At 45.8% G+C, this 115,343-nt stretch carries 114 protein-coding genes, 1 pseudogene, 1 riboswitch and 2 other annotated features (1 of these 118 running past the window's edge); of the genes and pseudogenes, 25 read left to right on the top strand and 90 right to left on the bottom strand.

The window, feature by feature from the left end; all coding sequences use genetic code 11:
- From M3191_RS12040 to M3191_RS12020, 5 genes are all read right to left on the bottom strand, one after another.
- Positions 1-226, bottom strand: partial view of a DMT family transporter gene (locus M3191_RS12040; RefSeq protein ID WP_251694039.1) — the 5' portion only. 116 nt of this gene lie to the left of the window's left edge; the window shows 226 of its 342 coding nt (coding positions 1-226); the start codon lies at positions 224-226; the stop codon falls past the left edge of the window.
- Positions 227-316: 90 nt separating this feature from the next.
- Positions 317-886 carry a TetR family transcriptional regulator gene (locus tag M3191_RS12035; protein ID WP_251700625.1) on the bottom strand — a complete coding sequence of 190 codons (570 nt, stop codon included), beginning with the start codon at positions 884-886 and terminating at the stop codon, positions 317-319.
- Positions 887-1,027: 141 nt separating this feature from the next.
- Entirely contained in the window at positions 1,028-1,747 is a 720-nt protein-coding gene (locus M3191_RS12030; protein WP_251700624.1) for a YetF domain-containing protein, read from the bottom strand.
- A 107-nt stretch (positions 1,748-1,854) separates the two neighbouring features.
- Entirely contained in the window at positions 1,855-2,763 is a 909-nt protein-coding gene (metA, locus tag M3191_RS12025; RefSeq protein WP_251700623.1) for a homoserine O-acetyltransferase MetA, read from the bottom strand.
- A 73-nt stretch (positions 2,764-2,836) separates the two neighbouring features.
- A riboswitch (SAM riboswitch) is annotated at positions 2,837-2,943 on the bottom strand.
- Positions 2,944-2,997: 54 nt separating this feature from the next.
- Positions 2,998-3,855 (bottom strand): YitT family protein, encoded by an 858-nt coding sequence (locus M3191_RS12020; protein WP_251700622.1) that lies wholly within the window; start codon positions 3,853-3,855, stop codon positions 2,998-3,000.
- Between the two features lie 196 nt (positions 3,856-4,051).
- On the opposite strand from M3191_RS12020, the gene M3191_RS12015 reads away from it, so the two are divergent.
- Both M3191_RS12015 and M3191_RS12010 read left to right on the top strand, forming a co-directional pair.
- Positions 4,052-4,330 carry an AbrB/MazE/SpoVT family DNA-binding domain-containing protein gene (locus M3191_RS12015; protein ID WP_251700621.1) on the top strand — a complete coding sequence of 93 codons (279 nt, stop codon included), beginning with the start codon at positions 4,052-4,054 and terminating at the stop codon, positions 4,328-4,330.
- A gap of 91 nt (positions 4,331-4,421) precedes the next feature.
- On the top strand, positions 4,422-5,144 hold the full coding sequence (locus M3191_RS12010) for a glycerophosphodiester phosphodiesterase (protein WP_251700620.1): 723 nt from the start codon (positions 4,422-4,424) through the stop codon (positions 5,142-5,144).
- 119 nt (positions 5,145-5,263) lie between these two features.
- Here the strand turns inward: M3191_RS12010 and M3191_RS12005 are convergent, their stop codons facing one another.
- Positions 5,264-5,581: a thioredoxin family protein gene (locus M3191_RS12005; RefSeq protein WP_251700619.1), complete on the bottom strand. Its 318-nt coding sequence runs from the start codon at positions 5,579-5,581 to the stop codon at positions 5,264-5,266.
- A 182-nt stretch (positions 5,582-5,763) separates the two neighbouring features.
- On the opposite strand from M3191_RS12005, the gene M3191_RS12000 reads away from it, so the two are divergent.
- The gene (locus M3191_RS12000) at positions 5,764-6,708 is read left to right on the top strand and encodes a M23 family metallopeptidase (protein ID WP_251700702.1); all 945 of its coding nucleotides are present in this window, start codon (positions 5,764-5,766) and stop codon (positions 6,706-6,708) included.
- 36 nt (positions 6,709-6,744) lie between these two features.
- On the opposite strand, the gene M3191_RS11995 is transcribed toward M3191_RS12000, so the two are convergent.
- Both M3191_RS11995 and M3191_RS11990 read right to left on the bottom strand, forming a co-directional pair.
- Positions 6,745-8,790 carry a prolyl oligopeptidase family serine peptidase gene (locus tag M3191_RS11995; protein WP_251700618.1) on the bottom strand — a complete coding sequence of 682 codons (2,046 nt, stop codon included), beginning with the start codon at positions 8,788-8,790 and terminating at the stop codon, positions 6,745-6,747.
- Positions 8,791-8,893: 103 nt separating this feature from the next.
- Positions 8,894-9,409, bottom strand: coding sequence for a DUF3231 family protein (locus tag M3191_RS11990; protein ID WP_251700617.1), 516 nt, complete (start codon positions 9,407-9,409; stop codon positions 8,894-8,896).
- Between the two features lie 341 nt (positions 9,410-9,750).
- Positions 9,751-9,985 (top strand) — a binding site (T-box leader).
- A 52-nt stretch (positions 9,986-10,037) separates the two neighbouring features.
- Here M3191_RS11990 and M3191_RS11985 point away from each other — a divergent pair.
- A complete protein-coding gene (locus tag M3191_RS11985) occupies positions 10,038-11,201 on the top strand; it encodes a pyridoxal-phosphate-dependent aminotransferase family protein (protein WP_251700616.1) in 1,164 nt (387 codons plus the stop codon).
- Positions 11,198-12,784 carry a phosphoglycerate dehydrogenase gene (serA, locus tag M3191_RS11980; RefSeq protein WP_251700615.1) on the top strand — a complete coding sequence of 529 codons (1,587 nt, stop codon included), beginning with the start codon at positions 11,198-11,200 and terminating at the stop codon, positions 12,782-12,784. Before M3191_RS11985 ends, serA begins: the two co-directional genes overlap by 4 nt.
- A 127-nt stretch (positions 12,785-12,911) precedes the next feature.
- Here serA and M3191_RS11975 read toward each other — a convergent pair whose 3' ends face one another.
- Together M3191_RS11975 and M3191_RS11970 are read right to left on the bottom strand one after the other, a co-directional pair.
- Positions 12,912-13,706 (bottom strand): HAD family hydrolase, encoded by a 795-nt coding sequence (locus M3191_RS11975; RefSeq protein WP_251700614.1) that lies wholly within the window; start codon positions 13,704-13,706, stop codon positions 12,912-12,914.
- A gap of 68 nt (positions 13,707-13,774) precedes the next feature.
- Positions 13,775-15,823, bottom strand: coding sequence for a catalase (locus M3191_RS11970; RefSeq protein WP_251700613.1), 2,049 nt, complete (start codon positions 15,821-15,823; stop codon positions 13,775-13,777).
- A 138-nt stretch (positions 15,824-15,961) separates the two neighbouring features.
- Between M3191_RS11970 and thpR the strand changes: the two genes are divergently transcribed.
- On the top strand, positions 15,962-16,504 hold the full coding sequence (gene thpR, locus M3191_RS11965; protein ID WP_251700612.1) for an RNA 2',3'-cyclic phosphodiesterase: 543 nt from the start codon (positions 15,962-15,964) through the stop codon (positions 16,502-16,504).
- A gap of 24 nt (positions 16,505-16,528) precedes the next feature.
- Here the strand turns inward: thpR and corA are convergent, their stop codons facing one another.
- On the bottom strand, positions 16,529-17,491 hold the full coding sequence (gene corA / locus M3191_RS11960) for a magnesium/cobalt transporter CorA (RefSeq protein ID WP_251700611.1): 963 nt from the start codon (positions 17,489-17,491) through the stop codon (positions 16,529-16,531).
- Positions 17,492-17,686: 195 nt separating this feature from the next.
- Here corA and M3191_RS11955 point away from each other — a divergent pair, with 195 nt between their 5' ends.
- From M3191_RS11955 to M3191_RS11945, 3 genes are all read left to right on the top strand, one after another.
- A complete protein-coding gene (locus tag M3191_RS11955) occupies positions 17,687-17,992 on the top strand; it encodes a DUF3243 domain-containing protein (RefSeq protein ID WP_251700610.1) in 306 nt (101 codons plus the stop codon).
- Between the two features lie 113 nt (positions 17,993-18,105).
- Positions 18,106-18,810, top strand: a complete 705-nt coding sequence (locus M3191_RS11950) for a DUF421 domain-containing protein (protein WP_251700701.1) — start codon at positions 18,106-18,108, stop codon at positions 18,808-18,810.
- Between the two features lie 62 nt (positions 18,811-18,872).
- Complete coding sequence (locus M3191_RS11945; RefSeq protein ID WP_251700609.1) at positions 18,873-19,052, top strand: H-type small acid-soluble spore protein; 180 nt, start codon at positions 18,873-18,875, stop codon at positions 19,050-19,052.
- Positions 19,053-19,150: 98 nt separating this feature from the next.
- Here M3191_RS11945 and M3191_RS11940 read toward each other — a convergent pair whose 3' ends face one another.
- The 3 genes from M3191_RS11940 to M3191_RS11930 all read right to left on the bottom strand — a co-directional run bounded on the left by M3191_RS11940 (position 19,151) and on the right by M3191_RS11930 (position 20,845).
- Positions 19,151-19,885, bottom strand: a complete 735-nt coding sequence (locus tag M3191_RS11940; protein ID WP_251700608.1) for a sulfite exporter TauE/SafE family protein — start codon at positions 19,883-19,885, stop codon at positions 19,151-19,153.
- A gap of 98 nt (positions 19,886-19,983) precedes the next feature.
- Entirely contained in the window at positions 19,984-20,379 is a 396-nt protein-coding gene (locus M3191_RS11935) for a hypothetical protein (protein WP_251700607.1), read from the bottom strand.
- 7 nt (positions 20,380-20,386) lie between these two features.
- On the bottom strand, positions 20,387-20,845 hold the full coding sequence (locus M3191_RS11930; protein WP_251700606.1) for a GNAT family N-acetyltransferase: 459 nt from the start codon (positions 20,843-20,845) through the stop codon (positions 20,387-20,389).
- A gap of 130 nt (positions 20,846-20,975) precedes the next feature.
- Here M3191_RS11930 and M3191_RS11925 point away from each other — a divergent pair, with 130 nt between their 5' ends.
- Entirely contained in the window at positions 20,976-22,430 is a 1,455-nt protein-coding gene (locus M3191_RS11925) for an alanine/glycine:cation symporter family protein (RefSeq protein ID WP_251700605.1), read from the top strand.
- Positions 22,431-22,584: 154 nt separating this feature from the next.
- On the opposite strand, the gene M3191_RS11920 is transcribed toward M3191_RS11925, so the two are convergent.
- The 18 genes from M3191_RS11920 to M3191_RS11835 all read right to left on the bottom strand — a co-directional run bounded on the left by M3191_RS11920 (position 22,585) and on the right by M3191_RS11835 (position 42,296).
- The gene (locus M3191_RS11920) at positions 22,585-23,448 is read right to left on the bottom strand and encodes an RNA polymerase sigma-70 factor (protein ID WP_251700604.1); all 864 of its coding nucleotides are present in this window, start codon (positions 23,446-23,448) and stop codon (positions 22,585-22,587) included.
- A 5-nt stretch (positions 23,449-23,453) separates the two neighbouring features.
- A complete protein-coding gene (locus tag M3191_RS11915; protein WP_251700603.1) occupies positions 23,454-24,752 on the bottom strand; it encodes a phytoene desaturase family protein in 1,299 nt (432 codons plus the stop codon).
- 103 nt (positions 24,753-24,855) lie between these two features.
- Complete coding sequence (locus M3191_RS11910; RefSeq protein ID WP_251700602.1) at positions 24,856-25,389, bottom strand: hypothetical protein; 534 nt, start codon at positions 25,387-25,389, stop codon at positions 24,856-24,858.
- Between the two features lie 609 nt (positions 25,390-25,998).
- Positions 25,999-28,233, bottom strand: coding sequence for an RNA polymerase recycling motor HelD (gene helD, locus M3191_RS11905; RefSeq protein WP_251700601.1), 2,235 nt, complete (start codon positions 28,231-28,233; stop codon positions 25,999-26,001).
- Between the two features lie 177 nt (positions 28,234-28,410).
- Positions 28,411-30,099: a methyl-accepting chemotaxis protein gene (locus M3191_RS11900; protein ID WP_251700600.1), complete on the bottom strand. Its 1,689-nt coding sequence runs from the start codon at positions 30,097-30,099 to the stop codon at positions 28,411-28,413.
- Positions 30,100-30,226: 127 nt separating this feature from the next.
- Complete coding sequence (locus M3191_RS11895) at positions 30,227-30,910, bottom strand: hypothetical protein (RefSeq protein WP_251700599.1); 684 nt, start codon at positions 30,908-30,910, stop codon at positions 30,227-30,229.
- Positions 30,907-32,019, bottom strand: a complete 1,113-nt coding sequence (locus M3191_RS11890) for a mandelate racemase/muconate lactonizing enzyme family protein (RefSeq protein WP_251700598.1) — start codon at positions 32,017-32,019, stop codon at positions 30,907-30,909. Before M3191_RS11890 ends, M3191_RS11895 begins: the two co-directional genes overlap by 4 nt.
- Before the next feature lie 158 nt (positions 32,020-32,177).
- Positions 32,178-32,591: a VOC family protein gene (locus M3191_RS11885; RefSeq protein WP_251700597.1), complete on the bottom strand. Its 414-nt coding sequence runs from the start codon at positions 32,589-32,591 to the stop codon at positions 32,178-32,180.
- A gap of 74 nt (positions 32,592-32,665) precedes the next feature.
- Positions 32,666-32,833, bottom strand: coding sequence for a hypothetical protein (locus M3191_RS11880; RefSeq protein WP_251700706.1), 168 nt, complete (start codon positions 32,831-32,833; stop codon positions 32,666-32,668).
- Positions 32,787-33,584, bottom strand: coding sequence for an ABC transporter ATP-binding protein (locus tag M3191_RS11875; RefSeq protein ID WP_251700596.1), 798 nt, complete (start codon positions 33,582-33,584; stop codon positions 32,787-32,789). The genes M3191_RS11880 and M3191_RS11875 overlap by 47 nt, the downstream gene beginning before the upstream one ends.
- Before the next feature lie 55 nt (positions 33,585-33,639).
- Positions 33,640-34,371: a hypothetical protein gene (locus M3191_RS11870; protein ID WP_251700595.1), complete on the bottom strand. Its 732-nt coding sequence runs from the start codon at positions 34,369-34,371 to the stop codon at positions 33,640-33,642.
- Between the two features lie 54 nt (positions 34,372-34,425).
- Positions 34,426-35,580 carry a hypothetical protein gene (locus M3191_RS11865; protein WP_251700594.1) on the bottom strand — a complete coding sequence of 385 codons (1,155 nt, stop codon included), beginning with the start codon at positions 35,578-35,580 and terminating at the stop codon, positions 34,426-34,428.
- Positions 35,581-35,607: 27 nt separating this feature from the next.
- Positions 35,608-36,816, bottom strand: coding sequence for a hypothetical protein (locus tag M3191_RS11860; RefSeq protein WP_251700593.1), 1,209 nt, complete (start codon positions 36,814-36,816; stop codon positions 35,608-35,610).
- Between the two features lie 55 nt (positions 36,817-36,871).
- Entirely contained in the window at positions 36,872-37,768 is an 897-nt protein-coding gene (locus M3191_RS11855) for an ATP-binding cassette domain-containing protein (RefSeq protein ID WP_251700592.1), read from the bottom strand.
- 186 nt (positions 37,769-37,954) lie between these two features.
- Positions 37,955-39,997 carry a TRAP transporter permease gene (locus M3191_RS11850; RefSeq protein WP_251700591.1) on the bottom strand — a complete coding sequence of 681 codons (2,043 nt, stop codon included), beginning with the start codon at positions 39,995-39,997 and terminating at the stop codon, positions 37,955-37,957.
- Positions 39,990-40,511 (bottom strand): DUF1850 domain-containing protein, encoded by a 522-nt coding sequence (locus tag M3191_RS11845; protein ID WP_251700590.1) that lies wholly within the window; start codon positions 40,509-40,511, stop codon positions 39,990-39,992. The genes M3191_RS11850 and M3191_RS11845 overlap by 8 nt, the downstream gene beginning before the upstream one ends.
- Before the next feature lie 88 nt (positions 40,512-40,599).
- Positions 40,600-41,580 (bottom strand): TAXI family TRAP transporter solute-binding subunit, encoded by a 981-nt coding sequence (locus M3191_RS11840; protein WP_251700589.1) that lies wholly within the window; start codon positions 41,578-41,580, stop codon positions 40,600-40,602.
- 161 nt (positions 41,581-41,741) lie between these two features.
- Entirely contained in the window at positions 41,742-42,296 is a 555-nt protein-coding gene (locus M3191_RS11835; protein ID WP_251700588.1) for a phosphatidylglycerophosphatase A family protein, read from the bottom strand.
- A 179-nt stretch (positions 42,297-42,475) separates the two neighbouring features.
- Between M3191_RS11835 and M3191_RS11830 the strand changes: the two genes are divergently transcribed.
- From M3191_RS11830 to M3191_RS11820, 3 genes are all read left to right on the top strand, one after another.
- Positions 42,476-43,201, top strand: a complete 726-nt coding sequence (locus M3191_RS11830) for an alpha/beta hydrolase (protein WP_251700587.1) — start codon at positions 42,476-42,478, stop codon at positions 43,199-43,201.
- A gap of 82 nt (positions 43,202-43,283) precedes the next feature.
- Entirely contained in the window at positions 43,284-43,799 is a 516-nt protein-coding gene (locus M3191_RS11825; RefSeq protein WP_251700586.1) for a YjcG family protein, read from the top strand.
- A gap of 3 nt (positions 43,800-43,802) precedes the next feature.
- Positions 43,803-44,237, top strand: coding sequence for a GNAT family N-acetyltransferase (locus M3191_RS11820; protein WP_251700585.1), 435 nt, complete (start codon positions 43,803-43,805; stop codon positions 44,235-44,237).
- Positions 44,238-44,335: 98 nt separating this feature from the next.
- Here M3191_RS11820 and M3191_RS11815 read toward each other — a convergent pair whose 3' ends face one another.
- From M3191_RS11815 to M3191_RS11785, 7 genes are all read right to left on the bottom strand, one after another.
- Positions 44,336-44,641: a hypothetical protein gene (locus tag M3191_RS11815; protein WP_251700584.1), complete on the bottom strand. Its 306-nt coding sequence runs from the start codon at positions 44,639-44,641 to the stop codon at positions 44,336-44,338.
- A 183-nt stretch (positions 44,642-44,824) separates the two neighbouring features.
- Positions 44,825-45,073: a stage VI sporulation protein F gene (locus tag M3191_RS11810; protein ID WP_251625316.1), complete on the bottom strand. Its 249-nt coding sequence runs from the start codon at positions 45,071-45,073 to the stop codon at positions 44,825-44,827.
- Positions 45,074-45,088: 15 nt separating this feature from the next.
- Entirely contained in the window at positions 45,089-45,232 is a 144-nt protein-coding gene (locus tag M3191_RS11805; RefSeq protein WP_251700583.1) for a YjcZ family sporulation protein, read from the bottom strand.
- A gap of 74 nt (positions 45,233-45,306) precedes the next feature.
- On the bottom strand, positions 45,307-45,669 hold the full coding sequence (gene spoVAE / locus M3191_RS11800; protein ID WP_251625320.1) for a stage V sporulation protein AE: 363 nt from the start codon (positions 45,667-45,669) through the stop codon (positions 45,307-45,309).
- A gap of 9 nt (positions 45,670-45,678) precedes the next feature.
- Positions 45,679-46,680: a stage V sporulation protein AD gene (locus M3191_RS11795; RefSeq protein ID WP_251700582.1), complete on the bottom strand. Its 1,002-nt coding sequence runs from the start codon at positions 46,678-46,680 to the stop codon at positions 45,679-45,681.
- Complete coding sequence (spoVAC, locus tag M3191_RS11790) at positions 46,674-47,129, bottom strand: stage V sporulation protein AC (protein ID WP_251700581.1); 456 nt, start codon at positions 47,127-47,129, stop codon at positions 46,674-46,676. Before spoVAC ends, M3191_RS11795 begins: the two co-directional genes overlap by 7 nt.
- Entirely contained in the window at positions 47,129-47,530 is a 402-nt protein-coding gene (locus tag M3191_RS11785) for a YhcN/YlaJ family sporulation lipoprotein (RefSeq protein ID WP_251700580.1), read from the bottom strand. The genes spoVAC and M3191_RS11785 overlap by 1 nt, the downstream gene beginning before the upstream one ends.
- 118 nt (positions 47,531-47,648) lie before the next feature.
- Between M3191_RS11785 and M3191_RS11780 the strand changes: the two genes are divergently transcribed.
- The gene (locus M3191_RS11780; protein WP_251700579.1) at positions 47,649-48,203 is read left to right on the top strand and encodes a CotY/CotZ family spore coat protein; all 555 of its coding nucleotides are present in this window, start codon (positions 47,649-47,651) and stop codon (positions 48,201-48,203) included.
- A gap of 159 nt (positions 48,204-48,362) precedes the next feature.
- Here the strand turns inward: M3191_RS11780 and M3191_RS11775 are convergent, their stop codons facing one another.
- Both M3191_RS11775 and mgtE read right to left on the bottom strand, forming a co-directional pair.
- Entirely contained in the window at positions 48,363-48,701 is a 339-nt protein-coding gene (locus tag M3191_RS11775; RefSeq protein WP_251700578.1) for a hypothetical protein, read from the bottom strand.
- A gap of 111 nt (positions 48,702-48,812) precedes the next feature.
- On the bottom strand, positions 48,813-50,186 hold the full coding sequence (gene mgtE / locus M3191_RS11770) for a magnesium transporter (RefSeq protein ID WP_251700577.1): 1,374 nt from the start codon (positions 50,184-50,186) through the stop codon (positions 48,813-48,815).
- A gap of 89 nt (positions 50,187-50,275) precedes the next feature.
- On the opposite strand from mgtE, the gene prpE reads away from it, so the two are divergent.
- Positions 50,276-51,016, top strand: coding sequence for a bis(5'-nucleosyl)-tetraphosphatase PrpE (prpE, locus tag M3191_RS11765; RefSeq protein WP_251700576.1), 741 nt, complete (start codon positions 50,276-50,278; stop codon positions 51,014-51,016).
- Here the strand turns inward: prpE and M3191_RS11760 are convergent.
- The 4 genes from M3191_RS11760 to M3191_RS11745 are packed head-to-tail and all read right to left on the bottom strand — an operon-like array spanning position 51,004 to position 53,810.
- A complete protein-coding gene (locus tag M3191_RS11760; RefSeq protein ID WP_251700575.1) occupies positions 51,004-51,921 on the bottom strand; it encodes an RluA family pseudouridine synthase in 918 nt (305 codons plus the stop codon). The genes prpE and M3191_RS11760 overlap by 13 nt on opposite strands.
- A 7-nt stretch (positions 51,922-51,928) precedes the next feature.
- Positions 51,929-52,729 (bottom strand): NAD kinase, encoded by an 801-nt coding sequence (locus tag M3191_RS11755; protein WP_251700574.1) that lies wholly within the window; start codon positions 52,727-52,729, stop codon positions 51,929-51,931.
- Entirely contained in the window at positions 52,701-53,402 is a 702-nt protein-coding gene (locus M3191_RS11750; RefSeq protein WP_251700573.1) for a GTP pyrophosphokinase, read from the bottom strand. Before M3191_RS11750 ends, M3191_RS11755 begins: the two co-directional genes overlap by 29 nt.
- A gap of 15 nt (positions 53,403-53,417) precedes the next feature.
- Positions 53,418-53,810: a hypothetical protein gene (locus tag M3191_RS11745; protein WP_251700572.1), complete on the bottom strand. Its 393-nt coding sequence runs from the start codon at positions 53,808-53,810 to the stop codon at positions 53,418-53,420.
- Between the two features lie 144 nt (positions 53,811-53,954).
- On the opposite strand from M3191_RS11745, the gene M3191_RS11740 reads away from it, so the two are divergent.
- From M3191_RS11740 to M3191_RS11725, 4 genes are all read left to right on the top strand, one after another.
- Positions 53,955-54,650, top strand: coding sequence for a lytic transglycosylase domain-containing protein (locus tag M3191_RS11740; protein WP_251700571.1), 696 nt, complete (start codon positions 53,955-53,957; stop codon positions 54,648-54,650).
- 94 nt (positions 54,651-54,744) lie between these two features.
- The gene (locus M3191_RS11735; protein WP_251700570.1) at positions 54,745-55,137 is read left to right on the top strand and encodes a globin; all 393 of its coding nucleotides are present in this window, start codon (positions 54,745-54,747) and stop codon (positions 55,135-55,137) included.
- Complete coding sequence (locus M3191_RS11730; RefSeq protein ID WP_251700569.1) at positions 55,134-55,940, top strand: DsbA family protein; 807 nt, start codon at positions 55,134-55,136, stop codon at positions 55,938-55,940. The genes M3191_RS11735 and M3191_RS11730 overlap by 4 nt, the downstream gene beginning before the upstream one ends.
- A 79-nt stretch (positions 55,941-56,019) precedes the next feature.
- Positions 56,020-56,382 (top strand): hypothetical protein, encoded by a 363-nt coding sequence (locus tag M3191_RS11725; protein ID WP_251700568.1) that lies wholly within the window; start codon positions 56,020-56,022, stop codon positions 56,380-56,382.
- 173 nt (positions 56,383-56,555) lie between these two features.
- Here M3191_RS11725 and pepF read toward each other — a convergent pair whose 3' ends face one another.
- The 5 genes from pepF to M3191_RS11700 form a co-directional block, all read right to left on the bottom strand.
- Positions 56,556-58,370: an oligoendopeptidase F gene (gene pepF, locus M3191_RS11720; RefSeq protein ID WP_251700567.1), complete on the bottom strand. Its 1,815-nt coding sequence runs from the start codon at positions 58,368-58,370 to the stop codon at positions 56,556-56,558.
- A gap of 63 nt (positions 58,371-58,433) precedes the next feature.
- Positions 58,434-59,576: a competence protein CoiA gene (locus M3191_RS11715; RefSeq protein WP_353056525.1), complete on the bottom strand. Its 1,143-nt coding sequence runs from the start codon at positions 59,574-59,576 to the stop codon at positions 58,434-58,436.
- Between the two features lie 252 nt (positions 59,577-59,828).
- Positions 59,829-60,482, bottom strand: a complete 654-nt coding sequence (gene mecA, locus M3191_RS11710; protein ID WP_251700565.1) for an adaptor protein MecA — start codon at positions 60,480-60,482, stop codon at positions 59,829-59,831.
- A gap of 288 nt (positions 60,483-60,770) precedes the next feature.
- Entirely contained in the window at positions 60,771-61,169 is a 399-nt protein-coding gene (gene spxA / locus M3191_RS11705) for a transcriptional regulator SpxA (protein ID WP_060206922.1), read from the bottom strand.
- Positions 61,170-61,568: 399 nt separating this feature from the next.
- Positions 61,569-62,774 (bottom strand): putative glycoside hydrolase, encoded by a 1,206-nt coding sequence (locus tag M3191_RS11700; protein WP_435368157.1) that lies wholly within the window; start codon positions 62,772-62,774, stop codon positions 61,569-61,571.
- Positions 62,775-62,981: 207 nt separating this feature from the next.
- Positions 62,982-63,214: a binding site (T-box leader), on the top strand.
- Positions 63,215-63,258: 44 nt separating this feature from the next.
- Here M3191_RS11700 and trpS point away from each other — a divergent pair.
- On the top strand, positions 63,259-64,245 hold the full coding sequence (gene trpS / locus M3191_RS11695; protein WP_251700564.1) for a tryptophan--tRNA ligase: 987 nt from the start codon (positions 63,259-63,261) through the stop codon (positions 64,243-64,245).
- Here trpS and M3191_RS11690 read toward each other — a convergent pair.
- From M3191_RS11690 to M3191_RS11680, 3 genes are all read right to left on the bottom strand, one after another.
- The gene (locus tag M3191_RS11690; protein WP_251625362.1) at positions 64,202-64,420 is read right to left on the bottom strand and encodes a hypothetical protein; all 219 of its coding nucleotides are present in this window, start codon (positions 64,418-64,420) and stop codon (positions 64,202-64,204) included. The genes trpS and M3191_RS11690 overlap by 44 nt on opposite strands.
- A 91-nt stretch (positions 64,421-64,511) precedes the next feature.
- Positions 64,512-65,747, bottom strand: a complete 1,236-nt coding sequence (fabF, locus tag M3191_RS11685; protein WP_251700563.1) for a beta-ketoacyl-ACP synthase II — start codon at positions 65,745-65,747, stop codon at positions 64,512-64,514.
- A 97-nt stretch (positions 65,748-65,844) separates the two neighbouring features.
- A complete protein-coding gene (locus tag M3191_RS11680) occupies positions 65,845-66,777 on the bottom strand; it encodes a beta-ketoacyl-ACP synthase III (protein ID WP_251700562.1) in 933 nt (310 codons plus the stop codon).
- A gap of 185 nt (positions 66,778-66,962) precedes the next feature.
- Between M3191_RS11680 and M3191_RS11675 the strand changes: the two genes are divergently transcribed.
- The gene (locus M3191_RS11675; protein WP_251693966.1) at positions 66,963-67,145 is read left to right on the top strand and encodes a DUF2929 family protein; all 183 of its coding nucleotides are present in this window, start codon (positions 66,963-66,965) and stop codon (positions 67,143-67,145) included.
- 259 nt (positions 67,146-67,404) lie between these two features.
- Here the strand turns inward: M3191_RS11675 and M3191_RS11670 are convergent, their stop codons facing one another.
- The 3 genes from M3191_RS11670 to M3191_RS11660 all read right to left on the bottom strand — a co-directional run bounded on the left by M3191_RS11670 (position 67,405) and on the right by M3191_RS11660 (position 70,849).
- Entirely contained in the window at positions 67,405-69,552 is a 2,148-nt protein-coding gene (locus tag M3191_RS11670) for an ATP-dependent Clp protease ATP-binding subunit (protein ID WP_251700561.1), read from the bottom strand.
- 176 nt (positions 69,553-69,728) lie between these two features.
- Positions 69,729-70,037, bottom strand: coding sequence for a metal-sulfur cluster assembly factor (locus M3191_RS11665; RefSeq protein ID WP_251693964.1), 309 nt, complete (start codon positions 70,035-70,037; stop codon positions 69,729-69,731).
- 50 nt (positions 70,038-70,087) lie between these two features.
- Entirely contained in the window at positions 70,088-70,849 is a 762-nt protein-coding gene (locus M3191_RS11660) for a prolyl oligopeptidase family serine peptidase (protein WP_251700560.1), read from the bottom strand.
- A 183-nt stretch (positions 70,850-71,032) separates the two neighbouring features.
- Between M3191_RS11660 and M3191_RS11655 the strand changes: the two genes are divergently transcribed.
- Positions 71,033-71,851, top strand: coding sequence for a Cof-type HAD-IIB family hydrolase (locus M3191_RS11655; RefSeq protein ID WP_251700559.1), 819 nt, complete (start codon positions 71,033-71,035; stop codon positions 71,849-71,851).
- Positions 71,852-71,875: 24 nt separating this feature from the next.
- A complete protein-coding gene (locus M3191_RS11650) occupies positions 71,876-72,721 on the top strand; it encodes a DegV family protein (RefSeq protein ID WP_251700558.1) in 846 nt (281 codons plus the stop codon).
- A 74-nt stretch (positions 72,722-72,795) separates the two neighbouring features.
- Here M3191_RS11650 and M3191_RS11645 read toward each other — a convergent pair whose 3' ends face one another.
- The 7 genes from M3191_RS11645 to M3191_RS11615 form a co-directional block, all read right to left on the bottom strand.
- A complete protein-coding gene (locus tag M3191_RS11645; protein WP_251700557.1) occupies positions 72,796-74,247 on the bottom strand; it encodes an alpha-amylase family glycosyl hydrolase in 1,452 nt (483 codons plus the stop codon).
- A gap of 211 nt (positions 74,248-74,458) precedes the next feature.
- Positions 74,459-74,848 (bottom strand): YisL family protein, encoded by a 390-nt coding sequence (locus M3191_RS11640; RefSeq protein ID WP_251700556.1) that lies wholly within the window; start codon positions 74,846-74,848, stop codon positions 74,459-74,461.
- A gap of 72 nt (positions 74,849-74,920) precedes the next feature.
- Positions 74,921-75,820 carry a fumarylacetoacetate hydrolase family protein gene (locus M3191_RS11635; RefSeq protein ID WP_251700555.1) on the bottom strand — a complete coding sequence of 300 codons (900 nt, stop codon included), beginning with the start codon at positions 75,818-75,820 and terminating at the stop codon, positions 74,921-74,923.
- Between the two features lie 77 nt (positions 75,821-75,897).
- On the bottom strand, positions 75,898-77,088 hold the full coding sequence (locus tag M3191_RS11630) for a DUF418 domain-containing protein (protein WP_251700554.1): 1,191 nt from the start codon (positions 77,086-77,088) through the stop codon (positions 75,898-75,900).
- Entirely contained in the window at positions 77,085-80,804 is a 3,720-nt protein-coding gene (gene addA, locus M3191_RS11625) for a helicase-exonuclease AddAB subunit AddA (protein WP_251700553.1), read from the bottom strand. The genes M3191_RS11630 and addA overlap by 4 nt, the downstream gene beginning before the upstream one ends.
- Positions 80,782-84,273 carry a helicase-exonuclease AddAB subunit AddB gene (addB, locus tag M3191_RS11620; protein WP_251700552.1) on the bottom strand — a complete coding sequence of 1,164 codons (3,492 nt, stop codon included), beginning with the start codon at positions 84,271-84,273 and terminating at the stop codon, positions 80,782-80,784. The genes addA and addB overlap by 23 nt, the downstream gene beginning before the upstream one ends.
- 321 nt (positions 84,274-84,594) lie before the next feature.
- Positions 84,595-85,218 carry a TVP38/TMEM64 family protein gene (locus M3191_RS11615; RefSeq protein WP_251700551.1) on the bottom strand — a complete coding sequence of 208 codons (624 nt, stop codon included), beginning with the start codon at positions 85,216-85,218 and terminating at the stop codon, positions 84,595-84,597.
- 152 nt (positions 85,219-85,370) lie between these two features.
- Here M3191_RS11615 and M3191_RS11610 point away from each other — a divergent pair, with 152 nt between their 5' ends.
- Both M3191_RS11610 and M3191_RS11605 read left to right on the top strand, forming a co-directional pair.
- Positions 85,371-86,093, top strand: a complete 723-nt coding sequence (locus M3191_RS11610; RefSeq protein ID WP_251700550.1) for an AzlC family ABC transporter permease — start codon at positions 85,371-85,373, stop codon at positions 86,091-86,093.
- Positions 86,093-86,401 carry an AzlD domain-containing protein gene (locus M3191_RS11605; RefSeq protein WP_251700549.1) on the top strand — a complete coding sequence of 103 codons (309 nt, stop codon included), beginning with the start codon at positions 86,093-86,095 and terminating at the stop codon, positions 86,399-86,401. The genes M3191_RS11610 and M3191_RS11605 overlap by 1 nt, the downstream gene beginning before the upstream one ends.
- Before the next feature lie 100 nt (positions 86,402-86,501).
- Here the strand turns inward: M3191_RS11605 and M3191_RS11600 are convergent, their stop codons facing one another.
- The 27 genes and pseudogenes from M3191_RS11600 to M3191_RS11470 all read right to left on the bottom strand — a co-directional run bounded on the left by M3191_RS11600 (position 86,502) and on the right by M3191_RS11470 (position 114,928).
- Positions 86,502-86,765, bottom strand: a complete 264-nt coding sequence (locus M3191_RS11600) for a CsbA family protein (protein ID WP_285853337.1) — start codon at positions 86,763-86,765, stop codon at positions 86,502-86,504.
- A gap of 29 nt (positions 86,766-86,794) precedes the next feature.
- Complete coding sequence (locus tag M3191_RS11595) at positions 86,795-87,964, bottom strand: PDZ domain-containing protein (protein ID WP_251700548.1); 1,170 nt, start codon at positions 87,962-87,964, stop codon at positions 86,795-86,797.
- A gap of 174 nt (positions 87,965-88,138) precedes the next feature.
- Positions 88,139-89,581 (bottom strand): S41 family peptidase, encoded by a 1,443-nt coding sequence (locus tag M3191_RS11590; RefSeq protein ID WP_251700547.1) that lies wholly within the window; start codon positions 89,579-89,581, stop codon positions 88,139-88,141.
- Positions 89,582-89,655: 74 nt separating this feature from the next.
- Positions 89,656-90,255: a redoxin domain-containing protein gene (locus tag M3191_RS11585; protein WP_251700546.1), complete on the bottom strand. Its 600-nt coding sequence runs from the start codon at positions 90,253-90,255 to the stop codon at positions 89,656-89,658.
- Positions 90,252-90,911, bottom strand: coding sequence for a hypothetical protein (locus M3191_RS11580; protein WP_251700545.1), 660 nt, complete (start codon positions 90,909-90,911; stop codon positions 90,252-90,254). The genes M3191_RS11585 and M3191_RS11580 overlap by 4 nt, the downstream gene beginning before the upstream one ends.
- A gap of 178 nt (positions 90,912-91,089) precedes the next feature.
- Positions 91,090-92,379: a murein hydrolase activator EnvC family protein gene (locus M3191_RS11575; RefSeq protein WP_251700544.1), complete on the bottom strand. Its 1,290-nt coding sequence runs from the start codon at positions 92,377-92,379 to the stop codon at positions 91,090-91,092.
- 98 nt (positions 92,380-92,477) lie between these two features.
- Entirely contained in the window at positions 92,478-93,362 is an 885-nt protein-coding gene (ftsX, locus tag M3191_RS11570) for a permease-like cell division protein FtsX (RefSeq protein ID WP_251700543.1), read from the bottom strand.
- Positions 93,352-94,038: a cell division ATP-binding protein FtsE gene (gene ftsE, locus M3191_RS11565; protein WP_251700542.1), complete on the bottom strand. Its 687-nt coding sequence runs from the start codon at positions 94,036-94,038 to the stop codon at positions 93,352-93,354. The genes ftsX and ftsE overlap by 11 nt, the downstream gene beginning before the upstream one ends.
- A 331-nt stretch (positions 94,039-94,369) precedes the next feature.
- Positions 94,370-94,699, bottom strand: coding sequence for a cytochrome c551 (gene cccB, locus M3191_RS11560; RefSeq protein WP_251700541.1), 330 nt, complete (start codon positions 94,697-94,699; stop codon positions 94,370-94,372).
- A 416-nt stretch (positions 94,700-95,115) separates the two neighbouring features.
- Positions 95,116-96,217 (bottom strand): peptide chain release factor 2 gene (prfB, locus tag M3191_RS11555; protein WP_251700698.1). Its coding sequence is split into 2 segments (ribosomal slippage): positions 95,116-96,144 and positions 96,146-96,217, totalling 1,101 coding nucleotides; the frame shifts between segments, so codons are not numbered across the junction.
- Between the two features lie 109 nt (positions 96,218-96,326).
- Positions 96,327-98,831, bottom strand: a complete 2,505-nt coding sequence (gene secA / locus M3191_RS11550) for a preprotein translocase subunit SecA (protein ID WP_251700540.1) — start codon at positions 98,829-98,831, stop codon at positions 96,327-96,329.
- Between the two features lie 149 nt (positions 98,832-98,980).
- On the bottom strand, positions 98,981-99,544 hold the full coding sequence (gene hpf / locus M3191_RS11545) for a ribosome hibernation-promoting factor, HPF/YfiA family (protein ID WP_251700539.1): 564 nt from the start codon (positions 99,542-99,544) through the stop codon (positions 98,981-98,983).
- A 194-nt stretch (positions 99,545-99,738) separates the two neighbouring features.
- Complete coding sequence (locus M3191_RS11540) at positions 99,739-101,220, bottom strand: methyl-accepting chemotaxis protein (protein ID WP_251700538.1); 1,482 nt, start codon at positions 101,218-101,220, stop codon at positions 99,739-99,741.
- 189 nt (positions 101,221-101,409) lie between these two features.
- Positions 101,410-101,748, bottom strand: coding sequence for a hypothetical protein (locus M3191_RS11535; RefSeq protein WP_251700537.1), 339 nt, complete (start codon positions 101,746-101,748; stop codon positions 101,410-101,412).
- 11 nt (positions 101,749-101,759) lie between these two features.
- Positions 101,760-102,161, bottom strand: a complete 402-nt coding sequence (gene fliS / locus M3191_RS11530; protein ID WP_251700536.1) for a flagellar export chaperone FliS — start codon at positions 102,159-102,161, stop codon at positions 101,760-101,762.
- 63 nt (positions 102,162-102,224) lie between these two features.
- A complete protein-coding gene (locus M3191_RS11525) occupies positions 102,225-103,727 on the bottom strand; it encodes a flagellar hook-associated protein 2 (protein WP_251700535.1) in 1,503 nt (500 codons plus the stop codon).
- 15 nt (positions 103,728-103,742) lie between these two features.
- The gene (gene flaG, locus M3191_RS11520; protein WP_251700534.1) at positions 103,743-104,114 is read right to left on the bottom strand and encodes a flagellar protein FlaG; all 372 of its coding nucleotides are present in this window, start codon (positions 104,112-104,114) and stop codon (positions 103,743-103,745) included.
- Positions 104,115-104,251: 137 nt separating this feature from the next.
- A complete protein-coding gene (locus M3191_RS11515; protein ID WP_251700533.1) occupies positions 104,252-105,931 on the bottom strand; it encodes a M20/M25/M40 family metallo-hydrolase in 1,680 nt (559 codons plus the stop codon).
- A gap of 127 nt (positions 105,932-106,058) precedes the next feature.
- On the bottom strand, positions 106,059-107,540 hold the full coding sequence (locus M3191_RS11510) for an acyl-CoA synthetase (protein ID WP_251700532.1): 1,482 nt from the start codon (positions 107,538-107,540) through the stop codon (positions 106,059-106,061).
- 18 nt (positions 107,541-107,558) lie between these two features.
- Positions 107,559-108,299: a 3-oxoacyl-ACP reductase FabG gene (fabG, locus tag M3191_RS11505; RefSeq protein WP_251700531.1), complete on the bottom strand. Its 741-nt coding sequence runs from the start codon at positions 108,297-108,299 to the stop codon at positions 107,559-107,561.
- A gap of 12 nt (positions 108,300-108,311) precedes the next feature.
- Positions 108,312-109,211 (bottom strand): intracellular short-chain-length polyhydroxyalkanoate depolymerase, encoded by a 900-nt coding sequence (gene phaZ / locus M3191_RS11500; protein ID WP_251700697.1) that lies wholly within the window; start codon positions 109,209-109,211, stop codon positions 108,312-108,314.
- 21 nt (positions 109,212-109,232) lie between these two features.
- Positions 109,233-110,237: pseudogene (locus M3191_RS11495) on the bottom strand (3-oxoacyl-ACP synthase); the annotation flags it as partial.
- A complete protein-coding gene (locus tag M3191_RS11490) occupies positions 110,234-111,226 on the bottom strand; it encodes a branched-chain amino acid ABC transporter permease (protein WP_251700530.1) in 993 nt (330 codons plus the stop codon). The pseudogene M3191_RS11495 and the gene M3191_RS11490, both read right to left, overlap by 4 nt.
- A 4-nt stretch (positions 111,227-111,230) precedes the next feature.
- The gene (locus M3191_RS11485; RefSeq protein ID WP_251700529.1) at positions 111,231-112,091 is read right to left on the bottom strand and encodes a branched-chain amino acid ABC transporter permease; all 861 of its coding nucleotides are present in this window, start codon (positions 112,089-112,091) and stop codon (positions 111,231-111,233) included.
- A 13-nt stretch (positions 112,092-112,104) separates the two neighbouring features.
- Positions 112,105-112,812: an ABC transporter ATP-binding protein gene (locus M3191_RS11480; RefSeq protein ID WP_251700528.1), complete on the bottom strand. Its 708-nt coding sequence runs from the start codon at positions 112,810-112,812 to the stop codon at positions 112,105-112,107.
- Entirely contained in the window at positions 112,790-113,563 is a 774-nt protein-coding gene (locus M3191_RS11475; protein ID WP_251700527.1) for an ABC transporter ATP-binding protein, read from the bottom strand. Before M3191_RS11475 ends, M3191_RS11480 begins: the two co-directional genes overlap by 23 nt.
- Before the next feature lie 108 nt (positions 113,564-113,671).
- A complete protein-coding gene (locus M3191_RS11470; RefSeq protein WP_251700526.1) occupies positions 113,672-114,928 on the bottom strand; it encodes a substrate-binding domain-containing protein in 1,257 nt (418 codons plus the stop codon).
- Positions 114,929-115,343: the final 415 nt, after the last annotated feature.

Here is a 115,343-nt window from a genome sequence, read left to right as displayed (position 1 = left end):
TAAACACATCCATCAATGCGGTCCCAACTGTTCCGATTGCTGCAAAGATGGCATATACGGTACCCGTCGGAAGGTTTTCACAGGCTTTCGCCAAGAAATGAAAATCGACGAAGATGAAAAACACGATTGGAATCCAATGCCACCATTCGGAGGCAACATTGAAACCGAAAATCCAGACCAACTCGAAAAAGCTTGTTAGCGCTACATAAATCCATGATTTGTTCATAATATTTTCTCCTAACTGGGTGGGTGACTGACTGTCATTCATTTGTGAAATGACAAGTTGTCAAAGGAATATTGCCAATAATAAAAGGCATTAATATGCAAGGGCATGTTTCAAGAAATTCTTCACTTCATTCTTTTGAATGACCGCTTCATCTTCCTTGTCTGTATCGTATAAATAAATTTGTTCCGCAGCAGATTCGATGAGACCGATAACAAGCTTCGCCGTCCGATCGGGTTTTACTGAATCCCGGATTACACCTTCATCAATTGCTTGTTGAAGGCCTTCACTCACCCACTTATAAAATGGCGCATATACGGTCTCCCAATTTTTCAAGTGCTCTGTCGATGCTAAACCTGAATAGATAAGTGCTTGAATTTCGTGATACTCTTCATTCACTTCGAAAATCGCATCAACAAGCTGCTCCATCCGTTTTGGGAACGGTGCGTTATCCGATACTGTATCCGTCACAATCTCTAACGTTTTTGCGACCATCACTTCGGCAATTGCCGGCATGAGTGACAATTTAGATGGGAAATATAAATAGAAAGTTCCTTGAGCAATCCCTGCCACTTTCACGATATCGGATATCTTCGTCTTTTCGATGCCTTGCTTGCGAAAAACTTCTATGGCCGCTTTTATGATTCTTTCCTTCTTATCCAATTACCGTCCGCCTCTCCACTGAATGACTGTCATTCATTATACCATGAAAAATATGCGAATCGGGGTTTTTGGTCGTTTCCGTTAATTGAATATGAGGGGCAAAACAAGCTTCCCCTCATATTGAAACACCCCTTACACTATCTATTTCTTTTCAGTTCGCTGATCAATATGCAAAGTACCATCAGTCAGTATTTCCGCATAATAGACTTGCTCCACTTTACTGAACCCATTTTTCTTCAGCTGTTCATAAACCCATTCTTCAGTCAGCTTCAATTCAGTCAAGTTTTCTTTAATTAATTTCCCATCCGAAATAATTTCTGTTGGTATATATTTTGGCTCATTGCCAGGTGCTTTCACGTCTTTGCGTGTTGCAGTCTCTTGGGCCGCCTTTTTCATGACACTTAATTGGCCGTTCGTTTCGAGAATCGCATAGTTAACGTCTGCAACAGCGAATATGCTTTGCTCACGGAGCATCATATTGAGATCGTTCAATGTGAGACGGGCCTTTTTCATCCCTTGTTCACTAATTTTCCCTCTGTGTATGACGATGGTCGGTTGATCATCGAATAAAATTCTCGCTTTTTTCGATTTAATGGTTAATAAATTCACAAACACGGTTAATACAGCCCACCAAATCATTGCGACGGCACCATCGAAAAAAGGGGTTTCCGTTTGGGCAGAGATCTCAGCTGCAATGGAACCGATTGTAATCCCCGTAACGTAATGGAAAAAAGTTAGCTGTGAGATCTGTTTCTTTCCCATCAATCTTGCGAGTATCATTAGAATGATAAAAGCAAAAGTTGTTCTAAGCATCATTTCCCCAAGAGCAATTTTAGAAATTGCTTCAAAAAGCGAATTCATTTTAGTACACACCTCCATTAAAGCTAGTGTGTGATAGAACTTTTACAATATACGGTGAAAAAAAGCAAGCAGGGATTTAATCCCCGCTTTGCTTTTTCGCTTTGGATTTATTCCCACTCGTAAGGTGTTTCTTGGTAGACATAATAATTCAGCCAGTTTGAGAATAGAAGATGAGTATGTGAGCGCCACGTGTTCAACGGCTCCTTTGCCGGGTTGTCGTCCGGGAAATAGTTTGCTGGGACGTCAATATCGATCCCTTTTTTCAAGTCCCGTTCGTATTCTTCGCCGAGCGTGCATGCATCATACTCCAAGTGCCCTGTGATCATAATATGTTTGCCGTCTTTTGAAAGGATGATGAAGGCACCTGCATCTTCAGAGACCGCCAATAATTGAAGTCGAGGATCTTGTTTAATCTCATCTATTGAGACCGACGTATAACGGGAATGAGGTGCATTGAACAGATCATTGAAACCGCGTGCCAATTCGACAGTTGGATCGGTCAATTGATGACTGAAAACGCCAGATAATTTTTTCGGCAACTCATATTTATCGATGCCGTAATGATGGTAAAGCGCAGCTTGCGCCCCCCAGCAAATATGTAAAACGGAAGTTACATTTGTTTTGGACCATTCCATGATTTCTTTCAGTTCATCCCAATAAACAACATCTTCGAACTTCAAATGCTCGATTGGCGCTCCTGTTATGATGAGTCCATCGAAACGGCGGCTCTTGACATGTTCGAATGTGGTGTAAAAAGAATCCAAATGATTTTTGCTAACATTTTTCGATTCGTATGTTGCGGTATTTAAAAATGAAACGTTCACTTGCAAAGGCGTATTCCCGAGAAGCCGAAGCAATTGGAGCTCTGTCCGTTCTTTTTCGGGCATCAAATTCAAGATTAAGATAGTTAACGGACGAATATCCTGGGTCGTCGCCCGCCCTTCATCCATGACGAAAATCTTTTCTTCTTTCAACAATTCACGTGCCGGTAAATGCTCAGGTATATTGATTGGCATTACGTTTCCCCCTTTATAATTAAAAATCCCCCCGTTCCAAAAGATAGGAACGAGGAGATGCATTTGTTTTTCGTTCTTATCTCTCAAGATTCACATCTTGTTGGAGGTAGCACCTTCCTGTAATTACAGAGGTTGCTGAAGCTTCAACGGGCCAAATCCCTCAGCTTCTCTTGATAAGAATTATTCAATTAAGATTATTATATCATCTTTATTGGAATTGTATACCGGTTTCTTTTAACGATGAACCTTCGCTTTTGAAAAACCGAGTCCTAGAATTTCAGATGCATTCAGGAAAATAACAAAGGACGATGGCTCAGCCGTTTGAAGCAATTTCTTCAAATAAACGGCTTCGGACTGTTCCACAACGCAAAGAATCATTGTCTTCTCGTCGTTTGAATAGCCTCCCGTTGATTTCACTTTCGTCAATCCCCGATCAATTTCATTCTGGATGACTGACTGGATCTTCTCTTCGTGTTCAGTAATGATAAGGACAAGCTTTGTCGGCGACGTTTGGAGCTGGACGAAATCAATCACTTTGCTCGTTACATAAATCGACATGAGTGCGTATAAGGCAAGCTCAAAATTGAATACGAAAGCAGAAGTGACAACGACAACCCCATCAACAATCAATTGGGAAAATCCACTTGATATGCCTGTGTATTTTTTTAGGAGTTGGGCAATCAAAGCCGTTCCGCCTGTCGAGCCATTCCCCCTGTAAACGATTCCTAACCCGATGCCTAGCATGATGCCGCCATAGATGGAACTAAGAAACGGATTGTCGACGGATAACTGAAGGCCCCCCGTCAAATAGATGACAAATGGGACAAAAAAAGTACCGACTATCGTCTTTGCACTGAACTCTTTCCCTGCGAGCAAAAGCCCCAGTATGATGAGCGGGATATTTATCATCCATTGCACATATGCAGGATTATATCCGAATAATTCATACAGGATTGTACTGACCCCCGAAATGCCGCCCGCCGCGATACGCGCCGGCAAGAAAAATATATTGAATGCAAGTCCGACCAAGGTCGCTCCAGCAATGATCTGAATATAGTCAAATACGACGGGTCTCTTGTGGATGATTGACATGTTGGTTCCCCTTTCTAAAATGACTTTCCTATTCTATCAAAATAAATCACATACTTAAACGTTTTAAAGCAGTTAGAAGAGGAATAGAGAGAATAGGAGAGAAAAAGAGATTATACTCATTTTTTTGTATTTTTCTAATTTACTGGTATAATAGTAGGACAAGTAACAATAATACTAAGTTTCAAGGAGGATCATGATGCGTAGCTTAGGTATTGTCAGGAAAGTTGACCATCTCGGCAGGATTGTAATCCCAAAAGAATTGAGAAATACATTGAAACTTGATAAAGGTGCACCAATGGAAATTTTCGTGGATGACGATATGATCATTTTCCGTAAGTATGTTGTGGACTCGGCTTGTATCGTTACCGGGGATATCACCCCAGAAAACAAAAGACTGTCCAACGGCATGTATATAAGTCCTGAAGGAGCAGAAATCCTGAAAAAGGAAATTGAAGAACGAAAGACTTGGGAATGACAATATTCCCGAGCAAGTGGGCAACGGGACTAAATCCGTGCCCTTTTGCTGTGAGCGAAAGGTAATGCCAAACGGAATCGGAGGAAGCTAAATGGAGATATTCGCACATAGGGGAGCTTCAGGAAACTATCCAGAAAACACAATCGCTGCCTTCATGGAGGCCGCTCGCCTCCCCATCTTTGGCGTTGAATTCGATGTACATATGACAGCAGATGGAGAACTTGTCGTCATCCATGATGAATCGATCGACCGCACAGCGGATGGAAAAGGATATGTGAAGGACATGTCCTTGGCGGAATTGAAAAAGCACGATTTCGGCAACTGGTTTTCACCCGAATTCAAAGGAGAAACAATACCTACACTCGCTGAAGTCCTCGATGTTTTCAATCCGACTGATCACAAATTGAACATTGAATTGAAATCGGATATCTTCCCATACGAAGGAATGGTCGAAAAAGTTCTTGATTTGATTGCGGAGAGACAAATGGAATCGCGCATCATCATTTCATCATTCGATCATAGTGCCGTCCGTACCGTAAAGCGGTTTAATCCTCAAATTGAAACCGCTGCCTTATTCATGGAAGTGCTTGTCCACCCAGTGGATTATCTCAACAAAATACCAGCTGATGCACTCCATATCCTATTCCCGGCAGCACTTCGTCCGACCATCGCTGAAGTGATTAACAGCGGCATGCCGGTCAGAACATTCACAGTCAATGACGAGACATACGCACATACCTTGAAACAAGCCGGAGTACAAGCCATCTTCACAGACTACCCGGGAAAAATGTATTCCTTTTTAACTTCCAATTAAAAAGAACAAGAAGATGAATGCCGGCTTGATATGAAAGGCTCCGCATAGAGTAGAGATCCGTTTCCATAATAAAAAAGAGATATCGCCAATCCATACTAGGATGGCGATATCTCTTTTCATTATGCGCTCAAACTGTTAATAAACTCCTCAATCTCTTCCTTCGTCTTCCGGTCCTTACTTACAAAACGCCCGACCTCTTCCCCACTATGGAACGCAATAAAGCTCGGAATCCCAAAGACATCCAATTGCTGGCAAATCTCAATAAAATCATCACGGTCCACGTAAATGAATTGATACTCCGGATAATCCGCTTCCAGAGCCGGTAGGAACGGCTCAATCACCCTGCAATCCGGGCACCAATCCGCTGAAAACATGAACATTGTCCGCTCTTCATTTTTCAACTGCTCAAACTGCTCAACCGATTGTAGTTTTTCCATTCGTCCTCTCCCCTTCCATAACATCTCTTCTAAAGTATATCACTCAAAAATGAAACCATCCTTTGACGCAACTTCTCTAACGAAAACAAAAGTAATGAAATCGATCGATCGGGGAATTCTAATCATTCAACAAAGGAGGTTTCCCAGTGCGTATCCAATATGTAATTGCTTCGATAGGTGCAATGTTCTGTCTCTGTCTGTCCATCAACATTGTCTCCGCTTCCGATCACAAAAGTGAAAAGGAAATTATGGAGGAACGGATGAGTTTTTATTTACAATTCTCAAACGAGCTGGTTCCTTGGTATCACCTTGCTGCAATTGATCAATATGAACGCAACATCCAGCAAGTGCGTAATGATATTCCAAAAGCCGACGGACCTATTTCCATTCAATACCCCGTTGAACATTGGTTCGGTATATTGAACCCGGATCCCTCGGATAATTCACCGGACACACTCGCACTTTTCGGCGGCCACGGTTCTGACGGCAACGGGGATGGGGTAGCTGACCAATCCGACCCAGCGGATGTACTCATGACGATGTATTCCCATTTAGCGATGTACGGACCAGATGAAAATGCATTTAAAGCTGCATTATGGCACTACTATAAACGGGAAATGACGGTAAATCAGATTCTTACAATCGCCAAACTGTATAAGCATTTCGAAACGGCCGAGCTGGATAGGCATGTATTTCCTATCCCGAAAGGACATCATTATACGTATCGCGGTACATGGGGCACGAGCCGCGGATGGGGAGGTCGCCGCATCCATGAAGGGACAGACCTTTTTGCGGGCTACGGCGTTCCTGTCGTCGCCACTTCCTATGGTGTCATCGAAGTGATGGGATGGAACCAATACGGGGGATGGCGCATCGGTATTCGGGATAACCATAACACCTATCATTACTTTGCCCATTTGGCTTATTTTGATAAGGGCATCAAAGAAGGCGATATTGTAGAACCCGGGACGCTTCTCGGCTTTGTTGGCAGCACCGGATATGGGAAAGAAGGAACATCTGGGAAGTTTCCTCCTCATCTCCATTACGGATTGTATAAATACAATGGCAGGACTGAATGGGCTTTCGATCCGTATCCAGCCCTTCGGAATTGGGAACGGCAAAAATAGGGAGAGGCCGTCTCGCTCTCGAGACGACCTCTCTTTTTAGATAGTAACGCCTAGCGTTTTGAAGAGAAATGAATAGACATCGGTCTGTTCTTCAATGATCTTGACTGTCGGCTTTCCGAGACCATGTCCTGCATTCTTTTCGACACGAAGCAAGATCGGATTTTCACCTGAATAAGCTGCTTGCAATGTCGCAGCAAATTTCATGGCGTGCGCAGGTACGACACGATCGTCCGTATCCGCCGTCGTAATCAAGGTAGGTGGATACTCAACGCCTTCCTTGACATTATGAAGAGGAGAATACTTGATCATCGTAGCGAAGTCTTCGGCATTCAACTCAGCATTTCCGTAATCAGTCACCCAATAGCGTCCCACCGTGAATTTGTGGTAGCGGAGCATATCGATTACAGGCACTTGACAAATTGCCGCCCCGAACAAATCGGGACGCTGAGTGATGCTTGCTCCAACAAGCAAGCCCCCATTGCTGCCTCCCATGATTGCAAGCTTCTCCTTCTTCGTATAACCTTTTGAAATAAGCCACTCTGCAGCCGAAATGAAATCATCGAATACATTTTGTTTACGTTCCAATGTACCTGACTTGTACCATTCTTCTCCGAATTCGCCGCCGCCTCTTAAATTGGCAACCGCATATACGCCGCCTTCCTCAATACACATGCGCAATGCTGGTGAGAAGGATGGTGTCAAACTGACATTGAAACCGCCATATCCATAAAGAACGACTGGGTTTTCACCATTTAGGACCAGTCCTTTTTTATGAGTCAAGAACATCGGGATCATCGTTCCGTCCTTCGATGGGTAAAAGACTTGAGTCGTCTCGAATCCTTCCGACTTGAATTTATTTTCCTCCTGGAATATTGACGTCAGTTCCCCGTCCTCGAAGCTATAGCTTGCAATTGCATTCGGAGATAAGTAGGATGTGTAACCGATGAACATCCACGGTTCCTCTTTCTTGCCTGCCAAACCAGTCAACGAAATAAATCCTGGCAATTTTACGTCAACCCCACGCTTGCCTTCCAGGTCAAAAACTTTCAGTTCATAATGCGCGTTATGCAAATAGCCAACTACGATTCTTCCATTGATGATCTTTCCGAAAGACAATACATCGGTAGTCTCCGGAATTACATCAATCCAATTTTCCTTCGACGGATTGTCCAAATCCACTGAAATAATTTTTTCGTATGGTGCATCGACATTTGTAAGGAAATAGAATGTGCGTCCTTCATTGCCGATGAACGAGTATTCTCCATCGCCTTTATCGAACAGATAGACAAATTCCTCATCTTTTTCCAGGTCTTTATAATAAATCCTGCTTTTATTTTCCGTTCCTTTCCATACATTCAGGATCAGATACCGATAGTCATCAGACAACATCGGATTGAAGGAGAACTCCTTGTTGTCAGGATCTTCATAGATGAGTACATCATCGTCCTGCCCAGTGCCTGCTTCATGCCAATACACCTTGTTGTAATAACTTTGTTCTTCGGCCGAAACAGTAGCTGGATCAGGAAAACGGTTGTAGAAGAATCCTGTACCTTCTTCATTCCAAGCAATGCTTGAGAATTTGCAAAATCGAATCAGGTCGGATTCATCCTTCCCTGTCTCCAAGTTTTTTATTTTTATTTCCTGCCAGTCACTTCCGTTGAGTGAAATTCCATATGCCAATCTCTTGCCATCCTTCGAGAATGAGAGATTCGTTATGGCAGCAGTGCCCTCGTCATTCATAGTATTCGGATCCAATACGACTTCCAAGTCTTTGGAGTTAAGATCTTTTGTACGGTAAAAGACGGATTGATTTTGCAGGCCATCGTTTTTGTGCAAATAAAAATAGTCTCCTTCTTTTTGGGGAACAGTATACTTTACATAGTTCCACGTTTCTGTCAGTTTGTTTTTCACTTTTTCACGATCCGGGAATGTCGCAAGGAAATCTTGAGTCCGTTTATTTTGTTCATCTACCCATTGTTGTACTTCAGGGTCTTCAGGATTTTCCAACCATCTGTATGGATCGCGAATATCGGTCCCATGAAAATTTTCAACTACATCCTCTTTTCTAGTAAACAATACCATTACATTTCCCCCTTTTCACTCTTACAATTGATATTTTACCACATTGTTCAGAAAAGTGAGCATATGAAAAGCAGCTGAGTGTAATCAGCTGCTCAATCTAATCTCATTTACTATTCGGGAATGCGGCACCATGCATAGGAGGAGGGATGATCCAACCTTTTTCCTTATTCAGACGGAGTAATCTCATACCAAACAAAAGTCGATCTGCATGAAACTTACTGAACATCATTGCAATGTCTTCTCTTAAGCATTGGCCGATCACCTGACTGCATGAGACAAGACCTTGACCGACGTTTATGGAAACGGCTCCACTGATTTCGGGATCCATGTACCGTGCACCGACCGGAATGTCTTCCGCTTTTGCAACTGCTCGATCAGGCAATGTCGGAGGAGGCGTCACACCGTTTTCTTTAAGTACTTTCTCGACTTCCTTATTCTCGTCCTTCATCATTTCAACCGCGTCTTTAAGAAGCTCAATCAGGTCCTCATCGCCAGCATGATTGATGAAACCTTGATATCCGCTAATTAACCCTTTGTTCGCGCCTGCATATGCCCAACAACCGAGGACTTCACCATAGTGCATTGGCTCTTCTTTCGGATTTCCATTTAAAATGCCCAATTTTTCTCCCTCTTTTCTTAAACTTTTCCATTGATATTATGGTGTTGCAATTATGATGTGATGCCTGTGGTATTTTATACATTCGTTCCTCATTAAAAATTTGTAATTGACATTTTCACAATGTTTGGTAAGATACATTGCAATACAATATTCAAGAATCCCGAATTTCTTAGTGCGCATTAAATAACGAACGTTTTAAAAACAATGTTATGATTAGTTCGGTTTTTATGCGTATTTCTTGAAGATTATACTGAGCTTCGTTTTTTATATTGAAAATAAACGAACATTAGGTTGACATTCAAAAATTACATGCTATGATTGTCATTAATTAAATAATTCGATGAACGATTTGGACGGAGACAGGCTTTGCGGAACGGAATCCATAGAGAGCTGATGGTTGGTGGGAATCAGCGTTTCTGACGTAGAGCAGCACTCTTGAATCGGTGGACTGAAACTTCATTTTCAACTTGTTAAGTAGGCTCACCCGGAACATGCCCGTTATGCATGCAATGAAGGCTGTCGTCATGACAGCGAAAAAGGGTGGCACCGCGTAGCTGATAGCTTTTCGCCCCTTGCATGAATTTGCAAGGGACGGAAGGCTTTTTTATATTCCAAGGAGGAGATTGATATGTTGCAAGATCAACAATATTTACGAATTCCAGGACCGACGCCCATTCCACCGAGTGTACAACGGGCGATGGCTCAGCCGATGATCGGCCACCGGGGAAATGAGACGTCCGATTTGCTCCGCTCCATCAAACCCCGACTGAAAAAAGTGTTCGGGACCGACCAGGATGTAATGATCATTACGGGAAGTGGAACATCAGGTTTGGAAGCGGCTGTCGTCAATGCAGTAAAACCGCTTGGCGAGGTCCTTGTCATTGTGACCGGCGCATTCGGTGCTCGTTTTGTACAGATTTGTGAAGCGTATGGCATTCGGGTGCACATGTATGAAGTCGAGTGGGGCCAAGCATTTAACCCTCATGAAATCCAGGAATATCTTCGGAAATTCCCGGAGGTCAGTGCCGTTTTCGCAACATATTGTGAAACATCGACAGGTGTCATGAATCCGATTCACGAACTTGCTTCTGCGGTGAAGGAAGTATCCGATGCCCTTATTATCGTCGATGGTGTGTCCTGTGTCGGCGGCGTGGAGACTAAAATGGATGAGTGGGGCATAGATATCATGGTGACCGGCTCGCAAAAAGCGTTTATGCTGCCTGCCGGACTAATGTTCATCGCGGTAAGCGAGCGGGCTTGGGAAGTCGTTTATTCCAATCCGAACCGGGGTTTCTATTTGGATTTGTCGAAGTATCGGAAGGACCTGGAAAAGGATACGACACCCTTCACCCCTGCCCTTTCCCTTTTATTCGGACTCGATCAAGCGCTTGAATTGATGGATACGGAAGGGCTCGAGAACGTGTATGGACGTCACACGCTCATGAAAGAAATGGTGCGTGAGGCTTTCAGGGCACTCGAAATCCCTTTACTGACGAATGACGAAGATGCGTCGGATACAGTAACTGCTGTCCAGCCCGAAGATTTTGACGCAGAGGAGTTCCGGAAAGTGATCAAGAAGGAATTCGGACTATCTGTTGCCGGCGGGCAGGAGAGATTGAAGGGGAAGATTTTCCGCATAGGACATATGGGTTACTGCTCCCCTGCCGATATATTGCAGACTCTCGGCATGATGGAAATTGGGTTAATTAAAGCTGGAAAAAATATAGAGCTCGGCCAAGGTGTAGCGGCAGCGCAGCGAATCTATTTGGAAAAAGGGGAGAATGACCGATGACGTATCATATATTGATCGCTGATCCGCTAAGTGAGGAAGGGATCCATCCGCTGAGGCAAGCGGATGGGCTGGAAATCACGATTGCTACCGACTTGTCAAAAGAGGAGCTGCTGGAAAGAATTAAAGGGTTCGATGCTCTTCTCGTACGGAGTCAGACACAAGTGACTCGAGAAGTGATGGAAGCCGCTAGTAATCTGAAAATCATCGGACGTGCGGGTGTCGGCGTCGACAATATCGATTTGGACGCCGCCACGGAGCATGGCATCATTGTTGTCAATGCGCCTGACGGCAACACGAATTCTGCCGCTGAGCATACAATCGCGATGCTGACAGCGTTGGCCCGGAAAATTCCTCAAGCCTTCAATTCATTGAAAAATGGTAAATGGGACCGGAAATCGTTCATCGGTGTAGAGTTGAAAAATAAGACACTCGGCGTCATCGGACTTGGAAGAATCGGTGCAGAAGTTGCAGCCCGTGCGAAGGGTCAACGGATGAACGTTATCGCATATGATCCTTTCTTGACAGAGGAAAAGGCGCAAAAAATGGGGATTGGCTTCGGGACAGTGAACGACGTTTTGATAGCTGCTGATTTCATTACAATCCACACTCCTTTATTGAAGGAGACCCGCCATTTATTAAATGAAGAAGCTTTCGGGAAGATGAAAGACGGCGTACAGATCATTAACTGCGCCAGAGGGGGAATCATCGATGAAGATGCATTGTACGGGGCAATCGTGTCGGGGAAAGTCGCCGGGGCTGCCCTTGACGTTTTTGAAACAGAGCCGTTTGTCGATCATCCACTGCTCTCGCTGCCTGAAGTGATTGCAACTCCCCATCTAGGGGCCAGCACGGTGGAAGCGCAAGAAAGTGTCGCCGTCGATGTCAGTATGGATGTCGTGAACTTCTTCAAAGGAGATGCTGTCCGAAATACAGTCAACCTGCCGTCCGTCTCGAAGGAAGTGTTGGCCAAGATTGCGCCTTTCTACGACTTGGCTGAAAAGCTGGGGATTTTCCTATCGCGAATGACTGATGAGACGATTGAGGAAGTGAATATCAAGTACGCAGGAGAGCTTGCCAACTACGATGTGCGCGCATTGACCCGTAATACGGTTAAAGGCATTTTGAAGCGCAACCTTGGCAACCATGTCAATGATGTTAATGCGAAATTTTTAGCCGAGCGTTTTGATATTAAAGTGAATGAGCATAAAACGACAGCCAGTAAAGGCTTCCTCCACTTGATCACTGTAGAAATCGTCACTTCCAAGTTTACACATCGTGTGGCAGGCACTTTGCTGAATGGTCTTGGAGCGCGCATCGTGAAAGTCGATGATTACGTGGTCGATGTTGTGCCGGATGGCCATCTTCTATTCATTAAACATAAAGACCAGCCGGGAGCGATCGGGCGCGTTGGAACGTTATTGGCACAGAAAAACATCAATATCGCGACGATGCAAGTCGGCCGTTCCACAGTCGGCGGTGATGCCATCATGATGCTCACAATCGATAATGGCGTTGAACAGGCTGAAATTGGGGATTTGACTGAGCTAGGAGATATTTATGAAGTGAAAGCGATCGATCTTTGACGTAATAGCGATGCAGATAGAATAGAATGGACCTTGACCGCAGAAGAGTGGGCTTGGAGGCAGATAATTGAGCCCTTACGCGAATAATGGAGCCCTTGCTAAGAAGAGTGAGTCCCGGAATCCGGGCTCACTCTTTGTTTACCTTGTCCAATATCGGAAACAGCTGCTCGAGATGGCTGATTTCAAAAGTCGGATGGATATCCGGGTTCCCTGCTTTCCCTTCACGGTTAATCCACACGGACCGCATCCCTACGCGTGATGAGCCCAAAATATCAGTCATTAAATTGTCACCAACCATCAATGCCTCAGCCACGGAGCTGCCTGTTTCCTCCAATACATGCTCAAAAATGGAAGGGTCCGGTTTCCCTTTGCCAAAGGCTCCCGATATGACAATTGAGTCAAAATAAGGTTCCAACTCCGGAGTGATTTCCAATTTCGTATTTTGAAGCGACGGAGAGCCGTTCGTCAATAATACTAGCGTATACTTGCCTTTCAACTGCTCCAGAACCGAAAAAGTTTCGTCGTAAACGAATGGGGATTTTTTTCGCTCCTCAATGAACCGGGCTGCTAGTTCCGCTCCTATTTCCACATTCGTAATACCAAGTTTCGCAAGCCCTCTCGTCCACGCACTGCGCTGGTATTCAGGAATGATTTCCTTCATTCGTTTGAATTCCTCGCCAAGATCGTCGAATGTCCCCCATAGCCCTTCAAAAGGATTGATCCCGATCATTTGTGTGAATTCATATGTATCATAGGCTGCGTAAATTTCTCTCGCCTCTTCACGGACCGCCGCCTCCAGTTTAGAGGCATGTATATTAAGGCTTTCCTCTGCATATTGACATGTCTTAGCGAACGCCGTGGCAATACTTTTTTCATCCCATAATAGCGTATCGTCCAAGTCAAAAATGATTGTACGAATCATGTGTCATCTCCCCCTTCACTTCATTATACATAAAAAAACCGCTCCAAAAAGGAATTGGAGCGGCCAGTTCATTCGGAATAGATATTTCGGTCCCAAAAGCGCTGTTGGGTGACGGCTTGAATGAAGGCCTCTGGAAAATCGGCTCTGGATGCAGATGCAACCACAATGCCCGGTCCAGTTTTCGCATCGGATTTCCTGAAAATATCTTCCCCTGTTGAAGCAATACCGATCGGCTTAAAATGACGATACGCTTCATTGATGTATTCCATAATATCGCTTTCAAATTTCGCTTGGTTCTTCGCTTTTCCGCCTACAACATATAGCGAATCGTAAAGGACGGGCGATGTTGTTAGAAAGGTTTCATTCAAAACAACCTTCATACCGTCAGCCCCCGTGAGGCTGCCTAAATGCTCACCGACAATGTCGACTGCGACTCCATTGTTCAATAATGTTCTAACGACCGCTTTCACTTCTCTGCCATTAAATTCACTGCCGATCAACACCCCTACTTTGAGTGTATTCGGATACCGCGGCGTCTTCTCTTGGCTAAGTGCAGGGGAAGCTGCTGAAACATTCACTTGCTGGCCTTCCGGACGGTTGACGCCGACTGCATCTGCAATGACCGTTGCCAATTCCTTATCCACATTGACAAACATGTCGACGACTTGCTGCCTGACGTCGGCTGATTTCACTTTCCCGACTTCAAAGATGAATGCATCCCTTATATGCTCTTTTTCAGGAGGTGTCATGCTGTTCCAGAAAAGTCTTGCCTGCGAAAAATGGTCTTTGAATGAATCGCTTCTTGCCTGGATGACTCGCCCCTCCACCTTCTCGGCGTAATGGACATAGCCGCCCTCTTTCCACGTAGAAGTAGACGGCGTGTTATTGGCAAGCGAGTTTTTATGATAGGCTACCTTTCCGACATCGATCCGTTGGCGGCTGAACCCATCCCGTTGATTATTATGGAATGGACAGACCGGGCGATTAATCGGGATTTCAGTGAAATTCGGGCCGCCTAACCGCAGCAGTTGCGTATCCAAATAGGAGAAAAGTCTTCCCTGTAAAAGCGGGTCGTTTGTAAAGTCTATCCCCGGGACGACATTCCCTAAATGGAATGCGACTTGTTCCGTTTCCGCGAAGACATTCTCGACATTCTGATTTAATGTGATTTTGCCGAACATCTGGACGGGGACAATTTCCTCTGGCCAAATCTTCGTTGCATCCAAAATATCGAAGTCGAACATGAACTCGTCTTCTTCATTGATCATTTGCACGCCAATTTCATATTCGACGACATTTCCATGCTCAATATTCTCCCACAAATCGCGTCGATGGAAGTCAGGATCTTTCCCAGCGATTTTCTGTGCTTCATCCCAGACGAGTGAATGGACGCCAAGGACAGGTTTTATGTGAAATTTAATGAATTTGGCTATTCCTTCTTCACTCACAAAACGGAACGTATGGACGCCGAACCCTTGCATCATCCTAAAACTTCTTGGGATGGCTCGATCAGACATAAGCCACATGATCATATGTGCCGTCTCTTGGTTATTTGCGACAAAATCCCAGAACGTATCATGGGCGGATGATGCTTGTGGAATTTCATTATGTGGTTCAGGCTTGATGGCGTGCACGACATCGGGGAACTTGATAGCGTCTTGTATGAAAAAGACAGGAATATTGTTTCCGACAAGATCAAAGTTCCCTTCTTCCGTATAGAACTTAATGGCAAACCCTCGTACATCCCTCACCGTGTCAGCAGAACCTTTGCTTCCAACAACAGTTGAAAACCGGATGAACACTGGCGTTTTCGAACCCGGATTCTGAAGGAATTTCGCTTTCGTAAATGCTTTCATCGATTTATGCAATTCAAACTCCCCGTGAGCAGCAAAACCCCTTGCATGGACGACACGCTCCGGAATCCGTTCATGGTCAAAATGGGTCATCTTTTCCCGAAAGTGGAAATCCTCCAATAATGTCGGTCCACGCACCCCTGCTTTTAAAGAATTTTCATCATCCGACACTTTCAAGCCTTGGTTTGTTGTCAGTTTCTTTCCATAGTTATTTACCCGGTACTGTTCCAGTTGTGCATCTTTTGCATTTTTACTTCTCTCCACATAATCCCCTTCCGTCTATTTTTAAACCACCATTCCTATTTATATGCAGGTTAAAAGCTATTGGGCACCTACCCATGTTTCATCAAATTGGAATTCGGCTACAATAGGAGACGAGATAGTTATTAGGAGGAGTGTAGGATGCATCATCATTATTTCATTGGAATAAAAGCCCCAGCTTCAATTGAGGAAATCGTACAGCTATACAGGGATAAATACGGTTTGTCGAAGAACTATAAAGTCATTCCACACTTAGATGATTTGCATCTTACATTGCTATTCATCGGGGCACTTCCTGAACAGAAAGTGGAAACTCTGCAGGGAAGTCTCGCTGCATTGGCCGACAAACATAGCAATTTCCCTCTGACCGTCGATGGCCTATCCTTTTTCGGATCTCCGAAAGGTCCTCGTGTCGTTTATATGTCAGTCCAACCATCACAAGAGCTAGATGCGTTGCAGCAAGCGGTTGCGACAATAGGTACAGATCAATTGGGCATCGAACCTGATAATCGTTTCACTCCTCATATTACGATTGCCAAAAAGCGCAAGGTCAATGGAGATTCTCCGATTCAAAAAGAAACATGCACACCTCGGCCATTTCATGTCAAAGGGTTTTCACTCTTCAGGATTCATCCATCAAGGACTCCGAAATATGAGGCTGTCCAAACCTTTTCGTTTAAATGACCCTCAAAATAAGCAAGGGTCATATTATGACTTATTGATCCGGAACCAGCCTTTATGCGTAAACCAAGCGACCATAGCAACACCTATAATCAGCATCACCACTAAGACGATTGGATAGCCGTAGCGCAAGTGAAGCTCTGGCATATGATCAAAATTCATGCCATACACACCGGCAATGAATGTCAGCGGAATAAAGACTGAAGAAATGATCGTCAGCGTCATCATGACACTGTTCATTTGGTTGGAGTTGATGGACAGTTGGCTATCACGTATATCTGAAGTCAACTGTCGATTGGAATCGAGCATGTCACTTATTCGAATGAGATGATCGTAAATATCCGAGAAATATGTATGCTCATGTGGAGCGAAATCCAATCTTTTCGATTCGAGCATTCTGTACAGCAACTCCCTCATCGGATAGATTGTCCTTCGGAGACGTAATAAATCGCCGCGTACTTCAAATACGTATTCCATGGATAATTGGACAGTTGTCGGTGATAATTTCTCTTCGATTTCGTCCAAATGATCCTCGATATTATAAAGTATCGGAAAGTATTGATCGACTAGTTTATCCATAATTTCATACATGACATGAACATTGCCGCGTTTCCACTTCCTTGGATTTTGCATAATTGCTTCGCGCGCCTTATCGATTTCCTGCAATTGGTTGTAATGAAATGAGACGACAAAGTTTTCGCCCATGAACAAATCCACTTCTTCCGCAATCAAGTCTTCGTGACAAATGGAGTGCAGAGCAAAAAATGTATAACCCTCATAATGGTCCAGCTTCGGACGTTGAATTCGGCCATAACAATCTTCCAATGCCAATGGATGGAACGCAAAGAGTGATTGAAGCAATGATGCCTCTTCCGCGTCCGGCTGATCGAAGTCAACCCAGTACCATTGTAGAGAAAGCTCGTTGATTTTATGTACAGGGAAGTCGTAAATGAATTCATCTTCCGTTGTTAGTCCCATTGTCCAAATCATCTTTCCACCTTCTTTTCATTCGTAATGAACTTCCCGATCCACATTCGATGACTGTCCTTACCGTATCTTAACCATTTTACCTTTACCTCCTACATTAACTTCTAACATTACTTCTTCCTATGCAAGTTTTTCCACGTTTACTTACTGTAAATGAGCGCAGTATATGTGAACAACATAAAAGGAGTGTTACTTGCTATGGACATGAAAGACAAAGTTCAAAAAGAGCTCGCAAAGATTGACGGAGAAGATAAAGGTCAAATCCTAGAGAATTTTAATCATTTCAAGCAATACCTCGCCGAAAAAGTACAGCTTGGTGAAAATTTAGGGTTAAGTGATGAGAAGCTTGCAAAAACGACAGAGATCGTTGCAGGTTATCTCGCCAATCATGAAGAACCTCGTAACCGTGAAGAAAAAGTGTTAATGGAGCTTTGGAAATCAGGTTCTGAAGAAGAGCAGCGCGTGTTTTCACAAATGCTTTTGAAAATGGTGAAACAAGCTTAATTTAAAATAGAAATGCTGCCACTCAAATGAGTGGTAGCCTTTTACCTTGTGTAAGCACAGAAGTGAATCCTTCATCATTAGATGTTTTCTACCTTATGGGATGTGAAGTTATGATGGATTTTTTCCAGGCACAAGAAACACTGACCGCAGTCCAATGGGGGCTGCGTGCGGTGGTCGCTTTTTTCTTTTTATTATTCGCTTCAAAGTTAATGGGCGAACGTTCCATTTCCCAATTACGGTTGATTGACTTTACCATCGCCTTGATTATCGGAAATATTTTAGCCCACCCCCTTTCTGATGAAAATTTAGGGATGAAAGGGTCACTAATTACGACAACTGTATTGATAATCCTTTATATTTCTTCTTTGTATGCAACGTTAAAATGGGGGAAGTTACGCAAATTGGTTGAACCATCCCCATACCCTCTCATCAAACATGGGGAAATCGTGTATCCAAATCTAAAAAAAGCTAGAATTACAATCGATCATTTATTATCAGAACTCCGCAAGGATAAGATTGAAGATATACAGAAAGTGTCATTGGCATTATGGGAACCAGACGGGACGATTTCTATCTTCCTATCCCCTCAACATCAAGTGTTGACACCTCAAGATATGCAGCTTGTTTCAAATCCATTTTTCTTTCCAATCATTGTGGTAAAAGAAGGCAAAGTAGATCAGGCGTCTTTGAAGTCTGTTGGAAAGGATATGGAATGGCTGCTGAATAAATTTAAACTTTATAATGTGGCCGCACCTGATATTTTATTGGCGACAGTGGACGGAAGCGATAATTTGAAAATCTTCCTATATGAGGGATGAGTACGTTTCACTATTTCATCCATAGTAACAGGGTTAAAGTCTATATAAACGGAGGGATTTGCTTGGAAAGTCAACGTGCACATCAGATTGTGTCGTCACCGGATGAAATTATGGTTAGTTATAATGGCGTTTCAGTCTGGATTGATAAAATCCATGAGGACGATCGGACCGCAACGGTTCATTTGCGCCAAGCTATGGAGGAAAGGTCTGAAGTTGCAATTTCCGAATTGAAAGAGCATTGATAATTGCGGCTGTCCGGTGGGTTTCCGGGCAGCTTCAGTTGTTTTATCCAAAAAATAAAAACCTCTACGGTTGTAGAAGTTTTACGTTGTAGTTGTAGTCAACCGATATTCTCTGCAATGATTTGTAAGATCAATGCGACTGTCACGACTCGTAAAATCGGCTTCACAAATTTCGGTTTCAGTTTTTCCGCAATACGTACCCCTGTCTGCGCCCCTGTAATAGATCCCAACATTAACAGTAGAGTAAGTGGCCAAATGATTTTCCCAGCAGCAATGTAAGTGATCGCCGCACCGAGGCAGCTCGAGAATGTCGCGAGACGAACATAGCCGACTGCGCGTATATACGCCACTTTCAAATGCCCGAATAAATATAGCATCAATGTCCCTTGCCCCGGACCGAATAATCCATCATAAATCCCGATTCCATATAACCCCGGCACACTCACTTTGCTGAGTTTCAACTTCTCCTGTCCATCGAAATCCCCTTTTCCGATGAACGATGTAATGAATGCAAACGATAAGAGAATAATCGCCAAAATATATAAGTTGTCTTCTGACAGCTTTGTCGCAATGAACCCGCCACTGATGCCCCCAATAAGACTTACCGGAATGATCCAAAACGATTCGCGTAAAGAAATCTGTTTGTGCTTCACTAAGAAAAGGAAGCTTGAGAACGAGCTGACCGTGTTTGACACTTTATTCGCACCGATGGCGGAATGAATCGGTATGCCGAGCAGCAGCATCGCGGGAAGACTGATCAATCCGCCTCCACCCGCCAACGTACCGATCGTTGTTGCAATGGCCCCAATGAAAAAGAGTGAAATATATTCCATCATGAACACCCCCTGTGTATAATTCTATTATACTCTTCTAATTGTCATTAGAAAAATCGATAGTTATTATACAAAGAGATAATATTTACTTATCAGAATCAAAATCCGATTTCATATTCTTCTCCCTCTTCGTTGATGACTCTCACTCCGCCGTTTTTACGTTCAAGGCCGATTAAAATATAGGGATTGGTTTCGTCGCTATCCGCTTCGACTTCTCTGACTGTGACGATTGTTTCATCATCCAAAACTTCAACATCTACCGCTTCCAGTTCGAGTTCGTTTGTGCCGGTTGAAACGACAACCATCTTTTTCCCCTCGGCAATATCAATGACCTTGAAGCCTTTACGCTCCGTCTTGTCATCTTGCAAGTAATTGACGTATTGCCTCACTGCGGGTTCTTCATTCAATCTCTTCTTATCTAGCACCCAATATTCTTTACCGCAGCCACTTAGTAGCATCATAATTACAAATAAACCAACCAAAAGCTTTTTCAAGTCCCTCTCACCACTCTTCCTTATTATTAAGCAGGCTTTTCTCCAATACGATCCGATGTATTCCCTCATCGTCAGTAAATGTTTCCGTTATATCAAATCCATGTTTAATATTCAATATCAACATATCTCTCCACCTATTTCTCGTCTTCGTTTCGATTATTTTATAATCCTTATCCTTCACAAGTCGATGTTGGTGCTCCATAAGCATGGAGGCAATCCCTTTTCCTCTAAATTCCTCGTGAACTCCCCCATACCAGCTATAGTAGCGGTCCTTTGAAAGACTATATCCAATCTTATAACCAACTACTTGATCCGCTATCATTGCAACTACAAATAGAATATTCGGCTGTAGTGGAGCCTTTTTTACAAGTTCATCAGCATTGATAAAAATCTTATTATGTAATTGTACAATCCCATCTAACGTTTTTTCATCAGGTATACCCCAGAAATAGTGTACGTGCGGCATACAAACATCTCCCTTTCCAATATTATACTATATATTTAATTTATTCATACTATAAAATCTATGAATCAATTTTTCCTACTTGACATACAGTAGACAAAAGATTCAGACTAGGGATAAAGGAGGGAAAGGGATGGAACAATTTCTAGAGACGATTGTCGGTTGGTTATGGGGGTTGCCGCTCATCTTCACGGTATTATTTGTAGGACTCTACTTCACAATTGGAAGTAAGCTTTTCCAGATCAGTTATTTGCCGCATATTTTCAAGGCTACGTTCGGAAGATTATTTTCTAAGAGGGATAAGGACGAGGATGCAAAAGGAATCTTAACTCCTTTTCAAGCAGTAAGTACGGCGATAGGCGGGAGCGTCGGTGTCGGAAATATTGGTGGGGTCGCTACTGCAATTGCAGTAGGCGGGCCAGGTGCCGTCTTTTGGATGTGGGTCACCGCATTATTAGGAATGATGACGAAGACAGTTGAAGTATCATTGGCCGTTCATTATCGTGGGACGGATGAAAAAGGGAATCCTTACGGCGGACCGACGTATTACATGGAAAAAGGATTGGGTGTAGAGAAGAAATTCAAGTATTGGAAAATACCAGCTGTCCTTTTCGGATTCGGTATCTTTACTACGTTTTTTATTACCCTTCAAAACTATACCGTTTCCGAAGCTGTAAGCTCTACATTTAATATCGGCATGATTCCTTCTTCATTGATTTACGTCACGCTCATTTACGTAATTATTTACGGGGGCATTAAGCGGATTGGTGAGATTGCGTCCAAGCTTATCCCTTTCATGAGTATCTTTTATGTATTGGCTTCCCTATTTATCATCTTAAAGAACTTTGATCAGATCCTCCCCGTCTTTGGACTAATATTCGAAAGTGCCTTTACGGGAATGGCTGCTGTGGGTGGATTTACAGGGGCAGTCATTGCGCAAGTGATCCGGATGGGAGTTGCGCGTGCCGTTTACAGTAATGAAGCCGGCTGGGGTACGTCCCCGATGATCCACTCCACAGCGAAAACGAATCATCCGATCAAACAAGGAATGTGGGGAGCGATGGAAGTATTCATCGATACGATCATCATCTGTTCGATGACCGCATTTACGATCATCATTACGGGAGTGTGGTCATCCGGACTTGACGGGGCGGCGCTCACTTTATCGGCGTTTGAAGCAGGTATCGGACAAACTGGCAGGTATATCATCGCCTTATCCGTCTTCCTGTTCGGATTGACGACGACTACCGGATGGTATACGTATTACGAAATCATCTTGCGCCATCTGTTCGGTGGCGAAAAGAAAATCAAAGTGAAGAACAAGACAATTGCCTTCTATAAATGGCTCTATCCAATTCCAGGGTTGCTCATGGTTGTCTATGCGGTTTCCTATGATATGCCTGGCAAAGCTGTCTGGTATTTTGCGGACATCACAACGGCAATCCCGACCTTCATCAACTTGATTGTCATCATGTTCTTGAGTAAGAAGTTCTTCGAATTGCTGCGCGATTATAAGGCAAGGCATTTGAATATCGGGACAATCGATCCGAATTTTAATGTGTTTTATGAAGATAAAGAGAAGAAGTGAAATTAGCGTACTGGAATGAGAAGGCTTTGTGCGTGAACGAGAACTTTTCTTCGGAGAACGAGAACTCTTTGCGCGGGAGTGAGAACTATTAATAAAAGACGGTTGAAGATTAGCGTTTTGCTATTCTTCAACCGTCTTTTTATTCACTTCAGTTTTATTTCTGCAAGTGTTCCAATTTATCCGGATTGGACACCATAAAAATTCGCCAAATTTTATCGTCTTGGAATTCCATCGAGACGACGTAAGCAACAGAGTCATTAATTGATACGACAACGCCTGGATAACCATTTACAACTTCGAATTCCATTCTTGAGTTTTCAGGCAGCTTTTTCATAATGCTTATAAACAATAAGACAATACGCTCTGATGTATAGATTGGATTTAGCGCGGCTTTTACTTTGCCGCCTCCGTCAGAAATTAATACAGAATCTGTCTTCAATAACTCTAGCATTTTAGGGATATTCCCTTTTTGAAGTGCTACCGTAAATTGTTCTACATTGCTTCTCATTGAATAAAAATCCAGTGCAGAAGCTTCCGGTCGATTATTCATGCTTTTTTTGGCTCTGTGAAAAATCTGCCTGCAATTGGCAGATGACTTATCAATAATAGTCGCAATTTCTTCATAACTATACTGAAAAACTTCTCGTAATAGGTAGACTGCTCGTTCATCTTCAGTTAACTGTTGCAAAAGCAGGAGATAAGCGGTCGAGATAGATTCCTTCATCAAATAAGTTAGTGCAGGGTCATTTCCTGTATCTACCAATGGTTCGGGCAACCACTCTCCAACATAAATCTCACGCTTACTTGCAGCAGATCGCAATTTGTCTATGGAGCTATTCATCACAATCTTACTTAAATACGCTTTCTCGTTTTCAATGACTTTTTCACTTTTAACACGGTTATACGTTATAAACGCCTCTTGAACCAGATCTTCTGCATCTGCAATACTTCCCGTCATTCGATAGGCGATTGAAAATAACAAAGGTTTATACATCTGATACAAATGTTCAGTCTCCAAAACGATTATCCTTCCTTTGCTAAAACCGTTTCTTTTACATGTAAAATTTCTAGCGCAGCACGCTTCCCACTCGCAACAGCAGCGTCAGCTAATACTTCTTCATGGCCCGCCCAATCTCCTGCTATATAGATTCCTTTCATTTCCGGTATGCTTGGACCTGGATTCTCTATTCGTTTGGTATGTGGAAAATCATGCGATACCGTTAGTTTCGGTAAAAATTGTTGCACCACGACTTCTTTTTGCCATCCAGGATGAAGCAAATCCATTACTGATTCTAATTGTTTCTTATCTGTGTTTACGTTTATTTCTTCCATTGGATCATGATATTTTGCTATGCTTACTACCAATGTCCCGTCTTCACTTAACTTTGCAGCTCTTGATTGGTTCGTAAAAAACAAAGCTTGGTCGAGTCCTATCGCAAATTGATGTTTTGGGTTAGGTAACTTTCTAATCCCCAGATCTAAACAGCATGCCGTAACAGGAATTGCTTGTTCCTTCCACAAACGTAAAGAAGTATATTCTGCACCATTCAACATATTCATTGCCTCTTTCGGCGGGGCTGCAATGATACAATTAGGCACATGAATGACCGTACCATCTGAGCATTGTATGATTTGATATTGCTCATGATGTTCAATATTTATAACATTTTTATTCGAAACAATTTTAGCTCCCAGTGCTTCTGCCTGCTTCTTAAAGCTTTGAACAATTGTATCCCAACCTCCATCAACATATAAGACGCCCGCATGTAATGAACGCTTCACCTGCTTTAAAACTGGCTTTGCAAGCTGTAAAGTCGGGGCATTCGTATAGGAAGTCAATCGACAAATTGAGTAAAATAGACGCCTCACCATTGGATCAGATATTTCTGAATCCACCCACTCCTTTAGGCTAACTTCCGGAATGGAATAAATAGTTAATCTCATAATCTTACCCATTAATTTACCGAGTATGAATTTGGCTTTCCACGAAAGAAGTGGTGATGACATGATTGATGGAAAATCTCTTGGAATGACATGAACTTCATCATTTAAAATGCCGTGAATATGAACACCTTTCGTAGCATTCCCACCTGGAAGAGATAGTCCAAGTTCAGTTAAAATATTTGCAGCATCCCCTGACATATACAATCCATGCGGTCCAAAGTTCATAAGAACCCCATTTTTTTCATTTGTCATCGCCCTTCCACCTAGGCGTTTCGATTTTTCCAAAACAACGACCTTTTTTCCTTCCCTCGCCAGAAAATTAGCTGCTGTCAACCCAGCCAATCCACCACCAACGACCGCAACATCATAGGTAAACATAAAAAAAACCCTCCCACATTTGTTTTGCAATCAAAACGAATGAGGAAAGGATTTTGTGACAGCTAATATGATCGCGCCCTTAAGTTAAACTTAATGGAAATCCCTAATTGGTTTTTTCCATAAGAATTCCGTCATCAAACGAAATGTTTTGATTATGGGTTACACCAAACTTTTTATATGTTATCTTCACCATACTAATATCATCGTCCGTATTAATCCCCTGAAATTTCACTTTTAGTACAACACGAAAGTCTCCATCCACTTCGAAATCCTCAAATGGAATTAAATTGTTAATTAGCCCTTCATTCTTAACCGTACTTTCATCCATTGTCCCAATAAAGTTACCATCTGGTGAGATTTCTATATATGGCTGTATCTGAAAACCATCACTGTCTTGCGTTATGGATGTTCCATCCTTCTTTATAAATTCTATCTGTTTAAGTGTTGGTCGGCCTATCCCTTCCCATGAAAAGTTATAGCCTAAATACATCGCTTCTCCATTATTAAAATGATCTTCTAAAGCAGTTGTATGACTCCATTTTGTGAATTTGCCACTGTTAACAATATGAATGGATATCCAAATTACAGATATGAAAATGATTAGACCAAATGATAAAAATATAATTTTCTTTTTCAAATAACTCCCCCTAAACTTTATTCCAGAATGAAATGTTTTTCCTATACTAACTAATGGTCAAATAACAATCGCCTTAGTTATTCCTCCAATTTTCCATTCCTTTTTCAAATTCTCATCCGAAATCATTCAGGTTATCGCCATTCCATAAAACAAATGATGTATTCCAATCAGCACTTGACGAACAACCTGCAATAACCACAAGGAAAATACCAATAAAAATACTAATAATAGAATGTTTGCCCATCATAAGTTCACCCTTACTCTCCTATCTATTCCACAAAACGATGGAAACCCCTTCCTTTTCATGCAATAAAAAAACGAAGCGATCCTTAAATGGAGCGCTCCGTTTACGAACTATTTATTTACTGTTCAGAGTAATGGAAAGTGTCGATGAGATCTCCTGCTGCTGAATGCTCAGTGCTGATCATTTGGGAAGTTTCTGCAGAATAAATTAGTAAGGATTCTCTCAGGGAGAATCCTTTTACACGTTTATGCGCAAGTTTTATCGATTATGAGCTTTTATTATGAATTATGCGTACCTGTACGGTTTTATGCGTTTATGCGATCATTTATGGGCTTTTCATCCGATTTATGCGTGTTTCCAGCGGTTTATGCGTTTTTCGGTGATATCAAAGGCATCAATGTGCCGGAAAGCAAGTGCAGTTCATGCATCGGCCTTGTCATTGCGACATATAACAGCTTTCGATCGATCGGATGATCTCTGAAAGGTTCTTCGAAAGCCGCGATGATGACCGCGTCGAATTCAAGTCCTTTAGATAAGTGGCTTGGCACGATTAGCAGGCAATCTCCGTTGATGTCGGAATTCTCGCCTAGCAATTGGACAGGCATGCCTGACTTTTCGAGTTGCTTGAAGATTTTCTCGGACTCTCTCCGCGTTTTACAAATCAAAGCAATTGAGCGGTGTCCCCTGCTGAGGATTGCTTCATAGATTTCATTCACCTTGTAGGCATTGAGTGCGGAAAGATCATAAAACTCCGGGTCCCTGCCATGGCGGACGACCGGTTCAACAAGTGGTAGATTTTCATCCATCTGCGCAAGAACTTTATTCGCAAGTTGCATGATTTCGATTGTCGTCCGGTAGCTTTTTTGCAAGGTGGTATACGTGGCACGCGGGAACATTTCCTGGACGGGTTCCCATGACGTCAACGCCCGATAGCTGTGAATTCCTTGAGCTAGGTCCCCGACCATCGTAAACATATCCGTTTCCAGTCCGTCTTGCAGTGCGGCAAGTTGGAATTCGCTGTAATCCTGCACTTCATCGATGAAGACGACACGCATTTTCCATTCATCCGCCACGCCTTTCAGCTTGGCATGAAGGAAGTACAGGGCTGCCAAGTCTTCTGTCTCCCATGCATCACTAGTGTGCGCGTCAAAAAAAGCATCCCTTTCCGAATCGGACCAGTGGCATGCCAGTTCAGTATGTAATTGCGGATTCGTCAGCCAATCCCTGTATAAGCTTTTTATGTTGAACTTCTTAAATCTCTTCATATAAGAAGAAACCGTCTTTTTCCCTTCCTTTTCAATAGAAGGAAGACGTTCGTCACGTTCATCCATAACCCTTGTAATACGTGCTTTCCGCTTCTCATCATCACGGATGCCGTACAGCGCTTTATCGAGCGCTTCTTCATACTTGTCGGATAAGAGTTTATAGAGTTGTTTTCGTTTCCCGTTCACTTCAGTCTGCATAATGAGCTTGATACGTTCGATCCTTTTCTCGAGAGGCATATAGTTGAAGTCTTGCAGGAACAGCTTCTTCAGGCGGGAAGCCCGGATGATCCGGTATTTTTCAATATAGACATCTTCAAAGAGGGCAGCAGTTTCCTGTTCCAGCTTGTCCATATATCTTTGCATGATTTCACGGTAACGGAGCGTCCCTTTCATCCGTGCAATGAAAAGCTGTTCTTCATTCACGAAATCAGCTGCTGTCAACAGCTCTAGCTTTTTATTCGGATCAGCCAGTTTCAGCTTAAGGCCTGTAGCGTCCAGAACGTATTCGGCGAAAGTTGTTTGGCAAATACGTCCGACACCCAGTTCAGGGAGTACGTCACCGATATATTCCATGAACAGCCGGCTTGGCGCCAAAATCATTAGTTTCTCCGATGGAAAATCGGTGCCCATCGTGTAAAGGAAGTAGGAGATCCGGTGAAGGGCGATTGTCGTCTTTCCACTGCCTGCAGCGCCTTGGACGATGATTGGCTGTTTCAGGTTCGCGCGGATAATTTCGTTTTGCTCCGCTTGGATTGTCGAAACTATTTCGGTCAATCGGACATCCGCTTTTCCCGACAATGCTTCCTGGAGCAATTCATCATTCGTCGTTAAATCGATATCAAGGACATCCAGCAATTCTCCTTCTTCGATTTTGTACTGCCGCTTCGAATAAAGATGTCCGCTTATTTCTTCGTCCCGCACTTTATACGTCAAATCTCCCAGTCTGCCATCATAGTAAACATTAGCGACGGGCGAACGCCAATCGACGATGATCGGTTCTTGTGTTTCCTGATGAAAGACGGATGTTTTGCCGATATAGAGGAATTCATCCTTCTCCCCTTCCGCCCTAAAATGGATACGAGCGAAATAAGGTTTCTGCTGAATCGCTTCAAGCCCTTCCTTTTGGGAGCGGGCCATTTCAAAAAACCGGGTATTCGTTAGGATATTAATGTAGCTCAAACTCGAATCCAAATAGTCCAAGTCGGCCATCGCATGGCGAATTTCAGCTTGAGAGGATTGCACGCCGCGCATCGATTCCTCCAGGAGCTTTTGCATGTAGTGCTTCGTGTAGTCAAGGCGCTGTAATTCAAACTCAAAATCGGGATGTTTCTGCATAGACAGTCCTCCGTTTTGCGTATTTTGCGTCCTGCTTTTCGGGCGAGATGTTGGGGTTTCATTGAAACAGAAATTGATTGTACCATTGCGGGATGTTTTAGGCAATATCGTTTATTCAGAATTCTTATAATGAGGTTAAAAAATCCCCACGCCTTTTGTTTGGCGTGGAGACTTTCATCAGACTGTAAAACGTCCCATATCGTTTTGTAGTTTTTCTGCTACTTCGGAAAGTGTTTGCGCGCTTGAAGCGATTTCTTGGTTGGAAGCCAATTGTTCTTCCGTCGATGCACTTGTCGATTGCGCTTCGGCTGCTGCTTGCATTGCAAGCTCTTGCACTTTTTTAGAGCTTTCCGTCACTTGCTCGCTCATCGTACGGATCTGTTCAATAGCGGCGGAAACTGTTCCGACTTTGCTGCTAACATCATTTGATGCCAATTCTATTTCATTGAATACTTCATTGGTCTTTTCAGTGATGCCCAATCCTTCTTTCACACGATCGGTGCCGGCTTCCGTGCTGTCAACAGCCAAAGTGACGTTTTGAATAATGGAATCGATCATTCGGCCGATTTCTGCCGCGGAAATCTTCGATTGTTCAGCAAGGTTCCGCACTTCATTCGCCACTACAGCAAAGCCTTTGCCCTGTTCTCCCGCGCGTGCAGCTTCAATCGCTGCATTCAATGCCAACAGATTCGTCTGCTCGGCAATACCCGTTATAAGCTCTGTCACATTTCGGATCTTTTCCGAACGGACCGCCAGATCAGTGATGATCTCCGAGGATTGCTGGATGGATGTTGATATGTTGGACATTTGATCGGTAACATCTTTCATGAGACTTGCACCTTCTCTTACAAGTCGGGAAACCTCAACAGAAGAGGCGAGCATCGCGGCATTGTCATTTGTAATTTGAGTGATGCCATTTGCCATTTCACCCATAGCACTCGCAGAATCATTGACAAGGTTCACTTGCATTTCGCTTGCTAGTAAATTCTTCTCTGCAATTTCAGCTACCATTTCAGAAGCAGCGAGACTTTCTTGTGAACTTGCCGTCATCTGTTCGGCTTGAGCCGCCAAATGGTATGATGAATCTCTAGTGTTCATAATGATAGTTCGTAGATCAGCCTTCATTTCGTTGAAAGCGGTCGCCATTTCCCCGATTTCATCCCGATTTTTAATCAGCAAAGGTTCTTCTGCAAAATTCCCTTGTGCCAGCAGCTTCAATGCCTCTGTCATTTTACCGACAGGTCGAGTAATGATGATGCTGATGAGATAAGAGATGATTATGCTCAGAATGGTTATGAGGCCAAGAACTCCTATAATGAAAATGCCGGTCGATTTCACCTTTTGTGCAATCTTATCTTCAGCCTCGAGCATCTTCTCGCGTTGGTAGTTGATCAATCTTTCCGCATTTATCATAAAAAGACTTTGATAAGGCTCCGCTCTTTCGGCCAAAACGAGCGCTTCCACATCTTTTCCTTGATTGAAAGCTGCAAGTGCTTCTTCAGAATAGACTCTGTATTGCTCTGATGCTTCTTTTAACTCCTCAAGCAAGGCTCTGCTCTTATCGGACTCAAAAGAGGAATCCATTTGCTTCAATTTTTCATCAACTGATTCTAGCAATTCGATGCGATTCTTCAAATACTTCGTTTCTTTATATAATAAATAGCCGCGCAGATCATTAGATAGCTCAGTTTGATTGGTTGATAGCTGTTCTAACAGGATTACTTTTTCCATCCGATCGTTAATAAATGACGTATACTCTTTACTAATGTCTGGAATCGTTAAATAATTCAAGGCTCCTGCAATAATCATTAAGAGTAATAAGGATAGGAAGCCTGTCCACAACTTTTTTCTTACTGAATATCTCATATTTATCCCCCTATATTCGTAACCCATCATCATTATAAACTACTATCCACACTCCGCAAAGGTGTAGGTTGATAGAATCCAAAAAACCGTATGAAACGGCTTTCCGCTTCGTACGGTTCACGTCTATTTATTCATTCTGTCGGAATTTCACTTTCCACGTTCCATCGACCTCTTCTAGGCCGACGCCTATCCATCCGTCTTTCAATAAGGATTGCTGCTTCAGAATATCTGACATCTCTGTCATGACAATGAGCGACCCTGGCTTTTTATTCTCACGCAGATCTTTCATTAACGTGTAGCGCAAAAGATTCCCATATTTCTTTTCCAATGAAATGATATGCATGCCTAACGAGAATTTGTCCTTTAGGCTTGCGATATTGAACGGAGCAACTGTTGCAAATACATAACGATGACGTTCCTTGTCCACATTCTCCATGAGTAGTTCGCCGAGAATCTGTTGTAAGCTGTTGCCCCTATACTCGGGGTCCACATTTGTCACTTCAGAATATAGAACAGAAGGTAATTCGGAATCAGGTAATCCTGCATCCTTCCCCAAATGGTGCTCGTCAATTTCCGGTTCAAGCATCGCCCTGAACGCGATGAGACGCTCATTGTGGAATACTCCGATCATTGATCCGTTGCCGTTTAGGATGACCAGGAATTCGTCTTCTGATAACGGTTGTAAAAAAGAAGTGACTTCCAAGGATGCAATTACTTTTTCCTGCAATACCATAATAGCTTCGAGGTCTTTGTGGACCAGGCTTCGAATTGTCACTTCTTGACCAGTTCTCAGTGTCAAATCTTTTTTCATTCGACCACCTTCTCCGAGAAGACAGTCAATTTAGTTATGACGGCTTCGTCCACATCTATACCAAGTCCCGCTTTTTCCGTCAGACGGATGAACGGAACGTCATAGTTCAGGTTTCCGATATCTTCGCTGAATTTCAATGGACCCGTCAATTCGACGCTTGTCATGATTTTTTTTGAGAAGGCAATGTGGAATCCTGCCGCGGAACCTACAGACGATTCGACCATCGAGCCGACTTGGCATTCGATTCCTGCCATTTCCGCCATATGGGCAAGCTTCATCGCCGGATAGATGCCGCCACATTTCATCAGCTTGATGTTAACTTTATCCGCAGCTCGCTTCGCGATGATTTCCCTCATTTCACGAATGCCGCGCAGCCCCTCGTCAATCATGACAGGCACGGATGTCTTCGATTTAATTTCTACCATTGCATCGATGTCATCCGCCTTCACAGGTTGCTCCAGCCAATCGAGTGAGCAATCTTCGAGCTTTCTCAACGCTTGCAATGTCGTCGAGCTGTTCACCCATCCTTGATTCACATCGATGCGGATGGCTATTGACTCCCCTACCCGTTCACGGACTGCCTGGATTCGTTTCACGTCTTCTGATACGTTCGTGCCGACTTTCATTTTCAATGAACGATAGCCTTCAGTAACGCGCTGTTCCGCTTCGTCCGCCATATGTGCAGGTGTGCCGATGCTGAGTACGTGAGTGATTGGAAATTCATCGTGGTATCTCCCGCCCAACAGATCATAGACCGGAACGCCCAATGCTTTTCCGACGGCATCATAGCAAGCGATGTCCATTGCGGCTTTCGCTGATGGCACTCCGTAAATTTCTGCGTCCATGGCCTCGTGGACCTTTTCCATTTGAGCTGGATTCATGCCGATCAACTTCGGCGCCAGTGTATTTTTCAGCACAGCATATGTACTTTCCCAACTTTCACCGGTGACGTGCTCGTCCGCCACCGCCTCCCCGTATCCGAAATGCCCCGTGTCCGTTGTCACTTTGACAATGATTGACGGCATATAATCGTATCTCGCGTAGCTGATGATGAATGGTTCATGTAATGGTAAATGGATCGCATATATTTCAATTTCTTTGATTTTCAAGTTATGTCGTCCTTTCGCAGTGGCACTTGTCTTTCATTATTGTAACATTGTCGGGATTACGGGGGAAGAATGGACCTTGGAGCGAGATGAATGGGTCCTTGTAAAAAAACAGAAAAACGGCGGGAATCCATCCCCCGCCGTTCCGCTTACTACATTATTCAGTCCTCTTGGCTGATCTGCCATTCGATGCCGAATCGGTCTTTCAATGAGCCGTAGCTTTTACTCCAGAACGTCTCCTGTAGATCCATCTTTACTGTTCCGCCTTGCTTCAACTTATCGAAAACACTCTTGATAAGGTCCATGTCCTTGTTTACGAAAGCGAGACTGACATTATTACCTTCGACAAAAGGAGAACCCGGAAATGTATCGGAGAACATGACTCTGTTACCGTCGATATTCAACCGAGCATGCATGACCAAATCCTTCGCTTCTTCAGGCAACTGATAATCAGGGCTTTGAGGAGCTTCGCCGAATGTCATGATTTGAGTGATTTCCGTATTGAAAACCTCTGCGTAAAATTCCACCGCTTGTCTGCAATTACCATTGAAATTAAGATATACCTCTACTGCCATTGCCACGACCCCTTTTCCACTATTCCTTCAATTCAGTTTACCATGTACAAGCTTTCTTGCAAACTGATAATGATTTAGAAAGGGAACAAAACAGGAATTGCAATCATCATGACAATGAGCATTATGAATTGCAATGGCACGCCGATTTTCACAAAATCCTTGAATTGGTAACCGCCAGCTGTCATGACGAGTGCATTACCGCACAACAGCACTTCTTTTGATCGAAAGATACGGCCTTCCATCCTCCCACCGGATTTTTACTGGTACATTATACGTTTCCGTCAGCAATTCATTGGTCATTACATCCTCTTTCTTCCCGGAAGCCACGATTCTTCCTTCTTTTAAAAGGAGTACATGTGTTAAGTCTTCCATCAATTCCTCGACATGGTGTGACACATAGACAAGATGGCAATCGTTTTTCGTCACTACTTCTAACGTATGTAAAAATTGCTCCCTTGATAAGATATCAAGACCGGAACAAGGTTCATCCATAATGAGCATTTTGGGTTTATTCATGAGCGCCCTGGCAATTAGAATCCGCCGTTTCTCACCTTCAGAAAGCAAGTTAATGGGTTTTCCTTTCAAGTGAAATAATCGAAAATCATGCAACAGCTCGTCCGCTCGTTCCCAATCAGCAGGAGATGGATGCTCATAAAGGCCGAAACTCGCAAATTTTCCACTAATAATGACTCGTTCGACAGTTTCATGCTGAAACATTTGAGCGAATCTCTCCAATGAACTGCTCACATAGCCAATCTCTTTTCGCAGTTCCGGTAAATTCGTTTCACCAAATCGGTTCCCAAGTACATGCACTTCTCCGTCAGTAGGAAATTGATGCGCGGATATGATATTGAGAAGTGATGTCTTTCCGGATCCATTCAACCCTAAAATTGCCCAGTGCTCATCCTTTTCAATCGTCCACTCGATATTTGTTAGTATCTCCTTATTGCCTCTTTTGAAGAAAACACGCTTCAAGTCAATTACGGTTTGCATCGTCAACCACTCCCTTTGGTCCTATTACTGAAAAACGGCGGATCATGTTAAATATTTATTCTTTCACCGGCTTAAAATTTACCAGCGAAATTCCGGTAACCCTAAGTTTTTGCCCCTCTGTCAACTTCACACGGCTTCTTGAGCCCGTGTCGTTGCCTCCAATCACTTCATAGAGGACAGGATCTTTTCCCTTTTCGTGAATTTCTAAATATCCCATTCCGTACTCACTGCCGAATATATAGTCACCAGATTCAATATCCAATCCGACGTCCCAAATGCCTGCGTTCAAATCGGTAGTCAGCTGTGTCTGTACCGGTATGAAACTGACGTGGTCATACCCGCCGTCCGCAAAAACAGTGTACGTACTTTCAATATCGACCGTTAGACTGCCGACTCCTCCTGAATGTCCTACAATTTCGCGGATGACAAGATCATCGTCGTCATCATAAATGAAAATGTTTCCGGCAGGGTAACCTGAAATCGCATATCTCCCTGGCTGAAGCGTGACTTTGATTCCGTCTTGCGTAAAGACTTCTCTGTCAACCTGTTCAGCGGTTTTATTGCTCCGATCCACTGTCTTGAAAATTGCGGGGTTCACCTTCCCAATCAGGTCATCCTTTTCAGGACCGACAATTTCGAAATTCTTCTCATAAGGGCCGAGCTTATCAGACTCCGATTTTTGTAAAGGATGACAGCCTGACAGTAGCAGCAGGCATGATGTGATTAAAATAGATGACCCCATTTTGCCGCCGGTCCATTCAAACCATTTCTGCAAAGTGTTTTTCATAATACTCCACCGTTCCTTATTTTCTCCAGTTAAGCCCCATACACCTCTAGCGTATCAGTTTGGTTTTAAAGCGACTTCCCCTCTTCGGATGTATAGCAGCTTATTCCGTCCGTATAGAACAGCTGCAGCTAATAGATTAAGTCCAACTAACCAACTATACGAATGTTTGAAGTCCAACTTATCATTACCGAATTCCATAGCCGCGGTTCCATTCAATACGGAGCTGATATCAAGAAATTTCAATGGATAGAGCCAATTAAATTTCAAGCCTGCAACACTTATGAGGTCAGGCAGCAGTAAAATGACAATCATCGACAAAATTGTCGCGTATAAATTCTTCGTCACGACATTAATGAGAACAAATACAAGTAAAAGGAACAACGCAATCAACGCAAATGCGATGAACATGTAAGTTACGTACCTGAATGTCGACACAGCGACAAAATCCATTTCTCGATAAATAAGAACGGGCGTCATGAAATTTCCCCACTCTGTTTTTTGAGCAACATAATAGCCTCCGATGAGTACGCCAAGTACAAGGAACAGCTGTACTTGTACCAAATGGATAGCTACCTTGCCGCTTACCTTTTGCATAAATGATATCGGGAAACCGCCTACAACGGATCGATGTTGCTGGTCATTTAGCAACATACTGCTTCCGATGATTAAAACAAATAGACAAAATAGCAGCCCGCTGATCATGTTCAACGCAATCGGCAAGTAATTGCTTGCTACGAAGGGATTTGGAACAAGTGGCAATTTATGAATTTTGTAATAGCGTAATATCGCTAGTTCTTTTTGAATGACATCTTTTGGTATGACATAGTTAGGATGGATTCCTTTATTCCCCAACTCGTGTAATTCAAGACGTAATTCGTTCAACTTGAGGCCGTCTTCAATATACTTGTCATAATCGTCTTTTTTCCACAAATAAAACCTTTGCATATTGATCATTGAAGATTGTTGGGTCAAATTATAATAAATTGCTTCCCCCTCAACCGTTTCCCTCAGTTCTTCAGGAAACGCATTGAACACTGTATGAAAATGCTGCGCTTCCTCGTTTTTTAGCTTTTGCATGTCTTTGATGTCTATTTGGCTGTATTGGGAATAGTACAAAGGGAAAAACAGGATAAGGCCAATTCCAAGCAACCAATTTTTTCGATTATGGAGCAATAGTTTTGATTCAAATAATAAATACTTCCAAAACATAATTATGTCCTTCCTCGTTACTTATTTTTATGCAAAATAGAAACGTCGTTTGTTAATGATCTTTGAAAGAATGAAAAGCACGAGTTCAATCACGGCAATCGTGATGAGCAACACGAAAATACCTTTCATATAGGTAATCGTCTCTGTGTTCAATAGAAAGTTCTTATCTCCGGTTACAATTTTCCCGTAATCGAAATACGTTTGAGGAAAGAAGCTAATGTCTTTTCCGAATATCTCCCTTGTCGTCCTAGAAACGAAAAGGCGGTCCGAGAAGAGAAGTAAACTGCTGACTAGCAGAACGAGCCATTCATTTTTAAACAGAAGACCCAAAATGGCGTTCAAACGTATAAAGAGGAAGATTACTAGTGGAACGACTATCAATGTTCTCCCTAAAAAGACAGCAATTGAAATGACATCATAATCCTCAATTGTAAAGGTCTGTTGTGCAATCATGATCGGCACATGTAAATTAAGATAGCCAAAACCGAATTGCATGCTCATGACGACAACCCCTACAACAAGAATTCCGCTACTAATGAGCAACGAATAGAAGAAAGCCGAAAGTGATTTTAAGTTCAATTGGCGATACCAGGATAATGGGATTCCTTGCAGAACTGACCGATTTTTGCGATCCCTCGATAACATATCACTACTGAAAAAGATTGCACAAAACAAGAGGAATAGGATGCCATTTGTTTGCAGGAATTTTTGCAGTGCTTGCAACCCGGTCTTTTCATACATCAAACCATATGTAATTGGATAATCATTCGTTAAATAATCCTCAAATCGCATCATCGTTTGCTTATATAAATGGGAGCGATCCTTTCCTGGATAAGGGGATAGCGCGAAAAGTTTTTCATCTGATGTATATTCATATTCATTCCCTAGTAGTGAAAAGTTTCGTAAATAAAGAAATCGATGATAGTTCTTGTCCTCATACGCCGTCAGCAAAGCTTGATTCAGTTTATAATAATATGCGTTCATGGAATAGACAGGCATACCTGTAAAGTGGACAATGCCGGTATTGCCCTTCTCTTCCCTAAATTTCTGCTCAACTTTGAGATCCGTTAAATAATTCCTAACCTCTTCAGGAGTAAACGATTCTTTTGTTTCTTCGTTCGGCAGCAGAATTAGACAATAACTCAGCAGCAATACACCGATGAATACTATGAATGGAATGTTGCGCCGGCTTCTTGCTGTAATCAGAAATTCGTGCTTCAAATAATTTCGATTCATCAAAGCTTCCCCTTTTGGTCGTAAAGTATTGATTTTTCATTTATTCACCATAACATTAGGCATTCTTCGAATAGTACTTATCATAGTATTCCACCGTCCCCAATGGACCGACCGTCAATTCTTTTTCGTTATAGTCAAGCATTCGTTCTATCCACTTTGTCTGTTCGGAATCGCTCATTCCATTTAGAGGAATGCATAGTAAATGTTTCGCTATATACATATAGCCTTGTGGAAGCATCACTTTTCCTTTCAGCGCCTCGTATTGTTCTGGTGCTATCTCTATTTTAAGAAAAACATCATTTTCACCGGTAAATCGATGTTCATGTACAAACTTTCCATCTTTCAAAAAAAGGACTCGATCCGCATATAGATCCAGGTTGGAGAGCAAGTGAGAAGCAACAAAAATGAGCTTATCCTTCTTCATTTCCATTAAACATTCGGAAAGCAAAGCGACATTATCCACATCAAGTCCATTCATCACTTCGTCCATTAGCATGACGGGTGTATCTGCGGCCACCATCATTGCAAAGCACAGACGCTGCCGCATCCCTAATGAATATGTACGGACCTTCCTTTTCACATAATTGCCCATATGGAGACGCTCGATGACTTCGGTTACATGCTTTGCCGTTCCCTTCCACATATTTGCATATAGTTTCAAGTGATCCACTCCGGATAATTCCTCGAAGAGATCTTTTTGCTCAGGGAACGTACACAACTGCTTATGGATCAACAGCTCTTCTCTTTCATTTCGGTATGCATATTTACCGTCAAATAAAACATGACCCGAGTCGGGTTTTACAAAGTTCGCCATGACGTTGAACATTGTCGATTTCCCAGTACCGTTTGGAGCCGCCACACCGATGATTTCTCCTATATTCGCTGTTAAATCCAGATTATCGAGAACAGCTTTGTCATTATATGTAATTGAAACATTTGATAATTTCAGCATCTATTCTTCCGCCTTTCAGATTCTTTTAAAAGCAGGATAATACTTTTACCATTTTTTGTTGTTCTCTTCTACTATAGACATATTATTTTAATATTTCAATAGTATTCATCCTTCAAATAAATCAATTTCCCCAAAATCAAAAAGGCTGTCGCATTTGTCTAGTTGACAACTGCGACAGCCTTTTAATTATGAAGCGACTGCTGTTTTACTTTTCGGTTTGTTATCTTTCGTCTTCCATTGGATGGCCACTTGGATGGCGAATAGGACTAGCCCGATGATATCCGTAATCGTTTCAGGATAAATCAATAATAAGCCTGTTACGACAGCAAGGATGCGTTCAATCCAATTGCATTTCCGGTACCAATAGCCGATCATCCCCGCTCCGATCGCAATCATGCCGACGATGGCGGAGAAGGTGACCCATAAGATTTCAAATAGACTGGAATCGATCATGAGCATGGCCGGATTGAAGACGAACATATACGGGATGATGAATGCCGCGATGGCAAGCTTTGCCGAGACGACACCTGTTTTGATCGGATCCCCGCCGGATATGCCTGATGCGGCAAATGCCGCAAGGGCAACAGGCGGCGTAATATCCGCGATGATTCCGAAATAGAATACGAACAAGTGAGCAGAGATCGCGACAACAACCGGAACAGTAGTACCTGCCCCCATTTCACCGCCCATAAGCAATAGAATGATAGCCGGAGCAGCAATTGTCGAAGTGATGACATAGTTCGCCGTTGTCGGTGAACCCATTCCTAATACTAGCGCTGCGAACATCGTGAAGATAAGCGTTAATAGGATGTTCCCGCCTGCAGCGGAAACGAGACCGTTTGCAAGGCTAAGCCCCAATCCAGTTTTCACGACGACGCCGACGATGATACCTGCACAAGCTGTCGCAGCAGCAACTGCCAATGCAGTACGAGCCCCGTCAACAAGCGCCATGATTATGTCTTTGAATCCTAGTCTCGTAGATTTATCAAAAAAGCTGACAACTAACGTCAGGACAATCCCCAATAATGCAGCCTTCATTGTCGGAATCCCCAACAGTAGGAATAGGATGATCCCTAAAATCGGCAAGAGAAGGTAGATCTTTTTAAGAGTAGCCTTTCGATCTGGCATCTGGTCAGGCGACATGCCTTCCAGACCGACACGCTTCGCCTCGAAATGGGTCATGATCCAAATTCCTGTGAAATAAAGCAAAGCCGGAATTGCAGCCGCTTTGGCAATTTCCCAGTACGTGATGCCACCAATGAATTCAACCATCAGGAAAGCCGCAGCTCCCATGATCGGTGGCATGATTTGCCCGCCTGTAGAGGCAGCAGCTTCAACGCCGCCGGCAAATTCCTTACGGTAGCCGAGCTTTTTCATCATCGGAATCGTGTAGGATCCTGACCCGACAACGTTTGCTACGGAGCTACCGGAAATCGTCCCTTGCAACGCACTTGAGAAAATCGCAACCTTAGCGGGTCCACCTGTCAAGCGGCCTGCGAGGACGACAGCCAAGTCATTAAAGTAGTTCCCGACACCGGTCTTCACGAGGAATGCACCGAATAACAGGAAGACGAAAATGAACGTTGCAGATACACTGATCGGCGTTCCTAAAATTCCGTCAGTCGTGTAAAACATAAGCTGTACAATGCTTTTCAAGTCTTGACCGCGATGGGCAAGGAAGCCCGGGAAATATCTGCCGTAAAAAGCATAGATCAAGAAAACAGTCGAAATGATCGTAATCGGCAAGCCGACAGCACGTCTCGCTGCCTCCAATGTCAACAGAATCGCGATGACTCCGATGATAAGATCTATGTCTGATACCCTTCCAACACGGAAGACTAGATCACCATAGAATAGCGGCCAGTATAAACCGACAGCAATGGCAAGCAATGATAGAATGACATCATAGAAAGGCACTTTATCCCTCTTGACGCCAGGTTTTTTAATTGCCGGGAATAACAGGAATATTAACGAGAGAGCGAATCCTAAGTGAATGGAACGCTGAATATACGCAGTGAACGGCGTGCCGATCGATGTGTAAAGTTGGAATAAAGAGAATGAAAGCAATCCTGCAAAGACGAGGATTTTGAAAATCCCTTTCACATTCCGTGTATTCGATTCGGGATCGTACTTCTGAAGGATTTCTAGTTGCTGTTCTTCTGTAAGCATTTCATTGTTATCAAGTTGGGACTCTTGCTGAGCTTCTTCCCGATTCTTATTTTTAGCCATTCAAATTTACTCCTTTCAACAATTGGTAGAATGATTGGCGCTGCACACGAAATGTGTACGATTTTCCTCTAGTCAAATAGCTTTTCAAGTTCACTTCATGCCCTTTATACCGGAAAGCTAAATCTGCATTGACATCCCCGACAAAGAGGACAAATGATTGAATAATATTGTCATCATAAGTAAGCGTATACATTCCATCCTTGACTGACAATGACTCTCCTTCTTCGGCATACCCTGGCAAGCCGATCCCGACATCCTCGTATTGCATAGACAATGATTGGATAGCGTGCTGATCAGTGACCCGGTAGGACTCAATGACATCAGTCAGAAAAATGGAGTGTACATATCGAATTTGAAACTCCCGGTCATCCCCCATCTTGAGATAATAGGTTTGCGGATGATCAGTACGATATTCAGTGAAGGTGAACACCTTATGTATCGGCAGGAATAGAGAGACGAAGGCGACCAATAATGCACATAGCAGAATGGGGAGAATCACTTTCTTCCTATTCATCCTTTTCTCCCTTTCCGGTAGCAATGAAGAATGGGACGGCTGAAGCATAAAGCTTCACCGCCCCGTTCTACTATTGATTTGTATTCAATTATTTCTTTTCGTCAAAGTATTTTTGAGCGCCTGGGTGAACAGGGATCCCGATACCGTCAAGACCTGTTTCCGCTTTGATCAATGCACCTTTTGGATGCGTAAGCTTTGATGCATTGTCGTAGATCGCTTTTGTGATTTCGTAAGCAAGATCTTCAGGCACGTCGTTTTGGATGATCAACATTGCCCCGACAGATACAGTCGGCGTATCTTCTTTAATTCCATAAGTTCCAGCAGGAATGACTTCTTTTGCATAGTATTGGTATTTAGAGATCAATTCGTCAGCTTTTTCGTCAGTGACAGGTACGATGTACACTTGAGCGGAAGCGTTCAATGCTTCAACCGCACCAGTCGGCGTACCAGCAGTGATGAATGCAGCATCGATTTGCCCAGCTTGCAAACTCTCTTGGGATTCTCCGAAATCCAAGTCTTGCGGCTGGATATCTTTCATTGACAATCCGTGGATTTCAAGAAGCTGCTCTGCGTTCGCATACGTACCGGAACCAGGTGCTCCAACTGAAACCTTTTTACCTTTTAGGTCTTCGAATGATTTAATGCCGTTTTTTTCCAACGTTACCAATTGAACAGTTTCAGGATAAAGAGCACCGATTGCTGAAACGTTGTCGATGACTTCTCCATCAAACATCATTTCACCTTTTGATGCATAGTAAGCGATATCCGTTTGTACGAAAGCGATTTCAGCGCCGCCGTCTTTCAATGCTGTCATATTCGCTGCAGATGCCTGCGAAACTTCAGCTGTCGTTTTAACGCCAGTTTCCTGAGAGATGATATCTGCAAGTGCTCCGCCAAGTGCGTAATATGTACCTTGCGTACCACCTGTCAAAACGCTTAGGTAATCATAATCTTCTTTTGTTTTGCCAGAATCGGACCCCTTGCTGGAATCACCCGAGTTACACGCCGAAAGGACAAGCAGTGCAATCATCGAAATGAATGCAAGTATACGGAATCTCTTTTTATTCATAGTTTCATTCTCCCCTTTTGTCTAATAGTTTTGCAACTTAACACCTATTCTACCACGACTGGTCATTCGCTTGTCAATCCTTCTTAAAAATTTTCAGTAACTTGCAAGCGATTTCATTACAAAAAAAGAAAGTGGAATACGTTCATATTCCACTAAAAAAATCATTTATCATATTTCGGGTGTCCATCCAAATAAGTCATGCCTGCTTCATCCAAATCCCTTTTCCGATGAGCAAGACGTGAAGCGGCACATGACGCGACGCTGGCGACAAGATCATCGAGAAAAGTATGGACTCCATTTCCTTTTTTCGTATCCAGCTCATTAATGATGCCAATTTTATTTTTATCAAGATGACCGAATGTCGTAACGGCTATGGACCCGTAAGTGAATACAGCCCCTAACGCGATTGTTTCATCTACACCAAACAGTCCTTCGTCAGATGTGACAATTTGTTGGAGCGGCGCTGATAGCTTCCCTTGTTCAGCAAGCTCATCCAATTCGATTCCAACGAGGATCGCATGCTGAAGTTCCCTCTTCCGCAACACTCTTTCGACTGAATCTACACATTCGGCTAGGTCCAGCCCTTCATTATAAGGGACTTGCATTTCGTAAACGATTTTAGCGATGTCCTCCAATGTGACGCCTCTTCGGACTAATGCCTCTTTTGTAGCTTTTGTTACGACATCGGAATGGACAATATTTTTCCCAGTGAACATTTATCACTACCTCCTCATTCTATCCCTCTCCCGTCACGTATAATATGATGGCGGCCTTTAGGATGTTTATTTAATCGTGCTGCTGTTCCTTTACACATGTAAGGTCTATTCAAGCATTATACCTGTACATTCGCTTATGTTACAATCTTCTTACATCATACAACTGGGAGGACTTGCGGATGGAATACGGAAAAATTGAAGAAATTACATTTTACAGCAAGGCGCTAGATGAGGATATGCAACTTCTTATCCACCTGCCACATCAGTATTCACCACTATACAAATATTCAGTTCTGATCGCTTCCGATGGGAAGGATTATTTTCAATACGGAAGGATCGGCCGGGTAGTGGACGAATTAGTTTACGAGGGCGACATCAATAATATGATAGTCATCGGCATACCGTATAAGAGTGTTGAGGAACGCAGAAGAATGTATCATCCGGAAGGCGACCGGCATGAGGATTATATCCGTTTCCTAGCGCATGAGCTAGTTCCTTACATCGATGAGAATTACCCTACTTACCAAGTCGGCGCCGGCAGGGGGTTAATCGGAGATTCGTTGGCGGCGACGATTTCGCTATTGACCGCTTTGAAATATCCAAACTGCTTTGGCAAGGTGATTCTTCATTCTCCTTATGTCGATGAGTATGTGATGGAGAAGGTTGAAGCCTTGAAAGATCCTTCCTCTTTTTCAATTTACCATGTCATCGGCAAAGAGGAAACTGAAGTAAAAACGACTCAGGATGGCACACAGGATTTCCTCACACCGAATAGAGAATTGAATAAGTTGATCAACAGAAGAGGGTTTTCATACTTCTATGAAGAATTTGACGGGAACCATACATGGAAGTATTGGCAACAGGACGTTCGAAGGGCTATTAAGGAATCCTTTCAATATGATTAATGCCAAACAGTACAAAGAGTGGATGATTCTGCTATAATTATTTTAAGTTGTATATAAACTTTTTATGAGGAGGTCTTTTATTATGAAATATGGCGTTGTAGCTTTCCCTTCAAAGAAACTCCAAGATTTGGCAAATGGGTACAGGAAACGTTATGATCCACATTATGCGCTTATCACGCCTCACATGACCGTCAAAGGTGTATTTGAAGCAGACGATAAGGAAATCGAGCAAGTTGCGGAAGCCATCCATAAGGTTGTCCGCAAACATAAACCTTTCGAGTTGAAAGTGGAAAAGGTGAGCACGTTTGCACCTATCACTAATACGATTTTCTTCAAGGTGACACCGAATGACGAAATTCTATCACTCCATAAAGATTTGAATGAAGATTTTTTCGGTGAAAAACCTGAATATTCATTCGTCCCGCATATTACAATCGCCCAAAAACTAGGTTCAGGTGAGCATGACGATATTATCGGTCAAATTAAGATGTTCGGCGTCGATCATACCGAAATCATCGATCGCATCCACCTTCTCTATCAACTTGAGGACGGATCGTGGACAGTTTATGAAACCTTCCGCCTCGGCGAGGAAATCTGAAGATTGATTGAAGTGAAGATTGCCAGTTCCGAGCAAGAACGGGCAGATGCGTATGATGTGCGAAAAAAAGTCTTTGTGGAAGAACAAGGGGTACCATTGAGTCTTGAAATCGATGAGTTCGATAATACCGCCTCCCATTTCATCGTCTATGATGAACGGCAGCCGATCGGAGCAGGGCGCATCCGTGAAATCGGTCCCGGAATCGGTAAAGTCGAGCGGGTATGTGTGCTAAAAGAAATGCGCGGTAAGCATCTCGGGAATTTGATTATGCATAAACTTGAGAATTATGCCAAGTCCGCCGAAATGACGAAAATCATTTTGAACGCGCAATCCTATGCCGTGCCTTTCTATGAAAAACTCGGGTATACGGTCACGTCACCCGAGTTCATGGATGCGGATATTCCGCACCGGGCAATGGAAAAGGAAATCACTACTTAACAGGTAAGGAAGTCAATTGAAAAAGAGCAGATCCGCAAACCGGTTGCCGGTTGCAGGTCTGCTCTTTTTTCGGATCGCCAATTCATTGCTTCATCCAATTACGCATATTCGTTCACTGCGAGTCCTTTACCTACGAGATGCGCAATTTCAGGCGATAGGTTGGCAGGATTCGGATAGATGAACCCCTTCAAGTATGGAGGGCGGGATTTGGTGATTACCGGCTCCCCTTCCTCCATGATCCGCTCCTGCTCCTGCCGGAGTGAATCATCGAATTTATCCATCAAGTCCGGATCCATGTTCACTTTTTCCACCCGATCGACATACGCAAAATTGTTGCGCGCTGCATTCATCCGATTTGCGTATATTTCGGCTTGCAACGGTTGGACTGGTAGGATATAGCCCATTTTCCCACACCCCTATACATTATATTCTCACTTACCCTTTTACCTTCTTCATAGCTTATGAAACATGTTTATCAACAATTCCCGGAGAAATGATTAATTTCTACCATTTTCCCCGAGGTTTCATAGGTTAAACGTATTTCTTTCGCTAGGACAAATGGATAAGGAGATACATGTAGGTTGGAGTCACCCCATCATACGCTGGATATCACTCAAGTTAACGGAATTTCCATTTTTGACGATTGATTTCACTAGTTCATCTTCCATATGCGGCGGGACTTCCTTATTTGCAAGACGCCCGACCTTTCTTACAATTTTCCGCACTTGCCGTTCATCACTGAAATCGGCATATTGGATTGCATTTGCCAATGCAAATACTTCTTCCATTGGAACGCCGGTCTTTGATTCTATCTTTTTGAAAAACGAATCATTCATCCTCTAACCTCCCCCTCAGCAAAAGCTGCTGCCAACAATGATAAGCAAGATGAAGAGAACAACAATCAGAACGAATGTGGAACCGCCATATGATCCTCTTCCATATCCGCCGCCATATCCTCCTACGTTGCCGCAACCAGAATAGCATCCACCGAACATAAAAATCCCTCCTTCCCTTCCGTCTATCCTATGCAGATAGCGGAGAGAAGAAGGGGGCGTTTGCACAGTTTTTTTCAAACGGATCCTTTTGGTTTGAAAATAAACGAAGCGATGAAGCCAAATAGGATAGCGGCACTGATTCCCGAACTCGTCACTTCAAACATTCCCGTCAAAACACCGATAAGGCCATGCTTTTCAGCCTCGGCCAACGCTCCGTGGGTAAGTGCGTTGCCGAATGATGTGATGGGAATTGTGGCGCCGGTGCCCGCAAAGTCGATCAACGGTTCATATAGCCCCAATCCGTCCAGCACAGAACCCGTTACGACGAGAATGCAAAGCGTATGTGCGGGAGTCAGCTTCGCCACATCAAACAACAATTGGCCAATGACACAAATGAGCCCGCCGACAATAAAGGAAGTAATGTAAATCGAAAACAATCAGACCACTCATTTCATCGTTAATTCGACTGCGTGCGCAATGCACGGAATCGTCTCGCCTTGTTGGAACGACAATGGGGAAAGCAGCGCACCTGTCGCGATCAACAGAACTTTTTTATATTCCTTGTCCTTCATTTTCTGATATACTTCCGAAAAATAAACGGCGGCTGAGCATCCCGCTCCGCTTGCGCCTGCTTTGAAATCCGGATTGTTGCCGTAAAACTCCATACCTGCGTCGCTGAAATTTTCAAACTCCGTAATGCCTTGATTTTTCACGAGCTCTTTAAAAAGTGAAAAACCGACCGTGGCCAAATCCCCGGTCATGATCAAATCATAATCGCTTGCAGAAGCCCCATGGCCCTCCAAATGCCGTTTCAGCGTATCTGCGGCAGCCGGCGCCATTGCGGCTCCCATGTTCAATGGATCAGACATTCCCATATCAATCGCCCTTCCAACCGTCCCGCGTTCTATGGAAGGAAGACCTTTTTGGTATGGCGCAACGGCCGCCGCTCCTGCAGCCGTAACAGTCCATTGGGTTGCGGCGCCTTTTTGTGCGCCATATTCAATTGGATAACGGAACTGCCTTTCGACTGCATTATGCTGGCTCGATGAACCGGCAATGGCCAATTTCGACATTCCCGCCTCTGTCAAAAGGGCTGCTGTGAGCAAAGAAGAGACCGATGTTGCGCATGCTGAAAACATACCGAGATACGGTATCCCGACAGTCGTTGCAAAGAAACTCGATGGGGTCATCTGATTGACAAGATCCCCTGCTACTAAAAAATCAGCATCCGACGGTACCTTATCAATCTTGCTTAACGCGATCATACACGCATCTTCCATCAGTTTTGAATGGCCCTGTTCATTCGTCTTAAGGCCGCACCGTTCATCATCATACGTCTTGTCGAATCCCGCCTGAAAAGCGCTTTTCTTTTCGAGCGGTCCGGCTGTCACACCCGTCGCTACTATGGAAGGAGTCGAAGGAAATGTCAACAGGCCTTTCATTACCATGAAACGACCCCCATCTTCACCAATATGGTCTTAATCAGTGCGACTAAGAAGGCTGAAAAAACGCCAAACACGATAACCGACCCAGCCAGCTTGAAAATATTAGAGCCGACTCCTAATACGAATCCCTCTGTCTTATGTTCGATCGCCGCTGATACGACAGCATTGCCGAAGCCTGTTATTGGGACTGCCCCACCCGCTCCGCCAGCCTGTCCGATTTTCTTATATACTCCAAACCCGGTTAACAGCATGGAAATGAAAATCATCGTTGCCACCGTCGGGTTGCTCGCTGTCCGTTCTGTAAAATCGAAGAAGGTCATATAGAAAAGTGCAATGAACTGGGCGATAAGGCAAATGGTTCCGCCAACGAGAAATGCTTTAATGACATTTTTAAGCAGCGGCGCTTTCGGCGAGATTTCTTGCTCCAGCTTTGCATATTTCTCTTTATCCATTATGTCTCCTCCTCCGCTAGTGATATCAAATGATGGATTTTCTTCTTCAATCCCTTTTCGTCATCTTTTAAAATAAGTTTATTCGTTTCCGTTAAAATCTTGCTATCCGCAGATACGAAGACCGTAAGATCGGGATATTCTTCTTTTAATTTCTTTTCGATCTCCCGGGCAATTCCCCTTTTGTTGAACCTGGAAAAGGTCTTCACGCGTATTCCAATGAGCAAGTGATCGTCATGGAAAAGGGCGGCAACCCCTTTAATGCGATTATCCTTCTTCAACAACTCTTCCGCTTTGCTTGCGTCTTCATCTGTATGATTCTCGAATTTGAAGTCATTCGGAATACATCCGGTCAGTAGAAGAAGTACACAAAGCATCATGATTACTTGACGAATCGTCACCATCCCCTTTTTTTAACAGTATGGTGATCGCACTAGTTTTTTATTCAATCGTGATGTTTGCCCTAGACCTGAGCACTCAAGTGCATAAGGTATAGGGAGTTGAGAAAAGGAGGTGGAATGAATGGGATGTGGAAGAAATGAAGAAGTCAGTGATGTACGGCGCCAAGATAATTGCATTTGTGAGGTTGTTCGTGCCATTAAGCGCGTGCAGGATATTCGCGATGATCTTGATTGTGACGATTGCAGAACTGATTGTTTCCTGACTCCGCTCGGTAGCCTTGTAAGCCCTGCTAGACAACGAGCCAATACGCGCGTCTTTATGCTATTGGACGAAAAAGGTAATCCATTCAAAGCAATGTTCAAGAGAAGAAGAAGGTTCGAAGATGGTGAGAACGCAACCTCCGAACAAGGTCGAAGAGACTGTACGACATGTTTCTCGATTTTCTTCAGAGTTCAAAACGTATTCGACAATTGCTGCGCAACAATCCAAGTCCTCGAACCGCGTGATGCCAGAGGTAGAAAAGTCGACTTGTTCAAAGGCGGCAAGCTGGATCTCGACGCAATTTGCGAAGTCGAAAACTTCGAAGCGACAGGCACTTGCGTAACTGTTGATCTAAAATGCTTCTGTGCTATCCAATGCGTAAAAGACGTTTTCATCGATTGTGACGAAGATTGATTGAATAACCTGTGATGCTGACTCTGCCTGGTCGAACTCCGACCTGGCAGTTTTTCGTTTTTATGCAAATAATGGAGCCCTTGATGGAAAAACTGAGCCCATGTATCATCTCCAGCCATATAAAAACAAGGCGGACCGATATTCCGGTCCGCCTTGTTTTCATGATCTCGTGTCAAATGGCTGCCCGCGCCATAAGACTTCTTCTATCTTTGCTATTTCTACTTCGGTGATCATGTCATCGGATTCGATCCACACAATACTATCCTCTACTTTGTGAATTGCGCCTTTGACGATAGTCCCATCTACTCTGAATTGTAGAGGTGTATATGCCTGCTTCTGGAACGGTTCGCTCAAATAGCGTAACTTGTTCATAACGGCGGGGTTGGCAACTTGGCTTGCCGTTTGAACGGATGGCATGATGTCGATCGTCTCCCTCGCCGATAGATCGTTCGGGTTGAAGACGGAGGTGCTTTCTTCCTCTAAAACGGTCATCTTCACAAAGACGGGAGGCCCCTGCACAAATATCAACGGTTCATTGTAGGAAATGTTGATTCCCCCTTTTGTCCGTAGTATATGCGCCTATCGGGAATGAAGTTCTCTTCCCCGACTTTACAGGCTGCTGATGAACATTGTCGCCAATCCAAGATAAATGATAATGCTGATGACGTCGTTCAGCGTCGTGATGAACGGGCCTGATGCTACGGCCGGGTCGATCTTCATCCGGTGCATGAACAACGGAATGAACGATCCCGAAATTGTCGCGACAAAGATGGAAACGAAAATCGCCGCACCGACGAGTAATGCGATGATGAATTCATGCTTCCAAATGAATATGAGGCCGACGACAAAAATCGCGCAAACGAGCCCGGTTATAAGGCCGGTGCCTGCTTCCCGCAATAACAACTTGAACTTGCTTTCATCCTCGACATCACGAGTCGCGATACCGCGAACTGCTACAGCAAGCGCTTGCGTTCCGCTATTACCGGCGGTTCCGGCAATCAATGGGATAAATGCTGCCAGTAGAGCGACTTGCGAAATCGTATCCGTGAATAAGTCGATTAGATTTGCCGTCAGCATGCCTAGCACTAACAGGATGATCAGCCATGGGATTCTTTTCTTTGCTGCTTCAAACGAAGTTTTGTCAAAAGAGTCCATGTTGGATACGGCAGCAAGTTTGGAATAGTCATCGGATGCTTCTTCATCTAAAACGTCGATAACGTCATCGACTGTAATGATTCCCAGCATATGCTGCTGGAAATCGACGACTGGGACCGCTAACAAGTTATAGTCCTGGGTCATCCTTGCAACGTCTTCCTGGTCATCCGAGACGAGGACGCTGACGACACGTTCATTCATAATTGATTGGATTAACGTATCTTCATCCGTAATGATCAGGTCACGAAGTGAAACGACTCCAGTCAGACGGTTATCTTCATCTACTACGAAAACATAATAGATTGTTTCGGCAGATGGAGCTTCATTTCGCAAGATTGTCATTGCGGAGCGCACCGTCGAATTTTGCGGAACCGAAACGTATTCCGTCGTCATGATCGAACCGGCGGTATACTCTTCGTAATGCAAGAGGGATTTGATCTGTGCAGCCGCTTCTTTGTTCATTAACGTCAAATAGCTGGCAATCTGTGCCTTATCAAGTTCTTTCAGGACATCTACCGCATTGTCGACGAACATTTGGGAAATCATTTCGGCGGCATATGTCGTGTCCATCTCCTGAAGGAACTGCTTGTATTCATCTTCATCGATCTCACTTGTCTCGAATATTTCCGCCAACTCTTTCGGTGAGAGGAAGAAATACATCGTCTTTCGATGACCCGGCTCCACCTTCTCATAGAAAACAGCTCGGTCATATGGGTGAAGCATTAAATATTCATCACGGAATGTTTTAATATCTTGCTGTTCCAATGAATTTATCAGTTTTTCTTCGTCGATAATACTTTCATCACGAAGTTCTTCATTTACAGTCATGGCTGCACCTTCCTTTCCACTCCGACATGCATGAATACATTGCAATAGGTATGATAATGAGTAAAACAATCACTAAAAGGAGAATTGATATGAAACTGGATATAATTGGTGACATACACGGATGCTTTGACGAATTGCTTTCGCTCATCGATAAGCTCGGGTATACCCTTACATCAGGATTGCCGCTCCATGAAGATGGAAGACAGCTCGCTTTTGTGGGCGACGCGATGGACCGGGGCCCGTCATCGTTGAAAACGCTGGAGTTCATGTTCAAACTGCAAGACAATCATAAACTCATCTATTCCCCCGGCAACCATTGCAATAAACTTTACCGCCTCGCAAAAGGCAGCAACGTCCAAAAGAAAAACGGACTTGAAACGACAGTGGCGGAATTGAATGCCCTGCAGCCAAAGGGAAAAATGCGTTTCTTGGATCGGTACAGGCAATTCTATGAAGCTTTGCCGCTATATGAAAATCTGGACAACGGAAAACTAATTATCGCACACGCCGGAATCCGTGAACAGATGATCGGAGAACCTTTTTCAAATAAAATACAGTCGTTCGTCCTCTACGGCGATACGACCGGTGAAACGCTACCCGACGGCAGACCTGTCAGAAGGGATTGGGCAAAAAAATATTCCGGGGACGCCTGGATTGTCTACGGACATACGCCGGTCAAGGAAGCAAGATTCGTAAACCGGACCGTCAATATCGATACAGGATGCGTGTTCGGCGGCAAGCTGACCGCTGTCCGCTATCCGGAAATGGAGATCGTCTCCGTCCCTTCCAAGCAACCGTTCATTCCAGAGAAATTCACTTATTTTGATTGATCCGAACCGGTCTTCAATTGTTTCAAGTCCGCAGGCAATTCGCTCATGAACGTCATTGGCTCATTTGTCAACGGATGTCGGAAGCCTATGCAAGCGCAATGCAATGCCTGTCTTCCAAGCAACCCACGGCTCCCCCCATATAAGTCATCGCCTGTAAGCGGGTGGCCGAGCCATTGCAAATGGACACGTATTTGATGGGTCCGCCCTGTATGCAGCTTCAAAGATACGGACGTGAGCTGAACGCCATCCAGTTCAAAGCGGCCGAGCACCTGGACATCGGTCCTCGCATATTGGCCATCTTGCCGGACCGTCCTTTCAATGATGCTGCCATCTTTCCGTCCGAGCGGCTGTTCAATGATGAAGGCATCCTTCTTTACATACCCTTCCACGAACGCAATATAACTGCGCTCAAAACCGATCTTCTGCATCTGTTCACTGAGCAGATGATGGATATGCCGGTTCTTCGCCAAGCAAACGAGGCCCGACGTATCGGTATCCAACCTTGTCACGACATGAACGGTCGACGGGACATGCTCGGCTTCGAACTTTCCAGCAACGAAATTGGCGACCGTCCCGTTCGGCTGATCGCGTGACGGGATTGTCCCTTGGCCAGCTGGTTTATCGATGATTAGAATCGCTTCATCTTCATAAACAATTACCAGACTGCCAGTTTCGGGAACAAGACCGACGCTCGGTTCTTCCGGAGGGAATTCAACCGTTACGGAATCCCCTTCCTTCAACATATGCCTCACCGTCTGCTCCGATCCGTTTACGAGCAGCCGTCCGCCATCATATTTGACTGCCGTTAATGTCCGTTTCGAGATTCCTCTTCCGTGCAGGAACTCCCGAAGCAAAATCCGATCTTGCTCGACAATGAACTCAAGGGTGAACTTCTTTTCATTCATGGTCGCTTCACTCATCACTTGCGATGAAGGAATCGTGGACCCTCGTCCAGAATGGGAACGGACGGAATCTTCCGAAACGCACCTTTTCATCCGCCACTTTATACTCGATCGACTTCACGTCTTTATGCAACAGCTGCAAATGATCGATCGTCACCATGAAATCCGGTCCCTTGACCGGCGTCAGCACGCAGCTATGATGTGCAGGCAGGATAAGCGGTGATCCGACCGTCCGGAACACACGGTTGTTGATCGAAGCCATTTCGGTCAGTTGGATGGCGTGCAAGGATGGGTGGATAATCGCGCCGCCGAGAGCTTTATTATAGGCGGTCGAGCCCGATGGCGTTGACATGCATAGTCCATCCCCGCGGAATCTTTCAAAATGCACACCGTTTAATTCCACGTCCATGACGAGCGTCACTTCAGGGGATTTAACCGTTGATTCATTGAGCGCAAGATACTTTGCTGCCTTTTCGGAATGACGGTAATTGATGACCACTTCAAGAAGGGGGTATTCGATGACGTTATATTCCTTCCGCGCAATTGACAGAACAAGTTTTTCCATCTCTTCGGGCTTCCAATCGGCGTAGAATCCGAGATGCCCGGTATGGATGCCGATGAAAGCTGTATTTTTCAGGCGATGGATATATTTATGGAAGGCGTGCAGCAGCGTGCCGTCTCCACCTATCGATAAAACGATATCAGGTTCGTCTTCATCAAAGACAAGTCCGAAATCGGTCAAATAATCCCGAGCCTCATCTTTCAATCGATTCGACAATGGATCATTTCTCGTCTGTATCGCGAATTTCATAATAGCCCCCCCTTTTCCGTTTCTTGTCGCTGTAGTCCCTATCGGCGGTTTCTTTGAATGCGCTGAAGTATTGCTGGGCGTCATGGATTTCATCGCGGATGAGCGACATCTCTTCATCCAACCTGAAAGCGGCTTCCGCAGCCCTTTCCAGTCGATGCCTGATGACGTTCGGCAGTTCGCCTTGATATTTGTAGTTCAAGGAATGCTCGATTGAGGCCCAGAAGTTCATTGCCAACGTACGGATCTGAATTTCTGCTAAAATCGACTTCTCCCCATGGATCGTCTGGACTGGATACTCGATGATCATATGGTAGGACCGGTATCCGCTCGGCTTCTTATGTGAAATATAGTCCCTTTCCTCAACGACTTGCATGTCAGTCCGCTGCCGCAATGTATGGACAACTTTTCCGATGTCATCGACGAACTGGCACATGATGCGGAGGCCCGCAATGTCCGGTAGTTCTTCCGCCAACTCCGCTGAAGGTTTGAATGGGATTCCCTTTTCAAGGGTTTTATCATAGATGCTCGCGAGCGGTTTCACTCGTCCCGTCACGAATTCTACGGGCATATGGACACCCTCGAGTTCGTATTGCGCACGAAGCCCCTTCAATTTCACCTTCAATTCGGAAACAGCCTGTTTATATGGTTCAAGAAATTGCTTCCACTCCTTCATGAGTAGCCCTCCAAACTATTGATTGATGTTTTGGAGGAAGGCCTCGAATTCCTGCTCCACTGCAGTCGTGAATGCCTCTCCATAATTGTCGTTTCCTTCGATATTATAGACGAGCATCGTCAGCTCCTCTATAAAGCCGGGCAACGGAATCTTTTCGTCGTTCCACAAAAGGTGCGGGTCGTTACCGGTTTTTAATGCCCTTTCCATGTACGGCCACGTATCTTTCGGGAAATGTATGTATGTATACCCTTCAACTTCATCCATTAGATAGACAAATGCATGTTCTTCTGAATCGGTTATCATTTTCTTTGCAGGAGTTCCAGTCGGACGGTCAGCTTCCGCGTCCAATACAAACAGGATTTCGTTGTTGTTCTCTTGCCCTTTTAGCACTCGGTTCTTGATTCGCATAGGTCTTCTTCCTTTCAATGATCTTACGTTCAGTCTACCATATGCAAGCTGTTGGTGCAGTCTGTAGCATGCGTTTTTATCCCGAACTTGCTATACTTGATACAGTAGCAACTTTAGATAGTCCTAAAGAAGGGGAGTAGCAAAATGGATGCACGCGCAATTCGTACAGTAATGGATATCCAGGCGATGCAGACACTAGGTTCGGTGCAAACTTTCGCGAACGGGCAGGAGTCAACTTCCTCCTTATTCAGCATGATGATAAATGATGTATTGACTGGCATGACGAGCGGCGCTCCACGACCGGAGACCCTTCCATTTCAATCTTTCGGCATGTTAGGTGGAATTCAGTCGATGAACAACCTCCAGTATTCAGGTCCGAACAATGTGTATTTGCCCTCAGGCCTCCATTCAGCTGTTTTTGCTTCCCGGCCGACGGGCAGTGAAAGTTCAGTCTTGAATAATGACTATGGTGATTTCATTCAGCGAGCCGCGGACACATACCGCTTGCCCGTGAACCTGATTTCGTCCGTCATCAAACAGGAATCGAACTTCAACAGCACAGCAGTCAGCGGCGCGGGTGCGATGGGCTTGATGCAACTGATGCCAGGCACTGCCAAACTGCTCGGTGTAAAGGATGGGTTCGATCCGGAGCAAAATATAATGGGTGGAGCCAAGTACTTACGACAAATGCTTGATCAGTTTGGCAATGTCGAGATGGCATTAGCCGCATATAATGCAGGTCCCGGAAACGTCAGAAAATATGGCGGGATACCGCCTTTCAAGGAAACTGAACAATATGTTTCCAAAGTGCTAAACTTCTATAATCGCATTGAAATCTGACAACATTTCACTATGCTAGAAGGCATTATGTTTGTGAAAGAATTGTTTCGTTGTTAAAATGTCCATACAGTCAGAACAAAGGAGATTGGCATACATGACACGAAAACCTTTGATCCCTTACGAGGAAATCGGTGCTGAAAAATTATCGGAACTCATCGATCGTTTTTATGAAAAAGTGGCTGTCCACCCGGACTTATATCCGATTTTCCCTGAAGATCTGACGGAAACAGCACGCAAGCAGAAACAATTTCAAACACAATATTTAGGCGGACCGAATTTATTCACGGAAGAGCACGGCCATCCGATGATGAAAGCGCGTCATATGCCTTTTGCGATAACTCCTGCACGTGCAACAGCATGGCTCGCTTGTATGGCGGAAGCTATGGACGATGTAGGCTTGGAAGGACCTTTGCGGGAAGTGTATTATCATAGGCTCGCCATGACCGCGAACCATATGGTGAATCGAAGCGAGGGGGATGAGCAGTGAACAGGGAAACTCTGCTGGAAAGCAGCGCCACTTCTTCAGCCTCCTTGTCAAAGCCCATTGAAATATACGTCTTCGTTGATCCGTTATGCATGAACAGCTGGGCACTCCAGCCATTGCTAAGGAGATTACAAGTTGAATACGAACGTTTTTTCACACTGAAGATCGTTCTACGCACTTCTTTGACGAAGACAAACTCATGTTGCTTCATCAATATGGACGATGCGAAGGCGTGTACTAAAAACCATCCTGCATTTCCGAGCATCGCCTTGAAAGCGGCGGAGTTCCAAGGTAAGCGCGCAGCTTTCCGTTTTCTATCCAAGCTGTTCGAGTACACATATTTGAAGAAGAGGAACGTCCTCTCCTTTTCAGTGCTTGTTGAAATAGCGGAAAACCTCGGATTGGATGTCGATGAATTCATCCTCGATTTCTCATCGCATCATGTGCTGCGTTCCTTGCAGGTCGATTTGCATTTGGCGAATGAAATGGAAGTTGAAGACGCACCTTCCTTCGTTTTCTTCAATGAAAATATTGAAGATGAAGGGTTGAAGGTGAACGGTTTACATTCCTACGATATATACGAACAGATTTTGGAAGAGATGGTCGGTTATGAGATTACACCAGATGCCCCGCCGACATTGGATGAATTGTTCCAGCGTTTCGATTCACTTTCCACAAATGAAATCGCTGAAATTTACAACATCCCGGAAAAAGCCGCCGAGCGCGAATTGAAAAAGCAGCTTCTTCTCCAAAAGATTGAAAGGCTGCCACTTACAAACATGACATTATGGCGTAAGCGCCGTTGAATTTAAAAGCAGATTGCATGGTCTTCGAATCCCATGCAATCTGCTTTTTTCTATATAGATCTATGTAAAGAGGTTCGCTTTGGACGCCGAGCGGCTTGCTTTGGACGCCAGGCGCCTCGCTTTGGACGCCGAGTCGCTTGCTTTGGACGCGGAGAGGCTCGCTTTGGACGCCAAGCGCCTAGCTTTGGACGCCGAGTCGCTCGCTTTGGACGCGGAGAGGCTCGCTTTGGACGCGGAGCAACATTTTTATTTAACAAAAGAAAAGAGCATCCACTCTTGGGGGAGAGGGATGCTCTTTTACAAAGGGAATGGGAGAAATGTTCACGTTCAAACAAAAGGGGTGTATGTTTGGTATGTGATTTATTTCACATCTATAACTTATCATAAAATAATAGTAACATCAACATTTCACAATAAGTTTCACATGTCTGTCACAAATTAATTACGAATTAAACCCTATACCTAAAGACTTCCACCCTCTTAATATACCGATTCCGCATTCAAACTTTCGAATGTAAGCGCTTTACACATTACTATACTAATATAACCCCTAAACATCCGAACAGAAAAAACCTGACATAAGCGCTATAAACGCTTAGTCAGGTCATTTTTCACTTATCCAAGCAATTCTTCCAGCTCAGCCAACCTTTCGGCAAACACCTTGCACGCCTCTTCGATCGGTTGCGAGCTCGTCATATCGACACCCGCCTTTTTCAAAACTTCGATCGGATAATCGGATGATCCGGCTTTCAGGAAATGATTGATGTAACGGTCGACAGCTGGCTGCCCTTCCGACAAGATCTGATGGCTGAGCGCAACCGCGGCACTGAAGCCTGTTGCATATTGATACACATAATAATTGTAGTAGAAGTGAGGGATGCGCGCCCACTCAAGAGCGATTTCCTTATCCTCTTCCACAGCATCTCCAAAATACTTCTTATTCAATGCGGCATATTCCTCTGACAATTTGTCAGCTGTCAAAGCGACGCCTTGTTGATCGAGCTGATGGATAAGATGCTCGAACTCAGCAAACATCGTTTGGCGGAATACCGTTCCACGGAAGCCTTCAAGCCAATGGTTCAGTAAGTAAATGCGTTTCTGCTTATCGTCGATCGTTTTCAATAAATGATCGTTTAGAATCGCTTCATTCACCGTAGATGCAACTTCAGCGACAAAAATGGAATAACCGCTGTAGTTGACAGGCTGATTCTTCCTTGAATAGTAGCTATGCACACTGTGACCGAACTCATGGGCCAATGTGAACATATTGTTGACGTTGTCCTGCCAATTCATAAGGATATATGGGTTTGTGCCATAGGATCCTGATGAGTAAGCGCCTGAACGCTTCCCTTTATTTTCACGGACATCCACCCAACGGTTTTCAAGTCCTTCCTTGACGATTGAAGTGTATTCTTCGCCAAGCGGATGAAAGCTTTCGAGCATCGTTTGTGTAGCTTCCTCATAAGGAATCTTCATTTCCACGTCTTTTACCAGCGGTGCAAACATGTCCCACATATGGAGTTCATTCAGACCAAGGACCTTTTTGCGCAACGCGACATAGCGATGATGCAATCCTAGATTTTTATTGATTGTATTGACGAGATTATCATACACTTGCTCTGGAATGTGGTTGTTTGATAAAGCCGCTTCCCGCGCAGATGAGTACTTGCGGATGCGTGCATTGACGTTATTACGTTTTACATTTCCGCTCAATGTGGAGGCGAATGTGTTTTTGAATTCGCCGTATTTGCCGTACATCGCTTTAAATGCGTCTTCACGTACACGAGCATCTTTGCTCTCGAGGAAACGGATATACCGTCCGTGTGACAATTCAGCCTCTTCCCCATCTTCGTCTTTCACCATCGGAAAAGTCAAATCAGCATTGTTCAACATGCTGAATGTTTCCGACGAGCTGCCCGTCACTTCGCCCATCTGTGCCAGGATCGCTTCCTGTTCGGCGGGAAGGGTATGCGCGCGATAAGCGTTCATTTCTTCGAACTCATGCTTATACAATTTTAAGTTATCGTTGTTTTCTACGAGACTGTTCAATTCCTCTTCAGGGATGGACAGCAACTCAGGCGTGAGGTATGAAAGCGCTGTTGAAATTTTGACGTACAATGTTTTCGCACGGCTTTCCATCGCTTGATAGAAACTGTTCGTCGTATCCTGATCGGCTTTCAAATGTGCATACGTATACAGTTTCCCCATTCTTTGATAGATCGTATCCCGATAGGAAAGCGCTTCGAACAATGCATCGGCACCCTGGTCCAACGTGCCTTTGAATGATTCAGCCTTCCTAGAAAGCTCTTCAATTTCCTTGAACTCCTGCTCCCACGCTTCATCGGTCGGGAAAATATCCTCGAGACGCCACGTTTCTTCAACTTTCACTTGATCGCGCGTCAATACTTTGTTTTTCGTTTCAATCGTCATTCAAAATCCTCCCCGTCATCTTTCTTCGTAAAACGAATCATTTTCATTCTCTCAATTTCGCCCCTACTTTGCAAGGAATCTTTCTGAAATGACTTGCAAAACAACATTTTCAACCAAGTCTGTCTTCTGCGTAATTGAGTCGATACCGTAACGGCTCAAGAAATTGATGTAATACTCGCATGCCATCACTCTCCCTTTATAATCCCCGCTAAAACTCCGGACAAAACGTTCAATTGAATATGGCGCTACATCCCAATATGGTATCTCATTTCGTTTTAGGAAGTGCACAAGCCGGAACTGCCATTCAACGTCCGGTTCACGAAATGCGGAATTTCCCTGAACGGGCACACCAATCCATGGCGGCAGTTGGGTCGGAAGCATTTTCATTTCATAGCAGCTTCTTAAGAATGAGTCTTTAATGCCCTTTCTATTCAATACGATCCGGTTCTGCAGTTCTTTCTGACGAAGTGTTTCATAAAGATTGGCGTATTGTCTTACTTCAGTCTCGGTGGGTGACTTCGGGCGCGCGAAAGGGAAAAATTGAAATTGGAGAGGAAGAATGCGATGCATTCCGATGTACCGTTGTCCGGCTACATGCAGCAGACTGCTGAAATAGTGAAATGTTTGATTGTGGGGATTAAATGTGAGAAGAAGGTGGTCATTAGGAGATCTACGGACGATGAACCACTCTTGAAACTTGGAGAACTGAAACATGCCAACACCTTCCGGAAGGGTTGTGAATTTTGCCGGGGTATGCAAAATCCAGATAGGGTCCATGCCTGCTTTGCGATATCCTTCCGTCCGTTCTTCCAGAAGAGAGATGGGTATGGTGCTGCATTGAAACTCGATTGGATAGCTCTTACCACCAGTTTTAACAAGAAGGTCAGGACGCTGTGAAATCCTGTCAAGCATTGGTTCCAATTCGACTTCCTGTTTGCCAGTTAATAGAAACTGGTACAATAGCCGCTTGCCGTTCAAGTGCCGCTGGGACTCCCCTTCGGAAAACGATCTGCTGCAAGCTGTGTCTTTCCGATGCGCAAAATGCGGAATGACGATGTCGCCGACTTTCAACTGGACAGGCCCTTTGCACTGCGGGCAATAAAACGTACGGGTCTGCCGCCACCTTCGCAGCTCATGCCGTTCCAGTTCCGGGGATAAAATAATCATTTTCCCTTCATCTGAACAAGCTGTTAAAATAGCGCTCACTCCTTTCTATTGTATTGTAAGGAATGGGGCTTCTTATTTCAAATATTATGAATTTCGCGGTTTTTGAGTACTTTGCACGGTTTATGCGTGATTATAGGGTTTTATGCGTGAATAAATTAATTTATGAGGTTTTCTGACGAGTTATGCGTTTTTAGAGGGTTTTATGCGTGAGTTTTCGATTTTATGCGTGATTGATTGATAATAAAAAAACTGTTCCCCAATATCATTCAGGGAACAGTGTGTATGTTAATATTAGCCGAAGTATTTTTTCACAGTATCCAATACGTCAGATTCCATAATGACTTTGCCGTACTCTTCTAGGCGGTGGATCGTCACTTGGGATAAGGAGCCGTATTCTGAAATGAGGCTGCAGAAATCGGATTTATCGTCATCATCCATTTTCGATTCATCATAAATTACGTATAGATAGAATTTATTTTCAAACGAATAGAGAGATGATTCAACTGCGTATGGGGGAATGATATTTGACAGCGGAATGAGGTTTTCGAACTCTTCAAAGACGAACATATCGGACGTCCATACAACAGGATCATCGTTCAATTCATTCATAAGCTGTTCGGAATCGGCAAATATGCTGGGATCCGGTTCGAACGTCTTTCGGGCATCATCCATGCTTAGCTGGGCATCCGATTCGTCGCTGTCCGTTATCTGCGCCCGCGTCACGGTTACTTCAATTCCGTTATTCATCGCATGGACTTGTATCCATAATGGACCTTCCACTTCGAATTCGGTCTCATCGTTGATTTCGTCCATCATCTCCCAGAAGAGCTCCTCGCTTTTGTCGCGATTGTACCAAACTTCTTCCCGTGTAAAGCCTCGTTCCTCAATGTCGATATACGATAAGTAGAACTTTACGGTATTATCATTGATTCGCTCTATTTCCATCCCTTTTCTCTCCCTTCCTTACGAACAGGCTTATGCCTATTTCGTTATTTTTGCAATAAACCTGCAATGCTTATACTTATCATATGACCACCCCGAAGGTTTTGAAAGGGTTATCCTCAGGTGGACCGATAATAATCAATTACGTCTCGTCATAATTCAGTTGAATTTTGCTGAATTATGTTACTAGCATTGTAGAGAATATCAGCATGATAAGCAAGGGGAAATTAAAAAGCTGATAGGATTGGCAGGATGCCTGTCAACTCCCTATCAGCTATATTATGTCTACTATTAGTTTACCATACGCCGCGCTTCAAGAAGCTGATAGGCCCTTACTTTCCGAGGTAGGAAGCGTCTAATTTCATCTTCATTATACCCTACCTGAAGCCTTTTTTCATCTAGGATGATTGGTCTTCTTAATAGGCCCGGATGTTCTTGAATCAATTCATATAAGCGTTGCAGTGGAAGGCTTTCCACGTCTACATTCAATTTTTGGAAAATCTTGGAGCGCGTCGAGATGATTTCATCTGTTCCATCTTCTGTCATCCGCAAAATTTGTTTGATTTCGTCGATATTCAACGGTTCAGAGAAAATATTACGTTCAGAGTACGGAATTTCGTGCTCTTCCAACCATGCCTTTGCTTTTCTACATGATGTGCAACTTGGTGAGGTAAATAATGTAACTCCCATTCGCTGACACTTCCTTTCAGTCGGCTAACTATCTTATATTTAGAAAAATTAAATTAGAATTATTTTAAAGTAATAAGCTTAACTCCTATTATACACATATTCATTCTCAATGAATACACTTTTTCACAAAAAAGTGGAACAGATGGTTTAGTTGTCACAATTCCGCAATATTATAGGGTTTACAGCTCCTTCGACTATGTACTTTAACACTTCTTTACTGTTATACCCGGTGGAAGAAAAGTTTAAACATCAATGACTGAAATTATTCTTTTCTCATTTAGAATTCTTCGAATGAAAAATATCACTCCACAACTAGTAGTACGGCATAGAAGCCTGAAAAGTTTCAATATACATCAAAAAAACTCCGGAAACCTTTTACCTCAGGCTCCCGGAAGAAGATTAGGGCGTGTAGTCTACGCCCTCTGTATATTTATTCCTCGCATTCCATAAAAGGAACTCATCAATGCCATTTTCTTTCAATGCTTTGATTTGCGCTTCGACCTCTTCTTTCCCATAGCGAAGATAATTCCCACTCCCAAGCCACGGTGCACTGAAATCCTGCAGCCAAGGACGGGAAACTGGCGGATTATCAAGCGCACCCAGCTTGGCATTCTCCACCTTCGCATATTCCGCTACAAGGCGGTAAGGTTCAAGATCAGGCTTCGCAATACCAAAATAAGATGTCCAATGGCTCGGATAAATCATCGAGGAAATGACATCTACATTCTCGGAAATCTTGGAGAAGTTCTGCCCAATGCCAGGCGCTTCGGGCAATGTAGCCGCGTAGCCGAAAATATCAACCGAAACGTCCACGTCATAAGGTTTCAACTGCTCTCGTGCATATGCCACGAAATCCGTCACCGCTTCGACTCTGCGCTGAACCGGATCTAGGTCTGACTCTTTATAGTCATCCATCGAGTATTTCAACGTTTCATGCCGTTTTTCGAATCCTTCCGGAAATCGGACATAATCGAACTGGATTTCCTTGAATCCCATCTTCGCCGCCTCAATCGCGATGTCGACGTTATGATCCCATACTTCCTTCATAAACGGATTGACGAAGAACTCGCCCCTGCCGTTCTTCCACACTTTATCGCCATCCATGAATGACAATTCGGGGCGTTGCTCCGCGAGAACGCTATCTTTGAACACGACAATTCTTGCGATTGGATAGACCTTCCGCTCCTCAAGCGTCTCTAACATCTTCCTCGGATCTTTTATGTATGGTTGCCCAATGCCCATTTTGAATAACGGCGAACCCTCTTGCGGCTTATATGTTAAATAACCGAAGTCGTCTTTAATGTCGATGACCATCGCATTCAAGTCCGTCGAATCAATCAACTTCAGTAATCTCTCGAACGCGGATCCCCCCGCCGAATGCCCCGTCACGTAAACACCCCGCACTGCGTCAGGATAGTCAAATACGAGTCCCGAATCATACGTATATAATTTCGAGCTGGCAACGATCCCCTCGTCTATCTCTTCAAAACCATATGTACGTTCAGCAAATTCAATAGCGGACTTTGTCTCACCCGCTTGGACCGCCAGTGGCATAGCCAATGCACTCGCAAGCATTAACGAGCAACCCCATTTCATTTTTTTCATCTGACACATCCTCTCTCTTTCACTCATTCTATCAAAGCAAAAAATATATGAATAGGCAAAGTCATCTATTCCCTTGATTTCCTATCGAAAAACCTGTTTCTTTGTCGAATCATCCATAGAAAGCTAGCGATCGCATATAGTAAAGAACCGATTAGATTTTTTATTTGCTTTATTCTTCAAGCCGTATTATACTTTTGACAACTATTACGAAAAGCGAAGACGGAAAGAGTATTCTTGTCGCGGCATTGAAGAGAGCCTGTGGTTGGTGCGAACAGGCATGACGGACGAGAGGAATTGGGTTCCCGAGCTTGATTGGCGAAAAAGATGTTCATTCATCATCCAGTAGCCTTTCACGTGTCCCCGCGTTAAGGGGTTTGAGTGGCCAGCTTGCAGGCTGATTCGGGTGGTACCACGGTTGATTCACATCAGTCGTCCCTTTTTTAGGGATGGCTGATGTTTTTTTATTTTCAGAGGAGGAATTTTGATGAAAACAATTTTTTCGGGCGTTCAGCCCACAGGGACAGTGACATTAGGGAACTACATCGGGGCATTTAAGCAATTTACGGAGCTGCAGCACGAATACGACTGCCGATTCTGCATCGTCGACCAGCACGCAATCACCGTACAGCAAGATCCGGCTGAATTGGCGAAGACGATCCGTTCGCTCGCTGCCATCTATATCGCCAGCGGCATCGATCCGGAGAAGTCGCTCCTGTTCATCCAATCGGAAGTGCCAGCGCATGCCCAAGCCGGATGGATGATGCAATGCATCTCCTATATCGGAGAGCTTGAGCGGATGACCCAGTTCAAAGACAAATCCGACGGGAAAGAAGGCGTATCTGCCGGACTTCTCACATACCCGCCTTTGATGGCTGCGGATATTCTCATTTACAATACCGACATCGTGCCAGTCGGAGATGACCAAAAACAGCATGTCGAATTGACAAGGGACTTGGCAGAGCGCTTCAATAGACGCTACGGCGAAGTGCTCACCATCCCGGAAGTGCGCATACCGAATAATGGCGCGCGCATCAAATCATTGCAAGACCCATTAAAGAAAATGAGCAAGTCCGATCCGAATAAAAAAGGGACGATTTCGCTATTGGATACGCCGAAGGAAATTGAAAAGAAAATCAAAAGTGCAGTGACTGATTCGGATGGCATCGTGAAATTCGACGTAGAGAACAAGCCGGGTGTTTCGAACCTCTTGACAATTGAATCGGCATTAAGCGGCATCTCGATTGCCGATCTTGAATCGAAATACGAAGGGCTTGGCTATGGCGCATTCAAAACGGGTGTCGCTGAGGCTGTGATCGGACACCTTACGCCGATTCAAGAACGCTATGAAGAGCTTCTCAACTCTTCTGAGCTTGATGTCCATCTTGATCGCGGAGCCGAGAAAGCGAATGCAATTGCGTCCGCAACGCTTAAAAAAATGGAGTCTGCGATGGGGCTCGGAAGAAGACGGTAATGGCAAGGAGTATGACTGCCATGACGAAAAGCGTGAAGTCGGCCGTTTGGATAATGAACAGCAGGATCTGCTTCCAGCTATAGCCGAGCGATAGATAATTAAAATAGAAGATCATATGTGTAGTCGTAATGACTATGAGTCCGTAACTGATGAGGAAGAAGAAGATACGTGTCATCTATACATCGCCCTTTTGCTTTTCTTCCATTGTATGAATGAAAGCTCCCCATTTAGAAGAATCCTAAATGGGGAGCTTTTTATCTATACGATCATATTTTCTTGAATACGAGTGAAGCGTTGTGTCCCCCGAAGCCGAGGGAGTTGCTCATCGCATACTGGATGTCCGCTTTCCTAGCTTTATTGACGACATAGTCGAGATCGCATTCAGGGTCTTCATTCACGTAATTCATTGTAGGTGGAAGAATCCCTTCCTGCAATGCCTTCACCGTGAAGATTGCTTCCAATCCTCCGGCAGCGCCGAGCAGATGTCCCGTCATCGATTTCGTCGAACTCATTGCTAGCTTATATGCATGTTCTCCGAAGACCGTTTTCGCTGCAAGCGTTTCGAACAGGTCGTTATACGGCGTGCTCGTTCCGTGTGCATTGATGTAATCGATTTTGTCCGGGCTAATTTCCGCTTCATCGATTGCTTGACGCATTGCGCGTGCTCCGCCTTCACCTTCAGGAGCTGGAGCGGTGATATGGTGGGCGTCTCCTGTTGAACCGTACCCGACGATTTCCGCATAGATTTTGGCGCCGCGTTTCACTGCATGCTCGTATTCCTCTAGAATGAGGATACCCGCGCCTTCACCGATGACAAAGCCATCCCTTTCCTTATCAAATGGACGTGAAGCTGTTGCCGGATCCGGATTCAGTGACAATGCTGTATTTGCACAGAAGCCTGCTACTGCCATCGTCGTGATCGGAGCTTCTGCACCACCCGTGATCATGACGTCTGCATCTCCGCGTTTAATGACTTCGAATGCGTCACCGATTGAATTCGTACCCGATGCACAAGCAGTCACTGTACATGAGTTGATGCCTTTCGCGCCCAGATGGATTGACACTTGGCCTGAAGCCATGTCAGGAATCATCATTGGAACGAAGAACGGGCTGACCCGGCGGTATCCTTTTTCTTGGAACGTCTTGAACTGCTGCTCATGTGTTTCCATGCCACCGATGCCTGAACCGATCCAAACACCTGTACGCAATCCCGTCTCTTCATCCAATTCAAGATTCGCATCTTTCATTGCCATGATGGATGCTGCGAGCGCATAGTGCGTGAAGCGGTCCATCTTCCGCGCATCTTTCCGCGGGATGTATTCTTCGATGTCGAAATCTTTCACTTCCGCAGCAACTTTTACCGGGAATTGTTCACTGTCCAGTCTTGTGAGCGGGCCGATTCCGGACTTTCCGTTCAATACCGCTTCCCAAGATTCTTCTGCGGAATTTCCTACTGGAGAAACTGCTCCAACTCCTGTAATGACTACACGACGTCTTTCCATTATTGAAAACTCCCCTTCATTTTTACAAATTTAATTACTAATACTGCTTCGTTCAAGAGTGTATCTCTAATTTACTTTATTATATAGTAATCTGAAGTTATTTTCCCCATTTAATGCAGAGCGCACCCCATGTTAGACCTCCGCCGAATCCGACTAGAACAATGATATCATCATCTTTCACGCGGCCTTCCTGCAGGTCGTCGTATAATGAAATCGGAATGGATGCCGCCGAAGTGTTTCCATATTTATGGACAGACTTGGACATTTTCTCAATCGGCAAACCGAGCCGTTCGCGCGATGCCTCCATAATACGGATATTCGCTTGGTGTGGAATCAAATAATCGACATCATTCGTCGTCAAACCCGCCTTTTCCGTAACACTTACGGCTGATTCGCCCATTTGACGAACTGCAAACTTGAACACTTCACGTCCGTTCATATGGAGGTACTTATCTTGGTATAGGTGTTTGCCTCCGGTACCATCGGCTCCTAATTCAAAGGATAGGATTCCCCGGCCTTCGCTCACTTTACCGACTACCGCCGCACCGGCACCGTCCCCGAAAAGGACTGCCGTGTTGCGGTCTTCCCAATCCGTGATTTTTGACAACTTCTCTACCCCGACGACGAGTACATGTTCATACGTTCCTGCCTCAACGAAATGCTTAGCCGTTACAACCCCGTACATGAATCCTGCACATGCCGCTGACACATCCATCGCGGCTGCATTTTTCGCGCCTAATCGCTCTTGGATCATAGTCGCAACGGATGGGAAAGGACGATCCGGCGTCACCGTAGCAACGATGATCATTCCGATGTCTTCCGGGTGGAGGCCCGAATTTTCAATAGCACTTACCGCCGCTTCATACGCCATATCGGACGTATTGGTATTATCATCGGCGATGCGCCTTTCTTCAATGCCGGTGCGCGTACGGATCCATTCGTCCGTCGTATCGATGCGCTGTTCAAGATCATGGTTTGTGACAACTTGCGAAGGAACAAATTTCCCTATGCCGATCAATCCTGCATTCATCTTACATACCCCGTTCCTTATCATCTATTATTAGTACCTGGTGTTAATTATAGAAGATTACAGACTGTTTTTCAATATGTCGACACGATTTCGCCAAAGAATATATCGATAAGGCATAATTTTGTTTATAGATGGGACGTGCTATGGTATGATTACGAGGAAATAGTTACGATGAGGTGAATTCGATGAAATACATCATGGCATTTGTTTGGTCTTTTCTACTTGTAACGATGGTTAACTATGTAGCAGGTTCAATCGCCGGTATGGCTTTCGACTTCAGAGCGGGACTTGTCGCTTCGATCGTCTTGGCAGTCATCATCCTTTGCATCACTGCAATCACTCCTGACGGGGAAGTCGCAGATTATTGACCATCCGTAAAGCCGTTCACTTCAGTGTGGATGGTTTTTTTATTTGCATGGCTTTGAGCGCGGAAGATACTTCTTTGAGCGCGGGAGCTACGTCTTTGAGCGCAGAAGCTGCATCTTTGAGCGCGAGAGACGTTTCTTTGAGCGCGGAAGCTGCTTCTTTGAGCGCGAGAGACGTTTATTGAGCGCGAGAACCCGCTCTCTGGCGCGATTCAAAAAAAAGCCTTGGACACCGAATCCGAATCGGCATCCAAGGCTTATATTAATTCTTATCAATCTGCAACTTTCCATCTTCCATACGCAGCACCAACTTCTCATCATCTCTCAATTCGCCTTTGATGATTTCCTTCGCGACAGCTGTTTCGACGTGGCGTTGGATGAAACGTTTCAACGGTCTCGCGCCAAACTCTGCGTCCGTACCTCCCCGGACAATCCAGTCAACAACGTCGTCACTGTATTCCAACTCGACTTCCTGTTCATCCAGCCTCTTCACTAGGTTCTCAAGCAACTTCTTGGCAATCAAACGGAACGAGTCGCCTGACAATGAATGGAAGATGATAATGTCGTCCATCCGGTTCAGCAGCTCCGGTTTGAAATGGCCGCGCAGTTCCGCCATGACCAAATCCTCGGCGGCATGCTCATCAGAATCGAACTGGCCTTGCAGCAAGTATGCGGATCCGATATTGGACGTCATGATGACGACCGTGTTCGTGAAGTTGACGAGTCGTCCCTGGCTATCCGTTATGCGGCCGTCGTCCAAAATTTGAAGCAATATATTTGCGACATCAGGATGCGCCTTCTCGATTTCATCCAGAAGAACGACTGAGTACGGATTGCGGCGCACCGCTTCCGTCAGCTGTCCACCCTCTTCGTAGCCGATATAGCCTGGAGGCGCCCCGACGAGCCGGGACACGCTATGCTTCTCCATATATTCGGACATGTCGATCCTGATGAAATGGTCCTCCGAATCAAATAACGTTGCAGCGAGCGTTTTCGCAAGCTCCGTCTTCCCTACCCCGGTCGGACCGAGGAACAGGAATGATCCGATCGGCTTGTCAGGATCCTTAATACCCGCACGTGCGCGCCACACCGCTTCCGTAACGAGCTGGACGGCATCATCCTGACCGATTACCCTTTCTTCCAGCGTCTCACGAAGACGGAGCAATTTCTCCCGCTCCCCTTCGACGAGCTTCGTAACAGGGATGCCCGTCCAGCGAGCGACGATTATCGCGATTTCATCCTCCGTCACTTCCTCCCGAAGCAATCGGCTATCGGAGTTAGTGACAAGTAACGCTTCCAATTCATGAAGCTGTTTCTCAAGCTCAGGAATCTTGCCATATTGGAGTTCAGCCGCTTTATTCAAATCAAAACGGTTCTGTGCGTCCTCCAACTCACGGCGGTACCGGTCAAGCTTTTCCCGCTTTTCCTGGATGCCGCGCAGCGCTTCTTTCTCTTTGTTCCACTGTTCCCGCATGCCAGCGGAAGAATCTTTCAGCTCCTGCAACTCGGCACGGAGCGCTTCAAGACGCGTCTGGCTGATCGCGTCCGTCTCTTTCCTCAATGCCTGCTCCTCGATTTCAAGCTGCATGATCCGGCGTGTGACCGAGTCGAGTTCTTGAGGCATTGAGTCGATTTCCGTACGGATCATTGCACTCGCTTCATCCATTAGATCGATTGCCTTGTCCGGCATGAACCGTTCAGTCAAATAGCGGTCCGATAATGTGGCGGCAGCAACCAATGCGCGGTCATGGATGCGAACTCCATGATGTAGCTCAAAACGTTCTTTCAAGCCGCGCAGGATGGAAATCGTATCTTCCACGGAAGGTTCACGGACGAGCACTTGCTGGAAGCGGCGTTCCAATGCAGGGTCCTTCTCGATATACATTCTATATTCGTCAAGCGTTGTCGCCCCGATGCAATACAGCTCTCCACGCGCAAGCATAGGCTTCAACATATTGCCCGCATCCATCGCGCCTTCCGTCTTCCCCGCGCCCACAATCGTATGGATTTCGTCGATGAAAAGGATGATCTCCCCATCACTTTCCTTCACTTGTTTCAATACGCCTTTCAACCGTTCTTCGAATTCCCCGCGGTATTTCGCGCCGGCGATGAGCGAGCTCATATCGAGTTCGTAAATCTGCTTATCCTTCAAACCTTCCGGCACGTCGCCTTTGACGATCCGTTGGGCAAGCCCTTCAACAATCGCCGTCTTCCCGACTCCAGGTTCCCCGATAAGTACAGGATTGTTTTTCGTTTTTCTCGATAAAATTCGAATGACATTCCGGATTTCTTCATCCCGCCCAATTACCGGGTCCATTTTGCCGTTCTTCACATCTTCAACGAGATTTCGGCCAAATTGTTCAAGTGGTGTACGTTGGTCTTCTTGTACGCCATCCATTCTCATATGCATTCACCTCATAAGTTTGACTTTGACTATCTTTGATTAATTAAATTATATGCTTTTTATTCCAACAAGTAAAGCATTCCGCATGCTTAATTTTCCCTGTACCGATGGGAATAAACACAACAAAAAAAGGCTGCCTGACATAAGTCAAACAACCTTTTTCTTGTTCAAGCAACGTATTATTATCGTACGCCGAGCGCCATTTTCGCATAGCGTGACATCTTATCCCTTGACCATGGCGGGTTCCAAATAATATTGACGTCCGCGTCCTTCACTTCAGGCAATTCCATCAGTTCCTGTTTAATGTTGGAAACGATTTGCGGCCCCATCGGACAACCCATTGAAGTCAATGTCATTGTCACTTTGGCAGTGCCTTCTTCATCAAGCTCCGCATCATAAACAAGCCCCAAATTGACGATATCAATTCCGAGCTCGGGATCGATCACGTTTTCCAGAGCACCCATCAAGCTGCCCTTCATATCATCATTCATTGAAATTCCCCTTTCCGAATCTGTTCTCCCTCCATCATAGCAAGGATACCCTATTCATTCAAATAAGATGCGAACCAATCAGCGGCACGCAGCATGCCAGTTCTTGAAACGGCGTGTCCAGCCGTCGGGTCCGTCATGAACTCGAATTGCTCGGAAGCAACCGCATAATCCTTCTTCGCTGCGTTATAGAAATTGAATGTCGGTTCAAACGGGACAGTCGCATCATTTTTACCGTGCCAGAAGAAGACGGGACGATTATTGAGCTTTTTCCTTTGTTTCGTCAAATCAAAAATGGCGAGTGTATCAAGCAAAGATTTCCGTTCTTCATCTGTGATCGGCAATTTGAAGCCGCGCCGTTCAAACTGGGACATCTGCGCTTTCGCAAGTTCGACATATCCTGGTGCACCCATCATGACTGCCGCGACATCGATCCACGGATAAGCGGTCAAGCAGCCGAGCGTCGTAATGCCGCCCATCGAAGTCCCACCCATGCCGATTTTGGAGACGCCTCTATCTTGCAACTCCTTATGAAGGACATCCATTTCCTCAATCGACGTCAGGACGATCTCCCAAAAACGCAGACTCAACTGGACTTCATCCAACCCTTCATCCCGCGAGCCATGCAGATGGGCATCGGGCAACAGGACGCGAAATCCATTCTTTGCAATATTATATGCGTAATGCAAATTATGCTCTTTGGCACTTGTGAAGCCGTGCAAGAAGATAACTGTTGGTATATTGCTATTTTCGTGTCGTTCATCCACAATATGTAATAATGGTATATTGCTCCACTTTTCTTCTTTTACTATCATGCAAACACCTTCTGTACTTTTTCTAAATCGTACCAAAGTTTTACTAGAAAAACAAAAAGGACGGTTTCCCTCCGGAATGTTTTGACTTGCTCCGATAGATAACGCTAAACTGGACAATATAAGGTGAAGCGATTGAGGAAATGGGTATACATCATAGAAACTTTCCAAAAAGGGGGCAAAACTATGAAACCGCATTTGATTGTCCTCGACTTGGACGGGACATTGCTAACGGATGAAAAAGTGATTTCAGAAGAAACCGCACATACATTGAAACGGGCGGAAGAACAAGGACATCAGGTGATGATCGCGACTGGCCGGCCGTATCGTGCTAGTTCGATGTACTACCGCCAGCTTGGGTTGAAGACTCCAATCGTCAATTTCAATGGCGCATTCGTGCATAACCCAACTGACCGTTCTTGGAAAAATGTCCATGAAACGATTCCTCTCCCTATCGTCAATGATGTCGTAGATGCACTGCATGATTTCCGTTTCCACAATATAATAGCTGAAGTGATGGACGATGTGTACTTGCAATATCACGATGAAAAGCCATTGGATATTCTCACCTTCGGAGACCCAGTCATAAAGCAAGGGGACATCCGACAGGCATTGCAAGTCGAGCCTACAAGTTTGCTTATTCAGGCGGATCCAAAAAATGTCGAGCCTATCCGGAGACATTTGGCCGAGGTCTATGCCGAGGCGATCGACCATAGACGATGGGGCGCGCCATGGGCTGTCATTGAAATCGTGCGCCATGGGTTGAATAAGGCGGTCGGTATTTCACATGTCGCCAAACATCTTGGAATCCCGCAGGAACGAATCATTGCTTTCGGGGATGAAGACAATGACCTTGAAATGATTGATTACGCGGGCGTCGGCGTAGCGATGGGCAACGGGATCGACAGACTGAAATCCATTGCGGACGAAGTGACGTTGACGAATAATGAAGATGGCATTGCAGAAGTGTTGAAGGAACGCTTGTTATTATCAAAAAAAATATAAAAAAGAATATAAGGGGGATCCACAATGAGAATTTTTGCTGATAGTGGTTCAGATTTACCGAAATCATTTTTCGATGACAACGATGTGACGCTCATTCCATTACGTGTCTTGATCGACGACAAGGAAGGCGATGATGTCCTTGAAATTGATTCGAAGGAAGTGTTTGACGCCATCCGCAATGGGAAACATCCGAAAACATCGCAAGCTTCCCCGGAAAAGTTCCTTTCCACTTGGAAAGAGCTTGCAGAGTCCGGAGAAGACGGATTGTATATCGCTTTCTCGTCCGAGCTATCAGGAACGTATAACACTGGCGTGATGATGAAAGACCAAGTAAAAGAAGGTAATCCGAACATGAACCTCGTCCTCATCGATTCACGCTGCGCTTCACTTGGATGCGGACTTCTTGTAAAGGAAGCTGTCCGCTTGAGGGATGCGGGAGACGATGTCCGGACAATCGAACGCAAAATCCGTGACATGGCTGCCCATATGGAGCACCTTTTTACAGTCGAGGACCTTGATTATTTGGCGAAAGGCGGACGTGTATCGAAGGCGAGCGCATTCATCGGCGGCCTCTTGAACATCAAACCTTTGCTTCATGTTGAAGGCGGAAGGCTTGTACCGATCGAAAAACATCGAGGCCGTAAAAAAGTTCTGCGCCGCATGCTCGAGCTGATCGAAGAACGCGGTGCGGAATTATCGAAGCAGACGATCGCCATCAGCCACGGGGATGACGAAAGTACAGCTTTAGAAATGAAAGCGCTCATTGAAGAGAAGTTCCAGCCGAAAGATGTGGAAATCCATATGATCGGCTCGGCTATCGGATCCCATGCCGGACCTGGTACAATTGCAATCTTCTTCTTGAATAAATAATATCAATACTGTCAAATAAAAAAACGCCTCTTCTGACATGGCTACCACCACGTCCGAAAAGGCCTTTTTTTTAATTATGCTGTTTTATTATCCGTCCGTCTCTTTTCCCGCCCTTTTTTTATGACGAGGAATAGGAAGCCGAGGAACATGACGTAGACGAGAATTGATGCGATCAAGTAAGGCGTATTGAAGCCTTTATCGTCATCCGCGATATACACTTCTGCCAGCTCCCTGTCCAAAACGACGTGGAACATGCCATCATCAGTTTCCCTGATGAGATCTCCATCCAAAACGCCTCGCAATTTCTTGTTCTCGCCAATCTTTTCGACAGGGATCGCTAAATTGGACGTCTTGGATGTATTGTTAATGGCAATCAACCAAGTTTCATCCTCGGAAGAACGCTTATAGATGATGAATCCATCTTCGTTGTGCAGCATTTCGAAGTCTCCGCTACGCAGTGTTTCCGACTCATTGCGGAGCAGGTTCAAATTGCCGATCAGATCTTTGAATTCCATATCCGTCTTGAAATTGAAAAGCGGATGGCTTTCAGGAGCTTCTTTTCCGTTCACCGCGATTTCCGTACCATATGTCATGAGGGGGACGCCTGGAAGTGTAAACAGTGCAGTCGCCGCAACTTTCCACCGGGTAGGAGGGAACATCCGGGCTTCCACGATATCGTACGTGAAGCGTGGGCCTGTCAAGTCATCGTATTGGAGCAATTCGTTCTTCCCGGCTTCTTTGAAAAGATTCATCGGGGAGGAATCTGGATCGAACCTCACGAAGGACTCACGGAGCGCCTGCATATTTGCATCACTCGGTTTCAAGTCAAACGCGGCTCCGCTTTCTTCATTTGTTAAAACGTAAGCACCATCTTTGGCATTGTGGATCGCGTCGATCATTTCATTCAAGAAAGCTTCATCGAACCCTTCAAGCTTCGTCAGACGGATACCGTCCAACTCATAAGCGGTGATGAAATCGATCGCGGCTTCGATCAAAGCATCCTTTACTTTCGCATCGCCAGGATTCCAATTTACCGTGCCATCTGCGGCATGGATGGACTTATAGGTCTGATCTTTCGCCCATTCATGCTCTGCGCTTACTTTCCCGAGAGGAAAATCAGCAATTACTCTCATTTTCTTCTTATGGATTTCTTTCACTAATGCACCGAGCTCTTCCTCTGTGCCGAAATGCGGCTCCAATTCCGTATAGGACAGCGCTCTGTTTCCATCATACGTTTCCGTCTTGAAGACGGGACCTAACGAAATCATCGTAAAGCCCATGTCAATAATATGCTGCAAGCGTGCTTGGATACCGATGAAATCGCCGCCATTGAAGGCATCTCCTTTATGCGTATCGACATCGATGTCGTTCCTTCCCACACCGTTATTGAAGCGGTCCACCAACAGATCATATATGCTTTCATCCATTATACTGTGTTCCGACTTGGCAGCAGCACCAGCTGGCGTTAGTGCGGAAATGAACAATAAAAAAATGGCAGTTACGCCAATCAAACGTTTCCTATTCACGATAAAGCCTCCTCAAACGAGCTATCTCTTGCCATTTTAACAAAACGGCGCTCTCCCCGCCACGGAATGGAATGAAAAATCCTTGTGGAGCTAAATAAATGAGTCGGATTTGTGAAATAAACAAAAGCGAAGGGCGCCTGTCGCCCTGAGTCAAGACGGTAAAACAATGAAAAAACCGCCGGCATGTTCGCCGACGGTCTGCTGGTTCATTTTATGCTTTTGGTGTATCGAGAAAATCAATTCCCATCGGCAATCTGAATCCTAGATACATTGTTGCAAATAAGAGGACGAAGAACAAAATCCACAACGTCGTCACTTTCTTCCCCTTTTGGGAACGTACGAGGACCATTTCCATCATACCGATCGTCAAGAAGCCGAGCAGGAATTTAATGCCGTATTCCATTCCTCTGCCGTAATCCATGCCTTTAATGAAGAGTGCGATTCCCGAAATCAGGATGAGCACGTAGAAAAGACGTGAAATCATGTGGGTAATCTTTTTCCCTTTCGTTCCGTTCGCCATGGCTGCCGCAACGAGGAAAAGGATAATGCCGACGACCCATGTGAAAATATGAAAATGGGGCGTGCTAGATAAAAAGTCCAAACTGTTCACCTCATCGATAATAAATTCCTATTTATCCTATCATAGAAAAGCTTTCCAGAGTAGGAAATGAACTCATACAAATCGATTGACGAGCGTCCCGATGCCTTCAACAGAAATCTTCACCGTATCCCCGGCTTTCAGGTATTCCGGAGGGTTCATCCCTTTTCCGACCCCTACAGGCGTGCCTGTCAAAATGACGTCACCCGGCTCAAGTGTGACAAATTTCGAGATTTCGGCAATCACATCGTCGATTTTGAAGATCATATCGCCTGTATTTCCGTTTTGACGGACTTCATCATTCACTTTTGTGACGATCGAAAGATTATGCGCATCCGGAATTTCATCCTTCGTAACAATATAAGGACCTAACGGGCAAGCGCCGTCCAAGCTTTTGCCGAGGAAGAACTGCTTATGTCCGTACTGAATGTCCCTTGCCGTAAGATCGTTCGCAATCGTATAGCCGAATACGTGATCATACGCGAGCTGTTTCGGGATATTGCGCCCTTTCTTGCTGATGACGATCGCCAATTCGCCTTCATAATCGAGGCTATCTGTAAGATCCGCGTGCGCCGAGAGCTCCTGCTCATCTGCAGCGATTGCTGTTGGCGATTTTGTGAAAATCAATAACTTCTCAGGCGGCGCATCCGACCCCATTTCAGCGGAATGGTCAGCGTAGTTCTTACCGACACCGAGAACGTTTTTCGGTGTGCGCGGTATCGGTGACAGCCACTCGATTTCAGTGAATGCGTACTTGAATTGTTCCGGATTTTCACTATTCCGAGCTTGTTCGGCAAGTTTCCTCACCTTTTCAACAAACTCCAAACCTCCTGCAATGCCTTCGATGATTGTTGAAGGGAAATCCGTTTCGCCAAATGCTTCGGCAATCGATTTCACATCCCAGACCGCTTCCTCTTTCTTCACTTTCGGACCGAATAATGTCTTTCCTTCAAACCGGAACGATAACAGTTTCATTTACAAGCCCATCCTTCCCTATAATGTGGATAACCTTTTCATTCAATTAAACATTCTCTAGGTACATAACTATATTTCTACAAAGCTTGCCCTTTCTCCTCTATTTTCGTCATGTTTTTCCCATACGTCCCTTTTCGCCAAAGGCATTCGAAAGGGCCCATCCGGAATTTCAACAACCAGAGCTCGGCGAAGATGACTTGGATGGCAAAAATGCCGACAGCAATCATTGTTCCTGTCTCTAAATCCACTTTTCCATACAGTCCGAAGCCGTAACCGTAGAATAGGAGAGTTGCAATGATTGATTGCATCAAGTATGTCGTCAATGACATGCGCCCCGCTTTTGAAATCGGCCGGAAGATCTTTCGGAAAACAGGCAATTGACAGAGCAGGATAATGACAGATGCATAGCCAATCGCCAAAATTGGTCCGCCAATCAGCTGCTGGATCAGTGTATTATGGTAGGCAAATCCGTCCATATACGGCCATGACTTAATGAAAATACCGACCGCAAGAGCGATGAGGCCGACTATAGCAATTTTGCCTTTCAATTCCGCCGCCTGTTCAAACAGCTTCCACTTTGAGAACGCGGCTCCTAGCATGATTAATGGCAACACCATGAAGACGCCTAGGAAGGAACCCGACAATCCGATGAGGAGCCATTCCGTCATTCGGAAAACGAGCGCTTCGCCGTAAGACCCGTGCGCATACGCCGTAATCGCCAATTCGATCCGTTGGATGTCTACGAACCCTTCCATTAACTGGTTAGGATTAAGCTTCTCCAGCAAATAGATGCCGCCGATAACAAGTAAGGTCGGAAGCATATAGACGATGAGCGCAATCCATAGCAGCCATTTCTTCGGTACGCGAACGACCGCGAGCATGATGAAGCCCATGAGCGCATAGGTGAATAAAACATCACCCGACCAGATGAACAGCGCATGGATCAGGCCGAATCCCATAAGGATCGCAAGCCGCCTCGCCATCATCGGCACGTAAGACGTACCATTCGCAATCGCTTTTTCGTATTGCATATTCAATCCATACCCGAATAGCATTGCGAAAATTGGATAAAAACTTGTTTCCACAAAAATATTGATCAGTTTGTAAGATGCCACATCACTCGGCGTACTGAAGTACGAATGGGCATCGATATAAAAATAAGGTGAATGGAAAGTGAGCATATTTACGATGAATATGCCGAGGAGCGCAAAGCCCCTCAACGTATCCAACGCTTCAATGCGATTTCCAATCGTTGGTGTTACATTCAAACCGATTCCTCCTGAACATGCATAATCCTCGCCCCGTCAAACAAATAGAGGACCATTTCTTTTATTTTGATTCCCGCGATCGATTCGACCGCTTTTTTATAAAGACTCAATTGGATGCCGTACCGCTTTTGCATTTCAGCTTGAATCTCTTCTTCGGACCGGAATCTTCCACGGATCCTGTCTGTCTTATAATCGAGCAGCACCCATCCATCTTTTTCTTCAAACAGGCAGTCGGCAATCCCTTGTAAAATCTGGTGATCTCCGTCATTTGCGTTAAATGCATACGTGAACGGCACTTCCTTGAGCATTCTTGGAGATCCGGACATCCTCTTGTAAAGCGGCGTCTCGAAGAATCGGACGACCGCCCTTTCATCGACTGCATTCGCTTCTTCCATCGTCAATAATTGGCGCGCCGTCAACTCCGTGACGAACCGATCCACGTCTTGGACTGTATGGGTCTTCGACAGATCGATATGCTGCATGATCGTATGCATCGCAGTACCAATTTCCGCCCGCGATAACGCCCTTGACTGCATGAATGCAGGGCGGTCATGTAAATAAGGAGTGCTCACTTCATCATCCTTCGTCGAGAAGAAGTCGTCGAAGTCCGGTTCCATTTCGAGCAGCGCCACCCTTTTCAGGTCGCTCACCGTCTGCTTGGAGCGCTTTTCAACGGAAGCCATGAACGGATAGACATAGTCGAATCTCCGTTTCACCTCATCGGACCAATCCGCGTCGATGACAGTTTCGGTCGTTGTCGGCACAGGTCTATCGACAGATTCTTCCTCCTGTTCTTCCGTCATCAGGAATGAAGAGACTGGATACGCTGCGATTTCCCATTTAGAAGGATCGTCAACCGGACGGCCTCCATACATGAAACCGAATTTCTCGAAATCCGGATGGCGTGCGATGGCCGGCCCGATCCAATCCAAATAACCGTTTGCGCGCGATCGTGTATATTCTGGCAGCATTTCGCCCGCCTCGATCAGCTGCGCGTCTTGCCAGCTGCCGATCGCCTTTTCAATATCCTTGACGGTGGCAATCAATTCAAGATGCTCTTTCGCCCTCGTCATCGCTACATACAGCACGCGCATTTCCTCCGCCCGCATTTCAAGCTCCTTCTTCTCTTTCATCGCTAGGAATGGGAGGGATGTGTATGTAATGCGCAATTCAGGGTCAATCGCCTTCACCGCCAGACCGAAATGCTGGTCGAATAAGTAAGGTTCATTGAAGTCCATCTTATTGAACTGCCTGCCCGCCCCCGCGACGAACACGTACGGGAATTCGAGCCCTTTCGATGAGTGGATTGTCATAATCCGGACGACATCCTCCGTCTCGCTGACGAAACGGGCAGCGCCAAGATCATCTCCTCGTTTCTGCATCCGGTCGATAAACCGGAGGAAGCGGAAAAGCCCGCGGAATGACGTCTTTTCATAATCGATGGCACGGTCATGCAGTGCGCGTAAATTCGCCTGCCGCTGCTTCCCGTTCGGCATTGCGCCGACCATTTCATAATAGTGCGTATCGGCATACACTTGCCAAATGAGCTCAGATAATGAACCGCGTCTAGCAAGATTGCGCCAATCCTCGAACATGAGGAAGAACCGTTGCATTTTCACTTGCGTTTCTGCAGCAATCCCCGCCCCGCCCGTTGCCATGAACAATTTCAGCGCCTCGTAGAATGGTTTGTTTTTCGCCGTTAGCCGGACTTGCGCCAACTCGTTTTCCGTCATGCCGACAAACGGTGAACGAAGGACAGAGGCGAGCGGAATATCCTGATACGGATTGTCGATGACTCGCAGCGTGTTTAGCATGATCATCACTTCGATCGCCTCGAAATAACCGCGCGACAATTCTGCGTAGATTGGGATGCCCGCAAGCTTGAACTCTTCCGCTATTTCTCCCGACCATGTCATCGAGCGCATTAGAATGACGATATCCCGGTATTCGAGCGGTCGCCGTTTATCCGTGAACGCATCCGTCACTTCAGCGCCCGAAGCCATCAGCTCTTTGATTCTCCGGATCATATATCTTGCTTCCGCCTGCGAGCTTTTCAAACTTTGCCCTGTCAGCTCTGTCGCTTCGTCTTCCATGTCCTCTTCGTCAGCTTCATACAGTAACGTCAATGCAGCCGGGGACTCCTTATCCGGATAACGGGCACCATATTTCAATGCGGCGGCTTCATCGTACTCGACTTCGCCGACCCGTTCCCCCATCACTTGAGAAAAGATGAAATTTGTCGCGTCCAACACTTCCTTCCGGCTCCGGAAGTTAGCATTCAAGTCGATTTTTAGCCCATTTTCGCCATCATCCGACATAAAACGATTATATTTCCCAAGAAATAACCCTGGTTCCGCCAGTCTGAAACGATAAATCGACTGCTTCACGTCGCCGACCATGAACAGATTCCCGTCCGACTCGCTGCCGCGCTTCACTAATTGGATGATTGCTTCCTGCAGCAGATTGACGTCCTGGTATTCATCGACAAGGACTTCCGCAAATCTGTTTAAATAATCAACTGCGATGTCGGACGGTACAAGTTCCCCGTCCTTCTCCATGGCAAGAATCTGCAATGCAAAATGTTCCAAATCCGAAAAGTCGACAAGACCGCGATCCATCTTTACGTCGCCATATCTCTTCCCGAATTCGATGACGAGCCCGACAAGCGTGTGCATCATCGGTGCCATTAGACGGATTTCGTCCAATAGGCGCTTCGGTGTCCTTGTAAAATACGATTCTTTCAATGAATTTACGATTTTCTTTACGGAATCGCGGAGCGCTTTCGCCCGTTTTGCCAATTCCTCATCGCAAGTGTTCTTTCGGATCGTGCCTGCCTTCACCCATGTGAGAGAGCCGAAGAACGCATACGTATCTTCCCAAGTCCCCTCTTCAATCCTGCGCTTCGCTTCCCTTATCCATTGCAGATCAGCGTCGGCTGTCGCAGCTAACGGTTCGGGACCTTCCGGCATCAATGCGATCCGCTTCATATCCTCTGTCAGATGGATTGCTTCCTCGAGCGTGTGGCGGATCGCCGTCTTCAACGGACCGATGAAATCAAGCTCGTCAATTGTCACTTCATCATCGAGTTCATATTGCATCGGGATCATCCGGAGCCATCTTTCCGGAGAAGGATGCACCCGCGAATAGTCGTACAGCCTGTCAATCAGCGTCTCGATCGACTGGTCGTTCCTGTCCGATGTGAAGCTGTCCGCAAGCCGGTACATCGCTTCCGGATTCTCTGCATTATAAGCATCCTCCAGCACTTCACCGATTGTATCGTCCCGCAGCAATGCCGCTTCCGTGCTATCTGCGATGCGGAACCCCGGATCTATGTCGATCAAATATGCATATTGGCGAACAACGTTCAGACAGAAGGAGTGCAATGTGGAAATCTGCGCTTTATTCAACAGACTCAGCTGCCTGCGCAAATGAATGGAGTCCGGATTAGCGGCAATTGCCTCTTCCAACGCTTCCGCCATCCGGTGGCGCATTTCCGCAGCCGCAGCGTTTGTGAACGTGACGACGAGCAGTTCATCCACATCGATCGGACTATGTTCACTTAACACTTTTTCGATCATCCGTGTAATGAGCACCTTCGTCTTCCCGGAGCCTGCCGCAGCTGACACGAGCACATCTTTCCCCGTTGCCCAGATCGCCTTCCACTGGGCATCCGTGAACGTAACGTCCGCCGGTTTAACTGGAATGTCCATCTTCATTCACATCCTTCCGCATCTTTTCAAGGGATTCTTCCGGGTTCAGGCTGTCATAATGCCTGTATTTCTGCTCGGGATCTGTCGGGTCAAACTGACACACCGAACGGTACGAGCAATATTGGCAAGGCATCTTATCCTTCAAACGGTACGGATACACGCGCGCATCCCCCGCAAGCATCCCGTCCCCTGCCTGCCGGTGTCTCTGCCTCACAAACTTGCGGACGATTTGCAGATCATCCGTCGACAACACTTTCGAAGCTTTCGTAAACGTCCCGTCCGTCTTCAATGCAGCCGGAATGACAGTCGACGTCTTGCCGAGCTGTGCATCCATCCCCATGACGACTTCGGGGTCATCCAGCAAATAGCCCCTCATTTTATACGATTTCAAAATCTCTTCTTCAATTAAATCCTCTGTCATCTCAAGCTCCGTACGGATCATCGGGTTATGGACATGCAAATAGAGCACACCCGCCGGATCCGCCTTGAAGCCGATCCACTCCTCCGCATGTTCGACGGCGACATCGAGGTACGTCAGCATCTGCAAGGAGATGCCGTAATAGACGTCGGTCAGATCGAGCTGTTTCGAGGACGATTTGTAGTCGACGATGCGCACATAATTCTTTCCGTCGATTTCGGTCGCATCAACCCGGTCAATCCTGCCGCGTAAATTCATTTGATTGCCCCGGCGCAGCGGAATTTCAAGAGGCGGCAATTGCTCCCCCGGTCCGAACGCCGCTTCGATTGCAATCGGGCGGAACATGCTCTTTGTCGACTGTTTGCCAAGTGCAAAAATCGTTCGCATCACGATATGCGTCAATTTTCGGCGGATGTAATGATAGCGGCTCGTTGACAATAGAATGCGGTTAAAGAACATCGGCGTAATATGCTCCATCGCGTCCCTCGCCAATTGCCAGCATTGCTCCTTAGATAACTCCGTCCATGACCTGCCTGTCCGGTTCATTTCATCGGATACCCATTTCAGCGCGGCGTGGAATAAATCCCCGATCGACGGCGCTTCAAGTGTGAATTCCATCCGTTCCTGCAAGCCGAGTCCATACGAAGCGAAATGTTGGAACGGACAGCTGTAATACGATTCGATCCGTGAAACGCTTGATACGAACGTCTTGCCATACAAGCCTTCCGTAATAGCTGGCGTAAGCCGCTCCGTTTCATTGCGGTCATGCATCGGCTTCGTAATGTATTGAAGGACCGAAGACCATAAAGGATCATCCTCGTAATAAGCGAGAACCGCCCGCCATTCGGCTGCAAGCTCGCCGGTCTGCTCCGCTTCCTTCACTTTCATCGATACGTACGGAAGCGCAGTTCGAGGGTGGAGTATATAATCGGCCTGCTCTTCTTCATTCAGCAATTCGGACGGATCCGTCACTGCCAACTGCAGCCCGATCCCCGGCAGAACCTGCTGTATGCGCGAGATATAAAGCGATGGCAGCAATGATTTCCCTTCTTCGTCCGCGATCGGATAGGAAATGAAAAACTTGTCCCTCGACGATGTGAATGCCCGGTAGGCCATATAGGATTCATCCATAAGCTTCATTTTAGAGGATGGAGCAAGCTCGATGCCGCTCATCGCAAACCATTCCCTGTCCGAGTCCGACAAGAGCCCTTCCGAGTCAATCCGTTGAGGTAAAACACCGTCATTGACGCCGATGACAAATCCCACTTCAATTTCCATGAGACTCGCAAGCTCGATCGTCGTCACTGTCACTTGATCGAGCGATGGCGGAATGCGCGTGAACTCGAGCGTATCGAACCCTTCATCCAAGATCCGCGCAGCTTCCTTAAGATCCATCTCCTTATCCCCGAACATGAGGACAAACTGGTCAAGGACATTGATCCATGAATTCCAAGCCTGTTCATGCTCCGTCGCGTTCAGCAGGCGGCCCGCACGCTCTTCATCAGCGCGCAAATCAATGATCTTATCGAATACTTGCAGCGATTCCATGAATAAAAACAGCGCTTCCGCGACATCGCGGCCACTTTTCGAACGTTTCAGCCTGCCTTCCAATTGCGCAAGCGGCTCTCGGATCAGGTCCCGGATCAGATGCAACTCCCGCTCGAGCGCAAGTTCCTCATCGGTCTGCACAGTCGTATGCAATTCCAGCCCGCGATACCGCTTCACTTTCCATCTTGCTTCATCGAACCATCGATTGCCATAGAGCCCATTGGCAAGCACGTAGTTTTCGAGACGGTCCGCCCGCTCACGCCAAAGCAGCTTATCTTCCCGATGCGGAAAGAACAGATCTGTCTTAACCGCGCGGAATATCGATTCATATGTCCAGCCCGATGTAACAGCTTCCAGGACAGACCTTGAAAACTCGATGAGGGGATGATGGAGCATCGGCTTTTTCCGGCTGATGAACACCGGGATATCGTATTGTGAAAATATCGTTTCAATGAGCTCATCGTATTTGTCAGGCTGCCGGTATAAAATCGAGATTTCCTTATATCGTCCGCCCTTCATGACGAGTTCGCGGATATTCCTTGCCACCGCATGGATTTCCGCCCGTCGATCCGTCGCTTCGATCAATGAAACCGCCCCAACGGAAGGTCTTTCCTTCGGCGGATATTTTTCGAACTCGTTCTCGAAGTGGCGAAGCTCGTCATTATTGAATCGGAGGGGCTGTTCCAAATGGATCCCCTCTTCGATTTCGACTGATTCATTGCGAGCAATCTCCCGGAGCTTCATTGATGTACGGACAGGATTGAAAAACAGTTCATGATCTGCATGTCCCGACAAATCGGATTCCATCGGCAAGACGACCGTCACCCGATTCCCATGCTTCATCAGTTCCGTAATGATTTCATATTCCCTTGCCGTGAAACTCTCAAATCCATCTATATAAATCTCTGCGCCTTTTATAAGTTCCGAGTGCTTTATCTGGGACGTCAACAACGCCAAATGTCCCTCGCTATCGACATAGGACGTACCGAGACGTTCCTCGATCTTTGATACAAGTAATGACAGATCGCTCACCTTGTCCTGCAAAGTGCGCGGGGCGTCGGCAACGGCCAGCTGCTGGCGGAATTCGGCCAACGTTTCCCGGTCAAGGCAATAGCGGCTGAACTCCTTCATAAGATCGCCGATTCTTTCCGTGAAGCCTCTCTTATTCGCAGCCTGCTTGAACAGCTTCAGCTCTTCCCGGTTCTCTTCCAATACGCTCCGGACGAGCATCCTGTAGCCGAACCCGTCGACTTCCTTCCGCGTAATGCCGCCCGTCTCCTGCAGCACACGCCACGCAAGCCGCTTGAAAGTTGATACTTGAGCTCGGATCAAGCCATTCAGGCCGAAGTTCACCGATAAGCTCAGCTCCATGGAATACGACATCTGATCAGGCACGATCAGAATGACTGCCGGTCCCAGTGGCTCCCGTTCAAGCTCAGCGGCAATCTCCCGCTCAATGACCGTCGTCTTCCCTGTCCCGGCTCTCCCGGTCACAAACCGCAATGTCACGGCACTCTCCCCCTTTCAAATGAAAATTCCTATCTTCCTTCCTTTCATTGTACCGAAAGATAAGGAGGACAGGAACTATTAACATAGTAGTACCATTGATTTGTAAAATGCATCCAGCGCGACAAGCGAAACGCGAGAATATAATACCTCCCGCGGTTAATGATTCATCTATAAACATTCAAAAAACGCATAAATCGGTTTATTCACGCATAAGTCACTAGTAAAGCTCATAAATCTCTTCATTCACGCATAAAACGCTAGAATCGCGCATAAATCCAATATATCACGCATAAACGAAGAAATTCACGCATAACCGCTCGCTTAATCTTCATCTTCCTCTTTGAAAATCGTACTGGATTCCTCTTCCACTTTCCGATCAAGCCGCTTCTCAAGCCACTTGCCAACTGCCCAAAGAAGAACGATGATCCCAACGACGATCCCCGTCCGCAATGGTTGCGTCAACAACGCTTTCAAATCATACCCGATGAAACTGATCGTGAAAATCATCACAAATTTACCCGCCATCAAAATAAACAAATAGCTCTTCTTCTTCATATTCGACAAGCCCGCTACGAGATTCACCAAAGCGGAAGGCGTAAACGGAAAACAGATGAGTAAAAACAACGGCGCGAACCCGTTCCGCTCCACCCAGCCGATCAACTGCTGCACACGCTTATGCCTCGTCAAAAAACGCAAAAAGCGGCTGCGCCCATACTTTCTTATAATTAAAAACACCACATACGAACCCGCAACAGTGCCCGCCCACGACAGAATGAATCCAAACCAGAGCCCATATGCACCTGCATTCGCAAACACGAACACAAACAGCGGTAAAAAAGGCAGAAACGACTCTATGAAAGGCAGCAGCAGACCGATAAACGGCCCTAACGCCTTATAATGCCCTGACAACTCAATGATTTTATCTACATCCATCCATTCATCCATATGCAACACCCTCGCCTATCAACAATCGACCTATTCGATACTTGCTTTCCATATATACTCTCGAATATTCCCTTTTCCCTTATAGAATAACACCAAAACGTCAAAATATAGTATAATTTCAATCATACATACAAGAAAGACGTGACAGCTTAATGAAAAACCAATTCATCGCCGGCCTGAAAGCGGGACTCAGCATCGCGATTGGCTACTTCCCGATCGCACTGACTTTCGGGCTGCTCGCCAAAACAACTGGTCTCTCACTCATGGAGGCGACCGCCATGAGTATATTCGTCTATGCCGGAGCAGCCCAATACATCTCGCTCAATCTGATCTCATTCGGAGTCGACCCGGTCACGATTGTCATCAACACATTCATCGTCAACATCCGGCACTTTCTAATGACGGCATCACTGAATGAAAAGATGCACCGAGCACCGAAATGGGTGAAAGCCATCTACTCATTCGGCATCACGGACGAATCATTCTCCGTCCTGGCAACAGGAAAAGAAGATAAAATTCCGACTGCCTACGCATTCGGAGTTACAATCATCGCTTACGGCAGCTGGGTCATCTTCACAGCAGCAGGCCACGTCGTCGGCGCCAATCTGCCCGAGTTCTTGCAAGTCGCCATGTCCATTGCATTGTACGCAATGTTCATCGGCCTGCTCGTGCCCGCCATGAAAGCGAATCGGAAAGTCGTCATGCTTGCAGCACTTGCAGCCGCCATCCACTGCATCATCTATATCGGCGAACTGCTTTCAACCGGCTGGGCGATCCTCATCTCGACACTTGGATCGGCGATACTCATTGAAATTATCTATGCACGGCGCGGCAAAAACGTTACCGCTCTGCAGAAAGAAATGGAGGAATCATAATGGGACCGACCTATTGGTGGATGCTCTTCGGAATGGCGCTCGTCACGTACATCCCGCGAATGGTGCCACTTACATTCCTCGACGGAAAGGAACTGCCTCCGATCGTCAGCGGCGTCCTCAGCAATATCCCATACGCCGTACTCGGGGCACTCATCTTCCCGGCAATCATCTTCGTCCAGGAAGGCAACATCCTATTCGGCATCATCGGTGCTGCAACCGCCTTTCTGATCGCTTTTCTCGGTGGCGGCGTCATGCCAGTCGTCCTCGGCACGATCGGCGTACTCGCTATTTATAGCTTTTTTATGTAAGTATGTCTTGGCGAGTGATCATAAATCTCCGCAAGTGATCATAAATAGCGCACAAACGGTAATAAAAGGCCGCCCCATAACCGGAGCGGCCTTTCCTCACTCATTCATCCACTTCATTGTCTAACCTTCTCGCCTTCTTCACCATCCGCGTCGCGTACCAGAAACCGACCGTCAGCGAAAGCGCATCCGCCGCGTACAGAATCCAGTTATGCGTATACCCTGCGTACACCGACGCAGCGATGAGCGCAATCGTCAATGCGAGCCCGACGAAATGATGGAACGTGACACGCGTGAAAAACACGACGAGCAATCCCGGCAGGAACAAGGCAAGCATCAATTTCGTTTCCAATGTGGCGATATCCATTTTTCACCAAACCTTTATGCTTAATTCAATTAACGGACAACGAGCAGCCCTAACCGGTGATGATCATGACGGTAGAGCACTTGTTGCATTAGCCGCACTTCACCGTCCCGGCCGATCACTTGCAGTCGGCAATGGGCCGCGTTCACTTGAATTGCATCATACAATTCCTTTTCATTCGAAACTTGGATGCCATTGACCTTCCGGATGCACTCCCCCGGAACCAGCCCGAGTTTTTCACCCGGTGAATCCGGCAAGATGCCTGCGATGATGACGCCAGCCGATTGAGGCGCCGCCGCAAATCCTCCTTTGCGCTCCCGTACAGCGACGAGGATTGAGAGCATCGCCCGCCCGACAACGCCGATCAACAGTGCTGCCCAACCGAGGATCGGCATCCACCATGCAAATGCGCCGACCACAATGACAACAACACCTATGGCGGTGAGTGCTTGTCCAATCTTCGGGAAGAGAACATCCGGAAAACTCGCTCGTGCGACTTGTGAAAAACCGATTACAACCGGTACAGGAAGGAAACTGAACGCGGTCGCACCTATTGTAAATTGAGGCCAATATGGCGCGATTCCCGACAGGAAATCCCCCGGCACGAGAAACAAAATCGGCAACAGCCAGAGCCGCTTGGATTTATATGCAGCTGCACGCAATCCACGGTTCGTCTTCGTCAAGAAAGGAGAGGCATAAGCAGTAGTATGACGACGGACGAGGAACCCTTCGACGATGAGGAAAAGTCCCGCAATGACCGGGACCGTCAACGCCATGCCCCCGAACAGATCGACATCGGTCGGCGTCCACCCGCGATATGCAAAGTCGGGACCCCATTGCTGGAATGCATATAAGCCGAAAAAGGCGATTGCCGCAAAATAGATCGGCGATGCTGTTAGATAATAAAATGAGATCATCGATAAAATGGCGACTGCCGAAAATAGCGCAATCCAGACGATATCGACGGTCAAGCCGATTCCTGATATGAGGATTGATACAATCAGCGCCGGCAGCCACGATTCAGCAAGCAGCTTTTTCATTTCCGTCAAGCCGGGGTGAAGCCGCACAAGGAAACTGCGCCGCTCCCGCTTTACCCGGAAGTACCCTAACCCGACCGCCGCCACTATGGCAATCAACCAAACTGGATTCAGGAAAAATAGTGCAATCGCTTGTAACAGATCCATTAGTACTTGTTCACTCATCAACCATCACCATCCCATCCCCGAAAACATGATTATTCCCTATTGTATCAAAAGAAACGTCTCACGTGTGAGACGGCCGATAAATTTTCTTTGAATTGAGTCTTCTCTTCCAGGCAATTACTACTATTCTCAATAAAAACACTCCCTGCGAGTGCAGGGAGTTTGGAGTGTAGTTCAGTCATTCAAAATATGATGCACATAACCGATTGCCACTTGCAGCTGTTTGTCGTTCGCTTTGTCTTTACGATAGCCCTCGACCCGTTCGCGGATGGCGGCGAAGAACTTACGGTCCATGATGCTCTCCGGGGACACTTTTGAATCGACCCGGAATTCGTGGACGGCAACCGCCGTCGATTCGTCGAAATAGCCGTCATCGCGTTCGAGCTTGTATCCGAGGCCGGCCAGGAGCCGTTGTCCATAAGCGATATCTTCATGGTAATCGCCTGCCGCGTAGACATCCGTCGAGAAACGGATATGCTCGGTGAATAACTTGCTCTGTTCGGATTCCAGGTCGGCAGGCACTCCTTTTCCATGAATCCATGTCTCTTTCGGCGTCAGCCATTTATGCGTGGATAACTTCATTTCGCCGCCGTTCGACAGCTCCATCGTATCTTGGACGGTCCCTTTTCCGAAACTGACCTGTCCGATGATGAATCCCCTCCGCAAATCTTTCAATGCACCGCTCAACACTTCGCTCGCCGATGCGCTACCTTTATCCTGTAGCAGGACGACAGGCATCTTTTTTAATTTTTCATCGAACTTGAATTTCTCGGAAGGCTCCACAACGAGCGGCGTCAATTCGCCTTTCACGTTTTGCATATAGGCAAAGACCGTATCTTCCTGCAATAAACTTCCGGCAACTTCACCGACGGCACGCAAATAACCGCCCGGATTGCCGCGCACATCGATCACAAGCGCCTCGGCGCCGCCTTTGATCATTTCATCGGTCGCCTTTTTCCATTCGGCCGCCGTTTCATCACCGAACATCGTCAACGCTATGTAACCGAATTTTGTGCCCCTTTCTTCCATCAATTCAGCTGATACCGTTTTCACCGGTATGACGTCTCGCATCACTTTCAGTTCTAGATGCTTATTCAAGTCTGGCCTGTATATCGTCATTTCCAATGCAGTGCCTTCCTTGCCCCGGATTTTCCTGACAACATCTTGCAACGTCAAGCCTCCGAGCGCTTCCCCGTTGATGCGGACGATTTCGTCATAAGGCTGCAGACCCGCTTTCTCAGCAGGGGACCCTTTGATTGGTGCAACAATGATATACCTGCCGCCTGACCTCGTAATTTCCGCACCGATGCCTACCTTTTCACCGGCCAATGACTCCCGATGCGACTCCGCTTCCTCCTCGGAAAGGTAGGTGGAATATGGATCTCCGATGACATCCGCCATACCGCGCAGCGCCCCTTCGATGAGCCTGTCCCCTTCGACCGGATACACCGCTTTCTCCTGAATGATGCTATACGCTTCGTCAATGACCGGGAACGCCCCTTTCAAAGCCGAATCCGCCCTATTCCCTTTATCCGCTGAGCAGCCGTCCAACACTAGAAATACGCCTGCCGCCATTACCGCCAGTATCGCAAAAACTAAAAACCGGCTTCTGCGCATCGATAACATCCCTCCTCCGTCCACTATATGAACGAAATCGGTCTGTTACGACAACAGAAATCCGGCTTTTATAATCAATCAAGATCGTCTATTAGTGTTTTCAAGGTCGATTCATCCATCGGCCCTTTTACAATTTGGGAAATGGTTCCGTCCGTGTTCAGCATATACGTCGTAGGAATTTGGAACACTTGATACTCTTCCCCGACAATTCCTGTTTCATCCAAAGGAATCTTGAACGTCAACGCGTATGAATCAATAAATTCTTGGACGACTTTCACGCCACGGTTCTCGCTGCTCGTTAAATTGACAGCGACGATTTCCACATTATCTTCTTCTGCGGAATTCCGGTAGTAATTTTGCATATGCGGCATTTCCGCTTTGCATGGCGGGCACCATGTCGCCCAGAAATTCAGGACAACCTTTTTTCCTTTCAGGTCGGACAATTTGAGCTTTTTGCCATCCAAAGTTGCCAATTCGAAGTCCGGCGGGAGGTTGCCGAAGTCCAATCCGACTGTGCCTCCCGCAGCATCGCCTTCCACACCATCTTTCGATTCAATCAAGACGCTCGATTTATCTATCGGATCCGCCTTCTTCACATTCTGGTTGACCATGATCACGACCATCGAACCAATGAGCAATGCAGCGATTATGTACCCGATCACTTTTTTATTCATTCTACCTTACCCCCGTCCGTTTGTTCAAATGTTGATTTATTAACGAATAGCGCCACGAAAAACAAGCCGATCAATATCGTCACAAGCAGTGGCGGATTCATCAACCCTTTCGGCTGGATCGCTGCAACAAAGACATGTGCCGCCATGAACAGCAACGATAGCTGAACGATATGGCTTACGCTTTGTTCGACGTTCTTCCAAATGAAAACGATAAGCCCTACGAAGACGACAGCCGTTCCGACACGCACGAACAGACTTCCTTCATTCAACAGTGCCATCATCACTTGGAATACGGCTTGGACGGACACGGCACCTATGAATAAGGCAACGAGCATATCCTTGTCAATCCGTTTCTTCCGCCAATCAAACCATGTCCGGAACATAACGAAAGACAATCCGAGGATGAACCCGATAATCCCTCCGTTGAAATAAAGAAGCGCGAACGGCGCATTGATGACAATCTTGAAGTCGGTAAGAATGACCGACAATTTCCATATGATGATGACATAAAAAATTGCGTCCCCGAACCGATTTGAAGTCTGTTTTCCAAACTTCAGCCGGATAGCAATATATGATAGAACGAATGCAATGATGAGAGCGATCCACGTGGACGGCGCTGTGATATTGCCAATTGAAAACCATTTGGTGACAGTCATCCGAGCTTAAACCCCTTTGCTCTTTATATTGGCTATGCTAAAGGAAAAATACATACGGTGCGAGCATATTGCTTTCAGTATCGCGGATAGATGGGAAGTCTTTGTGAAGTTTCGCCATATATAAAAAAGAAACCGCACTTCCAACCGATTGAGATTGGGTGCAGTTCCTGATTCTTACTTAAAATGATACATATCGCAATGGATTCACAGCGCTTGGACCGGAAGCAGTCCAGTTCCCGACGTGCATTTCGAAATGCAAGTGTGGACCCGTTGATGCTCCTGTATTGCCGATGGCTCCGATATATGAGCCTTTGTCAACGACTTGTCCGGTGCTGACACTGATCTTCGATAGATGTGCATAGACCGTCGTGAAAATACCGTCGTTTGTTGAATGTGTAATCATAATGACATTCCCGAAGCCGCCCATTGTTCCCGCATAGGAAACGACTCCATCCCCAGCCGCCACGACCGGCGTTCCGATTGGTGCTGCAATGTCAGCTCCACGGTGCTGGCGCTTCGTGCCATAGATCGGGTGTATCCGCCAACCGAACGAAGAGGAGTAAGTTCCATTCGCAGGTCTCGTCCAGAAGCCATTTGAGACTTGCGGCAATGTGCCTGGTTTCTTTGCTTTCGCCGCCGCCTCTCTCGCTTTCCGTTTTCGTTCCGCTTCTTTACGGGCGATTTCGGCAATTCGCTTCTGCTCGGAGATTATTTTCTTCTCCAACTGTGCATCCACTTCAATTGCTTCGTGGAATTCTTTCTCTAATTGTTTCTTTTCCCTTGAAAGCCTTTCCTGCTCCGCTTCCAATTGATCAATCACTTTACTCTTCTCTTTTTTCCTTGCTTTCAGGTTCTCTTTCAGCTTTTCAAGTTGGGCCTTGTTTTCGCTCAACTCTTTCAATTTCTTTTCAACAAGAGCTTTTTCAGCTTCAAGTTGCTCGATATCTTCCTGTTGTCTCCGCATGATGTCACGGTCTGCGTCCATCAGCGTCGTGACTGTTGAAAAGCGATCAATGAAATCAGCAAAGCTGTTTGCCCCAAGCAGGACATCTACATAGCTTACATCGCTGCCCTTCACTTGCATCGCTCGCACCCGTTCCCGAAGGACGACATCACGTTCAGCGATCTTATTTTCAAGATCCTTGATAGATTCCTTCAATGCATCAATTTCATCATTCGTTTTGTTTATCTTATCAATGATGCGGTTCATGTTTGCGTTTGTTTCTTCGATTTCCTTATTCAATGCACTAATTTGCTTCAAGAAGTTATCGATTTCATTCTCAGTCGCCTTAATTGCATTTTCTTTGTTGTTCATACTTGATTTCAGATTTTGCTTTTTCTGTTGGTTCTGCTTTTGTTCCTTCTTCAAATCATTCAATGTGCTTGCCAAAGCCCCTGATTGACCCATTACCGAGGTCATCAGGAATACGATGACAAAAAAAGACACTATCCATTTACGTTTGTTCAACTTCTCATTTCCCCCTTTAAGCTACTGCTGCAGGTTGATTCGTTCACAATCAGGCTGTTGACGGGGACTACAGCGTTCCCCTCTTTCGTGACAGCCTATTAGACTCGAAGAAATTTGCGAACAGACATAAAACTGCCCCATACTCCGATAAACACGCCCATGAATAGAAGCAGGCCATTCACCTGAAGAATGAAAGGTGTCGCATTCAATAGTTGGAATAATTCGTTTTGCAATCTTGGCTGCCATTGTGAATAAAGTTCGTAATACGAAAAGGAAATAACAGCCATCGGAATAATCGATCCAAGTACGCCTAGCCAAACCCCTTCGAGGACAAACGGAATCCGGACGAAGCCGTTCGTTGCACCTACTAGTTTCATAATCTCGATTTCTCGTCCTCTCGCAACAATTGTGAGACGGATCGTATTTGAAATTAAGAACATCGCAGTGAATAAGAGTGCAAGAATAAGTACCATTCCAATGTTCCTGCTCATATTGAGTACATTGAATAATTTCTCGATTTTCCCTTCACCGTAGACGACTTGGTATGTATAGTCGTATGAATCAATCTTTTGAGCGACTTCAGCCGTCTTGTGCGGGTCGGTCGCTTTCACATAGAGTGCGTCCCCTAATGGGTTGCTCTGCTTGTACAAGTTCAATTCATCCCCGAAAGAACTAATCATCTTCTCAAGTTCTTCGTCCTTTGTCGCATGGACGACTTCGCTCACGCCAGGTGTATTTCGAACTTGCTCTTCCAACGTTTTCACAGCCTCGACATCTGCTGCCGGTTCCGTGATGACTTTTATTTCCACATCATTCTCTAGATTATCCGCTAATTGGTTCAAGTTCATCATAATGACGATGAACACCCCGACGAGCAGAAGTGTGACGGTAACCGCACTGACAGAAGCGAACGTCATCCAGCTGTTTCGGCCGAGGCTTTTCAAGCTTTCTCTGACATGACGCCCCATCGTCCTAGCTTTCATAACCGTATACTCCTTCAAATTCATCTCTCGTGATCATTCCGCCATCGATGACGATGACCCGATGTCTGATTGTATTTACGATCTCTTTATTATGCGTGGCCATGACAATCGTCGTGCCTCGCGCGTTTATTTGTTCAAAAATCTTCATGATTTCCCAAGATGTATCCGGATCCAAGTTCCCTGTCGGCTCGTCTGCTATGACGACCTTCGGGACATTGACGATCGATCTTGCAATGGAAACCCGTTGCTGCTCGCCGCCCGACAACTCGTTCGGGAACATCCTCGCCTTTTGCGTTAGTCCGACAAGCGCCAATACATCATTCACTTTTTTGCGGATCTGCTTCGGTGATTCCTCAATCACTTCAAGCGCAAAAGCGACATTCTCGTAAACATTCAATTTAGGAAGTAGTTTAAAGTCTTGGAAAACGACGCCGATCTGCCTTCTCAAATAAGGGACTCTCTTACTCCGGAGCGTCGCAAGATTAATGCCGTTAATGATAATGTCGCCTTTTGTCGGGGATTCCTCGCGATACATCATTTTAATGAACGTCGATTTCCCCGCTCCGCTCGGCCCGACGACATAAACAAACTCGCCTCGACCGATTTCGACGTTGATGCCATTAGCAGCAACGACACCGTTCGGGTATTTCTTATAAACATCTTTCATCACAATCATGTAAAAACCACCTGAATCATATTGTATTCCACATTTTTTGCCGACAGATTTATTATAACATGTATAGGCTTGCTAAGTATTACAGATATGTTTCATTTGTCCCGACACAATTCAATAGTTATTTTGGGGTGCCAGCGAATCGTCATACTATGCGCCATGTTCCCTTTTTCACTATGAAACTACTCGTATTTCATTTGATAAAAACATTGAAATTGGTGGGTGAATTGCGCTACTTTGTAATATCCGCGCAATAGTCAGTGCTGTTTTTTCCATTTTATTGAATAAAAAACGCAATGGCCGGGTTAAGAGCCATTGCGTTTTTCTGCATCAATTATTTCTTTTCTGCAAGCCATTTAGTAACTGCATCCAATTCTTCACCTTTGATTAAACCACCAGGCATGCCGTTCTGACCGTTTTGAATAATGTCGTGAATTTCCTCTTCGGAAAGCTCTGATCCGACGTTCGTCAATGCCGGAGCGTTTCCGCGTCCTTCAAGATTGCCTCCATGACAAGTCGCACAGTTGGCTTGGAAAACTTTGTCCTCATCTACCGCGGCTGTCTCGCCGTTTCCGTTGCCGTTGTCGTTTGCATTATTTCCACCGCCACAAGCGCCAAGTACAAGCGCCGCGCCAAACATCATTGCTACAAGCTTGTTCTTCATGTAGTTTCCTCCTGTCATTAGTTCTCTGCTACATCCCTTAGTATACCAAAGGATGGGGATTATACTCCGCAAGGGAAGGTGCCCATTTTTATCAAATTGATGACAAATTGGAAAGTTTTTCACCAAGTGGACCCATCCCGTTTGCCTTTATCTTTTATTATAGACGTATATCGGAAATTCAAACATTTTTGCTGCACATGCTGGCGCGCTTCCGGTGAGTCATTAGTCCCGAAATGACAATATAAGTTGGGAAATGATCGATATCTTTCGGGAAATGATCGATAAGTCTGCGCAAATGATCGATATCTGCTAGGAAATGATCGTTATACTTCGGAAAATGATCGATAACCCGGACAAGACGTTTGTATCCCGCTGAATAAAAAAAAGCGCACCGGAGTGCGCTTTTTCTAAATTCATTATGAAATTCTAGAACGTAAGTAGGCGTTGATGAACATATCGATTTCCCCGTCCATGACGGCGCCGACGTTTCCTGATTCCTCGTTCGTACGGTGGTCTTTCACCATTGAATAAGGGTGGAACACGTATGAGCGGATCTGGCTTCCCCAGCCAATTTCCTTTTGCTCGCCTCGGATTTCAAGGAGTCTTGCTTCCTCTTCCTCGAGTTTGATTTGGAGGATTTTCGCTTTCAATAAGTTGAGAGCGCGTTCACGGTTTTTGATTTGCGAACGTTCTGTTTGGCAGGTGACGATTGCGCCTGTCGGAATATGCGTCATCCGGACTGCTGAATCAGTCGTGTTAACGTGCTGTCCGCCTGCTCCACTTGAACGGTATGTGTCGACTTTGACGTCTTCCATTTTCAAATCGATGTCGACGTCTCCGTCAAATTCAGGCATGACTTCGATTGAGGAAAACGATGTATGACGTCTGCCGGATGAATCAAACGGTGAGATCCGGACGAGGCGGTGGACGCCTTTCTCTGCTTTCAAATAGCCGTATGCATTGTGACCTTTAATCGATAGTGTCACCGATTTGACGCCAGCCTCATCGCCCGCCTGGTAATCAAGCGTCTCAACTTTGAAGCCTTGGTGTTCAGCCCAGCGAGTGTACATGCGAAGCAGCATGGAAGCCCAGTCCTGGGATTCCGTTCCGCCTGCGCCTGAGTGGATTTCAAGGATTGCATTGCTTTTATCGTATTCATCACTTAACAACATTTGCAAATCAAAATCATCCATTTTTTTCTTAAACTCTTTTAATTCGGCAAAGAGCTCTGCCTGCAATTCTTCATCGGCTTCTTCACGAAGCAATTCCAATGTCATTTCGAGGTTTTCCTGCGTGTCGTTGAGTTCGTTGAATTCACCGACGGTATCCTTCAATGCATTCGATTCGGAAATGACTTTTTGCGCGTTTTCCTGGTTATCCCAGAAATTCGGCTCCAGCATCACTTCGTCAAGTTCCTGCATACGTGCCTCTTTGTTTTCTAAGTCAAAGAGACCCCCTGAAGTCCGCTAATTTCTTAGCTGTTTTGTCGAGCTCGTTGCGTACATCGGATAATTCCATCATAGTTGTTCCTCCTGAAAGTAAATAAAATAGAAACTTCCATCCGTAGTCGCGGAATCCCGCGCTGCGGATGGGAAGTCAAGTTGTTGCTTTACCTGCCAGGCAGTTCTTACTTACCGTGGCAGTTTTTATATTTTTTGCCGCTTCCGCATGGACACGGATCGTTACGGCCGATATTGACCGAGCGGCGCACCGGCTTCTTCGTCACTTTCTCGCCGTCTTCTTTCGGGTTGACGGCCTGCCCTTTCGCTACTTCCTCACGCTCGAGGTTGTTGCGGATTTCAGCTTTCATGACATATTTCGCGGCATCATTTTCGATTGCCGTCACCATTTCCTCGAACATTGCAAAGCCTTCCGATTGATACGCACGGAGCGGATCCGTCTGGCCATATGCACGTAAGTGGATTCCGTGGCGCAATTGGTCCATCGCGTCGATATGATCCGTCCATTTCGAATCGATCGCCCGCAGAAGGACGACCTTTTCAAACTCGCGCATCCGGTCTTCGGACATTTCGGCTTCCTTCTCATTATATCGTTCAATGACCGCGTCGTGAATCATTGATTTTAATTCCTCTTCGGTTTTTCCTTCCATATCCGCAACTGTCAAGCGGCCTTCAGGAAGAAGGTTCGCGCCGAGGAAATCCTCTAAGCCTTTCAATTTCCACTCGGAATCTTTGTCTTCAGGTGCATGCATCGCAATTACACGGTCGATGACATTCTCAAGCATCCCTTCGAGTACCTCGCGGATATTTTCGGATGCAAGCACTTCATTACGTTCCTTATAGATGATTTCACGCTGCTGACGGAGTACATCATCATATTGCAGCAAACGTTTCCGGGAATCAAAGTTATTCCCCTCGACCCGTTTCTGCGCAGATTCAACGGAACGCGACACCATTTTCGATTGGATCGGCGTCGTATCATCCATGCCAAGCTTCGTCATCATGCCTTTCATCTGCTCGGAACCGAACCGGCGCATCAGTTCGTCCTCAAGGGACAGATAGAATTGCGTCACACCCGGATCCCCTTGACGGCCTGAACGTCCTCGCAGCTGGTTGTCGATACGGCGGGATTCATGCCGCTCCGTACCGATGACCGCAAGTCCGCCGACATCTTGTACGCCTTCTCCAAGCTTAATGTCCGTACCACGGCCCGCCATATTCGTCGCTATCGTCACCGCGCCTTTTTGCCCGGCTTCCAAGATGATTTCAGCTTCACGGCCATGGTTTTTCGCATTCAATACATTATGCGGAATGCCATATTTCTTCAAGTAATTCGAGATGATTTCAGACGTTTCGATTGCCACCGTACCGACGAGCACTGGCTGCCCTTTTTGATGCCGTTCTTTGATGTCCTCGGCAACCGCTTTATATTTTCCATCCAATGACGCATAAATCAAATCCGGACGGTCATCCCGTGCAATCGGACGGTTCGTCGGGATGGCGATGACATTCATATTGTAAATATTACGGAACTCTTCCTCTTCCGTTTTCGCAGTACCTGTCATTCCGGACAGCTTGTCATACATCCGGAAGAAGTTCTGGAACGTGATTGTAGCTAGCGTCATCGTTTCGTTCTGGACTTCCAAGCCTTCCTTCGCCTCGATCGCCTGATGCAAGCCATCGCTGTAGCGGCGTCCGCTCATCAAGCGTCCTGTGAATGAATCGACGATGACAACTTCGCCTTCCTGGACGACATAGTCGACATCGATATGCATGCTCGCATGCGCCTTCAACGATTGGTTGATGGCATGGTTCAACGTGACGTGCTTCAAATCGAACAAGTTCTCGATGCTGAACGCCTTCTCCGCCTTTTCAATACCCGCTTCCGTTAAAACGACACCTTTTGTCGACTCGTCATAGGAATAATCCTCTTCCTTTTTCAACGTAATGACGAAACGGTTCGCCAAACGGTAAAGCTCCGCAGATTTCGCCGCTTGCCCTGAAATGATCAATGGCGTACGCGCTTCATCAATCAAAATCGAGTCGACTTCGTCAATGACCGCATAATGAAGAGGACGCTGCACTTTATGCTCGTCGTACAACACCATATTGTCGCGCAAATAGTCAAACCCGAGCTCATTGTTCGTCGTATACGTGATGTCCGCGGCATACGCCTCACGCTTCTCCTCTTTCGACAGGCTGTTCAAGTTCAAACCGACCGTCATTCCGAGAAACTCGAATAGCTCGCCCATCTCCGTCGCGTCACGGCTTGCAAGATATTCGTTCACCGTCACGACATGGACGCCCTTGCCATCAAGCGCATTCAAATAAACCGAGAGCGTTGACGTCAACGTCTTCCCTTCACCGGTCTTCATCTCCGCGATATTCCCTTCGTTCAAGGCAGCCGCACCCATGATTTGCACACGGAACGGATACATGCCAAGCACACGGCGTGATGCTTCACGGACAACCGCGAACGCTTCCGGCTGAATGTCTTCAATCGACTCGCCGTTCGCAACCCGCTCTTGGAATTCTTCCGTTTTCGCTTTCAGCTGCTCATCGGAAAGCTGTTCCATTTCAGTTGCATGTTCTTCTACTCTATCTGCAATCTTCTCTAGACGTTTCAAATCTCTTTTATTCGGATCAAACATTTTATTCAATACGCCAAGCATTTAGGTCACATCCTCATTAAGTTCACCCTTCATTTTAACACTCTGAAAAGCGCCGTGCAAATAGTCCGGGCAATTTAGAACGGATTTTTCAAAAAAACATTTATCATCAATAAAACCCCCGGATTTCTCCGGGGGCGATGCATATTCATTTAGTTGGTTTCGATTAATCCGTATCTTCCGTCTTTACGCTTATACACGATGTGTGTACCGTCGGAATCGGCGTCTGTGAAGATGAAGAAGCTGTGGCCGAGCATGTTCATTTGAAGGATGGCTTCCTCTTGGTCCATCGGCTTCAAATCGAATTGCTTTGTGCGGACGACTTCAAAATCAGATTCATCGTTTGTCTGCTCTTCATTATTGCTTCTTTCCTTCTCAACGGATTGGAGGAAGGCTGCGACGCCTTCGCGTTCGCGGAATTTGCGGTTCACTCTTGTTTTATATTTCCTGATTTGACGCTCGAGCTTGTCGACGATCAGATCGATTGCCGCGTACATATCATCATGGCGTTCTTCCGCCCGAAGAGTCAAATTCTTCATCGGAATTGTAATTTCCACTTTAGTCTGTTTGTCGTTATACACTTTCAGGTTTACATGGGCTGTTGCATTCGCGCCCTCTGTGAAGTATCTTTCGAGTTTCAGTACTTTCTTCTCGACGTACTCACGAATTGCCGGAGTTACCTCAAGGTTTTCCCCTCGGATGTTAAAGTCTAGCATATGAACTCCTCCTTTAATTAACCGTTACTGTGTACTTCTACATCTATATTCTAATCTCCTTCTTTTATTCGAAGGAAAATTAAAATCTTGTCGAATTGTGACGGATTCATCACGTTGGAGTTTATCGGCTTTTCTGCCAGTTTAACTGGTTACTCATCTATTCCCTATTTTCAGTATACCAAATCTGGGAACAATTATCGAACTTCAACCAATTCTTTCGTCCGCCTCATTGTTCCGTCCAATGTTCTGACGATACGTTCGTTATCTGCGACAGTTGCGTGTACGGTTGCATTCACCTCTTCAACGGAAGCGCTTGATTGCGCCAGCAGATCCGCAAATGCGACCGTCATTTCACCTATGCCGGAGGTCTCATCCGCAATGACTTTCATTTTAGCATCAAACATTTCAAATCTTCGATGGAGTCCATCCAACGTCTGGTGCATCAATTCGATTTTCTTTTCCGCCTGAACGGTCATCGCTCCTTGCGACTTCAGTTTTCCGGTGCTTGCTGCCAAATTTCCCTGCGACTGGCCGTTCATCGTATTGACATCATTCAAGTTGCCATTGATTTTCGTCAACGTCTCGGCGGTCATATTGGCTAGCTTCCGGATTTCTTCCGCAACGACTGCAAACCCTTTTCCGTGATCGCCAGCGCGCGCCGCCTCGATCGATGCATTCAATGCCAACAGATTCGTCTGTCCGGTGATCGTCTCAATCGATTTGGCAAGTGCGTTTGTTTGTTCAATATTTTGCGTGAGCGTGCCGAATGAACCATTCAATTCATTCAATAGCAGCTCGACCTCTTCCATGCCGGTACGCACATTGCGCATCATGTGTACAATTTCAGTGGACTCTCTGCGCAATTCCGATACTTCCGCAACCATCGAATGAGTCTCATCTTGCATTTTCAACACATCGGTCTGTGTCCGCTCAGCATTTTGGGCTATTCTGCCGATCTGCTCGGCTTCCTGCTCCACTCCCACGGCAAGGGTGTTCATAATGCCGAGCAATTCCTGCTGGGAAGCGAGATGCTGCTCAGCAGTCGCGCCAATCGACATGAGATCATCCGCCACTTGCTCAACGTTTTTATTCAAGCTGCGATGCTTCCGTTCCTCTTCCAGTGCCAACTCCGACTGCTCTGCCGTGAATTGATTCACACGCGCCTCAAGCTTCTTCGTTTGACTGATTTGGATCAGCAGCCCGACAGCCATGAGGAGGAGCGGCAGGACCATGCTTCCTTTGCTTGACGCAATCTGTTCCTGATGAGGGTATTTCGTCAAAAACACGATCAGCACGAGCATGGACATGACGAAACCGAAAGACATGATCCGCATCGAAACGTGTACGCTTGCGATTCCCGCAATGAAGAACGCAATGCCTGCAGTCGCAATGGACGGATCCCCGACAACACCGTTAAAAATTGCTGCGGCCCCTGAAATTCCGACGATGACCCAAGGGAACAATTTTTCAAAGAACTTGAATTTCCTTGATAAAAGATAAAAGATAATTGACGTCGTCATAGGGATCGTCATGCTGATCGTCTTCAACGCATCCTGACCGGTCACAAAGTAATAAATTGCACCAATCAGGCTTGAAGCTCCGAGTGTAATGAATAATATGAAGTTCTTCTTCGCAAATTGCTCCTGCTTTAATTTATCCACATTTTCTGCTCCCATACCCATTCCCCCTTTCTCGTTCTAGTAATCTCTTGCCTATGTTTTCAATGTATCACGAATAGTAAAAAAGCTCCATATAAAACAATAGTCCAGAAGAACTCCGGGCACTTTATTTCAATTGCTTCAAACGAATCGCTTCTTCTGCAACCAATTTAAAAAAACACCAACCAGGGCTACCTGATTGGCCAATTATTGCTTTGTATCGTAGAATGTTCCGTCCCGCGCCACCTTGCCGTATGGATTGACATAGCTTTTGACATGTACTTTTTTTGACTGAGCTGCGGTAATATCGGAGCGGATCAATTTTGTATAGGACCCAAGAGCGGCAGCAACTTCCTTCTCGAGTGCAACGAGGTCTTTGCCCAGTTGTTCTTCTTCCGGTGTGAAAGGTGCGACGATTTCCGTCTGCAGCGCATCTCTTTCATCGAGCAACTGATTGATTTCATCGATGACAGCATCTCGCTGCTCTTCCCCGATGCGGCTCGTAGCGGATAAGAGCTGATGTGCCGCTTCCTTCCACCGGATCATCGCTGGCCGAATCATATTCCGTCCGTATTCGCGTACTGCTGCGTGCGATTAATCTGAATGACTTGCTTCCATGTATCGCGAAACTCCGTTATAATCTCAGCTGCTTCGTTATAGAACGCAATATCGTTTTTTATATTTCCTTCAATCAGTCGATTATTGACAAAGTCATAAAGCACCATCATATTTTCAGATACCGGAACAGACATGTCCAACGTGATCATCAGTTCCGACACAATCGCCTGTGCTTTTTGCGTCGCCGTGTTCTTCTCCTCGATATAGCCCTGTTCCATTGCCTTCTTCGCCTGATGAATGAACTTCAAGCATCCATTATAGAGCATGAGTGTCAATTCACCTGGTGTTGATGTGTTCACAGAATTGTTCTGGTATGTTGCATATGGATTATTTATAGCCATTAGTTGCAGATCTCCTTTTAAGGGATTACCAAAATTGGCAGATTCCCCTTTTACTCGCTATTCTTACTGGCCGCCAAACATATTCATCATATTTGCCGATTGAGCATTCGCCCGTTGGATTGCCTTTTCCATAGCCGTGAACTGTCTCCAGTAGCGATCTTCGGTCATTTTTAGGCGATCTTCGAAACGTTCGATTTGCTTTTCCATGCTTTTTAGGCTGCGACCCAGGACGAATGTATCGTTCACCACATCACCCGAGCCCGCCTTCTGCTCGATGCTTTTACGCGTATCACCAACCACTTTACGATACTGTACTGCAATTCCACCGTCTATTGGATTTTTGTCGTCGGTCGGCTTCCTGTTGAACAATTGGTATACTTTATTCGGATCCTCAGTGATTGCCTCACGCAACTTTGTCTCATCAATAATCAGCTTGCCGTTGTCCTTAAAGTTAATGGAAGTTGAGATTCCAAGATTATGTAAGCTCATCTTATCATTTGGGTCCGGACCAACTTGAACAGAACTAGACATGACGGAACGTAAACTCGTAAGCATGTTTGAAATAGAAGGATCGTTCCGTAGAGTCCCGCTCTTCGCCTTTTCTTCCCACAGCTCGATTTCTTTCTCCTTCATGTCTTTCTTCTGCTCGTCTGAAAGTGGCTGGAAATCACGGTATTTCGGCTCACGTATCTTTTTATTCAAGTCTTCGATAAGCTTGTTATAATCATCCACGAACTTGACGACCGACTCGACCACTTTGTCTGTGTCTGGTGCCGAGCTGAAAGTGACCGGCGCAGTTGTCGGTTGTTTCAGGTTGATTTCGAAACCATTTATGGTGAATGTGTTCGATGATCTTGTTGTTTCTAAACCATTGAAAGTAAACACTGCGTCTGTTCCTGCCTTACTTTCTGTATTGGATAGTTTAAGCTTACTAAGCATATCGGCATCTCCTGAAATGCTAATTGTGCCTAGCCCTGTATTTTTAGCAGACATTGCAATTTTACCTGTACCGGAATCAAAAAATGCGCTTACACCTGCCTTTTCATTGATCTCTTTAAGGACAGAATCAATTGTCGAGTCGCCGGTGATTTCAATGTCAACTGCTTTCTGATTAGGTGCTGTAATTTTTATTGTTCCAGTGCCTAAATTAAGTTCACTAAACTTAGCCTTCGAAAATTCCTCAGCTGTTACTTCTTTTTCGCCAATTATTAGCTTTTTATCTGGGTTAAAAAATGATTCACCATGCAAAGTCGCCTGTGTTGCCAAACTTTTAACTGCAATCGTTCCCGAGAACTCACTTGTTGCGTTTAACGCACGAATGCCGACAGCATCCTCGTTCGATATATTCATTTTCTTCACATTGAACGTGCTTTGCTTCATGATCGTGTCGAACAAATTATTATATCGGGCATAAAGATCTCTATTAACACTCCGATAATCATCCAACTGCCATTCCGTGTATTGTTTTTTCTGTGTAACCTTTTCTAAAGGGATGCGGTGGGCTTTCATCATGTCTTTGATGATTTGTTCCGTGTCCATTCCCGTTGCTAGTCCGCTAATTCGCATGTGTTAGGTACCTCCTCAAATTTTCCGGTCGATGAGCAATCCGACAAACTCCTTCATGGCTGCGTACACATCCATCAGTTTTTTCGAAGGAATCTCTCGGATCACCTCGTCTGTTTTCGAGTCGACGATTGTCACGTAGTATTCCTTTAATTCGTTGTGCAGTTTGAATTGTAATTGGGTGTTCATGCTCTCCAGGAACTTATTCATACTATCGGTCATCTGCTGTGCTTTTTCTACGGGCAGTTGACGTTCTTCCCTTGCCTGTTCTTGGTTTTGTATTGAAACGGCCTGCACTTCCGCCACCACGACTCCCCTGTCCGGTGCTACGCTTTCCACTTTCGCGCTTAATTGCTGCATGCCGTTCGCTCCTCCAATGCGTCCAACCATTATTCCCAGCCTCCCCCGTAATCGAAAATCCCATTGTTGCTTATATCGGCTGATGCCTATGATAGTTGAGCGGATTCGGTAAAAATAAACGTGTAATTGGAAATGAAAAATGGCGGCGACCCGTAGGCCGCTCGCCATTACTCGTGCGTATTTGTTAAGACTTCCTGAATTACATGATTCGTCAAGTTCGGCACGATCTCCAATGAATATGTCATTTCCATCCGCTCAAGTTGTTTATGGCCGTCAATTCCGTATGGACCTATGTTGATGACTGGAATATTCAGCTCGTGCACATCTTCATATGCGACATGTAGTTTTTTGCCCCATGAAGGCGTATTTTCCACCATATATCCAATATCATCCATATCATCACTCATCGCAATGAAACTCATATCTGATATATGCGGGAAGAAGTTTTTTGCAATTATCGGGTGGTCGTAATCCGGCTGTACCGCATTAATTGCATTATCCAATGCATCTAATAGTCTTTGTTCATCTTCCGTATCCCCTGCCAGTGCAACGCGCGGTGAGTATAATGATGAATAAAAGATGATGATAGCTGGACTTTTATCCGGCATGAACTTCCAAGACTCCTCGACGACACGAGCAGCAAACATCCGAGTATCAAGCGTATCATCTTGCATTAATTCCTCTTTGAACTCTTTCATATGATTATCATATTTATCGCCGTGTGCATTTAGTAACATCTCTTGCATTTCACTATACGTAAATACTCGTGGCTTCCAAGGAATTGTACGAGTTGGCTGGCCACTCATCCTGCAATAGGTTAGATAGCGTTCTTCAAACGAAGTGAGTGCATTCGTAAAAGCGATTGTTGCTTGTTCTTTTAGTAAATCTAGAACCTTCTCCGGTGACCAGGAGTGGACGAAGAAATTATAGTACACATATGCAGAAAGCGCTGTTTGGACAGTATAAGAAGGTTTTAAATCAGTTTGTTTCAATGAAACCGGCGGCATTGTTGTTTCTTCTAAGGCCGTATCACTCAGATCGGGATTGTAGTTGATTTGCTTCGTTAATTCAGCAGCGATGAAATTCGGGTCCAGGCCATCAAAAGCTGATCCGACATGGGTCTCTTCGCCTGTAATGAAAAAGGATGGCAATAACTTGCCGACCGTGCCTTTATATACATAACGATTTTCATCACCTTCAAATGCCGGGGCGACAAAATCGCTATTAATGGCTGCTACATATTCAAATGCGTGCTCCTTTTTCCAGTTTTTCAATGTTTGTAAAGCAGATAAGATACCGTGGGAGCTGTCCTCTTCATCACACTCCGCAATGAAGACGAGGTTGCCATCGAGCAGTTCAGGATGTTCGGCATAATAGGTCAGCAAATACATATTGCTGGCAAGACCGCTTTTCATGTCAAGAACTCCTCGACCGAAAAGCCAATCGCCTGACTCCAACTGCTTTTTAGCTTGTTCCGGTATGTTCTCATTTTGTAAGAAGTCCATCCACTCATCAGGGGAAAAGGCTAAATCACGCTGTTTGCCGAAGTCATCAACTCCGACCGTATCGAGATGCCCCATTAAAACGACTGTGCGATCGCTTTCTCCCTTTGTTCCTTTCACGAATGCAAGGATGTTATATCGTTCTCTATCGTCTTTGGTCGTTTGCTCAATAACGAGTTGGGAACGGTTTGCCGTAAAATAAGGATGGGTGGCCAAAAAATCATAAATGAATTTTGCAATGTCCTTTTCTCCATCCGTGTTAACAATGCTTTTAATACCAACAAGCTTTTTTGTAATCGACAAGATTTCATTGCGGCAATGAAGCTTCTTCCTATCCATCTTCATACGACATTCCCCCGGTCTGTGTCACTATGTTTTTATCTACTATATAAATTTCACGTATTTGTTATATTCCATGTTATCAAATAAAATAGGTATCTCCAAGCCACAAAAATGGCTTACGAGACACCTATTACTTCATTAGCATCTTGCACAGGCTTCCGCTATCAATCTTTCCAACATGGGTTTTTGGAAGCTCCGGCAAGATAATGAATTTTTTCGGAACTTTATAGGATGCGAGAGTTGCCTTGCAATGCACTATCAATGACTTTTCATCAAAATGTTCTTCCTCTTCAATCGCAACAAAAGCGACGACCGTTTCCCCCCACACTTCGTCAGCCATGCCAACGACCGCCGCTTCGCGGATGCCGTCGTACGTGATGAGGCATTGTTCCACTTCTTGTGGATAAACATTTTCACCGCCCGTAATAATCATATCTTTTTTTCTTCCGACGATAAATGCGTCCCCGTCATCGTCAATTTTAGCGAGATCCCCTGTCCGAAGCCAACCGTCTTTCACGACTTCCTCTGTTTCACTCAATTTATTCCAATAGCCCGAAAACAAATGCGGACCTCTCAGCAATAATTCCCCGATTTCACCATCCACACATCGATTCCCTTTTTCGTCCAGCACTTGTATTTCATTAAACAACATGCTTTTCCCAACCGATCCGATTTTACGCACTGCATCTTCAGGGCGGATGAAAAAGTTATTCGGTCCCGCCTCCGTCAACCCGTATCCTTCCTTGAAGCGCAAACCTTTCCGATGGAATGATTGATAGATCGTCTTTGGACAAGGCGCGCCGCCCGATAGGAATACATTCATCGACGGGAAGGAAGATTGATGGAAATAGGGTGTCTGGATCATCATCTGATACATCGTTGGAACAAATAAAGAAATTGTCGCTTCATATTGATCCGTTGCCAACAATGCTTCTTCCGGGTTGAATTGATGTCCAATGACGACCGTGCCGCCCGACATGAGCAACGGGATGCATAATGCGTTCAATCCGCCTGTATGGAAAAGAGGCATATAATTGATCGTCGTGTCGCGATCCGACAATCCCCAGCTCGTGATCGTGTTGAGTGCATTCCAGTTGACCGCATCATAGGAAAGCATGACTCCTTTCGGCAACCCGGTCGTGCCCCCCGTGTAGATGATCATCCACGTGTCCGAACGATTACCGTGATCCGTTGGCTGCCAGTTTGCAGGCGGGAGCACCGTCTCGATAATCGAAAGTGAAATCGATCCCTTCACAGTCAATCCACCCATACAATCTTCAAAATCATCATGGAAGAGGAGCAAGACAGGCGTGCAATCATCCAGCAGCGAATTCAATTCCATTTGACTCAGCCGCCAATTGAGCGGGACGTAGATCAATCCTTGCAGCTCGCAGGCGAAGAGCACGGCGAAGAGCTCCGGACTGTTCGGTGAATAGACGGCGATACGATCGCCTTTTTCATAGCCTTGCTCTCGGAAGAATGATGCCCAGCGCAAGATCCGGTCTTTTAAATCGTTGTATGTCCAGCACGTTTCCGTATGGACGTCGATCAATGCGGGCCGTTCCGCGGAGAGTGCGGCCCTTTTCAATATCCAGCCATGCTCATGGAACACGCGGAACCCCTCCTTCCCTTACATCATTATGCCGCCGTCAACATGTAAAACATGTCCGTGAACATAGTCCGATTCAGAGCTTGCCAAGAAAAGATACGCATTCGCAATGTCTTCAGGCTTCCCAAGCCGTTGCAATGAAACGACGGATGCCATTTGCTTGATGATGTTCTCAGGCATCTTTTCGACCATCGCTGTCGCCGTGAATCCAGGCGCCACTGCATTGACATTGATTCCCTTGCGGCCAAGTTCCTTCGCCCATGTCTTCGTCATCCCGACGACCGCAGCTTTTGTCGCCGCGTAATTCGTCTGTCCGAAATTCCCATACACGCCGCTGACGGATGATGTATTAATGATTTTCCCTTTGCTTGCCGAAATCATATGTGGCGCAACTGCTTGCGTACAGTTGAAGACGCCCGTCAAGTTGACGTCAAGCACCCGTTGGAAATCCGCAGGGTCCATTTTTAGGAGGGTCGCGTCTCTCGTAATCCCAGCATTATTGATCAGCACATCGATTTTTCCGTGTTGTTCAATCGTTTGTTCCACAAGAAGATCGACACTTTCGCGGTCGACGACATCCACTTGCACGAATGTGACGTCATGCCCTTTTTCTTTCAAGAGCGATTCTTGTTCTTTCCCGGACTTTTCATCAAAATCAGCCATGATGACGGAAGCCCCTTCTTCCGCAAAACGCTCGCACGCAGCGAGTCCGATTCCGTTCGCACCACCCGTGATGATGGCCACTTTTCCTGATAATCTCATGCTGTCCACTCCTTATTCTAGAAACGATTCAATTGTATTCTTTAGTTTCTCCAGATTATCGACCAGCGGTGAATGCCCCATATCTTCAAGTGAAATGAATGTTGCATTATCGCCGAGGTCTTCCATGATTTCCTCCTGCATCTTTGCCGACACGACATAGTCGCGGTCGCCGTGAAGCACGAGAACTGGAATGTCGATATCTTTCGCCTGGTCGGTCCCTTCATTGACGCCGTTAGTATTGGTACTAATATTGAACGTGTTCAGCGAATGATACACATCCGCCAAATTCCGCTGGGTGAGCATATCGTCCACATATTCATCGTATTTCGATGGTTCCGGCTGGTTATGCGTGTAGATTAATGCATTCCATACAGCCTTCAGCCCATCTCGGTTTTTATTGTCATAAAGTCCTTGCATCGCGAGCGTCTTGCCGGCGTCCTGCTCGACATCTTCAATCGTCTGGAGCCGATGTTCGGGATCAGGACCGCCATCCTCATTCGTCCCGAAAAACGGATAGCCGCGAGTAGATGCCGATGCGAGCAGCACTAGCTTTTCACATTTTCCCGGATGATCCGCCACAAATTGCATGCAGACAGCCCCACCCGTCGACCAGCCGACTAAGTGAAATTTTTCAAGTTCTAATGTCTCAATAAAGCCCGCCAAGTCCTCCGAAAAGTCACGGATGCCCGTCACTCTTTCGTTGTACGTCGATTCCCCGAACCCTCGGAGATCCGGTGCGTAAATCTTATACTTCGTATTCATGCTATCCATCAGGACGTCCCAATGCTTCGACGATGTCATATTGCCGTGGACAAGGACGACAACCTGCTCGCCGCCTTCCCTTTCCCGATAGGCGATTTTTTCATTGTTCGCCAGTTCCACTTTCTTCAGTCCCACTTTTTGAAGTGACATGTTACTTCTCCCCTCACTTTTTCCCCATTTCACCGTGATTGCCCCCCATGCATACCCGATGCCTGCGCTGACGAGAACGGCGATATGTCCATCGTTCAACTTATTCTCTTCTATAGCAAGCTCCAAAGACAAAATCTGGTCCATCTGTCCGATATGCCCGTATTCGTGTAAGTAGATTGATTGGCCATCATTCAGACCGAGCTCCCGCAGGACGAAATCATGCGCCGATTTCTTCATATGCAGGATCGCTAGATAATCGATGTCTTTCTCCGTAAACCCGCTTTTCTGCAATGAACTGCGGATGACCTTCAGGAAGTTTTCCATCGATTTCTGTTCGAGCCGCGCTTTCATGCCAATCGGATCGAGCACGTCAAGGCGATATAGCCCTTCTTCAAGATCACTTGCCGTCAACGGCTTTTTCGTCCCGCCGACCGGAACGACGACATCCTCGGAAAAGGATCCGTCTGTAATGAGCTCCGCCTCGAGTACGATGTTTTCCGTGTGGTCGCGCCGCAGAATCATCGCAGCCCCGCCTGCAGCCAAGTTGAACATGAAGCGGGTCCTTTCATTGCCATAATCGATAAAATCACCGTTCCGATAACCGCCAGCGAGAAGGACTGTCCGGATGTCCGGGTCCGCCAACATAAGACTTTTCGCCACTTTCATTGCCATGATTGTTGTACCGCAACGGAGCGCTACATCAAAGGCCCAAGCGTGATAAGCGCCAAGCTCCTCCTGCATCTTGATGGCGGCGGTCCATAACGGATATTCCTTATGCTCTTCACCGATATAGATGATGACGTCGATTTCCTTCGGGTCGACTTGCCCTTTCCGGAGCGCCTGGCGAGCCGCCCAGACGCCCATCGCGACGGTGTGATCATGCTCCCCGGGAATCGGTTTTTCCGTAATCCCCATCTTCGTTTTCACAACGTCCGCGGGCAATCCGGACCGTTCAGCGATTTCTGCAGCAGACATTTTTGTCGATGGGATATATGTGCCTGTACTGACAATCCCGACAACCGTCATGAGACCTCCCCCTTCCCGACAGGCCGTGTTTTCGTTTTCCGCTTCCAAAGCTTTTCACGAACCGTTCCAACGATGCCGCGCGGGAAGAAGATCACCGCCAGGATATAGACGATGCCGAAGAATATGATCCATCGTTCGAAAATCGGATAATCTTTCGCCAATCCGGATAAATAATGCTGCGTCAATTCGATGACACCTGCACCGACAATCGGGCCAATCAACGTTCCGACGCCGCCGATGATCGTCATGAGCAATGCGTCAAGCGTGATATCCATCGTCAGTACGCTCGTGTTGACGAACCGTAACGATACCGCGTACAGAGAACCCGCCAAGCTAGCGATGACTCCCGCAACGACGGACGCAATCACTTTATAATGCAATGTATTAAAGCCAAGTGACCTTGTGCGCTGTTCATTCTCTCTCACCGCTACCAAGACGCGGCCGAATGGGGAGTTGACGAATCGCCGCAGCAACAAGTAGACGAGCACAAGACAGATGAGCGTTACGAAGTAAAACATCATCCGGTCCTTGAAAAACTCGGGCGCCTTGAACGTAAAACCGTCATTCCCTTGCGTCACCGTACGCCATTTTTCCGCTAGCACTAGAAACAATCCGGAAACGGCCAATGTGAGCATCGCGAAGAAATGACTTTTCAACCTTAACGTCAGCAGTCCGATGAAAAAACTGACCAAAGCCGCAATCAGCATCCCGCAAACAATCGACAAAATGAAGACGCCGATCGAAGGCTCCATCCGTTTCAGCATAACGGCTGTCGTATACGCCCCCATCCCGAAGAACATCGCATGCCCGAACGACACAATGCCCGTATAGCCGAGCAAAATATCATAGCTCATTGCCAAAATCGAAAAGATGAAAATCTGTGTCAAAAGAATCGTCCATGTTCTGGAATCCGATACGAACGGGAAAACGGCGAGCACGAGAACAATCACTCCGAGAAACAGGGTGTTCCATTGAAATTTAGTTTTCATGCCGTCACCCCTTTGCCGTGAAAAGCCCTTGCGGACGGAAAATTAATACGATGGCCATGAGCATCATATTGACCGCAAGTGATAGAGCTGGAACGTAATACGCCATATAGCTTCCCGCAAGGCCGACCAGAATGGCGGCAAACAAAGAACCCGGAAAGCTGCCCATCCCGCCGATGACAACGACGATGAATGCCAAAATTGCAAATTCAAAGCCCATTTCCGCGTAAATGACTCCGGAATAAGGAGCCATCAATACCCCGCTTAACGCCGCAAGCGCAGAACCCGCCATGAAGACGTACAAGAAAACGCGCTTTATATTAATGCCAAGCGCCTGCACCATGTCTTTATCCATGACGCCAGCCCTGACGATCAAGCCGATTTTCGTCTTCTGCAGCATGTACTGGAAGACGCCGAAAACGAGGAAGCCGACGATAATGATGAACAGCCGGTATTTGATAATGAGGACATCCCCGAATTCCCAGCTTCCCGCCAAGTATGACGGCACTTTCGCCGCCATTTGATTCGGACCCCAGACGACTTTCAACAGCTCCGTCAGCACAAGCATGAAGCCGAGCGTAATGAGGATCTGTTGGACGTGATTGCCGTACACCGGAGTAATAATGAGCTTTTCGGTAATGAAACCGAGAATAATTCCGGTAATGATGGCGCCGATGATGCCGATGACAAAGCTTCCCGACAATGTATAAAACCAGACACCCGAGTAAGCGCCCCACGCAAACAGCCCGCCATGCGCGAAATTCAGCACGCTCATCAAACCAAAAATGAGCGTCAAACCGGAAGCGAGAAGGAAGATGAGCATGCCCGTCGCCAAACCGTTCACCGTCAAATTGATGAGTAATTCCATCGTGCAGCCCCCTTCATCCGATTCCTAAGTATTTTCGTTTCACTTCTTCATTATGGATCAGATCCGCCATCTCGCCGGCATGGACCGTTTCCCCGTCATCAATGAGTGTATATCGATCGCCTATCCTGCTCGCCATCATGAAATTCTGTTCAACGAGCACAATTGTCGTGCTCTTTTTCATTTCCGTGATTGCCTCCATCACCTTCTCGATGATGATCGGCGCGAGGCCTTTTGACGGTTCATCGATGAGTAGCAGCTTGCTGTCATTGACGAACGCCCGCGCCATCGCAAGCATCTGTTTCTGCCCACCTGACAGATGACCCCCGTCCTTCTTCCAAAACGTCTTCAAATCCGGGAAAAGCTGTAGCACATAATCCTGCCGCTTATATGCCGCTTCGTCTTCCTTACGCATGGCGACTTTCATATTCTCCTCGACGGTCAAGTCTGCAAAGATGCCCTGGTCTTCCGGCACATAGCCGATGCCGCCGTTCGCAATCGTATATGTTGCCTTTTTCGTGATGTCCTGTCCATTGAAAACGACCGCGCCTTTCGAAGCGGGCGTCAATCCCATTATCGTCTTCAACGTCGTCGTCTTCCCCGCCCCGTTGCGCCCGAGCAGCACGCTCACTTCCCCTTCTCGCGCTTCGAAGAAAACCCCTTGAAGGATATGGTACTGGCCGATATGCGTATGGATGTCCTCAACTTTCAGCAAGGTTTTCATCATAAAGTCCTCCCAAATACGCATTTTGGACGGTCTCATTGTCCATGATTTCCTGCGGGCTCCCATCCGCCAACAGCTTTCCGTTGAACAGAACCATAATTGAATCCGACAGATCTAAAATCATATCCATCTTGTGTTCAATCAACAAAATCGTCTTCTCTCCGGTCTGTTTGATCTTCCGGATGACGTCCAATATCGCTGGCACTTCCTCAAGGGACATGCCGGCGGTCGGTTCATCGAGAAGCAGAACTTCCGTATCTAGCGCAAGAAGCATCGCGATTTCGAGCTTCCGCTTCTCCCCGTGTGATAATTGGCTCGCAATTGCGTGCTCCTTGCCGTCAAGCAACACGAGGGCAATCAACTTCTCCGCCTCTTCAATAAGCTGCTTATAATGAAGGAAGTGGCGGACCATTTGATAGCGGATCTTCTCTTTTGATTGGACAGCAAGCCGGACATTTTCCAGCACGGTCAAATTCGGAAACACGTTCGTAATTTGGAATGAACGTCCGAGTCCCTTCCGCGTCCGGGCTACAGCCGATAAGGAAGCCATCGATTCCCCCTTGAAGAAGACGTCCCCTTCCGTAGGTCTCAACTCGCCGCTCAATAAATTGAAAAATGTCGTTTTGCCTGCCCCGTTCGGCCCGATGATTGACTTCAAGTGCCGTGGCGGCATTTCAAAATTCACATGCGATACGGCCGTATGTCCCCCGAATCGAATTGTCAGGTTTTCTGTTCGTATGATCGGTTCCAATCGTTCTCCCCCTTCCCCGTCCTTCTCAATCGGATGAAACAAGCAATTTGATCCGATTGAGAAGGACAGCGATGCCACTGTCCTTCTGTATTTTATTCCCGCAGGTTATTAGTTTTTGATCGGCGGCTCGGTTTCATCAGCCGAAAGCTCTCTTATGAGAACCGGAACCGGATACGGGACGCCATCCTGCTTTTCAAGCTTGATGGAGTAAAGCGTTTGCAATGCTTGGTGATCCTCTGCCCTGAATGTCATCGTCCCTTTCGGCGTTTCGAAAGACATTCCTTCCATTACTTTAATCAGTTCGTTGCCATCCGCATCGCCATTCGACTTCGTCAACGCTTCGACAATTGCGATCGCTGCGGACATGCCGCCCGGTGTGAATAAATCCGGAACTTCGCCGTTATAGCGCGCCTTATGTTCCTTAACGAGCCAATCATTCACTTCATTGTTAGGAAGCGTGTGATAGTAAACGGAGAATCCTTCCATGCCGACAAGCGGCTCCATGATGGAAAGCGCCGGAATGTCCGGTGCACCTGTCGAGATCTTGATGCCTTTCTCTTGCATCTTCAAATCGGCGATCTGGTTCCAAGGCGAGTTTGCCCCAGCCCAGACGACAAACATATAATCCGGCTTCGCTTCAATGATCTTCTGCAAATTGGATGTGAAATCCGTTGCTGCAGGATCCGCGAATTCTTCGATGATGACTTCCGCTCCAAGATCTTCAGCCGCTTTCTTGAACGCCGCTACGCCATCCCATCCGAATGAATAATCCGGTGCGAATGTCGCGATTTTCACGCCAGGACCTGCGATTGCAGCAGCTCCCGCGACGGCATCCTGTGACGAGTTACGCGCCGTCCGGAAAATGTATGGATTAAATTCCGATCCAGTGATACTATCCGCAACAGCCGGCTCGACGATCATGATCTTCTCGTACTCTTCAGCTAGAGGCAGGACCGCGAGTGTGTCGCCGGAGCTGGAAGAACCTACTAGGAAATCGACTTCATCTTCTTCTAGAAGCTTTGTCGCTTTTTGGACAGCGACTTCAGGCTTCGTTTCCGTATCTTCATAAACAACTTCGATTTTCTTTCCTGCGACTTCCATCGTACCGCCCGTCGCATATTCAAGACCTAGCTCGAAGCCTTGCTTTGTCTGTTTGCCGTATGACTCAAGCGCACCTGTCAAAGAGGCGAGGACACCGATTTTGATCGTGCCTTGCTCCTCAGTTTTGTTATCCCCTGACACTGGCGTCGTCTTCGCTGGTGTTTCTTTTTCCGTTGACGCTTCCCCTTCTTCCGATTTGCTGCAAGCTGCGCTGATGGCAAGCACCATTGCAAACAATAAGACCAACCACAATTTCTTCTTCATACTGCAACTCCTCTCTTCAATCGTTTTGTAATCGCTTTCTTTCTGTCTATTACTCTATTGGATGGGAGTTGCAAATGAGTTACAGAGATGATTGTATGCCTCTTTGGACGCGGGAGGGACTACTTTGAGCGGAGATTTGATTTCTTGAGCGCTGAAGGCGGATTCTTGAGCGCGGATTCGAGTTCTTGAGCGCGGAACCGAATTCTTGAGCGCGGATTCAAGTTCTTGAGCGCGAAACCGGATTCTTGAGCGCGGATTCGTGTTCTTGAGCGCAGGCAAGTCCATATGAAGATTGAGTCCATATAATTGTGTAAATAGGAAAAGGCCTTTTCCATCCCCTGTGATAAAATGTTTTCAACCACGATAAACATTTGGAGGAATGGAAAATGGCCCAACTTAATTTTAACCTAGATAT

It is taken from the genome of Sporosarcina luteola (assembly GCF_023715535.1).
GTDB lineage: Bacteria > Bacillota > Bacilli > Bacillales_A > Planococcaceae > Sporosarcina > Sporosarcina luteola_B.
This window is presented reverse-complemented; position numbering and strand designations above follow the sequence as displayed.

Bases quoted from the DNA above. Each gene is read 5' to 3' on its own strand.
- M3191_RS11655 (WP_251700559.1), top strand. From the start codon at position 71,033: ATGAAACCGCATTTGATTGTCCTCGACTTGGACGGGACATTGCTAACG.
- spxA (WP_060206922.1), bottom strand. From the start codon at position 61,169: ATGGGAGTTACATTATTTACCTCACCAAGTTGCACATCATGTAGAAAA.
- M3191_RS11590 (WP_251700547.1), bottom strand. From the start codon at position 89,581: ATGCGCAGAAGCCGGTTTTTAGTTTTTGCGATACTGGCGGTAATGGCG.
- secA (WP_251700540.1), bottom strand. From the start codon at position 98,831: ATGCTTGGCGTATTGAATAAAATGTTTGATCCGAATAAAAGAGATTTG.
- serA (WP_251700615.1), top strand. From the start codon at position 11,198: ATGACGTATCATATATTGATCGCTGATCCGCTAAGTGAGGAAGGGATC.
- M3191_RS11480 (WP_251700528.1), bottom strand. From the start codon at position 112,812: ATGAAAACCTTGCTGAAAGTTGAGGACATCCATACGCATATCGGCCAG.
- spoVAC (WP_251700581.1), bottom strand. From the start codon at position 47,129: ATGGATAAAGAGAAATATGCAAAGCTGGAGCAAGAAATCTCGCCGAAA.
- M3191_RS11955 (WP_251700610.1), top strand. From the start codon at position 17,687: ATGGACATGAAAGACAAAGTTCAAAAAGAGCTCGCAAAGATTGACGGA.
- M3191_RS11670 (WP_251700561.1), bottom strand. From the start codon at position 69,552: ATGCATATGAGAATGGATGGCGTACAAGAAGACCAACGTACACCACTT.
- M3191_RS11810 (WP_251625316.1), bottom strand. From the start codon at position 45,073: ATGAATGATTCGTTTTTCAAAAAGATAGAATCAAAGACCGGCGTTCCA.
- M3191_RS11740 (WP_251700571.1), top strand. From the start codon at position 53,955: ATGGATGCACGCGCAATTCGTACAGTAATGGATATCCAGGCGATGCAG.
- M3191_RS11855 (WP_251700592.1), bottom strand. From the start codon at position 37,768: ATGCTGAAATTATCAAATGTTTCAATTACATATAATGACAAAGCTGTT.
- M3191_RS11675 (WP_251693966.1), top strand. From the start codon at position 66,963: ATGAAATACATCATGGCATTTGTTTGGTCTTTTCTACTTGTAACGATG.
- prpE (WP_251700576.1), top strand. From the start codon at position 50,276: ATGAAACTGGATATAATTGGTGACATACACGGATGCTTTGACGAATTG.
- M3191_RS11865 (WP_251700594.1), bottom strand. From the start codon at position 35,580: ATGTTTTGGAAGTATTTATTATTTGAATCAAAACTATTGCTCCATAAT.
- M3191_RS12015 (WP_251700621.1), top strand. From the start codon at position 4,052: ATGCGTAGCTTAGGTATTGTCAGGAAAGTTGACCATCTCGGCAGGATT.
- M3191_RS11870 (WP_251700595.1), bottom strand. From the start codon at position 34,371: ATGAAAAACACTTTGCAGAAATGGTTTGAATGGACCGGCGGCAAAATG.
- M3191_RS11485 (WP_251700529.1), bottom strand. From the start codon at position 112,091: ATGGAATTACTCATCAATTTGACGGTGAACGGTTTGGCGACGGGCATG.
- M3191_RS11860 (WP_251700593.1), bottom strand. From the start codon at position 36,816: ATGAATCGAAATTATTTGAAGCACGAATTTCTGATTACAGCAAGAAGC.
- M3191_RS11985 (WP_251700616.1), top strand. From the start codon at position 10,038: ATGTTGCAAGATCAACAATATTTACGAATTCCAGGACCGACGCCCATT.
- M3191_RS11950 (WP_251700701.1), top strand. From the start codon at position 18,106: ATGGATTTTTTCCAGGCACAAGAAACACTGACCGCAGTCCAATGGGGG.
- M3191_RS11915 (WP_251700603.1), bottom strand. From the start codon at position 24,752: ATGTTTACCTATGATGTTGCGGTCGTTGGTGGTGGATTGGCTGGGTTG.
- addA (WP_251700553.1), bottom strand. From the start codon at position 80,804: ATGAAGATGGACATTCCAGTTAAACCGGCGGACGTTACGTTCACGGAT.
- flaG (WP_251700534.1), bottom strand. From the start codon at position 104,114: ATGGTTGGACGCATTGGAGGAGCGAACGGCATGCAGCAATTAAGCGCG.
- M3191_RS11880 (WP_251700706.1), bottom strand. From the start codon at position 32,833: ATGGAAGGCCGTATCTTTCGATCAAAAGAAGTGCTGTTGTGCGGTAAT.
- fabF (WP_251700563.1), bottom strand. From the start codon at position 65,747: ATGGAAAGACGTCGTGTAGTCATTACAGGAGTTGGAGCAGTTTCTCCA.
- thpR (WP_251700612.1), top strand. From the start codon at position 15,962: ATGCATCATCATTATTTCATTGGAATAAAAGCCCCAGCTTCAATTGAG.
- fliS (WP_251700536.1), bottom strand. From the start codon at position 102,161: ATGGCTATAAATAATCCATATGCAACATACCAGAACAATTCTGTGAAC.
- M3191_RS11470 (WP_251700526.1), bottom strand. From the start codon at position 114,928: ATGAAGAAGAAATTGTGGTTGGTCTTATTGTTTGCAATGGTGCTTGCC.
- M3191_RS11835 (WP_251700588.1), bottom strand. From the start codon at position 42,296: ATGTTCACTGGGAAAAATATTGTCCATTCCGATGTCGTAACAAAAGCT.
- M3191_RS11745 (WP_251700572.1), bottom strand. From the start codon at position 53,810: ATGCGAATCAAGAACCGAGTGCTAAAAGGGCAAGAGAACAACAACGAA.
- M3191_RS11540 (WP_251700538.1), bottom strand. From the start codon at position 101,220: ATGGGAGCAGAAAATGTGGATAAATTAAAGCAGGAGCAATTTGCGAAG.
- M3191_RS11650 (WP_251700558.1), top strand. From the start codon at position 71,876: ATGAGAATTTTTGCTGATAGTGGTTCAGATTTACCGAAATCATTTTTC.
- M3191_RS11840 (WP_251700589.1), bottom strand. From the start codon at position 41,580: ATGAATAAAAAGAGATTCCGTATACTTGCATTCATTTCGATGATTGCA.
- M3191_RS11580 (WP_251700545.1), bottom strand. From the start codon at position 90,911: ATGACTGTCACCAAATGGTTTTCAATTGGCAATATCACAGCGCCGTCC.
- M3191_RS11995 (WP_251700618.1), bottom strand. From the start codon at position 8,790: ATGGTATTGTTTACTAGAAAAGAGGATGTAGTTGAAAATTTTCATGGG.
- M3191_RS11875 (WP_251700596.1), bottom strand. From the start codon at position 33,584: ATGCAAACCGTAATTGACTTGAAGCGTGTTTTCTTCAAAAGAGGCAAT.
- M3191_RS11850 (WP_251700591.1), bottom strand. From the start codon at position 39,997: ATGGCTAAAAATAAGAATCGGGAAGAAGCTCAGCAAGAGTCCCAACTT.
- cccB (WP_251700541.1), bottom strand. From the start codon at position 94,699: ATGAAGAACAAGCTTGTAGCAATGATGTTTGGCGCGGCGCTTGTACTT.
- M3191_RS11535 (WP_251700537.1), bottom strand. From the start codon at position 101,748: ATGATCCGGTGGAAGGAAGCGGCACATCAGCTCTTATCCGCTACGAGC.
- M3191_RS12020 (WP_251700622.1), bottom strand. From the start codon at position 3,855: ATGTCAATCATCCACAAGAGACCCGTCGTATTTGACTATATTCAGATC.
- phaZ (WP_251700697.1), bottom strand. From the start codon at position 109,211: ATGTCACTTCAAAAAGTGGGACTGAAGAAAGTGGAACTGGCGAACAAT.
- M3191_RS11665 (WP_251693964.1), bottom strand. From the start codon at position 70,037: ATGAATGATGATATGAAGGGCAGCTTGATGGGTGCTCTGGAAAACGTG.
- trpS (WP_251700564.1), top strand. From the start codon at position 63,259: ATGAAAACAATTTTTTCGGGCGTTCAGCCCACAGGGACAGTGACATTA.
- M3191_RS11895 (WP_251700599.1), bottom strand. From the start codon at position 30,910: ATGAAAAAAGATTTGACACTGAGAACTGGTCAAGAAGTGACAATTCGA.
- M3191_RS11750 (WP_251700573.1), bottom strand. From the start codon at position 53,402: ATGAAGGAGTGGAAGCAATTTCTTGAACCATATAAACAGGCTGTTTCC.
- M3191_RS11845 (WP_251700590.1), bottom strand. From the start codon at position 40,511: ATGAATAGGAAGAAAGTGATTCTCCCCATTCTGCTATGTGCATTATTG.
- M3191_RS12005 (WP_251700619.1), bottom strand. From the start codon at position 5,581: ATGGAAAAACTACAATCGGTTGAGCAGTTTGAGCAGTTGAAAAATGAA.
- M3191_RS11660 (WP_251700560.1), bottom strand. From the start codon at position 70,849: ATGATAGTAAAAGAAGAAAAGTGGAGCAATATACCATTATTACATATT.
- M3191_RS11735 (WP_251700570.1), top strand. From the start codon at position 54,745: ATGACACGAAAACCTTTGATCCCTTACGAGGAAATCGGTGCTGAAAAA.
- M3191_RS11795 (WP_251700582.1), bottom strand. From the start codon at position 46,680: ATGGTAATGAAAGGCCTGTTGACATTTCCTTCGACTCCTTCCATAGTA.
- ftsX (WP_251700543.1), bottom strand. From the start codon at position 93,362: ATGAAAGCTAGGACGATGGGGCGTCATGTCAGAGAAAGCTTGAAAAGC.
- mgtE (WP_251700577.1), bottom strand. From the start codon at position 50,186: ATGACTGTAAATGAAGAACTTCGTGATGAAAGTATTATCGACGAAGAA.
- M3191_RS11785 (WP_251700580.1), bottom strand. From the start codon at position 47,530: ATGGTGACGATTCGTCAAGTAATCATGATGCTTTGTGTACTTCTTCTA.
- M3191_RS11755 (WP_251700574.1), bottom strand. From the start codon at position 52,729: ATGAAATTCGCGATACAGACGAGAAATGATCCATTGTCGAATCGATTG.
- M3191_RS11780 (WP_251700579.1), top strand. From the start codon at position 47,649: ATGGGATGTGGAAGAAATGAAGAAGTCAGTGATGTACGGCGCCAAGAT.
- M3191_RS11975 (WP_251700614.1), bottom strand. From the start codon at position 13,706: ATGATTCGTACAATCATTTTTGACTTGGACGATACGCTATTATGGGAT.
- M3191_RS11690 (WP_251625362.1), bottom strand. From the start codon at position 64,420: ATGACACGTATCTTCTTCTTCCTCATCAGTTACGGACTCATAGTCATT.
- M3191_RS11585 (WP_251700546.1), bottom strand. From the start codon at position 90,255: ATGAATAAAAAAGTGATCGGGTACATAATCGCTGCATTGCTCATTGGT.
- M3191_RS12030 (WP_251700624.1), bottom strand. From the start codon at position 1,747: ATGAATTCGCTTTTTGAAGCAATTTCTAAAATTGCTCTTGGGGAAATG.
- M3191_RS11760 (WP_251700575.1), bottom strand. From the start codon at position 51,921: ATGAATGAAAAGAAGTTCACCCTTGAGTTCATTGTCGAGCAAGATCGG.
- M3191_RS12000 (WP_251700702.1), top strand. From the start codon at position 5,764: ATGTTCTGTCTCTGTCTGTCCATCAACATTGTCTCCGCTTCCGATCAC.
- hpf (WP_251700539.1), bottom strand. From the start codon at position 99,544: ATGCTAGACTTTAACATCCGAGGGGAAAACCTTGAGGTAACTCCGGCA.
- M3191_RS11830 (WP_251700587.1), top strand. From the start codon at position 42,476: ATGGAATACGGAAAAATTGAAGAAATTACATTTTACAGCAAGGCGCTA.
- M3191_RS11600 (WP_285853337.1), bottom strand. From the start codon at position 86,765: ATGGATATCGCCACATTGGAAACGAAATTGATGCTTGCCTTGTTCCTG.
- fabG (WP_251700531.1), bottom strand. From the start codon at position 108,299: ATGAGATTATCAGGAAAAGTGGCCATCATCACGGGTGGTGCGAACGGA.
- M3191_RS11700 (WP_435368157.1), bottom strand. From the start codon at position 62,774: ATGAAAAAAATGAAATGGGGTTGCTCGTTAATGCTTGCGAGTGCATTG.
- M3191_RS11680 (WP_251700562.1), bottom strand. From the start codon at position 66,777: ATGAATGCAGGATTGATCGGCATAGGGAAATTTGTTCCTTCGCAAGTT.
- M3191_RS11825 (WP_251700586.1), top strand. From the start codon at position 43,284: ATGAAATATGGCGTTGTAGCTTTCCCTTCAAAGAAACTCCAAGATTTG.
- M3191_RS11610 (WP_251700550.1), top strand. From the start codon at position 85,371: ATGAAAAACCAATTCATCGCCGGCCTGAAAGCGGGACTCAGCATCGCG.
- M3191_RS11490 (WP_251700530.1), bottom strand. From the start codon at position 111,226: ATGAAAACTAAATTTCAATGGAACACCCTGTTTCTCGGAGTGATTGTT.
- helD (WP_251700601.1), bottom strand. From the start codon at position 28,233: ATGCAGAAACATCCCGATTTTGAGTTTGAATTACAGCGCCTTGACTAC.
- M3191_RS11885 (WP_251700597.1), bottom strand. From the start codon at position 32,591: ATGGCAGTAGAGGTATATCTTAATTTCAATGGTAATTGCAGACAAGCG.
- M3191_RS12010 (WP_251700620.1), top strand. From the start codon at position 4,422: ATGGAGATATTCGCACATAGGGGAGCTTCAGGAAACTATCCAGAAAAC.
- ftsE (WP_251700542.1), bottom strand. From the start codon at position 94,038: ATGATTGTGATGAAAGATGTTTATAAGAAATACCCGAACGGTGTCGTT.
- M3191_RS11515 (WP_251700533.1), bottom strand. From the start codon at position 105,931: ATGAAGATGGATAGGAAGAAGCTTCATTGCCGCAATGAAATCTTGTCG.
- M3191_RS11925 (WP_251700605.1), top strand. From the start codon at position 20,976: ATGGAACAATTTCTAGAGACGATTGTCGGTTGGTTATGGGGGTTGCCG.
- pepF (WP_251700567.1), bottom strand. From the start codon at position 58,370: ATGACGATTGAAACGAAAAACAAAGTATTGACGCGCGATCAAGTGAAA.
- M3191_RS11900 (WP_251700600.1), bottom strand. From the start codon at position 30,099: ATGAGATATTCAGTAAGAAAAAAGTTGTGGACAGGCTTCCTATCCTTA.
- M3191_RS11805 (WP_251700583.1), bottom strand. From the start codon at position 45,232: ATGTTCGGTGGATGCTATTCTGGTTGCGGCAACGTAGGAGGATATGGC.
- M3191_RS11595 (WP_251700548.1), bottom strand. From the start codon at position 87,964: ATGAGTGAACAAGTACTAATGGATCTGTTACAAGCGATTGCACTATTT.
- M3191_RS11615 (WP_251700551.1), bottom strand. From the start codon at position 85,218: ATGGATGAATGGATGGATGTAGATAAAATCATTGAGTTGTCAGGGCAT.
- M3191_RS11815 (WP_251700584.1), bottom strand. From the start codon at position 44,641: ATGGGCTATATCCTACCAGTCCAACCGTTGCAAGCCGAAATATACGCA.
- M3191_RS11525 (WP_251700535.1), bottom strand. From the start codon at position 103,727: ATGCGAATTAGCGGACTAGCAACGGGAATGGACACGGAACAAATCATC.
- mecA (WP_251700565.1), bottom strand. From the start codon at position 60,482: ATGGAAATAGAGCGAATCAATGATAATACCGTAAAGTTCTACTTATCG.
- M3191_RS11930 (WP_251700606.1), bottom strand. From the start codon at position 20,845: ATGCCGCACGTACACTATTTCTGGGGTATACCTGATGAAAAAACGTTA.
- metA (WP_251700623.1), bottom strand. From the start codon at position 2,763: ATGCCAATCAATATACCTGAGCATTTACCGGCACGTGAATTGTTGAAA.
- M3191_RS11605 (WP_251700549.1), top strand. From the start codon at position 86,093: ATGGGACCGACCTATTGGTGGATGCTCTTCGGAATGGCGCTCGTCACG.
- corA (WP_251700611.1), bottom strand. From the start codon at position 17,491: ATGATTTGGACAATGGGACTAACAACGGAAGATGAATTCATTTACGAC.
- M3191_RS11635 (WP_251700555.1), bottom strand. From the start codon at position 75,820: ATGAAACTGTTATCGTTCCGGTTTGAAGGAAAGACATTATTCGGTCCG.
- M3191_RS11940 (WP_251700608.1), bottom strand. From the start codon at position 19,885: ATGGAATATATTTCACTCTTTTTCATTGGGGCCATTGCAACAACGATC.